This is a genomic window from Streptomyces deccanensis, assembly GCF_022385335.1.
GTDB lineage: Bacteria > Actinomycetota > Actinomycetes > Streptomycetales > Streptomycetaceae > Streptomyces > Streptomyces deccanensis.
The window spans coordinates 8,017,529-8,132,871 of sequence record NZ_CP092431.1 but is presented as its reverse complement, the minus strand read 5'-3'; the positions used below and the strand labels follow the sequence as shown (position 1 = coordinate 8,132,871).

Sequence of the window (115,343 nt, the reverse complement as noted above, 5' to 3'; positions counted from 1 at the left end):
GGGAGTTCTCCAGGACCCAGATACGGATCGCCCAGATGTCCTCGGCGGGCGCGGAGGCGAAGTAGATGTACCACTTGCCGTCGATGCGGTGGATCTCGGGCGCCCAGATGTGCGCGCCCATCACGCCCGTGGCGTGCTTGCGCCAGATCACGGACTCGGCGGCCGTCGACAGGCCGCGCAGCGTGCGGGACCTGCGCAGGATGATCCGGTCGTACTCGGGCGCGGTGGCCGTGAAGTAGTAGAAGCCGTCGGTGTGCCGGTTGATGTGCGGGTCGGCGCGGTTGCGGACCAGCGGGTTGACGAAGGGCGGCCGGGAACCGGCCGCGTGGGCGGCGGTCGCGGGGATCGCCGTGAGGGCGCCGGCGGCCAGGGCGCCCTTCAGGAGCAGACGGCGGTTCGGGGGTTCGGGAACGGTGTGGTCGCGGCCCATGTGGCTGTGGCTTCCTCTCGGAGGGGGGAACAAAAGGAAACAGAAATGTTCGACATATCGCACAAGATCTTTCATTCCGAACGCCGAAAAGGTAAGGGCGTGTTACGAGGAGGTCAACGGGTTGCGCGAGACGAACACAGGCTCACAGGAACGGAACCGGCGTCCGAGGCCCGGATCCGAGGCCCTCAGGAGATTTCTGTTATCGGGGCGGCGCTCGGACCGTCCCCCATGACGTGCGCACCCATATCCACAAGACAGCGTCGGCCGCCGGAGCCCTGGCGGTCACCGCCCTGATGCTCGGCGCCCCGACCGCGACCGCCGCCGGCCCGCGCGACGCGACCGCCGACGTCCTGGCCGGGCGGAACGTCACACTCGCCGGGGACACGGTGGTGACCGTGCCGCCCGGGACGACCACGTACGACGGTGTGTTCAGCGGCACCGGCACGCTCACCGTGCGGGGCACCGGGACGCTGGTCCTCACCAGGGACAGCGACTTCACGCTGCCGAAGTCCCGGCAACGGCAGAGCGTGCGGGTCCTCGGCGGCAACCACCCGTACGTCACCGTCACCCGGCCTGACCCGCCCGCCGTGACCGTCGCGAAGGGCGCGACCCTGCAGTACGGGAACAGCGGCAGGGCCGGGGTGATCGGCCACTACCCGTACGGCACCCCGGCGTTCCGGCTCAACCAGAACAACATCCGCGTCGACGGCACCCTGCGGCTCGCCCTGAAGGACGTCGCGTACAACCTGGGCACCATCAGCGGCTCCGGCCTGGTCACCCAGCCGAGGTTCCTCTGGGCCACCTGGGACCTGTCGGGCACCCACCCCTTCACCGGGGTCATCGACAACGGCACCCAGGTGAACGCGGGACGACCGGAGTTCGCGACCGCGCTGCCGAACGCGCGCAAGGTCCTCAACCAGGGCACCTGGACCGTGGACACCCCGCTCGGCCAGACCGTCACCCAGGGCATGGACTTCTACCAGCGCGAGTACGGCAGCGACATCAACGTCCAGTCGCGGCCCGGCAGCAAGGTGATCCTCACCGGGCAGTACAGCTGGTCGGACCGGGGCGGCGACACCGACCCCTCGCTCAGCGACCCCGCCCTGAACTGGACGCCCGCGCGCAAGAACGTCAACAAGCGCGGCACCAACATCAAGGGCGCGAACGTCCAGTGGGGCGACGGGACGACGAACAAGATCTTCATGCCGGGCACGGCCGAGACGGTCTACATCAACCTGCTGGCGGCCCGGTCCCGTTCCCTGCTCACGTTCGACTACAACGGGCCCGTCACCCTGGGCGCCCCCATCGGCGGCGGCCGCTTCCACGACACGCTCTCCGCGCCCGGCGCCGGGGACATCGTCATCGCGGGAACCAAGGGCAACGACGTCACCTTCGCCGCCGTGCAGTACTACGACGGCTCGACCACGGTCGAGAAGGGCGCGGTGCTGCGGCTGGGCAGCGGCAGGGCCGGGGGCGACGGCGGGCTCTACACCAAGGGCGACCTGTCCAAGGTGATCAACAACGGTTCGCTGATCGTGCGCAACGTCTCGAAGCCCGTGACGCTGTCGCGCATCGGCGGCAGCGGCTCGCTCACGCAGTCGGGCAAGGCCACCACGACCCTGACGGGCACGGCGGTGACCTACACGGGGGCGACCAACGTCACCAAGGGCACCCTGGCACTCTGTTCGGGGGCCACGCTCGCCCACAGCAGGACCGTCCGGCTCACCACCCCCGGCGCCAAGCTCGACGTGGGCGGCTCCGGGCTGAAGGTGACCAGGTCGCTGTCCGGCAGGGGCACGGTGAAGGGGGCGGTGACCAACGCGGGTGTGGTCGTCGCCGGTCTCACCGTGACCGGCGGCTACACCCAGACCGCCAAGGGGCAACTGGTGCTGCGGGAGCGGCCGTTGAAGGTGAGCGGGGCCGTGCGGCTTGCCGGTGGGCTGGACTTCGCGGCCCTGTCCGACGTCGGCGGGCCCGGCGAGACGATCACCGTGATCGACCACCGCGGCAAGGGTGCCACCACCGGGACGTTCACCGGGCTGCGGGAGGGCGCGAAGGTGAAGCTGGCCGACACCACGTACCGGATCGGCTACAAGGGCGGCGACGGCAACGACGTCGTCCTCACCCGGGCGAAGGGGAACCCGGCGCCGTCCGTGAAGGCCGCCGACACGGGCGGCGGCCCCGACGCGCAGGACCCCCGTACGCAGAACGCGAGCGCCTCCGCCGACGGCGGGCTCGGCTGGTGGCCGTACGCACTCGCCCTCGGTGGCCTCATCGGGCTGCTGGTGCCGGTCACCAGGCACCGCAGGAACAACCGGCGCGGGGGCGGCCGGCACGCGGCCACGGGCTGAGCCGGGACCGCCGAGCGGACTTCAGCCGCCCTGCCCGGCCTTCCGGTCCAGCAGGGCGGCGCCGAGCGGGGTCAGGGTGTGCAGGACCGTGTTGGCGTGGCGGTGACTGGTGATCAGTCCGGCGTCGCGCAGGACGGCGGTGTGATGGCTCGCCGTCGTGGGTGTCACACCGGCCCGGCGGGCGGCCTCGGTGGTGGTGCAACCGGTCGCGCCGGCGCGCAGGATGGCGGCGCGGGTGGCGCCGAGCAGGGAGTTCAGGGGTGGCGAGCCGACGCACCCGGTCGTGCTCGGCAGGTGGTGGACGGGGTGGAGCAGCACGGGCGGGAGTCCCGGGTCGGCCAGGGCGATGGGCGCGTGCCAGCAGAAGTGGGAGGGGATCAGGAGCAGCCCCCGGCCCGCGAGGTGGACGTCACGGTGGTCCGGGTACGGGTCGACCTCCAGGACCGGTGGCCGCCAGCGGATCGTGGGGCCCAGGCCGGCGAGCAGCCCCTCGGTCCCGGTGTGGAACAGGGCGTGCGCGTGCCGGGCGCGTTCGGTGTGCAGCCGTTCCTGGATGCGCTCTTCGTGCGGGGCGATCACGGCACGGTGGTAGGCGCGCAGGGCGGCCACGAGTTGTTCCCGGAGGTCCCGCTCGCCCAGCCGACGCGTCCACGCCGGGGCGCCGACGGTCCGGTCGAGCAACTGGACCTCGCCGTCCACCCTCGCGTCCGGGGTCGCGAGGACGGCGTCCAGCCCGGCGTGCAGTCCCTGGGTGCCCTCCGGTGGTGTCAGGAAGTCGGGGAAGTACCCCGCGCGCGGGAAGAGGGGCAACAGGAAGCTCTTCACGGTCTGTTCGAGCCCCGCCCGGCGCAGCGCGGCCCGCGCGTCGCGGAACCAGGGGGCGTAGGCCCAGCGGCCTTCGCGGGTCTGGAGCCGGTGGAGGCTGACGGCGATCTCCCAGAGGGCGTGGGGCTCGGTCGCGACGCGCACCTTGGTGAGGTCCTCGGGCGTGAAATGGAAGCGGAGCATCCTGTTCTCCGTGGGCCCCCGTCATCGGCCTGCGAAGTGTCACTGCGCTCGCATGAGCATGACATCAGCCGTGCCGGGCGGAAACATGGATTCCCGCCAGCCGTAGATCCGTTGGCACCGTCCACGAGAAAGGGCACGGGATGTTCTCGTCCGAGCAGGAGCAGAGCCGGAAGCCGAGTCGCGCCCCCCGTCCGGTCCGCAGGGGCCTCGCCGCCGCGGCGCTCACCCTGGCCGCGGCCGGCCTGGGCCTGGTCGCACCGGGTTCCGCGAGTGCCGCACCCCAGGCGTGGGAGTGCGGCAGCGGCAATCTGTGCGCCTACACCGGCGGCAGTGGCAATGGCAGCCGGTGTTCCTGGTCCAACGCCGACCCGGACTGGTACAGCGGTTCCATCCAGTGTTCGTGGTCCGACAACCAGAACGTCGGGTCGGCCAAGAACAGCGGCACGTCGTCCGCGTACGACTACGTCATCCTCTTCACCGGCGCCAACTACACCGGTACCGGCTACTGCATCGCGCAGAACGGCGACACCTGGGCCAACCTCAACGTGAGGATCCGCTCCCACCGCTGGGAGGCCGACTGCTGATCCCCGCCGGGGGGCGTACCTAGCCCTCGACAGCGGTCTCGCCGCCCGCTCCCTGGGCCCCCTCCTGCCGCCCCCGCAGCCACACGTACACCGGGATGCCCGCGAAGAGGAACAGGGCGCCCTGGTAGACGGCCGCGTAGCCGGCGCCGGCGATCAGCCAGAAGGAGAAGGCGAAGGAGAGGGCGGCGACGATCAGGTCGCGGACCAGGCCGGCGGGGCGGACCCGCTCCCGGGTGCCGCGGGCCAGCCAGTACAACTGGGCGGCGGCGGACAGCAGATAGGGGACGCAGCCGGTGAACGTGGTGATGAGGACGAGGACACGGAACGCGGTGTCCGGGTCGTCCGCGTAGTTGACGACGATGAGCAGCGTGCCGAGGACGGCGGTGGCGAGGACTCCGAAGCCGGGGACGCCGCCCTTGCCGATCCGGGCGAACGGCTTCGGGAAGAGTCCGTCGCGGGCGGCGGCGTACGGCATCTGGGCGCTGAGCAGGACCCAGCCGTTGAGGCAGCCCACGATCGAGGCGACGGCGACCAGCGCGATCACCGTGCCGCCCCAGCTGCCGCCCGCCATCGAGTTCACGGCGTCGGCGAAGGGCGCCCCGGACTCGACGAGTTCCTCGTGCGGGACCAGTCCGAAGACGGCGATCGTGCCGAGGATGTAGACGACGGCGGAGGCGAGGGTGCCGAGGACGCTGGCGCGGCCCACGTTGCGCTCGGGGTCCTTGACCTCGCCGGCGCTGACGGCGGCCGACTCCACGCCCAGGAAGCTGTAGAGGAGGAGCGCGGCCGCGGCGGCGACCGCGCCCGGGGCGCTCTCGCCGGAGGCGTTGAACGGGCCGAAGTTGTCGGTGTCGACGAAGAACAGGCCGACGGTCGCGACCAGCAGCAGCGGCACGAACTTCAGCACGGTGGAGACGATCTGCACGGCACCCACGTAGCGGGTGCCCGCGAAGTTCGCGGCGGCGGGCAGCCACAGGGCGGCCAGGGCCACCAGCGCCAGGACGACCTTGCTGTCGCCGAGGGGTATCAGCACGTCGACGTAGCCGACGACACCGACGGCGAGCGCGGCGATGCTGACCCAGCACATCGTCCAGTACGACCAGGCCGACAGGAAGCCCGCGAAGGGCCCGAAGGCGTCGCGCGGGTAGACGTAGAGGCCGCCGGTGACCGGGCTGCGCCGGGCCAGCTTGCCGAAGAGCAGCGCCAGCAGGACGGCGGCCACGGAGAGGATGACGAAGGCGAGCAGGCTGACGGTGCCGTAGGGGGCGACGGCGGCGGGCAGGGTGAAGATGCCGCCGCCGATGATGTTGCCCATGACGAGGGCGGTGGCGGCGGCGAGCCCGAACTTGCGGCCCGGGGCGGTCGCGCCGGCGGGCGAGGCCGGTTCGGGCTCGGTGGTCTCGGGGGTGCTGGTGGTGGTCATGGCGGTTCCCGGGGGATGGGGCGGGGTGGGGACGGGGAGGGCGTGATCGTACCGCCGCGGTCCACATGGTGGTCAATCTGTTCATGTACTGGACACACTCGGGTGTCCCCCCGCGCCTGGACTACCGTCGTCGGCATGACCAGCAACGCACCCGGCAGCTTTCCCCACGTCCCCGGTCCTCGCGTCGGCCCCTTCGCCGCGGCCCTCGCCGCCGATGTCCTCGTCCTCGACGGCGGCATGTCCAACCAGCTGGAGTCGGCCGGGCACGACCTGAGCGACGAGCTGTGGTCGGCGCGGCTGCTCGCGGAGCGGCCGGAGGCGATCACCGAGGCCCATCTCGCCTATTTCGAGGCGGGCGCGAGCGTGGCGATCACCTCCAGCTACCAGGCCACCTTCGAGGGCTTCGCGAAGCGCGGCATCAGGCGCGAACGGGCCGCCGAACTCATGGCGCTGAGCGTCGAGTTGGCCGTGGACGCGGCGGTCGAGGCCACGGCGCGGGGCATCACGCGCCCGCTGCTCACGGCCGCCTCGGTCGGCCCGTACGGGGCGATGCTGGCGGACGGCTCCGAGTACCGGGGCCGGTACGGGCTGAGCGGGGCCGAGCTGGAGCGCTTCCACCGGCCCCGGCTGGAGACGCTGGCCGCCACCCACCCCGACGTCCTCGCGCTGGAGACGATCCCCGACACCGACGAGGCCGAGGCGCTGCTGCGGGCGCTCCGCGGTCTGGACGTGCCCGCCTGGCTGTCGTACACGATCGCCGGCGACCGCACCCGCGCCGGGCAGCCACTGGAGGAGGCCTTCGCGCTCGCCGCCGACGTCGAGGAGGTCGTGGCCGTGGGCGTGAACTGCTGCTCGCCCGACGACGTGGACGGCGCGATCGAGACGGCCGTCCGGGTCACCGGCAAGCCCGTCGTGGTGTACCCGAACAGCGGGGAGACCTGGGACGCGTCGGCGCGGGCCTGGACCGGGCGGTCGACGTTCACCACCGAGCAGGTGGCCGGGTGGCGGGCGGCCGGGGCCCGGCTGATCGGCGGATGCTGCCGGGTGGGACCCGAGGCGATCTCGGCCATCGCGAAGTCCCTGGCCTGACGCACCCGGGGCGCCCGCCGTTCACCCGCTGCTAGCCTCCCTCCGGGGAAACCGGTTACCGAGAGGGTGCCGGGAGGCTGGGTGGGGGGACCATGACGAGGAAGAACGCGGACGGCGGCCGCAGCACGATCCGGGACGTCGCCGCGCGGGCGGGCGTCTCGGCGGCCACGGTCTCCCGGGTGCTCGGCGGGGTCTACCCCGTGAGCGCCGCGACCCGCACGCAGGTGCTGCGGGCCGTCCGCGAACTGGACTACGTCGCCGACGCCCGCGCCAAGGCGATCGCCGGGGCCGGCACCCCCACCCTCGGCTTCGTCCTCGACGACATCACCGGCCCCTCGTTCGCGCTGATGGCGCACGGTGTGGAGCGCGAGGCGACCCGGCTCGGCCATCTCTGCCTGGTGTGCAGCACCGACGGGGACGCCGCGCACGAGGCGGACTTCATCGAGACGATGCGGGCGCAGCGGGCCGCCGCCGTCATCCTGGTCGGCGGCGGCGCGGACACCCCCGAGTACCGGGCGCGCACCGCGCGGATCGCCGACGGGCTGGCGGCCGCCGGGTCCCGGCTCGTGCTCTGCGGACGGCCGCCGCTGGACCCCGGGGCGCCGGTCACCGTCATCGAGTACGACAACGAGGGCGGCGCGTACGCCCTGTGCGCGCACGTCCTGTCCCAGGGGCACCGGCGGATCCTGTTCCTCGGCGGCAAGCCGGAGCACACGACCGCGCAGGGGCGTGAGCGGGGGTATCTGGCGGCCCATCGGGCGCGGGGCGTGGAGACGGATCCCGCGCTGCGGCTCACCGGCGACTTCACCCGGGACTCCGGGTACCGGTCGACGCGGCGGGCGCTGGCGGAGGGGCTCGACTTCACGGCGGTGATGGCGTCGACCGACATGGTGGCGGCGGGGGCGCTGACCGCGCTGCGCGAGGCGGGGGTCTCGGTGCCGGGGGACGTGTCCCTCGTGGGCTACGACGACATCCCGTTCGCGCGTGATCTGTGGCCGCCGCTCACGACGGTGCGGGTGCCGTACGAGGAGTTGGGGCGGCTGGCGGTGCGGACGGCGTTGGAGCGGGGGCGCTCCGCTGGGGGCGAGCACTTGTTGCTGGGGACGCATGTGGTGGTGCGTTCATCGGTGGGGGTGGTGGGCGGGGTCTCGTCTGCCGGGTGAGGTGGTTCGCCGGGTGCGGGTGGGTGGGGGCTGATCGCGCCCGCGCGGCGGAGCCGCATATCGACACAGCCCCGCGCCCCTGGAGGGGCGCGGGGTGCGGGAACCTGCTGTCTACTTCGCTTCGCTGTCGTACTTCGACGTCGACCAGAAGTAGCCGAGGACCGTGAGGGCCAGGGACCAGGCGACGGCGAGCCAGCCCTGGTGGCCGATCTCGGTGCCGAGGAGGAGGCCGCGCAGGGTCTCGATGGCGGGGGTGAAGGGCTGGTACTCGGCGATCGGCTGGAACCAGCCCGGCATCGTGTCGGCCGGGATGAAGGCGCTGGAGATGAGGGGCAGCAGGACCAGCGGCTGTGCGCTGTTGGCGGCGGCCTCGGCGTTCGGGCTGGACAGGCCCATGCCGACCGCGATCCAGGTGAGCGCCAGCGAGAACAGCGCGAGCAGTCCGAACGCCGCCAGCCACTCCAGGACCGAGGCGTCGACGGACCGGAAGCCGATGGCGACGCCCACGGCGCCGACGAGCACCACACTGGCCACGCACTGCAGCACACTGCCGGCGACGTGCCCGACGAGGACCGAGCCGCGGTGGATCGCCATCGTGCGGAAGCGGGCGATGATGCCCTCGTTCATGTCGGTGGCGACCGACACCGCGGTCCCGACGACGGTGCCGCCGATGGTCATCATCAGGATGCCGGGGACGATGTAGGCGATGTAGTCGGAGCGGTCGCTGCCGCCGATGCCCGCGCTCATCACGTCGCCGAAGATGTAGACGAAGAGCAGCAGCAGCATGATCGGGGTCAGCAGCAGGTTGAGCGTGAGGGAGGGGTAGCGGCGCGCGTGCAGGAGGTTGCGGCGCAGCATCGTGGACGAGTCGCGGATCGCGAGGGCGACGGAGTTCGGGCGGGCGGTGGCCAGGGGCGCGCTCATCGGACGGTCTCCTTGGACTGGTTCGGCTGGGCGGGGACGTCGGTGCCGGTCAGGGCGAAGAACACGTCGTCGAGGTCGGGGGTGTGCACGGTGAGTTCGTCGGCCTCGATGCCGGCGGCGTCCAACTGGTCGAGGACGGCGCGCAGTTCGCGCTGGGTGCCGCCGCTGGGGACGTGCAGGGCGAGGGCTTCGTCGTCCCGGGTGACCTCGCGCAGCGCGGAGGCGGCCGCGCGGTAGGCGGCGGGGTCGGTGAAGCGGAGGCGGACGTGCCCGCCGGGAATCTGCCGCTTGAGCTCGTCGGCGGTGCCCTCGGCCACGATCCGGCCGCCGTTCAGCACCGCGATGCGGTCGGCGAGTTCGTCGGCCTCCTCCAGGTATTGGGTGGTGAGGAAGACGGTGACGCCGTCGGCGACCAGCTCCCGGATGATCTGCCACATGTTGTGGCGGCTGCGCGGGTCGAGGCCGGTGGTCGGCTCGTCGAGGAAGATGATCCGCGGGCCGCCGACCAGGGTCATGGCGATGTCGAGCCGGCGCTTCATGCCGCCCGAGTAGGTGGAGGCGGGCTTCCCGGCGGCCTCGGTGAGGTCGAAGCGCTCCAGCAGTTCGGCGGCGACCCGCCGCCCCTCCCTCCGGGACAGGTGGTGCAGGTCCCCCATGAGGAGCATGTTCTCCTCGCCGGTGATGAGCCCGTCGACGGCGGAGAACTGCCCGGTGACACCGATCGTGGCGCGGACCGCCTGGGGGTCGGCGGCGAGGTCGTGGCCGCCGACCCGGATCCCGCCGGAGCCGGGGCCGGGCGGGACGAGGGTGGAGAGGATCTTGACGACGGTGGTCTTGCCGGCCCCGTTCGGACCGAGCAGGGAGAAGATCGTTCCCTCGGGGACGGTCAGGTCGACCCCGTCGAGCACGACCTTGTCGCCGTAGGACTTGCGCAGTCCGTTCGCCGCGATGGCCGGGGTGGTCATGATGGGTGCTCCTTCAGAGCCGCAGGTCAGGGGTTGGGGGCTGAGCGGAGGTCGGGCGGGGCGGGGTCAGAGGCTGCGGGCGGTGATGTCGCCGTAGCCGGTGGTCGCGTGGATGTCGAGCCGGGCGTCGGCGTCCCCGGTGTTCCTGAGGGAGTTGTGGATCCGGCCGTGGGAGGTGCCTGCGTCCAGGGAGGCCGAGGCGTCGGCGGCGGCGCCGACGGAGATCTCGCCGTACCCGGTGTGCAGGGTGACCGTGCCGCGGGCGGCCTCGGTGATGCGCAGGTCGCCCTTGCCGCTGGTGATGTCGGCGGGGCCCTCCAGGCGGCCGACCAGTGCGTCGCCGGCCAGGATGTTCAGGCGGGCGCTGCCCACCTCGTCGAGCTTGACCTGACCGTGCGCGCCGTCGATGGCGACGTCGCCCAGCCGCCCGACACCGCGGAACTCGGCGGCGGCCGCCTTGGCCTCGACGTGGGAGCCGGCGGGGAGCTGGACGGTCACCTCCAGGCTGCCGGACGGGCCGAGGATCTCGCTCTTCGCCACCGGGGCCTGGATCCGCAGGACCCCGTCGCCGTACTCGACCGTGGTCCGCTCGGCGGCCCGGACGTCCCGGCCCTTGGCGGCATCGGCGGGCCGGACGTCGACGGTGGTGTCGGCCCGGTCGGCGGCGATGAATTGCACGCGCCCGGCGGGGATGTTCAGGACGGCGGTGATCGGGGCGGGGGTGTCGAACTTCTGCATGGTGTCTCTCCTTGGGCTCTTCGTTCGGCGTTTCGTTTCCGACAACGGAAAAGCTACGTTGCGTTCGAGGATCGAGCAACACACTCGTTGCGAAGGAATGACAAATATGCAGCTCAAAGCCGAGAAATCATTGCAACGGGCTGGAAAGTAACGCAACATCCGTGCGCGTTGCGTTGCAATGGATAGAGCGTGAACGCTATGGTGGGCGCTCCACCGAGCACTAGGGAGAACAGCGATGCCGGGAGGCAGGCTCACTCAGCAGGAACGCCAGCAGATCGCGCTGGGGCTGGCCGACGGCCTCGCCTACGCGGAGATCGCCCGACGCCTGGAACGCCCCACCTCGACGATCACGCGCGAGGTGATGCGCAACGGCGGCCCCACCGCCTACCGCGCCGACATGGCCCATCGCGCCACCGAGCGCCGCGCCCACCGGCGTCGCGGGACCACGCCCCGGGCGGCACAGACCCCCGAACTCGCGCACGGCCGCGACGCCGAGGCCGTACGCGAGTTCGAGGAGACGTTCACCAACGTCATGATGGCCTCGGGCATGCCCACGATGATGGCCCGGGTGATGGCCTGCCTCACCCTCACCGACAGCGGCAGCCTCACCGCCTCCGAACTGGCCCAGCGGCTCCAGGTCAGCCCGGCGTCCATCTCGAAGGCGATCGCGTTCCTCGACAGCCAGGGCATGGTCCGCCGGGAGCAGGGCGAACGCCGCCGGGAGCGCTACGTCGTCGACGACGACGTCTGGTACCAGTCGATGATCGCCAGCGCCCGTGCCATCGCCCAGGTCGTCGAGACCGCCCGCCAGGGCGTCGGCGTCCTCGGCACCGGCACTCCCGCCGCCACCCGCCTGGAGAACGTCGCCCGCTTCCTCGACTTCGTGGGCGAGAACACCGCCCGCGCCGCCGAGCAGGCCCGCGAGATCCTCCACACCAAGCCCCCGACGCGCACGGACGGCACCGCCGCACCCGACACGGACCACGCGTAGGAGCGGCGCCGGCAGCCTGCTTCACGGGCTCCGGCGGAAGCGGCGCAGGGCCGGGAGGGGGCCTCCGCCCGAGGTGACGAAGGTGCCGGCGCCCTGGACCCTGCGCGGTCGCCGCGCGTCCGCGGCCCAGAGGGCGAGCTCGGGGTCGTAGGGGCCGAGGACGACGGGCTCGACGTCCGGGGAGTCGAAGACGCGGACCGGATGGGTGTGGTCCCAGACCGGCCAGCCGGGCGAGCCCTCCGTCGCGAAACCGACCCAGGCGCTGTGCAGGGCGGTGGCAAGGTCGTGCGGCGGGTGCTCGCCGGCGAGCTTGGCGGAGGCGGGGGTGTCGCCGGTGTCGAAGACGAAGCCGAGTTCGAGGGCGTGGCAGGAGCCGAGGGCGGGGAGACCGGAGGACCAGGCGAACTCGTAGACCCAGGACCGGGCCTGGTCGACGCGGGCGTCCGCCACCCGGTGCAGGGGCACCCGCAACAGGTGGTCGGTGACGAGCCGGCCGACCAGGTCGGCGGTGCCCTTGTCCGGATGGAGTTCCCGGTAGGCGCGCGGGACCTCGGGGCCGCAGTGGCAGCGGGCGCGGGCGCCGGCCAGGGCGACGGTCCCGAGGCGGTCGACGCGTTCCTGGAGGCCGCCGGGGACGAGCCAGAGCCGGTGCTCGTCGCGGGTCCACCCCATGAGGAGGTCGGTCCCCGGGGCCGCGCCGTGCTCGGTCAGTGCCTGAAGCGGGTCGGTGGGCAGCAGGTCGCCGTCGACGACGATGCCGAAGGCGGGACCGCCGAGCACCGGGCTGCTGAGACGGCCGACCTCGGCCTGCGCCTCGACGAGCGCGGACCGGTCGACGGCGGCGAAGGCCTCGGCGGTGGCCGGGACCTTGAGCCGGTTCGCCATCCGGCGGACCATCCGGCGCACCTTGTCCCGGTCCAGGGCCTCCGGCGGCCCGCTCTGCAGCACGGCCCGCCGGAACAGGCCCCGGGCGCGGGGCATCGCCAGCAGGGCGCCGACGCTGATGGCGCCGGCCGACTGGCCGGCCAGGGTCACCCGGTCCGGATCACCGCCGAACTCCCCGATCGACTCCCGCACCCACTCCAGCGCGGCCAGCTGGTCTCGCAGCCCGAGGTTGGGCGGGGCGTCCGGGAAGAGGCCGTAACCCTCCACGCCCAGGCGGTAGTTGAGGGAGACCAGCACCACCCCGTCCCGGGCGAAGGCGGCGCCGTCGTAGACCGGGACCGCCGACGAGCCCCGGGTGAGAGCGCCGCCGTGGATCCACACCAGGACCGGCAGCCGGGCCCCAGGGCCCGGCTCCGGCGTCCACACGTTCAGGTTGAGGCAGTCGTCGCCCGGGACGGCGGGGTCCGACAGATAGCGGGCGAACGCCTCCGAGTACGGCGGTTTCGGCGGCGTCGGCCCGAACGCGACGGCGTCCCGCACCCCCGACCAGGGCTCGGGCGGGGAGGGCGGGCGGAAGCGGCGGGGACCGAAGGGAGGGGCCGCGTACGGGACGCCCCGGAACACCGCGATCCGCGTCCCGTCGCCGTCCACGGCCTCGTAGGTGCCGCGTACGTCGCCGTACGGGGTCCTGACCACGGGGTCCCGCCGGTCTGCCGTCATGCGCACCAGCTCCTCACGCCGCCCGCTCGTGAACCGTCGTCCACCTCAGAGCACCACATCCCCTCGCGGTATTCCGGTCGTGCCGGGTCCCGAGCGGCCGTTCGGGCGACAGCGGCCGCTCGGGGGCGGTGGCTACCTGGCGTACATCAGGGTGCCGAAGCCCAGCTGGTCGTAGCCGCCGCTGTTGGGGCCGTAGTCCCCGCCGCCGCCCTCGGGGCGCACGCTCTGCGCCATCCGCGTGATGTACGGGACGGACAGGCCCCGCCGCCGTGCGTAGTGGTAGTGCAGGAGGTCCCACACGGGGCGGACCTGGCCCCGGCCGCTGGAGGAGATCACGGTGTGGGTCTGCTGGGCGCAGTTCTGCCCGGTGCCCCAGGTGTAGGCGGTGAAGGGCACGTCCTCGCCGAGGTTGTACTTGGCGACGTACTGGGCGGCCTTCATGAACCGGTTGTTGTCGTAGCCGTAGAGGTCCTCGCCCTGGGACCAGGCCATCTCGCAGAAGGCCCCCATCTGGCCCATGCCCATCATGGTGTGCCCCTGGTCGCGGCCGGACTCCTGCCACTGGGCGAGGCCCTGGCTGTCGTACAGGAACGGCACGGCCTTGCGGATCGCGCCGTTGCCCGCGCCGTTCTTGAAGTAGTTCACGGCCTGGTCGTACTTGGCGCCGTCGTCGCACAGGATCCCGATCGCGAGGATCGAGTTCATGGTGCACAGGTCCCAGTTGGCCCAGTAGTTGGTGATGCAGGCGTCGTTGTGGTTGTTCAGGAACTGGTTGTTGAGCGGGTAGAAGACGTTGAGCATCATCGTCTTGAACCGGTTCAGGTCGAACCCGGCGTAGCCGCGCATCAGTTCGGCGACGTTCGCGAACTGGTAGCCGTAGATCCCGGCGGCCAGGAACCGGTCCGCGTTGCCGGTGACGGTGGTGAGCGTCGACGACCAGGCGTTGAGGATGCGGACGGCCGTGTCGCCGTGGGCGGTGGTGCCGGCGATCTTCCAGCGCAGCGCGTTCTGGTAGGCGGCGTGGATGTCGTTGTAGAGGATGCCGTAGTTCTCGCCCGTTCCACCACGGATGATCGTGGCCTGCGGGTTGGGCGTCCAGGTGGCGGCGGAGTGGGAGTTGGCGGTCAGCCGGTTCCAGCCGGACAGCCACGGGTCGTCGCCGGCGGCCACCCGCACCTTGGCGCGGTTGAGTTCGCCGTAGGCGTGCAGCATGCCGGGGTGGGTGAAGGTGGCCGGGGCCGCCTCCGCCGTCGTCGTGACGGAGGAGGCGGCGCCCAGCGCGAGGGCGGCGGTGAGACCACCGGCGGTCCGCAGCAGACCTCTGCGGCTCAACTCGCCCTCGGGAGCCAGCCCTTCGGGGCTCGTGTGGGGGGACGTGCGGCTCATTCCGTGTCTCCATTCCATGGAGGAGCCTCGCGGACCCGAGGGCCCGCGAGCTCTAGAGAGGGGTGACGCTCACCTCGCTGAATCGCGCGGTGACGTGGGCCCTGGGATCGCGGGAGCAGACCACCAGGCCCACGTGGTAGGGGGCGTCACCGAAGCCGGGGATCTCTCCGTCGGCGAGGGGGGTGAAGGTGACACCTCCGTCTGTGGACACCGCCGCGGAGAACGCGGTCCCGACGCGTCTCAGCCGCAGCAGGCAGGGGGCGGCGACCGTGGCTCCGCCCGTGAACGCCGACCGTCCGGCCACGGTCGTCCGGAGCATCAGCTGGGCGCTCGTGCCGCTGCTGACGATCGCCCCGGCCGCCTGGTCGAACGGCGACAGCGACTTGGCCATCAGCAACCCGACCCGGTCGGCCGTGGCGCCGGTACGGGAGACCAGCCGGGCGGTGACCTCGCAGTCGCCGGTGACCGGCCGCCGCGTGAACTGCCCGGTCATCCCCTGGTTGTTGACGGACAGATCGACACCGGCGCCCCGTACGACGAAGGTCCCGTCCTCCTCGTACGCCGTGCTGCCGGGCGTACGGACCGCGACTACGCCCAGGGTCCCGAAGGCGCGCTCGTCGAGGACGACGTCGCCCAGATCGCCGTACGTCCAGGGGTCGGGCGGCGGTGTGCCGACGGTCAGGGCGAGGGTGCCGGACGCCTCGCCCGCCGCGTTGCCCGCGGTGGTGGTGACGGTGAACTCGCCGGTCCGGGTGGGGGTTCCGGAGATCAGGCCCGTGCGTTCGTCGACGCGCAGGCCCTCGGGGAGTCCGCTCGCGCCGAAGCGTACGGGTGCGTGCGAGGCACGGATCAGGTACTGGAAGGGGACGCCCCGATTGGCGAACACCCCTGCGGTGGTGGCGAGTTGGGGCGTGGCGGGCGACGGCATGCGCGCGGCGGCCGGCTTCGAACGGGGGCCTGGTCCGCCCTCGTTGGTCTTCGTGACGACGTAGTGGTACGTCGTGCCGGGGGTGCCGGTGGCGTCCGCGTACCGGAGGTGGGCGCCGAAGCCGACCGGGGCGACGCCGGTCGCGATCGTCCGGTAGGTGCCGTCGGCGCGGGTGGCGCGCCGCACCCGGTAGCGGGCGGAGAGGTCGGGGTCGGTCCAGGTCAGTTCGACCGCGTCGGCGCCGGCGGTTGCCTTGAGGTCGGTGACCTGTCGGGCGGGGCGGGGCACCGACCAGACCTCTCCCCCGGTGGCGGAGACCACGGTGACGTTGTCGAAGGCGCCGGTGCCGGTGTCGGCGTACTCCTCGTCCACGCCCAGACAGGACGTGAGGACCAGTCCGGCGTGCGCGGTCCGCCCCAGGTCCACCTCGGCGCTGCCGACCTCGGTCCACCGGACGCCGTCCGGCGAGATCGCCCCGGTGCAGCGGCGGCCCTTGCGGATCACCCGCACCCAGTACGGGGCCCGCAGCCGGTAGCCGTCGCCCGCGCCCTCGACGTACGGGGCCTCCAGGGGGGTCGCCGACTCCGGGAGCGCGCCCAGGCCGGAGATCGGGAACGCGGCGGCCGTGGTGATCGCCTGCTGCTGGGTGGGCGGCACGGGTGTGCTGCCGGTCGCCGAGATGTCGGCCCCGGCCGCCTCGCGGACGGTCCACACCCCGCTCCAGGTGTGCAGCGGCAGCCCCTGGATCAGCATCGAGGCGTGCGCGGCGTCCGGGTCGAGGGCGTCGCGGAGGGTGACGCCGATCTTGGAGTACTGGGAGCTCAGCGGCCACACGATCCGGGCGGTGACCGTGCCGTCGCCCCGCAGCGGCAGATGGGCCAGGTGGTACGTGTTGGCCGTACCGCTCGCCCGGAGCACGAACCGCTCGCCGTCGAACAGGGCGGAACCCGGGATCCGTACCGTCCCCAGGTCCCGGGCGTCCCACGGACCGGGCAGGCCGGCCGAAGCAGCCACGGGCTGCGAACTGCCGCTGTCACCAGGTGCGTTGGAGGCAGTCACGGTGTAGTGGTACGTCCGCCCCCGGCGCACCTCCCGGTCGGTGTACGTCGGCTCGTCGAGGCCGGTGGCGACCTCCTCGTACGGGCCCTCGGGGCGGGTGGAGCGCAGGACGGTGTACCCGGTGGCCCAGGCCGACGGCAGCCACGCCACGGTCACGGCCCCGGGGCCGCCCACCGCCGTGACCCCGGCCGGGGGCGCCGGTGCGGGTGTCGACGCGGGGGCGGTGGCCCCGGCGTAGGCGAAGGTGCCGAAGCTCGGGAGGTCGTCGTTGCTGCCCTCGACGACGCGGGCGCCCCCGGTACCCCGGAAGACCGCCGCCTTCGTCGCGGGGGCGTCGAGGCCGCGCACCCCGGCGTAGTGGGCGAGGTACATCTCGTAGATCGGCGGGAGGGTGCCGCGGCCGACGGCCGAGACGGCCTTCTTGATGTACTTGCCGGTGCGGTCCAGGTCGGGGGTGAAGGGGACGTCGCCGCCGAGGTTGTAGCGGGCGGCGTACTCGGCGTTCGTCAGGAGCCGGCCGCCGTCGAAGCCCCACAGGTCCACGCCCTGGTTCCAGGCCACCTGCGCCGCGTCGCCCATCAGGCCGACCGCGAGCTGCTCGTGCCCCTGGTCGCGGCCGGACTCCTGGCCCTGACCGGCGGCCGTGACGATCCGGCCGGGGACACTGCCGTTGCCGGCGCCCGCCGCGGCGAACCGCAGCGCGTCCTCGAAGAGCACGGGCTCCTCGCAGAACACGCCGATGGCCAGGACGGTCTGGATGGCCGTCAGGTCCCAGTTGCCGTTGGCGTAGAGCATGTAGCCGGAGACCGCCGGGTACCAGACGTCGAGGAACGACCGTTCGCAGCGTGCGATGTCCGCCTCCGCCCAGCCGTCGTACCCGGTGTGCCGCAGCAACTCGGCCGCGTTGACGAACTTGAACGCCTGCAGACCGGCGCCGAGCGGGCCGTCGGCACCCGTGATCATGGTGAGGGAGGCGGACCAGGCGTCGAGGATGTCCCGCGCCTTGTCCGCATGGGCCCGCTCACCCGTCACGCACCACATCAGCGCGTTCTGGTAGGCGGCGGCCGAGTCGGCGACGGCCTGGCTCATGAAGTTGCTGGGGCCGCGCCCCCAGGAGGTGATCTGGCCCGTGTTCTGCACGGCGTAGGTCGCCTTGGAGCGGGCGTGGGCCGCGAGGACGAGGTAGCCGTCGTGGATCGGCGCCTCCTTCGCGGCGACCGCGCTCCTCAGCCGGTCCAGATCGGCCGCGCTGTGCAGGAGGCCCGGGTGGCTGAAGGTGCGGGTCGCCTCGGCGGAGCGCGCCCACGCGGCGGAGGCCGGGGCTGCGGAGGCGGTGGTGGCGGCCGACAGGATTCCGGTGCCGGCCGCGGCCGTGAGTCCGGCCGCGCCGAGCAGCGACCGTCTGCTGAGGGGAAGCACGGATGTCTCTCCTGGTCCTACGGGTGCCGCACGGTGAGCTGGATGGACTGGGTGGCCGTACCGGCGCTGTTGGTGGCCGAGACGGTGACCGTGCAGGAGCCGGGACGGGACGGGACACCGGAGATCAGGCCCGTCCTGGTGTCGAACGACAGGCCCCTCGGCAGACCCTCGGCGGCGAAGGACGTGGGCAGCCCGCTCGCTGTGACCAGGTGGTTGAGGACCCGCTTGGCGGTGGCGGTGACCTCGCCCGCGCTGGTGATCTCCGGCGCGGTGGTGGCGGCCGGGGTGCCGGCGTCCAGGAAGCGGAGGTTCTGGACGTGCTCGTTGGCGAACATCGGCACCATGTCGGTGGTCAGGTACCAGCCGGGTTTCTTCATCTTGTCGTGGACGACCGTCCCGTTGACCGACAGGTTCTGGAAGGTCAGGTTCTTGATCGGGCGGTCCGCGTCGTAGCCGGTCAGGATGGCCATGGAGGCGTGGGTGCCGTCGTAGGCCAGATCGCGGACGTACACGTCCTCGATGCCGCGTCCCGGGGAGGCGTTGTACCGGTTGGCCATCACCCGCATGTTGAGCAACTGGCCCCAGGTGAAGTCCTCCACGCGGACGTCCTGGATGCGGACGTTCCGGATGAGGTTGCTGTCGCCGGGGTTGAGGGCGAAGCAGCCCTGGTAGAGGACCTGCGGCTCACGGTGCTGGAGCACGTCGATGTCGCTGAAGACGAGGTTCTCGATGGTCTCGGGCTTCTCGGGGTTGCCGTGGGTGCCGATGTTGACCGGGTGGGCGACATCGGCCCAGAGGGTGGAGTTCCGGACGGTGATGTTGCGGCAGTCGCCGTAGTAGTCCCAGCGGTGGGCGTAGATGGCGACGCAGTCGTCGCTGTTGCGCATGAAGACGCCCTCGATGAGCACGTCCTCGCTGCTGAAGACGTCGATGCCGTCGCCCCACTGGCCGAAGCTGTAGGAGTGCAGGTTGCGCACGGTGACCTGCTGCGACTGGCCGATGGTGCAGGAGTAGCCGGTCTTCGGGTTCAGGGCGAGGATGCCGTCGATCTCGATGTTCCTGGAGAAGGCGACCAGGGTGGCGGCGTCCGAGTCGTAGATGATGCCGCGGCCGAGCAGCCGGGCGTTCTCCACATGGCTGAACTCCACCCGGGCCTTGAGGACCGCGCCGCCCGCCAGGTACACGGTCTTGCCGCTGGGCACCTTGACCACGTTGTCGGGGACGGTGTGGATGCCGGGCCCGAAGTAGATGACGTCCGGGTCGTCCTCCTCGGGCCGCCACCTCTCGATCGGGTTGGCGTGCAGCTGGAGGTTGTCGTAGAGGTCGAAGGCGCCTCCGTCGGCGTCGCCGAGTTCGATGGAGAGGTTGCGGGGCTCGGTGAGGCTGAAGGTGACCGTGTCCCCGCTCACCTCGTGCGCTATGTCGTACGACAGGGGGCGGATCCGCGCCGAGGGGATGGCGCCCTTGGAGGAGGTGACCTGGACCTCCACGGTGCCGCGGAAGTCGAGGTTGGCCACCGAGGAGCTGCGGACGACGCCCGCGCCGGTCTTCTCGTTGATGGTCTTGGTGCGCGCCCGGATGACGGGCACCGGCTGCCACTCACCGCCCGGCGTACGGGCCTTGACGGAGAAACTGGTGTTCAGGGGCAGCCCGGTCGGGACGGGGTGCACCACCAGCCGGTCGGTTCTCGCTCCGTCGGCCGCGCTCGCGGTGCCGGTGGCCGTTCCGAGCAGGGTGTAGGCGGCGGCCGCGGCGCCGGCGGTCTGGAGGAGGGTGCGTCGGGACAGACCCTGGCCCTGGGTTTCGGTCATCAGCAACGTCCTTGGGTGCGAGGGAAGTCGGGGGTCGGTGGGCGACTGTCGTGGCGGGGGCGGGACTCACTCGAGTCCGGAGACAACAACCGGTTTCTACCGACCGACGGGGCAGAGCTTGTTCCTGACCGCAAACGACGTCAAGAGGCTCGACCAGTTTTCGAAAACTCCGCGTAACCCCTGGGACATGGCCGAACGCCACGCCGAGCGATGGGTCCACCCGTCCGACCAGCGCGAATCCGCCAGATCGGCGGCGGTTTCCGGTCGCCCTCCGAAGTCGGGCCGCAGGCTCCTCCTTCGTCGCCTTCCTGGAACCGGTTGCCCCACCGACGAGACTCCAGGATCCACTGACGAGACTTCTGATCCACTCCCGGAACCGTCTCCCCGGGCCGTTTCGACAACCGACTACTCGGGGTAATCGATTACGCCAGGACCGCCACTCAACCGCCCCCTCCGACACGGCAGACGCCTCTCGCCCCAGAAGAGGCCCGCCGCGACCGTACGGCCGGCCACCCCACGACCCGCCCAGCAGCCGCACTACCTGCACATACGCGGACGAACTCAGGCGAGCACCGGAGCACGACACCAGAGCGCGGCGATTGACCACCCCTCAGAGCCGGATCTACGGTAGAAGACGTTTTCTGCAACTGTCCCCGCAGCGGTCGCCCCTGCGTCCATCCCTGCTCTCCAGGAGAGTCATGCCCAGCGCCCAGTCGACGCGAGCCGTGTTCGCCATGGATCCGGTGCATCTGCCCCTGCTCTTCCCGCCCCCGCTCATGGCACGGCTGCGGGAGGTGGTCGAGATCGATCCCGCGTTCGTGGTGCGGGACTTCACGGATCCGGGCGCCGCCTCCGCACTGGCCGGCGCCGAGGTGCTGATCACCGGCTGGGGCTGTCCGCACCTCGACGCGGAGGTGCTGGCGGCGGCGCCCCGGCTGCGTACCGTCCTGCACGCCGCCGGCTCGGTCCGCGCGCTGGTCGGCGAAGCCCTCTGGCAGCGCGGCGTCACCGTCTCCAGCGCGGTGGCCGGCAACGCGCTGCCGGTCGCCGAGTACACCCTGGCGATGATCCTGCTGGCCGGAAAGGACGCCTTCGACCAGCGCGAGCGCTTCCGGCAGACCCACGCCTACCCCTCCCCCGCCGAGACCGCGGCCATCGGCAACGTCGGCCGCCGGGTCGGGGTCATCGGGGCCTCGCGCGTCGGCCGCCGGCTCCTGGAACTGCTGAGGCCGTTCGACTTCGCCGTCTCGCTCTACGACCCGTACGTCGACACCGCAGGGGCCGCCGCGCTGGGCGCCCAGCCCATGGCACTCGACGACCTGCTGCGGACCAGCGACATCGTCAGCCTGCACGCCCCCGACATCCCCGAGACCTACCGCATGCTCGACCGCGGCAGACTCGCGCTCATCCGGGACGGCGGCGTCCTCATCAACACCTCCCGGGGCGCCCTGGTCGACCCCGAGGCGCTCACCGACGAGCTGCTCTCCGGCCGGCTCAGCGCGATCCTGGACGTCACCGAACCCGAGCCGCTGCCCGTCGGTTCCCCGCTCTACCACCTCCCCAACGTCTTCCTCACCCCGCACATCGCGGGCTCCCTCGGCAACGAGCTGGAGCGCCTCGGGCGTACGGTCGTCGAGGAGTTGGAGCGTCTGACGTCGGGCCTGCCGCCGGCCCACGAGGTACGGCACACGGATCTGGCCCGGGTCGCCTGACCCGCACCCACGCGCCCGACGTGGCGTAAACGTTTTCGCATCCACGGTCCCCACCAAGGCCCCCTCCCCCACGGCCGCACACCGGTCGACGCGACTCTGACCTGCGTACTCACCGTCACCCGCCGACCACCGGGCGACAGTTCCGCGCAACCCCGGCGACCATCCGGCGTAACAATTTGCCGTGGCGCTCTTGCGTGAGCCGATCAGGCGACCTACGTTTCACAGCAACCGTTTACTACGTTCTGCAGGGGTCCGAGACCCGAGCTGACGGTCCGCCTCGCTCGCAGTCGCCCCACCGAGCCGCCCCTCGCTCCCTCTTCCGCGATCGTCTACGTCTCGAAGGATGACCGTTCGATGAACTCCAGCAGCCCCCGGAGAAGGTTCGCCCGCATCGCCGTCGCGAGTGTGGCGCTGACAGGTCTGCTCGCCGCGTGCGGCGGCTCGGACTCGGACGACGACGGTTCCTCCGGAGCCACGGGTCCGGTCACCCTCCCCTTCTGGGGCTGGGCCAACGGCCAGGAGACCCTCGTCAAGTCGTTCAACGCCGCCCACAAGGACGTCCAGCTCAAGTACACCAAGGTCACCGACCAGCTGACCATGCAGAAGCAGCTCAGCAACGCGGTGAAGGCGGGCAACGCCCCCTGTCTGGTGCAGAACACCGCCGAGTACGTGACGACCTGGGTGTCGCAGGGCGCGCTCGCCGACATCACCGAGTACGTCGGGTCGAGCGCGGACAAGTTCAACCCCGGCGCGTGGGCCGGTGTCCAGGTGCAGGGCAAGGTCTACGGCGTGCCCACCAGCTCCGCGCCCGCCTTCACGATCTACCGCACGGACGTCTTCAAGAAGTACGGCCTCAAGGCGCCCGCGACCTGGGACGACTTCATAGCCGCCGGCAAGGTCCTCAAGAAGCACGGCATCCACATCACCAACTACGCCGGTGAGGACCCGAGCACCCTGGAGGTGCTGGCCATGCAGGCCGGCGCCCACTGGTACGCCATCGAAGGCGACTCCTGGAAGGTGAACTTCCAGGACGAGGGCAGCCTGAAGGCGGCCGACGTGATCCAGCAGATCATCGACGGCGGCCTCAACTCCAAGCTCTCCTTCGCCGACTACGCGGCCGTGCAGCGCAACTACGACAAGGGCGGCACGGTCACCCGGCAGATCTCCACCTGGCAGATGGCCGGCATGGTGCAGAACTTCACCGACTCCTTCGGCAAGTGGGCGCTCTCGCCGTGGCCGACGTACCCCGGGGAGGCCGCGAAGACTCCGGCCGGCACCAACCAGAGCGGTGGCATGAACCTGGTCACCGAGCAGTGCGAGCACAAGAAGCAGGCGGCGGAGGCGGCGCTGTGGCTGTCCACGGACCCCGGCGCGGTGAAGTCGATGGCGAGCCCGGAGACCGGTAGCGGTGTGATGCCGGGTCTGGCCGACAGCGACGCGTTCGTGGCGGAGGCGATCTCCGAGAAGCTGCTCGGCGACAACTACGAGCCGGCCGAGAAGATCGTCACGGACAGCCTGGGCACCGTGACCACCGACTGGGTCTACGGCCCCAACTGGACCGCCATGTTCACCGAGCTGCAGAGCGAGTGGGGCAAGGTCGTCAGCAAGGAACAGAAGGTCACCGACCTGCTCGCCCACATGCAGGAGTGGACGGTCAAGGACCTGAAGTCACGCGGCATCAACGTCAAGGGCTGAGGCGTCTTTCGATGATTCGCTCCCAGCGCTGGAAGGGTGCCGCGTTCACGGTGCCCTTCCAGCTCGGATTCGTCTTCCTCTATCTGCTGCCCATCGCGTACGCGGTCTACGAGTCGCTGTTCCAGGAGAAGCGGTCCGGGCTGGGCCTCGGGGGCGCGACCCGCGAGTTCACCGGGTTCGACAACTACCAACTGGGGCTGTCGGACTCGGCGTTCATGGGCTCGATCCTGCGGGTGGTGCTGTTCGCCTGCGTGCAGATCCCGTTCATGCTGCTGGTCAGCCTGGTCCTGGCGCTGTTCCTGGACGCGCTCACCGCGAAGGCCGCGAACCGCTTCCGGATCGTGCTGCTGGTCCCGTACATGATCCCCGGCGTGGTCGCGGCGATCGTGTGGATCAATCTGTACAGCCCCGCCGTGGGGCCGCTGACCCCGATGGGCGACTTCCTCGGGTTCGACTGGAACTTCTTCGCGCCCTCCATGGTGTGGCCGTCCATCGGCAATCTGCTCACCTGGCACGGCATCGGCTACAACATGGTGATCATCTACTCGGCGCTCCAGGGCGTGCCCCGCGAGATGTTCGAGGCGGCCCGCCTCGACGGCGCCTCCGAGATCCGGATCGCGCTGAGCATCAAGATCCCGTTCGTCCGGGCCGCGTTGGTCCTGACCGGTCTGCTGTCGATCATCCAGATGCTCCAGCTCTTCAACGAGCCGGCGCTGTTCCGGAACATCACCCCCGAGACCGTCGACGGCAGCTTCACCCCCATCATGATCATCTACAACCAGGCGTTCAACGCGGGCAACTACCAGTACGCCGCCGCCCTGTCGGTGCTCCTCGCCCTGATCCTCGGCGCCGCCTCCCTCGTCTTCTACCGGCTGACCTCGAAGGAGGTCGACTGATGGCCACGACCACCACCGACTCCCCCAGCAGCACGCCGACGAAGTCGGCCGCGTCAGGGAAGTCCGGCGTGCCTCCCGTACGGCGGATCGCCGACCCCGACCCCGCCGCACGCGGGCGCGGCGGCCAGCGCTTCATCCTGCTCGGCCTGATCCTCGCCAGCGTCTACAGCCTGTTCCCCGTGTGGTGGCTGATCGTCGCCGCCACGAAGGACCAGGTGGGGCTGTACCAGAGCAACGGCCTGTGGTTCTCCGGCATGCACCTCTGGGACAACCTGCACCAGCTGTTCACCTACGAGGACGGCATCTTCCTGCGCTGGACCGCCAACTCGTTCCTGTACGCCGGTGTCGGCTCCCTCGGCGGCACGCTCATCGCCCTGGCGACCGGCTACGGCCTGGCCCGCTTCGACTTCCCCGGGCGGGGCGTGGTCTTCGGGGCCGTGGTGGGGTCCTTCCTCATCCCCATCGCCCTGCTCACGCTCCCGCTGTATCTGATGTTCTCGAAGATCGGCCTGGTCGACACTCCCTGGGCGATGCTGATCCCCTGCCTCATCAACCCCTTCAGCGTGTATCTGGCGAAGGTCTACACCGAGGCGACGATCCCCTTCGAACTGCTGGAGGCGGCCCGGATCGACGGCGCCGGTGAGCTGCGGATCTTCTTCAGCATCGTGCTGCGGATGATGACCACGGGCGGTGCGACCGTCTTCCTGCTGGCCTTCGTCAACACCTGGAACGCCTTCTTCCTGCCCCTCACCGTCCTGCGCGGCGAGGAGAACTGGACCCTCAACCTCGGCCTCTACAACTGGTCGGGCAAGCGTGCCGAGTCCGGCATCGACGTGACCAGCCTCGTCCTGACGGGCGCGCTCCTGTCCATCGTCCCGCTGGCGATCATGATGACGGCGATGCGCCGCTACTGGCGCACGGGCGTCACGCTGGGAGCGCTCAAGTGACCGCCGGGGCGAAGCGGGCCGAGACGGTGACCGCCGGGGCGAAGCGAGCCGAGACGGTTACGGCCGGGGCGAAGCGAGCCGAGACGGTTACGGCCGGGGCGAAGCGGGCCGAGACGGTGACCGTGGCCCGCAATCCGGTCATTCGTGGCTTCGCGCCCGACCCCTCGCTGATCAGGGTCGGCGAGTGGTACTACGTTGCGACGAGTTCGTTCGAGTGGTTCCCGACGATCCCCCTGCACCGGTCCAGGGATCTGGCGCACTGGGAGTACGCCGGTCATGTGCGGGGCGCGGTGCCCGGCGGCTCGCTGCGCGGGGTCCCCGACTCGGCGGGTATCTGGGCGCCCTCACTGAGCTGGGACGGCGACCGCTTCTGGGTGGTCTACACGATCGTGCGGTCGGTCGGCACGCGCTACTTCGACCTGGACACGTACGTCAGCACGGCCGCGGCGGTGGACGGCGAATGGACCGCTCCGCGGCGGATCGCGAGCCATGGCTTCGATCCCGCCCTGTTCCACCACGAGGGCCGGCTCTGGCTGCTCAACATGCAGAGCGACCACCGTCCCGGCGGCGAACGGTTCGCCGGGATCGTCCTGACGGAACTGGACCGCATCACCCTTCGTCCCGTCGGCGACACCCATCTGCTGCTCCAGCACGACCGGTTGATCGAGGGCCCGAAGCTCCTGATCCGCGACGGCTGGTTCTACCTGGTCCTCGCCGAGGGCGGCACCGGGGTCGAACACGGCGTGCGGGTGGCACGCGGCCGCGCCCTCACGGGACCGTACGAACTCGACGACGTGCCGCTGCTGACGACGCGGGACGACCCGAAGGTGCCGCTGCAGAAGGCCGGCCACGCCGAACTGGTCCAGACCCCGACCGGCGAGTGGTTCCTCAGCCACCTCACCGCCCGCCCCCTCCACACCGACCGGGGCATCCGCTGCACGCTGGGCCGCGAGACCGCCGTCCAGGCGGTGACGTGGGACGCGCAGGGCTGGCCCCGACTGCGGCAGGGGGGTTGGCATCCGGAGGTGGAGGTGGAGGTGCCCCCTGTGGGTGGGGCAGTTGCTCCGGCTGCGGGTGGGGCTGCCGCTCCGGCTGCGGCTGCGGCTGCTGATGGGGCTGTGGCCCCGGCTGCCTCTCCGGCTGCTGCGTTCCCGGCCCCGGCTCCGGCTGTGGCGGTCGCTCCGGCGTCGGCCGCCCCTGCCATTGCGTGGCCCTGGAGCACTCTGCGGGCCGAGGCGGATGGCTCATGGGTCGACACGGGCGCCCGCCCCGGCTGGATACGGCTGCGGGGTCGGCACGGTCCCGAGTCGCTGTGGGACCAGAGCCTGTTGGCACAGCGGATCACCGAGCACCGGGCGGAGGTGGAGGTCACCGTGGAAGCCCGGCCGCGCACCTTCGGCGAGGCGGCGGGGCTGACCCTGCGCTACAACACCGCGTCGTACCTCAGCCTCGATCTGACGTGGGCCGAGCCGGAGGGCGAACCGCAGCGCGGCCAGCAGTGGCGGGGCGAGGGCCGTACGGTGCTCAGTCTCCTGGAGCGCGACGAGGACGGCGCCCGGCAGGTGGCCGTCGTCGAGGTCGAGCCGGGCCGGCCGATCACCCTGGGGGCGAGCATCGACGGCGCGGAGGCCCGCTTCTGGTACCTCCGCGAGGGCGTGCGCACGCCCGTAGGCCCGCCCCTCGACTTCACCCACCTCTCCGACGACTACGGCTCCAAACTCCGCTTCACCGGCACCCTGGCCGGCATCCACGCCCAGGACCTGGTCGCGGCGGAGTTCACGGCGGACTTCAGCGGCTTCCGGTTGGTGTGCGCGGCTGAGTGACGGGCCGGGGGCGCGGGTACGGGGTTCCACGTGCCCTTCCCCGGGCGTGTCCACGAAGCGCAGGTGGACGCGACAGACCTCGCCTCCCCACCTCGGCCGTGATGCTCAGCCGCTTGTCATACAACTGCCGTAGGTGTGTACGTCACAGATGCCCGAGAGGCGGACAACGCCTGGATATCGCCAGTAGTGTCCTTGGGGCGTCTCCGCAGCCCACCGGCGGGACGAAGCGGGAGGCACCGGCACACATGGAACTGTTGCTCGTCCTGGTCCTCGCTGTCGGGGGCCTGCTTCTGCTGGGGCGCCTGCTGGGCTGGGGCCGGGACGGTCACCTCACCGACCAGCGGCGTGCGGAGCTGCTGGAGCGACTCCAGGCCTCCGTGCGGCGCGACTGGGCGGCGGAGGCCGACAAACGTGGTCTCACCCCCGACCCGCGGCGGCCCCGGCTGCTGCACACCCAGTGGGCGCCCGCCCCACCCCGGCTGTCGGACGGCCGGACTCGCGGACTCACCGGCAGCACGGCGGACATGGCCGGACTCGTCGAGTCCTTCACCGCGCTCGCGCCGCAGCGGCTGGTGGTCATCGGGCCGGCCGGTTCGGGCAAGTCGACGTTGCTCCTGCTGTTCCTGCTGGAGCTGTGCCGCGTGCGCGAGCAGAACCCGAGCGCGGCGGGAGCCGTCGATCCCGTCCCCGTCCTGTTCTCGCTGAGTTCCTACGATCCACGCCGGTACGAGCTGTTGGACTGGCTGGCCGGGCGGCTGGCCGCGGAGTATCCGGAGGTGGGTTCCGCGGGGTCCGCCCGCGATCTGCTGCGTACGGGTCATGTGCTGCCCTGCCTCGACGGGCTGGACGAGATTCCGCGACAGCGGCTCGTGCGCGTGCTGGGCCGGATCCGCCGGGCGTTCTCCGGCGACCTGCCGGTGATCCTCGCCTGCCGCACCGAAGCCTACGAGCGTGCGCTGAGCGGCGGCCCGGTGCTGTACGGAGCGTCGGTCACCGAAGCGCGCGAACTGGCCTTCCCCCATGTCATGGCGTACCTGCGGGACAGTCTGGGACGCGGTGGGCCGGGCCGCGAGCAATGGGCCGACCTCTTCGACCGGCTGGAGCACGGCTGGGGCGTGCTGGAGGACGAGGTGCGTGCGGCGCGAGCACGGGGCGCCCCGCTGAACGGGCCGAGCTGGTCCCTGCTCACGCCCGGGGCCGCGGCCGAGCAGGTCGCCGCCGTCCAGGTGGGCAGGCGCTGGGCCGTGCAGGTGGAGGCGGCGGCTCTCACCGGCTGGGCCCGGGAGGCGAGCCCTCAACTGCTGGCGGCACTCGGCGAGGCGTTGGCCTCGCCCCTGACGGCGACTCTCTTCACCGACTTGTACAGTCACGCGGACACGGACGAGGAGACACCGTTCGTCCGGCTGCTGCGGGCCGATCCGGCCGAGGTGCACACCACGATCCTGGACAACGCGGTGCGGGTCCTCTTCGACCACCGTCTGGCACCCGACGTATGGCCGGAGGCCCGGCGGCATCTGTCCTTCCTGGCCCACCATCTGGAGCGCCGCGACCGGACCGACCTGGCCTGGTGGGAGTTGAGCGGGGCGCTCCACCACGCCGTCTACGGCCTGCTTCTCGGGCTGCTGGCGGCGGTGGCTGGCGGAGTCGCCACCGCGTCCGCCGTGGACGCGGGCACCGGCGCGCTGGCGGCGCTCCAGCTGGGCGTGGCGGGTCTGGTCGGCGGGATGCTCCTGTCCTGGTGGGGCCCCGACCGGGTGGCCGCATGGCTGGACCGCTCTCTCCATGCGCTCGCCGCGTCGGCGAAATCCGCTCCGGACGAGCCGGGAAGCGGCCCGGCGGAACCGCGCTTCGGGCGAACCTCCACGGCTCTCGCCGTCGGGGTACCGATGGGCGGAGCCATCGGATTTCTCGCCGCCCTCACGGAAGGGCCCGCTGTCGGGTTCCTCGTCGCCATCATCTTCGGTCTGATCGTCGGCGTTCCCGCCGGGCTGCTCGGTGCGGGCGGGCCGGTGCGCGGGCCGCGCTGGTTCCGCCGGGGTACCGGGTTCCTCCGCCGGATCGGAGGCGGAACGGCGATCGGTCTCGGGGCCGGGGCCGTCCTCGGGCTGATGTACTGGGCGTCGATCAGGGCCACCAGTTCGCCGGCCTCGTCGAAGTGGGAGCAGCTCAACCGGCCCACCTATGTGCTGGCCGCGATGCTCGCCTTCGCGCTGCCGGGGCTGGTCCTGGGGGCCCTGTCGGGCTTCCTGAAGTGGCTCCAGGCACCGGCTCCCGCAGACGACGCCACGTCACCGAGAATCCTGTTGCGAGGGGACCGGAGGCTGGTGGCTGGGTGGGGGCTGGTGATCGCGGGACTGTTCGGGCTGGGCACGGCCTGGGTCATGGCGACCTTCCCGGACGCGCCCGGACAGGTCGTCGAGGGCACCGTGCTCTTCGTGGTCCTGACGCTGTGGGTGCCCATCGCCGTCCGTACCTGGCCCCGCTACCTCGTCGCACGGGCATGGCTGTGGCTGCGCGGCGACCTGCCCCGCGATCTCATGGGGTTCCTGGAACACGCCCACCGGGTGTCGGCACTGCGGCAGGTGGGCGGTGTCTACCAGTTCCGCCACAAGGACGTGCAGGAACACCTCAGCCGGGTCTACGCCGACGCGAGGACCCGGCCGTAGCCGACGAGGCGTCAGACGGTGTCGAGGAAGACCACCAGGGCCTTCCCCGCCGTCTCCAGGGCGAGATCCAGGATCTCGACGGCGTCCCGCGGGCCGTCCCCGTCCGGACCGTTTCCATCCAGGCCCTCCCCGTCGGGGCCGTCCCCGTGCGGACGGACTCCGTCGAGGTCGGCGAACGGCCGCTCTTGGGCAAGTCGACCGGGATCAGGCTCGGCGCACAGCCGTTCGATCTCGACCGGGTCGATCCCGGCTCGTGACGCCAGCAGCCGGAACGGAGCGGCGAGCGCGGCCCGTACGACGTCCGTGCCGACCGAGCCGGAATCGGACGGGAGCGCGGCGCGGACACAGAGCAGCGCGTGTCCGCCGCCGGGCACGGTGCCCGAGCGCAGCGCGGCCTGGGCCGCCCGGGCGCCCCGCTGCGCGGCGGCCGCACGCGGTGCCAGTTCCTCCGCCGTCTCCGCGCCGACGGCCAGGGTCACGGCGCGCGAGGTCAGCCAGGCGAGCTGTTCGTCCAGTGCCTCCCGTTCGTCGTCGGAGTCGGCCAGGGCGCGGCGTGCGGGAGCAGCGGCGATCCATCGGTCCAGTACCGCCGGATCCCGGTGGCCGCCCACGAGTACCGTCTCTCGCGCGGTGACCAGCGCCAGGTCGACGCGGCCCAGGACGTCGAACCAGGCGGTTCCCGGGAGCACTTGGGAGTCCTCGGTGAGGGCGGTGGCTCCAGTCAGCAGAGCCAGCGCGCGCAGCCGGTGGTGGCGGTTCGCGACGGAGGCGACGCGGACGACCGTCGGCACGGGACCGTCCGCCGGGTCGCCCAGCGCACGCAGCAGACCGGCTCGGGGATCAGAGGTGTCGGCGGTGGTCAGGATCAGCAGCGGACTGCCTTCGGCGGCGATCCGGCCGCGCAGCCTGGCGAATGCCTCCCCGTCGCCCGTCACACAGTCGAGCAGCAGGACGTACGGCCGTACGAGCCGGATCCGGCGCGTCCAGGGATCGGCTCCCGCGACGGTGGTGTACGGGAACGCGTGTCCGGCCGGCAGCCGCAGGCCCTGGCGGACGACGGGCGTCTCGACCGTGCGGGTCACACCAGGCTCGCAGACGAGGATGCCGTGCGGACCCGCCAGCGACGCGGCGGCCGAGACGGCGTCGGCCAGGTGCCGGTCCGCGGTCGCCGCGCGGGTGACGGCGCCCGGCCGGGTGCAGGGTTCGACGAGGCCGGACAACGCGTCACGGGCCCGTGCCAGCGCCTCGACGGCACCGCGCGCGACCTCTCGTGGGTCGGCGCCCGCCGTACAGCGGTCGGCGGCCTCCCGGATCAGGGCCGCTGCCAGCACGGCCGCGGTGGCCGCCCCGTCCCCGGCCGTCGTGTCCATCGCTCGGGCGGCCTCCACGACCGGGTCGACGCCGAGGGCACGTCGCGGGTCGGCCGTCCGGAAGTGCTCGGCCGTCTCCCGGGCGTCGGCCGCGCGCACGGGCTCTCCGTCGAGGCCGACCGCTGCCGAGCGCGCGGGCCAGGGGCCGAGCAGGGCACCCATGGCCCCGCCGACAGTTGTGGCACCGGCCGCGGCCGGATACTGCGGCCGCGCGTGGTGCGGCAGCGCGTCGAGGGCGCGGCGCAGCAGCGCGGCATGCGGTCCGGCCAGGACGCGCTCGGCGATGAGCCGGGTCGGGACGGCCTGGTTCTCGTTGCCCCGGTAGCCGTGGTGCAGGGCCACGAGGCGGCCGTCGCCGGTGACTACGGGGCTGCCCGAGGAGCCTTCGAGGGTGTTGGCGCCCTGGTACCGAAGGCGTCGGCCGTCTGGGCTGAGACGTTCTCGCCTGCTGCGCCCGTGATCGGGGTCCGGCCGCAGGGAGTGGTGGAACACGTTCAGGGTGCCGCTGCCGAAGGTGTACTCGTCGGGGGACAGCCCGTAGTAGCCCCTCGGCCGCCGGACGCCGGCCGGGTCCAGCACGTCGGGCGGGTGCCGCTCCAGCCGGACGAGGGCGAAGTCGAGGCCGTCCTCCTCGGTGGGCACGCCGTCCGGCGCCGGGTCGTCCGTGGCGGGTGGGCTGGAGTCGAGCAGCGCGGCCAGCGGGATCCGCACACCGTGCCGCGCGAGGGGGTGCCCCGTGTCGGCGCCGTGGTCGAAGACGGCCACCATTCCGCTCACCGGTTCGGCGCCGCACGCCCCGAGGCCGAGCCGTACGGCATGTCCCGCGGTGAGCAGCAGGCCGGGTCCGACCAGGAATCCGGTGGCCACCGGGACCCCGCGGCGCTCCAGCCGGGCGACCTGTTGCTCGGCCTCGGTGAGCATCGCCCTGGACTGCTGGACCGACTGCATTCCGGCGGTGGGCTCGGTGATGGCCTGGAGCCCGGCGTCCGGAGCGGGCCGCGCCCCGTTCACGAAGCGCGCTCGCGCACGAGCCGGGCCACGTCCCGGGCGCGCACCGCGTAGTTGCGCTTCTTCGGCAGACCCGCGAAGTGCAGGCCGAGGGCCCGGCCCGTGTCCAGGTCGACGACGACGGATCCGGAGTTGCCGCCGAGTGTCGTCGCGTCGTGGTGGATCCACCGCTCGCCCTGGAAGGAGATGAGCTGCCCGGGTGCCATCCGCTTGCACTCGAAGATGCCGTCGAAGATGCGCAGCCGGTCCTCGGGGTCGTCGTGCCGGCCGGTGTCGGGGTAGCCGACGACTCCCACCCAACGCCCCAGGGTCAGGCCGTCGTCACCGCTCGTCAGGGGGATCGGTGCGGGCAGGGACTCGCCCTCCTCGCCCGTGGGGGCGACGCGCAGCAGGGCCGCGTCGCACGGTGACGAGTCCGGTTCGATCCAGACCACTTCGGTCACCTTGAACCGGGACTCCTGCTGCCGGCCGTGCTCGTGGTACCAGTCGACGTAGGCGTGCACCCGCGCCATGGGGCTCGCCCGGAACCCGAAGCCGCCCTGGGTCGGCTCCGCGAACTCCCGCGCCACGTGGCGATTGGTGACGAGGAGTCCTTCCGCCACCATCCACGCGGTGCCCACCCAGTCCAGGCGGTGGTTGCGCAGATCGACCCTCCCGACGCTGGGCAGGACGCCGTTCAGCCGGTCCCGGGCGGCGTTCACCCGGGCGGCGACCACCTGGCTCTCCGCGCGGCCGTCAGGTGCGTCCGCGGTCGCCGCCACGGTGTCGCGCTGGACCAGATAGACGGGACGGCCGAACCGTCTGACGATCGCCTCCAACCCGCTGTCGTCGCGCTGCCACGTGCCCTCGATCATCCGCTGGACGCCGACGGCGGCCCGGTCCACGCTCAGGAGGCCCTCCAGTCCTCCCACGCTCTCCAGGCCCCCCCGAGGCCGCGTACGTGTCCCTGATCTCCTCGAAGCGGTCGAGGAATTCGTCTCTCACCTCGGTGTCGGCGAAGATCTGCGTGTACAGCATGTGGAACTCCCCCTGGTGCCGGACCTGTCGGACAGACACGCTACTGGCCGACGGAGCACGCTATGTCCCGTTCGCTCCCGACGGTCCAGCGTGCGGCATGAACGCCCCGACGGGCCCCGGCTTGTTCGAGGTTTCGAAAGTTTTGGCTGATGTGGTCCTCTGAATCCCCGCTTCTTCCCGCCGTGTTGAGTTGGGCTTAACGTAGGAAGCGCTTGCTACGCGGCTCGGGATCCGGTCGTGTGCGGAGCGCTGTTCGAAAATTTCACCGGCCTTCGGGCGGGCCCTGAGAGGTGGAGTCGCGATGGTGCGTGGCGGGAGCGCGACGGCCGGGCCGACGCTGGCGGTGGTGGCGCGCGAGGCCGGGGTGTCCGTGCCCACGGCCTCGAAGGTGGTCAACGGCCGGGAGGACGTGGCCCCCGAGACCAGGCGCCGGGTCACCGAGGCGTTGGACCGGCTCGGTTACGTCCGCAGACCCCGGTTCGAGGCGTCGAAGCCGCCGCGCATGGTCGACCTCGTGGTGCACTCCCTGGAGAGCTCCTGGTCCGGCGCCGTACTGCACGGCGTCGAACAGGCCGCCCACGATGCCGGTCTGGAGGTCGTCGTCTCAGCCGGCCTGACCCGGACCCGGGGCGCCCGCCCCGAACGCGGCTGGTTCGACAAGCTGACCGCCCGCGGCTCGGCGGGCGTCCTCTTCAACCTCGCCGAACTCTCCCCCGCCCAGTACTCCTGGCTCACCCAGCACCGCATCCCCTTCGTGCTGATCGACCCGGTGCTGGAGCCGCCGCCCGGCGTGGTCTCCGTGGGCGCGGCCAACTGGCAGGGCGGCACGACCGCCACCGACCACCTGCTGTCCCTCGGGCACGAGCGGATCGCCGTGATCGCCGGGTACCGGCGCAAGATGTGCAGCAGCGCCCGGGTGGCGGGCTACCGCTCGGCGCTGACGGCCGCGGGCGTCCCGTACCGGCCGGAGTACGTCCGTTACGGCAACTTCATGGAGGCCACCGCCCGGCACCGCATGCTCCAGCTGCTCGACCTCCCCGAGCCGCCGACCGCCGTGTTCGTCTGCTCGGACAAGATGGCCCTCGGTGTCTACGAGGCGCTGGCCGAGCGGGGGCTGCGGGTGCCGGACGACATCAGCGTCGTCGGTTTCGACGACCTGCCCGAGGCCCGCTGGGCGACTCCCGGCCTGACCACCGTCCGCCAGCCGCTCTCGGAGATGGCCCAGACCGCGCTACGGCTGCTGGTGCGGATGATGGAGGGCGACCAACCGGAGGGCACGCGCACGGAGTTGTCGACGCGGCTGGTGGAGCGGGCCAGCACGGGGGCGCCGCGCTCGGCCTGAGCCGGTGGGGGCCGGGTGCGCCGGGGTTCGGTGAAGTGGTTGCGGCGGACCTTCGTTGGGGTGAACGGTGGGCGTCGTGGGACCGTACGCATAGGGATGTCCCTTCGGGTGTCCCGGTGGTCCCGCGGCCCCCGGCCCACTCCGCACCACCAGCACTGAGCTCCACATGCTCCACAGGGAAGGACCTTCGGGTTGTCGCACATACGCTCTCCGCAGCTTCCGGGACCCACTCCGGCACCGGACGACGACGAGGCCCCGGAGGACGCCGCCCCTCCGAAACGGGACGCGGCCGTGGAGACCGAGCAGGTCGTGGAGACCGAGCAGGTCGTGGAGGCCGAGCAGGAGGAATCGGGCGGGGGAACGAGCGAGGCCCGAACGCCCGAGACCGGGGCCGAGACCGAGCCGGAGCCGGAGCCGGAGCCGGAGAAGTCTGAGGAGCACAGCCCGGGGGCCGAAGCAGCCGCTCCCGAACCTCGGTCGGGCCGGGAGCCCGATGCCGAGGCCCCTTCCGAGCCCGCCCCCGCCCCCGAGCCGGAGCCGCATTCCGAAGCCGAGGCCGAGCGGGAGCCGCAGGCCGAGCCCGCCCCCAAGCCGGAGTCCGGGCCCGACCCCGAACCGCAGCTCACCGCATCCCCCTCCCCCTCCCCCACCCCCGGCTGGCGCTCGCGGCACCCCCGGCTCGCGCGTGGGGTCGCCTGGGCCGGGACCGGGCTGGCGCTCGTGCTCGTGCTGTTCGCGCTCGTCGTGCCGAACGACATCACGGAGCTGGACCCCGGTCGGTTCCTGCGGATCCCGGCCGAGGGCATCCTCGTGGCGGGACTGCTGCTCGTACTGCGCGCGAAAGCCCGACGCGTGGCGGTCGTGGTGGTCGGCGTGCTGCTCGGCCTGCTGACGATCGTCAAGGCGCTGGACATGGGGTCGTACTGGACCCTGGACCGCCCCTTCGACCTGGTACTGGACTGGATCCTGCTGGACGACGCGCAGTCGTTCATGAAGGACTCGCTCGGTGGGGCGGCCGCCCAGGCCGCGACCGTCGGCGTGATCGCGCTCGCGCTCGCGCTGCCCGTGCTGATGACGCTCGCGGTCGTACGGCTGAGCAGGCTGATGGTGCGCAACCGGCACACCGCGAGCCGTACGCTCCTCGTCCTGGGGACCGCGTGGATCACCTGCTCGACGCTGACGCTGGAGATATCCGACGTACCCGTCGCCTCGCACAGCGCGGCCACCCTCGTGGAGAACCGGATCGAGGCGGTCAGCGAGGGCCTGAAGGACGGCGAGGCGTTCCGCAAGCAGGCCGCGGTGGACGCCTTCGCCGACGTACCGCCGGACCAGCTCCTGACGGGGCTGCGCGGCAAGGACGTACTGATCACGTTCATCGAGAGCTACGGCCGTTCCGCGATCGACGACCCGCGGATGGGCGAACCGCTCGGTGAGACCCTCACGCAGAAGACCCAGGAGCTGAAGGACGCCGGCTTCGCCTCGCGGAGCGGCTGGCTGCGCTCCCCCATCACGGGCGCCGGCAGCTGGCTCGGGCACTCCACGTTCCTGTCCGGCCTGTGGATCAAGAACCAGTCGCGGTACAACAACCTCGTCGCGAGTGACCGGCTCACCCTCACCGAGGCGTTCCGCCGCACCGGTGCCTGGCGCACCGTCGGTATCGTGCCGGGCACCCAGAAGACCTGGCCCGAGGGCAAGTACTTCGGGCTTGACCACATCTACGACTCTGACCAGCTGGGTTACCAGGGGCCGAAGTTCAGCTGGTCCACCATGCCCGACCAGTACACGCTGAAGGCCTTCCGGGAGCTGGAGCACGGCAGGAAGGACCGGGAGCCGATGATGGCGGAGATCATCCTGACCTCCAGCCACAACCCGTGGGCGCCCATCCCGAGGACGATCCCCGAGGAGGAGATCGGTGACGGGTCGGTCTACCACTCCCTCCAGAAGGCCGAGGGCAAGGACCCGACGGAGGTCTGGAAGGATCCGCTGGCCGTCCGGGACGAGTACCGCAAGTCCATCCAGTACTCGGTGACCAGCCTCGTCGACTTCGTCGCGAAGTACGGCTCGAAGGACACGGTGCTGGTCTTCCTCGGCGACCACCAGCCGAACAAGACGGTCACTGGCGACAACCCCAGCCACGACGTTCCGGTGTCGATCGTCGCGCAGGACCCCGAGGTGCTGGAGAAGATCGCCGACTGGGGCTGGACGGACGGGCTCAAGCCCGCCGACTCGACGCCGACATGGCGGATGGACAAGTTCCGCGACCGCTTCATGACGGCGTTCGGGCCGCAGCAGCCCGGCGGCACGTCCTGATCGCCGGCGTACGTCGCTGAGCCACCACGCCGGGCCGAGCCCTCGGGCCGTTCTGCTCGTCGGCCTGTCGGGCCAGGCAGTGGGGGGCTGCACAGCGGTTGCGCAGGCGCCTGGCGGCCGTCCAAGGTGGCGTTGGCGAGGCGGAGTGTACGGAGTACGGGGTGCGGTTGGTGTCAGAGGTCGACCGCCGATCGGATGCCTAGTACTGCTCGCAGCGGTGTCGTACGAGGGCCCGGCGCAAGAGGCGGTCGGCGTTCGCGTAGGCGTCACCGTTATGACTTCGCGAACGCCGCACTGAAGATGTTCTGATTCTTCGTCAACTACCTTTCGGTAAGGCTCGTCAGCCGGAATCCGAGGGTTCAGACTGGCGCCACTTCGCATGCCGGTGTCACCGCCGGCGTCAGCTGCCCCCGGCATGCAGGGGTGGTGATCGCCATGCCCAGCACGATCGGGTCGGTCAGCCGCCCCAAGGACGCCTCCGGCTTCGTCGTGTTGCCCCGCCGCTGGGTCGTCGAGCGCAGCCTCGCGTGGATGATGCACGCCCGCCGCCACGCGAGGGACTACGAACGGCTCGTCCAGCACTCGGAGACTCTGATCACCTGGGCCGCCATCACCCTCATGACCCGACGCCTCTCCCGGAAGGAAGCCACCCCCAGCTGGCCAAGGAAGCCGACACTGGCCGGCTGATGCTGCCAGGCGCCTGATCAGCCAGGCAGCCGCCTCAAGGCCACCCCTACGAGCAATGCTCAAGACTTGTGGATCGGTTTTGGGAAGGCACGCGGAGGGCGTACCTTCCCGATGATCCTTTGACGGTCTCCGAGTAGGCCCGCGTTGCAGCGCGGGTCGGGAAGGTACGTCCGTGCTCAGCGTAGTCACCGACGACGGCTCCACCCAGTCCGGCTCCCTGATCGACGAGATCGTGCGAGAAGGTGCCCGGCGGATGCTGGCCGCCGCACTGGAGGCGGAAGTCAACCAGTACATAGCCGAGTTGACCGCCGAGACCGACGAGCGAGGCCGTCGCTTGGTCGTCCGCAATGGTCACCACCGGCCCCGCACCGTGGTCACCGCGGCCGGCCCGGTCGAGGTCACAGCACCCCGGGTGGACGACCGCCGCGTCGATGACGCCACGGGCGAGCGCAAGTGGTTCTCCTCGAAGATCCTCGCCCCGTGGTGCCGCAAGTCGCCGAAAATCTCCGAGGTGCTGCCGCTGCTCTACCTGCACGGCCTGTCGTCCGGAGACTTCGTCCCCGCGCTGGAGCAGTTCCTCGGTGGCACGGCCGGCCTGTCGCCCGCCACCGTCACCCGGCTGACCAAGCAGTGGAGCGACGACCACGCCGCTTTCCAGGACCGGGACCTGTCCGACCGCGACTTCGTCTACGTCTGGGCCGACGGCGTCCACCCGAAGGTCCGCCTCGGACAGGCGCACTCGTGCGTGCTGGTCATGCTCGGCGTGCGACCGGACGGCTCGAAAGAGCTGATCGCGCTGGCCGAGGGGCTGCGGGAGTCCACCGAGTCCTGGGCCGATCTGCTGTGGGACTGCCGCCGACGCGGCATGCGCGACCCCGAGCTGGTCATCGGGGACGGCGCGATGGGCCTTTGGCGGGCGCTCACCGAGGTGTTCCCGGCCGCACGGCCGCAGAGGTGCTGGGTTCACAAAGCCAGGAGTGTCACCAACTGCCTGCCGAAGTCCGCGCAGCCCGGCGCGCTGAAGGCGATGCAGGAGATCTACAACGCGGAGGACCGCGCCCACGCCGGGAAGGCGATCGAGGCGTTCGCGAAGACCTACGGCGCCAAGTTCCCGAGGGCCGTCGCGAAGATCACCGACGACCGGGAGGAACTGCTCGCGTTCTACGACTTCCCTGCCGAGCACTGGGTTCACCTGCGCACCACGAATCCGATTGAGTCGACGTTCTCCACGGTCAAGCTGCGGACGAAGGTCACCCGGGGGGCGGGCAGCCCGGCGGCGGCGCTCGCGATGGTGTTCAAGCTGGTTGAGTCCGCCCAGGCGCGATGGCGCGCGATCACCGGCGCCCACCTCGTCCCTCTCGTCCGAGCGGGTGCACGGTTCGAGAACGGTGTCCTGGTCGAGCGTGAGGAGCAGGCCGCATGAACCTCCACGACATCGTGCAGAATCCGGACGAGCACGTCCGCTTCGCGGCCTATCTCGACCAGCTTCAGCAGGTCGCCGACGCGGACGAGGTCGACCTGGTCAGCCGTGTGCTCACCGATCCGGACCTGACGATGGCCCGTTCCGCCGTGGTGCGGCACCTTGACCGTCGAGCCGCCGAGCTCCACTTCGATCCTGCCTACAACGAGTGGGCACAGGCGATGAACCAGGCCACGATCGGCCACCCCTTCCTGGCCCAGCGCTTGCGGGAGTGGGCACTCTTCCGCGCCATCAAACTCAAGCTGCCCTGGCACCCGGACGACCTACTCGAGTCATCAAACTGGCTCCAGCTCAAGACCGCGGCCGAGGCGAACACCGAGGCCATCGAGATCCTCGCCGAAGCCGGCCGCACCAAGCGGATCCGCAACACAGCCAGGACCAGTCTCACTCAGCGCAGCAAGAACTGAAGATCAGCGCACCCACAACTCTTGACTATTACTCCACCCCTACTTCGAAATCTGTCGTCACGGCAGAGGTTGTGAGCAGGTCACTTATGATCATTGCGGACGGAACGCTCACTCGCAGTGAGTGATGATCCCATCGGCTTGGGGCCTGCCATGATCAAAGAGTTGCTTCAGGAACTCATGTCGACCGCGTTCGGTGGCTGCGATCCGAACGACGGATGCACTGATGCCGAAGTCACGGCTGTCGGGGATCGCTTGGGGATCAGCCTGCCGGACGCATTGCGTGACTATTACGCTGCCGCAGGCCGGCACCCGGAGCTGATGGGCACGAACGGCCACGAGCACACCCTCCGAGTGATGGTTCCCGAGCACCTGGGTGTCGAGGACGGACATCTGATCTTCTGCGGGGAGAACCGATGGCCCGCCCAGTGGAGCGTGCGCCCGGATGATGCCGGCTGGCCCGACCCCAGGGTCTATGGCCGAAGCGAGCCGGGCGGGAAGTGGTACAGCGAATCCCGGAGACTGTCGTCCTTCCTGATCAATGTCGCCGGCAGGCAGGCCGTGAGGTCGCTGCCGCACCAGGCCACCTGCCGGATCCGTGAGCAGCAACTGGGGGTCGTCGAGTCACTGCTCAGCTACGTTGGGTCTCGCGAGATGCAAAAGGGCGGTCACTGGCTGAGCTTCGTCGACCCATCGCGACGCATTCTGGCCAGTTACTCCTACAACACCGACTCCTTGCGCGTCGCGGCCGTGGACCACACCGCACTCGAATCCCTGCACGAGCGTTCAGGTCTGCCATTCGAAGCGGCATGAAGCCGGGGATCGGCTCCACACACTGACGCGGGCGGCTCCGAGAATCTGTGTCCCCGCTCGGGCCCGCCGCTGTTGCGGCTCCGCGATCATGCCTGCTCGACGACGGTCCCGTCCTGGATACATCGCGCCGCACGAAGCACCAGAGACCAGAAACACGCACTCAGCCCGAGGCGCCCACCTCGTTGCGCGGGGCTCCGTCGCCGACCGGGGGCAGATCACCGCGTTCGACCGGCGCACCGTGGGGCGGGGTCTTGTCGCGGTGGTGGCGCGGGAGGAGGAAGGCCAGTTCGGCGTCGGTGGGGCGGTGGGCGGCGAGGGCAGCGGCCCGCAGGACGTCGCGGTCGACGGCGGCCTCGGCGGCGCTGATCCGGACGAGGTGACCGTCCTCCGGGACCGCGTACTCGTGCTGTCCCGCCGAGGTGCGGTACCAGGCGTCCCCGTCGCGCTCACAGCTGACCGCCTCGCCCGTGCCCTGGCCCACCGGCTCCTCGGCGCAGCTCCCGGCGGTCATCGAGCCCCGGTCGACGAGGAGCAGGAGCTGCGCGCTGTTCCTGCGGGACCAGTAGGCGGCGGAGAACCCGTCGGCCCCGTACACGCCGACCGACTGCCGGGCCAGCGTGAACCCGGGGGACTCGGTGACATAGACGAGCCCCGGCGCGAGGCCGAGCGCCTCGGCACGGGCGTGCAGTTCCGCCCGGTCAGGGCGCGGTGCCGGCGGCTCCCGGTCCGCGACCACGACCTTCTCGGCCCCGCAGGCGGTGAGCAGCAACGGCAGCAACGCCAGGGGCAGCAGTACACGCGCGGTACGGAGCATGGACATGCCGTCCATCCTGCCGCACAGATGTTCCACAGGTGAGCCAAAGAGTCCGTTCCGTGAGAGCGCTTACCCTCACACCCGATACGCCGGTGTCCGATTCCTTCAAGACCTGTCGTCGCCGGTCGTCCTACGGTGGCCGCATGACTCCACGACTCGACGCGATCGGGATGGTGGCCTCGGACATGGCCGCCTCCGTCACCTTCTACCGCAGGCTCGGTTTCGCCTTCCCCGAGGGCGCCGATAACCTGCCGCACGCCGAGGCCCGACTGCCGGGCGGGCTACGGCTGCTGCTCGACACCGAGGAGACCGTCCGCTCCTTCCATCCGGAGTACCGCCGGGGGACGGGCGGCGGCGCCGGGCTGGCCCTGTTGTGCGACAGTCCGGCCGAAGTCGACGCGGTGTACGAGGAGTTGGTCGACGCCGGCTACCACGGCGAACTCAAGCCCTGGGACGCGGAGTGGGGCCAGCGCTACGCCGTGGTCCTCGACCCCGACGGCAACGGCGTCGACCTCTTCGCACCCCTGCCGTCGCCCGCCGCCGGCTGATCACTACCGCCCACCGAGCAGCTCGCCGAGCGGCAACCCCGCCAACTCCCGTACGTCACGGGCGAGATGGGCCTGGTCGGCATAGCCGGTCCGGGCCGCCGTCTCGGCGAAGGGCACGCCGTCCCGGGCGAGCGCGAGCGCCCGCTGCAGCCGCAGCACGCGGGCCAGCGTCTTCGGTCCGTACCCGAACGCGGCAAGCGACCGCCGATGCAACTGCCGTGCGCCGAGCCCGAGTTCGTCGGCGGTCGCCGCGACGGGCCGTCCCGCGCCGAGGGCGTCGACGACCTGCCGCAGCACCGGGTCGGGCCGCCGCACCTCGGCCGCCCGCTCCAGGACCACCTCTTCGAGTCCGCTCGCCGGATCGTCCGCCGCGTTCACCCGGGCGGTGAGCCGCCGCACGACGGTGGGCGACCACAGCTCGGCCAGCTCCACCCGCCGGTCCCGCAACTCGTGCGCGGGCACCCCCAGGAAGTCGGGCGCCTGCCCGGGGAAGAACCGCAGCCCCGCCCAACTGCCGGCCCGCCCTTCGGGGACGTACGCCGTCGTGTCCGGCCCGGCGACCAGCAGCCGCCCGTCGTTCCACAACAGGTCCATGCACCCGTCGGGAAGCACCCGCCCCGCACCCTGCGGCCCACTCGGACGGTTGGTCCACACCACGGCCCCACCCAGCCGAGAGGCCCTTTCGCCATACACACCAAGAAGGCTACGCCGGTGACCACCAGGCCTTTAAGGGGCGCGGGGAACTGCGCGAGCAACCACGACCCACCCGCGGACCGCGGACGACCCCGCCCCCACGGCGCTCCCGGGCCCCCGCGCTCCCGGGCACCCGCGCTACACAGCCCGCCGACGCTCCTGCGGACTCACCCCGTACACCCTCTTGAACGCGCTCGACAACGCGAACGCGCTCCCGTAGCCCACCTGTCGGGCGATCGCCTCCAGCGTGTCGTCGCTGTCGCGCAACCGGTCCGCGGCCAGCGCGAGTCGCCACCCCGTGAGGTACGTCATCGGCGGCTCCCTCACCAACTCGTTGAACCGCCGGGCCAGCGCCGCCCGGGAGACCCCCGCCTTCGCGGCCAGCGAGGTCACCGTCCAGGGATGCGCGGGGTCGTCCTGCATCAGCCGCAGCACCCGCCCCACGACCGGGTCGGACATCGCGGCGTACCACTTCGGTGGAGCCGCGTCCGGCCGGGCGAACCACGCCCGCAGCGCGGCGATGACCAGCAGGTCGAGGAGCCGGTCGAGGACGAGTTCCTGACCGGGCTCGTCGCGCACGATCTCCTCCATGAGAACGGGCGTGAGCGGACACGGCCACTCCTCGGACGTCAGCGTGAGCAGCGGTGGCAGCGCGTCGAGGAGGCGTCCGCCGACCTCGCCCTGCCAGAGGTACGTGCCGATCAGCACCACCGCCGAGCCGTCGAGCCGGTCGCCCCAGGAGCGGACGCCGAGGTCCATCGAGCCGTTGAGGGGGCGGCCGTCGGGGTAACTGCACTCGGCGCCCGGCAGGATCACGGCCTGGGGCGGGGTCTCAGGGTCGTCGGCGCAGGTGTACGGGGCGGGGCCGCGTGCGATCGCGAGGTCGCCGGCGCGCAGCCGTACCCGCTCCCCGCCGCCCTCGTCGGGGACGATCCAGGCGTCGCCCCGGACCATGAGCATGACCGTGAGCGGGGCGCGGTCCTCCACGCGTACGGACCAGGGAGGGTCGAAGCACGCACGGATCATGAAGGCGCCACGGGCTCGCGGGCCCTCCAGCAGGCCGGTGAGTGCGTCCATGTCCGTCAGCGTAGACGCGCGCTTATGGGAATGAGCCGTTCGGCGATGGGGTGCGGGAGCGCGGAGCCCTTCACTGGAGGCATGACGGAGAACACGGAGAACACGGCACGTACTCAGGACATGACGGTGGTGGTGACGGGGGCCTCGGGGCGTACGGGCAGCCGGGTCGCGGAGGCGGCGCGGGCCGCCGGCCTCACGGTGCGGGCGGCGTCCCGCGCGAGCGGGTTCGACTGGCTGGACGGGTCCACCTGGGCGCCGGCGCTGCGCGGTGCGGACGCGGCGTACCTGGTGTACCCATCGGACATCGGGGCGCCGGGGGCCGCCGCGGGGATCGGCGGGGTGGCCCGGGAGGCGGTCGCGCAGGGCGTACGGCGGCTGGTGCTGCTGTCGGCGCGCGGGCAGGATCTCGCGGCTCCCGCGGAGGAGGCCGTGCGGGCGTCGGGGGCGGAGTGGACGATCGTGCGGGCGGCGTGGTTCATGCAGAACTTCAGCGAGGGGCCGCTGGTGGAGGGGCTGCGGCAGGGGGAACTGGTGTTTCCCGGTGGTGAGGTTCAGGAACCGTTCGTCGATGTGCGGGACATCGCGGACGTGGTGGTCAGAGCGCTGACGTCGGGCGACGCGTACGTGGGGCGGACCGTGGAGGTCACGGGGGCGCGGCTGTTGAGCTTCCGGGAGGCGGTGGCGGAGATCTCGGCGGTCACGGCCAGGGCGTTCGCCTATGTGCCGGTGTCGGCGCGGGACTACGGGGACCAGTTGCTGGGGTTCGGGGTGCCGGCGGAGGAGGTGGCGTCGTTGGTGGAGGCGTTCGAGGGGCTGCTCGACGGGCGCAACGCGGCGGTCTCCGACGGGGTGCGGGCGGTGTTGGGCCGTGAGGCGCGCGACTTCGGCGAGTTCGTCCGGGAGGCGGCGGGGGTGGGGGTCTGGAAGGGTTGAGTGGCGGCGGGGCGGGGCGGTGCGGTGCGGGGAGCGTGAGCGCCGTGGGGGTGCGGGTGCGTCGCGGGCTGCGGGCCGTGCGTGGTTGCTCGCGCAGTTCCCCGCGCCCCTGAAAACCCTGGCTGCCCGGCACTGACAACGCACCGCCCACCTGTCTGCTGCTTACTCCTCCCCCTTCTTCGCCGGCGACCGCAGTCGCGACGTCACGTCCTCCGGGGGCAGGAAGCGGGACCAGCGTTCCGGGAACTCGGAGGGCATGTCGGGGTCCTCCGGGTCGTGGGAGCGTGCGGCGGCGGCGCGGGCCACGTACTCGGCGGCCTGTTCCTCGCGGAGGCGCTCGTTGGCGGCACGGGCCGCTGCCGTGGCGGCGGCGGGCCAGACGCGGTCGATCGCGGCGTTGACGGCGGCGCCGACGAGGACGGCGAAGGCGCCCACGCCGATCCAGAGGAGGACGGCGACGGCGGCCGCCAGGGAGCCGTAGATCGTCGCGCCCTCGACCGTGTTCGTCAGGTAGATGCGGAGCAGGAAGCTGCCCAGCACCCACATGCCGAGGGCGACCAGGGCGCCGGGCACGTCCTCGACCCAGGGCGAACGGACCGGCACGGACACGTGGTAGAGCGTCGTGAGGAAGACGATGGACAGGACGATGACGACGGGCCAGTAGAGGACCTGCACGACGGTCGCGGACCAGGGGACGATCCGGACGACGGCGTCGGGGCCGGCCACCATCAGCGGCAGGGCGATCGAGCCGATCAGCAGGGCGACGATGAACAGCAGGAACGCCATGAGGCGGGTCTTGACGATGCCGCGGACCCCGTCGAGGCCGTACATGACGGTGATGGTGTCGATGAAGACGTTCACCGCGCGGGAGCCGGACCACAGGGCGAACAGGAAGCCTATGGAGATGACGTCGGGGCGACCGCCCTTCATCACGTCGTCCAGGATGGGCTGCGCGATCTGCGCGACGCCCTTCTCGGACAGGACGGTGCGGGACGCCTCCAGCAGGTTGAGCTCCAGGCTGGCGATGGTGTCGGCGCCGGTCCAGTCGTCGACGTAGCCGAGCAGACCGATCATGCTGAGCAGCAGCGGCGGCACGGAGAGCAGCGTGAAGAACGCCGCCTCGGCGGCGAGGCCCAGGATGCGGTACTCGATGCAGGAGTTGACGGTGTCCTTCAGGAGCAGCCAGGCGGTCCTGCGCTTGGAGACGTCCCGGTAGAGGGCGCGGGCGCGGTGGAGACGCCCATGGGGGCTCTCCGACGGTGGGGGTGACTGACTTGCTGGCTGCACGCCCTAACGGTATCCGCCTGCGCGTGCCGCCCTCACCTCCCGGTGCCGCCTGCCGCGACAGGGGCCGCGTGCGGCGCACGGTCCCCTCCGGTCGCGTCACGGGGCAGCAATGGAAGGGAAACCCAGGAGAAACCAAAGGTGATTCCGAATCGCCTTTTCTGTCATGAACGTGCTGGCTGAATCATTGAGGGGCCGAAAGCGGAACGTGCGAGCGTGTTTGTACCGCCCTTCTGGAAAGTTCCCCGTTGAAGTACTGTGCGGACTCGGTTCCGACAGGTCGGGCGAGATCGGGAAAGGGGCGGGAAAGCGTCAATCACCCGACCTCCCTTGACCGGTTCACGAAGGTACCGAAAGAATCCGGATTGCATTCCGCTGCGCCTCTCTGGACCAGATGCCGGCCCAGCGCACACCGGGGCATCAGCCCAGGCTCCGACCAGGCCTGATCAGTTCCGCCACATACGTCACCGCTTTCCGTTCCCGCAACCCTCCCCCCTCTTTCTGTCATTCCGCGCGCCGTCCCGTCACCCCCGGGCGCCTTCCATCGCAATACCTGTCGCGGAGAAATTCAATGACATTGCCAGCGCCACGACCCGTGGTGGAAATACCGGGCGAGGTCCAGGGGGCCGAGCCGGACGCGGCGGAATCGTACACCGCCGTAGAGCGACTCCTCGCCGAAGTTCTGGCCGGCGTCGCACACGTCGAACACGTGCCCGCAGAAAGCCATTTCTTCGACGACCTCGGTGCCAACTCACTGACGATGGCGCATTTCTGTGCCCGCGTCAGGAAGCACCCCGATCTGCCCTCGGTGTCCATCCGGGACGTCTACGGCCATCCGACCATCCGCAGCCTCGCCCTCGCGTTGACCGAGGCACCGGCACCACCCGCCACCCCGCCCGAGCCGGCCGAGTCCGTGCCCCCGGGCAGCACGTTCCGCTACGTCCTGTGCGGCGTGGCGCAGTTGCTCCTCTTCACCGGATACTGCCTGCTCGCCACCTCCGGATACGCACAGGGGTACGAGTGGGTGGCGGACGCCTCCGGGACGCTCGGGATCTATCTGCGGTCGGCCGTCTTCGGCGCGCTCGCCTTCCTCGCCCTGTGCACCCTGCCGGTCGCCGCCAAGTGGCTGCTGATCGGGCGGTGGAAGCCGGTGGAGTTCCCCGTGTGGGGCCCGGCGTACCTACGGTTCTGGCTGGTCAAGGCACTGCTGCGCACCAGCCCGATGGTCCTGTTCGTCGGCAACCCGCTGTACGTGCTGTATCTGCGGGCCCTCGGCGCCCGCATCGGACCGGGCGTCACCGTCCTCAGCCGCACCGTCCCGGTCTGCACCGACCTGCTGACCATCGGCGCGGGCACCATCATCCGCAAGGACTCCTACTTCCTCTGCTACCGGGCGCGCGCCGGGCGCATCCGCACCGGCCCCGTCACCCTCGGCCGGGACGCCTTCGTCGGCGAGCACACCGTCCTCGACATCGACACCGCGCTGGGCGACGGCTCCCAGCTCGGCCACTCCTCCGCGCTGCGCGCCGGCGAGTCCGTCCCGGCCGGGGAGAGCTGGCACGGCTCACCGGCCCGCCCCACGGACGTCGACCACATCCGGGTCCCCCCGCTCCCCCGCGGCACGCCGCGCCGGGCCGGATACGGGCTCGCCGCCCTGCTACAGACCCTGCTGCTGTACGTGCCGCTGGCCGTCGGCGGCGCCTATCTGCTGCTCACCGCCGCGCCCGAACTGGACACCCTGCTCGACCCGACGTCGCGGCACACCACCTCGGGGCGCTTCTACGTCGAGGCGGCGGCCCTGTCGCTCGCGCTGTTCACGGGCTCGATCCTCGTCGGAGCCGTCCTGGTGTTCGTCGTCCCGCGACTGCTGCGCCCGCTGGTGAAGCCCGACCGCGTCTATCCGCTGTACGGCTTCCACTACTCGGTGCACCGCGCGATCGCCCGCCTGACCAACATCAAGTTCTTCAAGTGGCTGTGCGGCGACAGCTCGTACATCGTCCCGTACCTCAAGACCCTCGGATACGACCTCTCACGCGTCGAACAGACCGGGTCCAACTTCGGCACCGAGGTGCAGCACGAGACGCCGTACCTGGTGACGGTCGGCAGCGGCACGATGGTCGCCGATGGCCTGTCGGTCATGAACGCGGACTACTCCGGCACGTCTTTCCGGCTCTCCCGGACGGCGATCGGCGGCCACAACTTCCTGGGCAACGCCATCGCCTACCCGGTCGGCGGCCGGACCGGCGAGAACTGTCTGCTGGCCACCAAGGTGCTGGTGCCCCTCGACGGCGAGATCCGCGAAGGGGTCGGGCTGCTCGGCTCACCGCCCTTCGAGATACCCCGCTCGGTCGAGCGCGACAGCCGCTTCGACCATCTGCGCGAGGGCGAGGAACTGCACCGCCGGCTCACCGCGAAGAACCGCTTCAACCTGCGCACGATGGCGCTGTTCCTCTTCCTGCGCTGGCTGCACACCTTCGCGCTCACCGTCCTCGGCTTCGCCGCCTTCGACCTGTACGGCCACGGGAACGGCCCGGCGGCACCGCTCGCCCTCGCCGCGCTGCCCCTGGCGGCCCTCGTCCTCACCACCCTCTACTACACGCTGGTGGAGCGCGCCCTGACCGGGTTCCGGCCGCTGCGCCCCCGGCTGTGCTCCATCTACGACCCCGTCTTCTGGCGGCAGGAGCGGCTGTGGAAGCTGCCCGACCAGCATCTGGAGGTCCTCAACGGCACCCCGTACAAGAACCTCGTCTGGCGGCTCCTCGGGGTCCGGATCGGGCGCCGGGTCTTCGACGACGGGGCGTACATCACCGAACGGACGCTCACCGCCATCGGCGACGACTGCACGCTCGCCGCCGGCAGCAAGATCCAGGCGCACTCGCAGGAGGACGGCACCTACAAGTCCGACCACGTCACGATCGGCACCGGCAGCACGCTGGAGGTCCAGGCGTTCGTCCACTACGGCGTGACGCTGGGCGAGGGGGCCGTGCTGGCGCCCGACTCCTTCCTGATGAAGGGCGAAGAGGTGCCGCCGCACGCGCGCTGGGGCGGGAACCCGGCGACGGAGACCACCGGAACACGGTGAATCGGGGGAAGAACATGGAACCGTTGGAGCCGGGCGACGCTGCCCGCACGTACTGGCACGAGGTGCTCACCGCCGGGGGGCGGACCGCGATACCGCGGTGGAGCACCGCCCCGACGAAAGGGGTAGCCGCCTACGAAGTGCCGTTGCCGGACGGGCTGTTGGCCGGGGCGGACGGCACGTCCGCACTGCTCGCCGCGCACGCCGGGGTGCTCGCCGCGCTGTCGGGCGAGGCCGAGATCACCACCGGCTGGCTGGAGGACGGCCGACTGCTGCCCTGCCGGCTCACCGCCGCGCCCGGCGGCACCTGGCGCGCCCTGCTGGAGCACACCCGCCGGGCCACCGCCGAGCTGCTGACGCACGCCGGGTTCCCGGTGGCCGCCCTGCGGCACGAACTCGGCCTGGACGAGGCGCCGTTCGAGACGGTGCTCGACACCGGCGGCGACGGCGACCTCGACGAGGACGTGGTCCTGCGGGTCGGGCTGGTGCACCGGGACGACGGCCCGGCGCTCCGGCTGCGGTACCGCACGGACGTGCTCGACGAGGACGCCGCGGCCCGCGTCGCCGGATACCACGTCACCGCGCTCACCCTGCTCGCCGCCGAACCGGACGCCGAACGCGGGCGCGGGAGCCTGGTGACGGGCGACGAACTGCGCCACCAGCTCGACGGGTTGGCCGGACCGCACCGCGAACTGCCGGACCTCCGGGTGCACGAGCTGTTCGAGCAGCGGGTGGTGGCGCACCCGGACGCGGTCGCCGCCGTGCACGGCGACCGGCGCTGGACCTACCGCGAGCTGAACTCCCGCGCCAACCAGCTCAGTCGGGCCCTGCTCGTCCGGGGCCTCGGCCACGAGGGCGTCGTCGCCGTGGTGACCGAACGCAACCTGGACTGGATGGCGGCCGTCCTCGCGGTGTTCAAGGCCGGCGGCGCCTATCTGCCCGTCGAGCCGCATTTCCCCGCCGAGCGCGTCGCCACCGTCCTCGCCCGCGCCGGCTGCGAGCTGGTGCTCACCGAGCGGGGCAGCACGGCCACGCTGGACCGGGCCCTGGCGGGCCTGCCCGGGGTGCGGCGGCTGCTCGTCGAGGACGCCTACGACGAGGCCCATCCGGACTCCGACCTCGGCATGGAGATCGGACCGGACCGGCTGGCGTACATCTACTTCACGTCCGGTTCCACGGGCGAGCCCAAGGGCGCGATGTGCGAGCACGCCGGGTTGGTCAACCACCTCCACGCCAAGCTCGACGACCTCGGGATCGGCGAGGGGGACGTGGTCGCGCAGACCGCGCCCCAGTGCTTCGACATCTCCCTGTGGCAGCTGCTGGCCGCGCCCCTGGCCGGCGGGCGGACCCTGCTGGTGGAGCAGGAGGCGATCCTGGACGTCGAGCGGTTCGTCGACCGGATCGCCGACGGCCGGGCCAACGTGGTCCAGGTGGTGCCGTCGTACCTCGAAGCGGTCCTCTCCCATCTGGAGCAGCACCCCCGTGAACTGCCCGACCTGCGCCGGGTGTCGGTCACCGGGGAGGCGCTGAAGAAGGAGCTGGCGGAGCGCTGGTTCGCCACCGCGCCGGGGATACCGCTGGTCAACGCCTACGGGCTGACCGAGACCTCGGACGACACCAACCACGAGGTGATGGACCGCGCCCCGGAGGGGGACCGGGTGCCGCTGGGCCCTCCCGTCCGGAACGTCCGGGTGTACGTCGTCGACGAGCACCTCCGCCCGGTGCCGCTGGGCGCGCCGGGGGAGATCGTCTTCTCCGGGGTGTGCGTGGGGCGCGGGTACGTCAACGACCCCGAGCGCACCGCGCGGGCGTTCACCACCGACCCGTACCGCCCCGGTGAGCGGCTCTACCGCAGCGGGGACCAGGGACGCTGGCGGCCCGACGGGAAGCTGGAGTTCCTGGGCCGCCGGGACACCCAGGTCAAGGTGCGGGGGTTCCGCATCGAGATCGGCGAGGTGGAGAACGCCCTGCTCAAGGTGGCGGGCGTGCGGGACGGCGCGGTGGTGGTCGTCAGGGGCGCGCGCCTGGTGGCCTTCCACTCGGGCCGGCCGCTCGCGGGCGAGGCGCTGCGGGACCGGCTGGCGCGGTCGCTGCCGGCGTACATGGTGCCGTCGGTGTTCCACTGGCGGGAGAGCCTGCCGCTGACCGCCAACGGCAAGATCGACCGGCGGACGCTGACCGCTCTGGCCGAGGAACTCGACGCCGTGCGGGGCGAGTCGGGCGAACCGTCGGCGACCCCGACCGAGGAGCGGCTGGCCGCCGTCTGGGCCGAGGTGCTCGGGGTGGCGCGGGACCGGATCGGGCGGCACGACCACTTCTTCGACCGGGGCGGCACCTCGCTGTCGGCGGTGAAGCTGGCGATCGCCCTCGACCGGGCGGTGTCCCCCAAGGACGTGACCGCGCATCCGACCCTGGCCGACCTGGCCGGGCTGATCGACACGAGGGCCGGGGCGGCGACCGACGCCGGGACGCCGCGCACGGCCGCCGGGACCGTGGGGAGGTCGTCGTGAGCTTTCTGAGCCGTCGACGCGGCGGAGCACGCCGCGGCCGCAAGGACACGGCGCCGACGCCGCCCCCGGCCGCGCTCGCCGTGCCGAACATCGAACTGCCGGACATCGAACTCTCGACCGACAAGCCGCCGCTCGTGACCGTCTCCCCCGCCGAACCCGTCGCCCACTGGGCGGCCGCACACCGCGGCGCCCTGCGGGCCGCCGTCGCCGAGCACGGCTCGCTGCTCGTGCGCGGGCTCGGACTGCGGGACCCGGCCGAGGTCGGCGCGGTCTTCCACGAGGTGGCCGACACACTGACGACCGAGCAGGAGGCCTTCGCGCCACGCCGGACGTACACGGACGGCGTGCACTCCTCGACGGCCTGGCCGCCCAACCAACCGATGTGCATGCACCACGAGTCGAGCTACGCGCTGGACTTCCCCGGCCTGCTGCTCTTCGCCTGTCTGGAGGCCGCCGAGCGGGGCGGGGCGACCGGGATCGCGGACGCCGAGGCCGTACTCGCGGCGCTGCCCACCGAGTTGACGGAGCGGTTCGAACGGGAGGGCTGGCTGCTCACCCGCTCGTACAACGACGAGATCGGCGCGTCGGTCGCCGAGGCGTTCGGCACCGCGGACCGGACGGTCGTCGAGGCGTACTGCCGGGCGCACTCCATCGAGTTCGACTGGCGGCCCGACGGGTCGCTGCACACCCGGCAGCGGCGGGCCGCCGTGCGCCGGCATCCGGTGACCGGCCGCCGCTGCTGGTTCAACCAGATCGCGTTCCTCAACGAATGGACCATGGACCCCGAGGTCCGCGACTACCTCGTGGACCTGTACGGGGCCGACGGGCTGCCCTTCAACACCCGTTACGGCGACGGCGATCCGATCGGCCCGGACGTCGTCGCGACCCTGAACGAGGTCTACGAGACGCACACCGTCCGCACACCGTGGCGACCGGGCGACCTGCTGCTCGTCGACAACGTCCGCTGCGCCCACAGCCGTGAGCCCTACGAGGGGCCGCGCGAGGTGCTGGTGGGTCTGGCGGACCCGGTACGGCAGACCGGCCACGACGCACCGGGCCGCCACACGAAGGACCGCGACACACATGTCTCCGACGCGAAGGACGAGGTGAGCTTCCGATGACCGAGGTTCCGGGTTTCGCCGTGATCTCCGGCGCCCAGGTGCGGCAGGCCCTGCGGGGCCGGGAACGGGAGATCGTCGAACTGGTCGAGCACGCCTACCTGTTGCACGGGAACGGGGACACCGGCGACACGGTCAACCCGCCGTCGTACTTCCTCCGCTTCCCCGACCGTCCGTCCTCGCGGATCATCGCGCTGCCCGCCTCACTGGGCGGGAAGTACCAGGTGGACGGCTTGAAGTGGGTCTCCAGTTTCCCGGAGAACACGGCGAGCGGGTTGCCGCGCGCCTCCGCCGTGCTCATCCTCAACGACCACGCCACCGGGTACCCGTTCGCGTGTCTGGAGGCGTCCATCATCAGCGCCACCCGGACCGCCGCGTCGGCGGCGCTGGCGGCCGACCGGCTGAGCGGGGCGCGCCGGGGGGCGCCGCGTCCGACACGGGTCGGCTTCCTCGGCACGGGCCTGATCGCCCGGTACATCCACACCTTCCTCGTGGCGACCGGCTTCTCGTTCGAGGAGGTGGGGGTGCACGACCTGTCCGCGGACAGCGCGAGGGGGTTCTGCGGGTACCTGGAGCGGTCCGGCGCGGACGGGCGCGTGACGGTACACGACAGCGCCGAGGACGTGATCCGGGCGAGCGACCTGGTGGTCTTCGCGACGATCGCGGGCGAACCGCACATCCATGAACCCAAGTGGTTCGCCCACCACCCGCTGGTGCTGCACGTGTCGTTGCGCGATCTCGCGCCCGAGGTGCTGCTCGCGTCGGCGAACTTCGTCGACGACGTCGAGCACTGCCTCAAGGCGAACACGTCACCGCACCTGACCGAACAGCTCACCGGCGCACGGGACTTCCTCGACGGAACGCTCCATGACGTCCTCACCGGCCGGGCGACCGTGCCGGCGGACCGTCCGGTGGTCTTCTCGCCGTTCGGCCTCGGGGTCCTGGACCTCGCGGTCGGCGCTCATGTCCACGAGGAAGTGGCCCGCTCCGGCGGACTGCGGGTCGTGGACGACTTCTTCCACGAGCTGCGCCGCCACGGCTGACCGCCGGGGCGCAGCGCGTACGACAGTGCACAACCAGGGGGGCAGCGGTGCCAGTCATATCCGTTCCCACGGACTTCAACGAGGAGGAGCTGTACGTCGATCTGCGTCAGATCGTCGGACACAGGCTCTTCCTGAAGTGCGAGGGGTTCAACTTCGCCGGCTCGATCAAGCTCAAGGCCGCGTCCGAGATGGTGCGGGCGGCCGAACGGGAGGGGCGTCTCGGGCCGGGGTCGACGCTCGTGGAGTCGTCGTCCGGCAATCTGGGCGTCGCCCTGAGCATGATCGCGGCGAGCCGGGGCTACCGGTTTCTGTGCGTGACCGATTCCCGGTGCAATCCGCAGACCCGGCGCGTGATCGAGGCGCTGGGCAGCCGGGTGCACGTCATCTCCGAGCCGGATCCGCACGGCGGTTTCCTGGGGGCGCGGATCTCGTACGTCCGCGCGCTGTGCGCCACCGACCCGCGGTACGTGTGGCTGGACCAGTACACCAACGAGGCGAACTCGCGGGCGCACTACCGCACCACCGCGCCCGCGATCGCCCGGCAGTTCCCGCGGCTGGACGTGCTGTTCGTGGGCGTCGGCACCTCGGGGACGCTGATGGGCTGCGCCCAGTGGTTCTGGGAGCGGCGGCGCCGGGTGCGGATCGTCGCCGTGGACAGTGTCGGGTCGGTGGCGTTCGGCGGGGCGCCGGGCCGCCGGATGATCCCGGGGCTCGGCACCAGCGTGACCCCGCCGCTCCTCGACGCGTCCTACGTCGACGACGTCGTCCGGGTGGAGGAGATCGACACCGTACGGACCTGTCACCGCATGGCTCGCCGGGGCTTCCTCTTCGGGGGCTCCACGGGCACGGTCGTCAGCGGCGCCGCCGAGTGGCTGGGCCGCAACGGCTCGCCCGACACCACGGCGGTGGCGCTCTCCCCGGACCTCGGCGAACGCTACCTCGACACCGTCTACCGGCCGGGCTGGCCGCTGGAGCAGTACGGGGAGGCCGTGCTCGACCCGGAGGAGCAGTTCGGCACGGGCGACCTGGGAACGGACGAGCTCGCGACACCCGTCTGAACCGCGGCGCACGCTCCGGCGCCGGACGCTCCACTCCGGCGCCGGACACCTGCCCCGAAGACCGGCGAGCGTCACCGTGACGACGCGATACCGAGGGGTACGTTCCGGATATGGCATCGAGTACCCACGAAGTGACCAATCAGGCTCCGCCCCTGGTGGACTACGACGTCTTCGGCGCCGACGCCGTGCTGGCGGAGGCGGTCGAGCGGCATCTGGCGCCGGAGGTCCTGGAGGAGGCGCGGGACGAGCTGACGGGGTTCGGCCGCACGGCGGGCTCCGCGCAGGTGCAGGAGTGGGGGCGGCTCGCGAACGAGAACCCGCCGAAGCTGCGGGCGTACGACCGGTACGGGAACCGGGTGGACGAGGTCGAGTTCCATCCGTCCTGGCACCGGCTGCTCGGCAAGGGGGTGTCGGCGGGCCTGACAGCGGCCTGGAACCGGCCCGGCGGTCATGTGCGACGCGCGGCGGCGTTCGTGGTGTGGACCCAGGTCGAGGCCGGCAACGGCTGTCCGCTGTCCATGACCCACGCGGCGGTGCCCGCCCTGCGGACGGACCCGGCGCTGGCCGCCGAGTGGGAGCCCCGGCTGACGTCGCGGCTCTACGACTGGGACATGCGGCCCGCCGACCGGAAGGCCGGCGCCCTCTTCGGGATGGGCATGACCGAGAAGCAGGGCGGCAGCGACGTACGCGCCAACACCAGCGCGGCGCGGCCGCTGGCCGAGGACGGGACGTACGAGCTGACGGGCCACAAGTGGTTCTGCTCGGCGCCGATGTCGGACGGGTTCCTGGTGCTGGCGCAGGCTCCGGGCGGGCTGACCTGTTTCCTGGTGCCCCGGGTGCTGGCGGACGGCTCGCGGAACGTGTTCCGCATCCAGCGGCTGAAGGAGAAGCTGGGCAACCGGTCCAACGCCTCCGCGGAGGTCGAGTTCGACGGGACGTGGGCGCGCCGGGTCGGGGACGAGGGGGCGGGGGTGCGCACGATCATCGGGATGGTGGCGGCCACCCGGCTGGACTGCGCGCTGGGCGCGGCCTCGTTGATGCGGCAGGCCGTCGCGCAGGCGGTGCATCACTGCACGTACCGGGAGGCGTTCGGCGGGCGGCTGGTCGACAAGCCGCTGATGCGGAACGTGCTGGCCGATCTGGCGCTGGAGTCGGAGGCGGCGACGACGCTGGCGATGCGGCTGGCGGCGGCGTACGACGCGGCGGAGGCGGGCGACGAGAACGAACGCTCGTTTTTGCGGCTCGCGGTGCCGGTCGCCAAGTACTGGGTCACCAAGCGCTGCGCCCCGCTCGTGGTGGAGGCCTCCGAGTGCCTGGGCGGCAACGGCTATGTCGAGGAGTCCGGCATGCCGCGCCTGCTGCGCGAGTCCCCGCTCAACTCCATCTGGGAGGGCGCCGGGAACGTCCAGGCGCTCGATGTGCTGCGCGCCCTGCAGCGCGAACCGCGGGCCCTGGACGCCTACTTGCGGGAGGTGGGCCGGGCGCGCGGCGCGGACCACCGGCTCGACGGCGCGATCAAGGGCCTGCTGACCGAACTCGCGGATCTGGACGGCGTCGAGGCCCGCGCGCGGCGGCTCGTGGAGCGGTTGGCGCTCGTCCTCCAGGGCGCGCTGCTCACGCGGTTCGCGCCCCCGGCGGTCGCCGACGCCTTCTGCGCCTCCCGGCTCGGCGGCGACTGGGGCACGGCCTTCGGCACGCTGCCGCACACCCTGGACCTGGCGTCGGTGGTGGAACGGGCACGTCCGGTGGGCTGAGCGCAGCCGTACGGGGGACATCCTGCCGCGCGGCGGGCGCCCGCTCTTTCGGGTGGTGCGACCGGGCCGTCCGACGCGGGGGTGGTGCTGCGCCGACACGGCACCACCCCCGCTTCTGTGGCCCCTTGGAGCGGAGCCCAGACGCCGTAGCGGGCGACGTTGAACAAGTTTCAAGGAGCACGGGGCGGTCCGCCAGGGTTGCAGGGGGTTGCAACTCGTCGGCGCTCTGTGGCCGGAGGACGCCCCTCCGTGGCCGAAGAGCGGCACACTGGGAGACCCGCAGTCAACGCCGTCGCGCGGATCCGGACTTCCTCGGCCACCAGGGGCCGGGGAGCGGACCGGCCTGCCGGGAGGAACGTGTGCCGCACTCGCCGATGGAAGTCACACGGCTGACCGCTACGGACGCCGCCCGGGCGGCCCGGGTCCTCGGCGAGGTGCGCGCCTCCACCCTCGACGGACGGCCCTCGAAACCGGCCCCGCGCCCCGCGATCCGGGAGTCCTGGGGCCGGACGGTGCGCGGTGGCGTCGACCCCGACCACGACTTCCGGTCCGACCTCCTCGGCCGGGACGAGGTCGAGCGGCGGCGTCGGACCTCGCGGCTGCGCCATGTCCTGCCGGTGCTCCGCGAGGGGCTGCTCTCCCTGGCGGACACCACGCAGCACATCATGATGGTCGCGGACGCGGACGCCCGGGTGCTGTGGCGCGAGGGCAGTACGGCCGTCCTGCGCAAGGCGGACGGGCAAGGGCTGGGCATCGGCTCGGACTGGCGCGAGGAGGTCGTCGGCACGAACGGCGTCGGCACGCCCCTGGTCTCCCGGCGCGCCGTCCAGGTGTTCTCCGCCGAGCACTTCGTGCGGGCCCTGCACCCGTGGACCTGCACCGGCGCCCCCATCGTCGACCCGCGCGACGGCCGGCTCCTCGGCGCGGTAGACATCAGCGGCCCCCTGGAGACCCTGCACCCCTCCACCCTCGCGCTCGTCGACTCGGTCGCCAAGCTCGCCCAGGCGCACTTGCGGGAGCTACACCTCATCTCGCTCGAAGAGCTACGGGCGGTGGCGGCCCCGGTGCTGGCCCGGATCGGGGGCCGCGCGATCGCCGTCGACCGGGACGGCTGGACGGCCGCGGTCACCGGCATGCCGTACACCAGCCGGATCGCCCTGCCCAAGTCCCTCTCCCCCGGCCGGTGCCGGCTGCCCGCGCTCGGCCCGTGCATCGTCGAGCCGTTGCCCGCCGGCTGGCTGATACGGCCCGTGGCGGAGCCGGCGTCCGCCACGGCCGCCACGCACATCACCCTGGACGTGTCCCACCCGCGCGGCTGGACGGTCACCGTCGCCGGCTGCGCGGGCTCCTGGACCCATGAGCTCACCCCGCGCCACGCCGAACTCCTGTACCTGCTGGCCCTGCACCGGGGTGGGCGCAGCGCCTCCGCGCTCGCCGACGACATGTTCGGGGACCCCGCGCGCACCGTCACGATCCGCGCCGAGATGTCGCGGGTGCGCCGCTATCTCGGTCCCTTCCTCGACCATCGGCCGTACCGCTTCACCGAGCGCGCCGACGTCGAAGTCCTGCTGCCCGAGAGCCCGTTGGACCTGTTGCCGCACTCGGTGGCGCCGGGGGTGGTGCGGGCGCGGAGCGGGGTTGCGGGGGGTGCGCCGGGTGGCCTCCTCGGGGCGGACGGGCGTGCGGGGCACGAGCGGGCCGGGCCGAACCTGTGATCCCCCGCCGAACTCCCAACCTCCGTACCGGTGAGCGGATCATGGTGTCGGGGTGAGGGATCTCCCTGTATTTCGCGGGACCTCGGCGTGACACGTGTCCCACTGACGTAGCATCGCTGCCAGGCCGCCCCACCTGCCTCTCCGTCAAGATCTTGTTCTCGGTAGGCAGTTGGCCGTCCCCGGGAGGTTTCATGAAGCACCGCGGCAGGCACCGTCGACGCAGAAGGGGGCGTGCGCTGCGCGCGTCCCTGGCGGGGACCGCGCTGGCGCTCACGGCGGCGGCCACCCTGATCAGCACGTCGCAGGCGGCGGGCGGCGAGACGCCGGGCGCCCTCTCCTCGCTCACCTCGGCCGGTGAGCTGCGCGCGCTCCAGCTCCGGGAGACCCTGACCGACGGGGCGGGGCTGCGCACGCTCACCGACGAGATGGGCGGCGGGGTCGATCTCGACGAGGTGCTGGGCAGCGCGAACCACGCCATGCGCGCCGAGGCCGACTGCTTCAGCACCGAGAAGGACAATCTGCCCGTCGAGCCGGCGGCCGCGCGGGCGTACTGCTGGGAGCCCGGTGACGCGGTCGACGACCGGTGGGTCCCCCGCTCGGTCACCACGTCCCGGAACAACCAGGTGATCGCGTCCGGCTGGACGCACAGCGGCGCCGGGAGCGGCTCCCCCGCGGTCGGCACCACGTCCGACGGCGACGCCCGCGCGGACGCCACCCGCGCCGACGGTGCGGGGCGCGGCGGTGCGGGCGACCAGGGGCTCGCGAGGGTCGCGTTCGTCGACGCCAGTGATCCGGCGAACCTGAGATACCGCTGGGTTCTGCTGGTCGTGCCGACGGCCGGCGAGCGGGGCTTCGAGGGGCTGCGCGCCCGGCTCGGCGGCATGGCCTGGTACGAGGACAAGCTGATCGTCACCGCCCGGGGGCCGCGGAGCCGGGGCGGGCAGGACGACTCCCTGTACGTGTTCGACCTGGCCCGGTTCCTCCGCGCCGACGTGACCGACAGCGAGGCGATCGGCAGGTCCGGCGACGGCTGGTCGGCCCACCACTACCGGTACGCGCTGCCGGCGGTCGCCTCCTACACCCCGTCGAGGGGCGGCGGCTGTGACGCGCGGGACGGCGACGGGGTGCCCTGCCTCGGCTCGCTCTCCCTCGACCGGACGTCGACCCCGCCCACCGTGGTCGCGAGCGAGCGGTCCCGGCCGGGCGGGGAGCGGCCCGCCCGCGTCTGGCGCTACGCCCTCGACATCACCGGCGACCGCACCGGCCTGCTCACCACCACGGGCCGCGACCACGCCGCCGTCGCCACCGAGGCGTACGAGACCGATGCCTCCGGTGTCGAAGGCGTCCTCGCCCACCGGGGCTCCTACTACGTCGACCAGACTGCCGAGGACCGCGAGAGCCACGGCACGCTCTGGCGCCAGGACGAGAACGGCGCCGAGGCCACGAAGTGCCCGGCGGGAACGTCCGCCGAGAAGTCGGACCTCCGGTCGTACGCCTGCTGGGGACGGCACACCTCCTCCCTCTCCTACTCCCCGGAAACCGGCGAACTCTGGACCCTCACCGACCCCATTCCGGAACGGGTCCTGTACGCGGTGAAACTGTCGGACGTCGAGGACACGATCGACTAGCTCGGGCGAACCCGGCCCTCCCTTGGAGGCGGGCCGGGGCGCGTGATTCCCTGGGCCCATGAGCAGCAGTACCGTCACCACCTGGTCCCTGGAGCAGACCTCGCCGAGCGATCTGCTTCCCGCCGCGGCGCCCGAGGGCGACGGCGTGCACATCGTGCGCGCCGAGGTCCCCTCCCCCGAGTTCAGCCGTTTCCTGTACGCCTCGGTCGGCGGGGACGTCCTGTGGATCGACCGGCTGTCGTGGTCGTACGAGCGGTGGCGGGAGCATCTGGAGCGGCCGGGCGTGGAGACCTGGGTCGCCTACGACCGGGGCACGCCCGCCGGTTATGTGGAGATGGAGCCGCAGGACGGCGGGGTCGTGGAGATCGTCTACTTCGGGCTGATCCCGGGGTTCCGGGGGCGGCGCATCGGCGGGCATCTGCTGTCGTACGGCACGGCCCGCGCCTGGGACCTCGCCGAGCGGTGGCCGGGGCTGCCGCCGACCAAGCGGGTGTGGCTGCACACCTGCTCCCGGGACGGGGAGCACGCGATGGCGAACTACCTGCGGCGGGGTTTCGCCCTGTTCGACACGAAGGTGACGGAGGAGCCCGACGCGACGGCGCCGGGACCCTGGCCCGGCGCGGCCCCGTCCACACCATGACCCACATCACATCGTCTCACGATGCGAGACATCCTTGTCCGGAATGTGGATGACGGTGGACTCGGTCTAAAGAGGCGTGCCACGCTTCCGTCATGTCTGGAACTGGAATTGCCTTGGTGAGTCGGCGGCACGTCGACCTCGGCCGCATGTCCAGCGCCATCTGTCCGGTGAGCTGAGCCCGACCCGCGAGGGGTTGGACGACCCCGGGCGACAGCGCCGCACCCTCCCTCTGTTTCAGCCCGCGCAAGGACGCGCAGGCGTCGCACACGCTGCCCGCGTGTGCCCGCATGCGCGCGCAAGCGCGGGTCAGAGCCGCTTCCACGCCTTTCCCGAAGGACATACACACCATGGCCGCCACCCCGCAGAACCCCGCCACGCCCCGCCGCAAGGTGAGCCGTCACCGTGGCGAGGGCCAGTGGGCCGCGGGTCATTTCACCCCGCTGAACGGCAACGAGCAGTTCAAGAAGGACGACGACGGTCTCAATGTGCGGACACGCATTGAGACGATCTACTCCAAGCGCGGCTTCGACTCCATCGACCCCAACGACCTGCGCGGCCGTATGCGCTGGTGGGGTCTCTACACCCAGCGCAAGCCCGGCATCGACGGCGGCAAGACCGCGATCCTGGAGCCGGAGGAGCTGGACGACAAGTACTTCATGCTGCGGGTGCGCATCGACGGCGGTCGGCTGACCACCCAGCAGCTGCGGGTGATCGGCGAGATCTCGCAGGAGTTCGCGCGCGGCACGGCCGACATCACCGACCGGCAGAACGTGCAGTACCACTGGATCCGCGTCGAGGACGTGCCCGAGATCTGGGAGCGGCTGGAGGCCGTAGGCCTGTCCACCACCGAGGCCTGCGGTGACACCCCGCGTGTGATCATCGGCTCACCCGTCGCCGGGATCGCCGCCGACGAGATCATCGACGGCACGCCCGCGATGGAGGAGATCAGCCGGCGCATCATCGGCAACCCCGCCTTCTCGAACCTGCCCCGCAAGTTCAAGTCCGCGATCTCCGGCTCGCCGCTGCTCGACGTGGCGCACGAGATCAACGACATCGCCTTCGTCGGTGTCCGCCACCCCGAGCACGGCCCCGGCTTCGACCTCTGGGTCGGCGGCGGCCTGTCCACCAACCCCAAGATCGGGCAGCGGCTCGGCGCCTGGGTCCCGCTGGACGAGGTCGCCGACGTCTACGAGGGCGTCATCTCGATCTTCCGTGACTACGGCTACCGGCGGCTGCGCACCCGCGCCCGGCTGAAGTTTCTGCTCGCCGACTGGGGCACGGAGAAGTTCCGCCAGGTCCTGGAGGACGAGTACCTCAAGCGCAAGCTGGTCGACGGGCCGGCGCCCGACCAGCCGGTGGCCCGCTGGCGCGACCACGTGGGCGTCCACCAGCAGAACGACGGCCGCTACTACGTCGGGTTCGCCCCGCGCGTCGGCCGGGTGGACGGCACCACGCTGACGAAGATCGCCGACCTCGCCGAGGCGCACGGCTCCGGCCGGGTCCGCACCACGGTCGAGCAGAAGATGATCGTGCTCGACGTCACCGAGGAGCAGGTCGACTCGCTGGTCGCCGGCCTGGAGGCGCTGGACCTCACCGTCAACCCGTCGCCGTTCCGGCGCGGCACGATGGCCTGCACCGGTATCGAGTACTGCAAGCTCGCCATCGTCGAGACCAAGGCGCGCGGCTCCCTGCTGATCGACGAACTGGAGCGCCGGATCCCGGAGTTCGACGAGCCGATCACCATCAACATCAACGGCTGCCCGAACGCCTGTGCGCGTATCCAGGTGGCGGACATCGGTCTCAAGGGCCAGCTCATGCTCAACGACCAGGGCGAGCAGGTCGAGGGCTACCAGGTGCACCTGGGCGGCGCGCTCGGCCTGGAGGCCGGCTTCGGCCGCAAGGTGCGCGGCCTGAAGGTCACCGCCGACGACCTCCCCGACTACGTCGAGCGCGTGCTCAAGCGCTTCCAGGAGGAGCGCGAGGACGGCGAGCGCTTCGCCGCATGGGTCACGCGCGCTTCCGAGGAGGCCCTGTCGTGAGCGAGCGTGCCGCGCCCTTCTACTGCCCCTACTGCGGTGACGAGGACCTGCGCCCGAACGAAGAGGGACACGGCGCGTGGGAATGCGGGGCCTGCAATCGAGCCTTCCAGTTGAAGTTCCTCGGGCTGTTGGCCCGAGGGGTTCAGCGAGCCGACAGCGGAGGGGATCAGATATGACTGCCGTTCAGGCGGATTCCGATACATCCGCGTCCCAGGCGGACGCGGCCGATCAGGACGCGACCGACCCGGACGCGGCCAAGCGCGCCGAGCTCAAGGCGCTCGCCGAGCAGGCCGGCCGCGATCTGGAGGACGCCTCGGCCCTGGAGATCCTCCAGTGGGCCGTGGACACCTTCGGCAAGCGTTTCTGCGTGACCTCCTCCATGGAGGACGCGGTCGTCGCGCACCTCGCCTCCCGGGCCAGGCCCGGCGTCGACGTCGTGTTCCTGGACACCGGCTACCACTTCCCGGAGACCATCGGCACCCGGGACGCCGTCGAGGCCGTGATGGACGTCAACGTCATCACGATCACGCCGCGGCAGACGGTCGCCGAGCAGGACGCCGAGTACGGCCCCAAGCTGCACGACCGCGACCCCGACCTGTGCTGCTTCCTGCGGAAGGTCAAGCCGCTCGAAGAGGGGCTGACCCGCTTCGACGCGTGGGCGACGGGCCTGCGCCGCGACGAGTCCGCGTCCCGGGCGAACACCCCGGTCGTCGGCTGGGACGAGAAGCGCGGCAAGGTCAAGATCTCCCCGATCGCCCGCTGGACGCAGGACGACGTGGACGCGTACGTGGCCGAGCACGGCGTGCTCACCAACCCCCTGCTCATGGACGGCTACACCTCCGTGGGCTGCGCCCCCTGCACCCGCCGGGTCGCCCCCGGCGAGGACGCGCGGGCGGGCCGCTGGGCGGGCAACTCCAAGACCGAGTGCGGGCTGCACCTGTGACCGAGACAGCCGAGACCGTCGGGAACACCGGCCCCGGGACGGGCCGTGCTCCCGCGACGAACCAGGAGAACCAAGTGACGACCGGAGCCACCGGAGCCACCGTCTGGCTCACGGGTCTGCCGAGTGCCGGCAAGACCACCATCGCCTACGAACTCGCGGGCCGCCTGCGCGCGGAGGGCCACCTCGTGGAGGTCCTCGACGGCGACGAGATCCGCGAGTTCCTCACCGCGGACCTCGGCTTCAGTCGCGCCGACCGGCACACCAACGTGCAGCGCATCGGCTTCCTCGCCGACCTGCTCGCCCGCAACGGCGTCAAGGCACTCGTGCCGGTCATCGCGCCGTACGCCGACAGCCGCGAGGCGGTCCGCAAGCGGCACGCGGCGAGCGGCGCCGCGTATGTCGAGGTGCACGTGGCGACTCCGGTCGAGGTGTGCTCCGTACGCGATGTGAAGGGCCTGTACGCCAAGCAGGCGGCCGGTGAGATCTCCGGGCTGACCGGGGTCGACGACCCGTACGAGGCCCCCGAGACCCCGGACCTGCGGATCGAGTCGCAGGACCAGACGGTCCAGGAGTCCGCGGCGCTGGTCCACCAGCTGCTCACCGAGAGGGGTCTGGCATGACGACGACCGTCGCCTCCGTCTCCGGGGAGACCGGCACCCCGTACACCCTGTCGCACCTGGACGCGCTGGAGTCCGAGGCCGTCCACATCTTCCGCGAGGTCGCGGGCGAGTTCGAACGGCCGGTGATCCTCTTCTCCGGCGGCAAGGACTCCATCGTCATGCTGCACCTGGCGCTGAAGGCCTTCGCGCCCGCCGCGATCCCCTTCTCCCTGCTGCACGTGGACACCGGGCACAACTTCCCCGAGGTGCTGGAGTACCGCGACCGCACGGTCGCCGAGCACGGGCTGCGGCTGCACGTCGCGTCCGTGCAGGACTACATCGATCGTGGTGTCCTCAAGGAGCGCCCGGACGGCACCCGCAACCCGCTGCAGACCCTGCCGCTCACCGAGAAGATCCAGGCGGAGAAGTTCGACGCCGTCTTCGGAGGCGGCCGCCGCGACGAGGAGAAGGCGCGCGCGAAGGAGCGGGTGTTCTCGCTGCGGGACGAGTTCTCCCAGTGGGACCCGCGCCGCCAGCGCCCCGAGCTGTGGAACCTCTACAACGGACGCCACGCCCCCGGCGAGCACGTCCGTGTCTTCCCGCTCTCCAACTGGACCGAGCTGGACGTCTGGCAGTACATCGCCCGCGAGGGCATCGAACTGCCCGAGATCTACTTCGCCCACGAGCGCGAGGTGTTCCAGCGGGCCGGGATGTGGCTGACCGCCGGCGAGTGGGGCGGCCCCAAGGACGGCGAGACCGTCGAGAAGCGCCTCGTGCGCTACCGGACCGTGGGTGACATGTCCTGCACGGGCGCCGTCGACTCCGACGCGACCACGCTGGACGCCGTGATCACCGAGATCGCCGCCTCCCGGCTCACCGAGCGGGGCGCGACCCGCGCCGACGACAAGATGTCCGAGGCCGCGATGGAAGACCGTAAGCGCGAGGGGTACTTCTAGCCATGAGCACGCTCACCGCCGAGGAGCTCTCGGCCACCACGCTGCTGCGGTTCGCGACCGCGGGTTCCGTCGACGACGGCAAGTCCACCCTGGTCGGACGTCTGCTGCACGACTCCAAGTCGGTCCTCACCGACCAACTGGAGGCCGTGGAACGGGTGTCCGCCAGCCGGGGCCAGGAGGGCCCCGACCTCGCGCTGCTCACCGACGGCCTGCGCGCGGAGCGCGAACAGGGCATCACCATCGACGTGGCGTACCGCTACTTCGCCACCGCCCGCCGCCGCTTCATCCTCGCCGACACCCCCGGCCATGTGCAGTACACCCGCAACATGGTCACCGGCGCCTCCACCGCCGAGCTGACGGTGATCCTCGTCGACGCGCGCAACGGCGTCGTCGAACAGACCCGCCGGCACGCCGCGATCGCCGCGCTGCTGCGGGTGCCGCACGTGGTCCTGGCCGTCAACAAGATGGACCTCGTCGCGTACGAGGAGCAGGTCTTCGCGCGCATCGCCGAGGAGTTCACGGCGTACGCGTCCGAGCTGGGCGTCCCGGAGATCACCGCGATCCCGATCTCGGCGCTGGCCGGTGACAACGTGGTGGAGCCGTCCGCGAACATGGACTGGTACGGCGGCCCGACCGTGCTGGAGCACCTGGAGACGGTGCCGGTCGCGCACGACCTGAGCCACTGCCACGCCCGGCTGCCCGTGCAGTACGTGATCCGGCCGCAGACCGCAGAGCACCCCGACTACCGTGGCTACGCGGGCCAGATCGCCGCCGGTTCGTTCCGCGTCGGCGAGTCGGTGACCGTGCTGCCGTCGGGCCGGGCGTCGAAGATCTCCGCCATCGACCTGCTGGGCGAGCCGGTCGACGTCGCCTGGACCACCCAGTCGGTGACCGTCCTGCTGGAGGACGACATCGACATCTCGCGCGGCGACCTCATCGTGCCCAGCAAGGACGCCCCGGCGACCACGCAGGACATCGAGGCGACTGTCTGCCATGTCGCGGACCAGCCGCTCACGGTGGGCCACCGGGTGCTGCTCAAGCACGGCACCCGCACGGTCAAGGCGATCGTCAAGGACATCCCGTCCCGGCTGACGCTCGACGACCTGTCCCTGCACCCGCACCCGGGACAGCTCGTCGCCAACGACATCGGCCGGGTGAAGGTCCGTACGGCGGAGGCGCTGCCGGTCGACTCCTACGCCGACTCCCGCCGCACCGGTTCCTTCATCCTGATCGACCCGTCCGACGGCACGACGCTGACGGCCGGCATGGTCGGCGAGTCGTTCGCCTCCCCGGAGCCCGTCAAGGACGAGTCCGAGGACGACGGGTGGGACTTCTGACATGAACCTCCAGGACTTCTACGCGACGTTCGCGAAGGAGGGCGGCCGTGTGGGCAGCGGCGCCCTCGGGAGCGGGCAGGGCGGAGTGGCGCGATGTGTGCGATGACGTACGCGCACCGCTTGCGCGCCCCGTCCCCCCACCCGACGTCCCGGTTGCGACGAAGACCCTTTTCCTGACTTCCCGGCCACGACAGACGAGTTCGTGACCGCCGGGCCTCCGAGAGGACCACCTCCCGTGCCTGCACACCGCTCCGCCGCATTCCGGCGCACCTTCGCAGCCCTCACCGCTCTCCCCCTGCTCACCCTGGCCGCCTGCGGCTACGGCTCCGAGGCCAAGGACGACGAGACCACCAAGGTCGCCGCCGGCGCCGAGAAGATCGAGGGTCTCGACACCGTCAAGATCGGCTACTTCGGCAACCTGACGCACGCCACCGCTCTGGTCGGCCGCCAGGAGGGCATCTTCCAGAAGGAGCTCGGCGCCACGAAGGCCGAGTACGCGATCTTCAACGCCGGTCCCTCCGAGATCGAGGCGCTGAACTCGAAGTCGATCGACATCGGCTGGATCGGCCCCTCCCCGGCCATCAACGGCTACACCAAGTCCGCGGGCAAGGGCCTGCGCATCATCAGCGGTTCGGCCTCCGGTGGCGTGAAGCTCGTCGTCAACCCGGACAAGATCAAGTCCCTGAAGGACGTCAAGGGCAAGAAGATCGCGACGCCGCAGCTGGGCAACACGCAGGACGTGGCGTTCCTCAACTGGATCGCCGAGCAGGGCTGGAAGGTCGACGCCGAGAGCGGCAAGGGCGACGTCTCCGTGGTCCGCACGGACAACAAGATCGTCCCGGACGCCTACAAGTCGGGCTCGATCGACGGCGCCTGGGTGCCGGAGCCGACCGCGTCCAAGCTGGTCGCCGAGGGCGCCAAGGTGCTGCTGGACGAGGCCGACCTGTGGCCGGACAAGAAGTTCGTGATCACGAACATCATCGTGCGGCAGGACTTCCTGAAGGAGCACCCCAAGGTCGTCGAGGCCGTGCTGCGGGGCGCGGTGAAGACGAACGCCTTCATCAACTCCGACACGGACAAGGCGAAGGAGGCGGCCAACGCCCGGCTGAAGGAGGACTCCGGCAAGGCGCTGGACGCCAAGGTCCTCGACCCGGCGTGGACGTCCATCCAGTTCACCAACGACCCGCTGGCGTCCACCCTGCAGACCGAGGCGGACCACGCGGTCAAGGCCGGCCTGCTGAAGGACCCGCTGCTCGACGGCATCTACGACCTGTCGATCCTCAACAAGGTCCTGAAGGCCGAGGGCGAGCCCGAGGTCGACGACGCCGGTCTCGGCGCCAAGTAACCGCGTAGTCCGCCACGTTCCCAGGAGGTGACGACCATGGCCACCGCACTCGCCAAGGCCGCCGACGGCATCGGGGCCGCCGAACACGCGGCCCGTATCGAGCACGTATCGAAGTCCTTCGCCGGGCCGACAGGGCAGCAGCTCGTGCTCGACGACATCACCCTCGATGTCGCTCCGGGCGAGTTCGTCACCCTCCTGGGGGCCTCGGGCTGTGGCAAGTCCACACTGCTGAACCTGGTGGCGGGGCTCGACGCCCCGTCCCAGGGCAGCATCACGACCGACGGGCGCCCCGCTCTGATGTTCCAGGAGCACGCCCTGTTCCCGTGGCTGACCGCGGGCAAGAACATCGAACTCGCCCTGAAGCTCAGGGGCATTCCGAAGAACGAACGGCGCGAGCGCGCCGAGGACCTGCTCTCCCTGGTCCGGCTGAAGGGCGCGTACGGCAAGCGGGTGCACGAGCTGTCCGGCGGTATGCGGCAGCGGGTGGCGCTGGCGCGGGCCCTCGGTCAGGAGAGCAAGCTCCTGCTGATGGACGAGCCGTTCGCGGCGCTCGACGCGATCACCCGGGACCTGCTGCACGACGAGCTGGCCCGGATCTGGGAGGAGACCCAGCTCTCCGTCCTGTTCGTCACGCACAACGTGCGCGAGGCGGTGCGGCTGGCGCAGCGCGTGGTGCTGCTGTCCTCGCGCCCGGGCCGGATCGCCCGGGAGTGGCAGGTCGACATCCCCCAGCCCCGCCGTATCGAGGACGCTCCGGTGGCGGAGCTGTCCCTCGAGATCACCGATGTCCTTCGTGAGGAGATCCGCCGCCATGGCCAGCAGTGAGACGAAGGCGACGGACACGATCGACGCCCCGGCCGGGGACCAGGACCGGCTCGGCGCCGTGGAGGCGGGCCTCGACGCCCTGGAGACGCCCGGCACCGGCCGGCCCCCCTTCAGCCAGACGTTCCGGCAGAAGATCGTGCCGCCGATCACCGCGATCGTGCTGGTGCTCGCGGTGTGGCAGGGACTGGTGTCGTTCGGCGTCGTCTCCGACCCGGGCAAGCTGCCCCCGCCGTCCGCCGTGTGGGACGCGGCGGAGCAGGCCTGGCTGGAAGGCAAGCTGCTCGGCTACGTCTGGACGAGTGTCTCGCGCGGCCTGTTCGGCTTCCTGATCGCGCTGGCGATCGGCACGCCGCTCGGCATCCTGGTCGCCCGTGTGCGGTTCGTGCGGTCGGCGATCGGTCCGATCCTCTCGGGGCTGCAGTCGCTGCCGTCGGTGGCGTGGGTGCCGCCGGCCGTGGTCTGGCTGGGTCTGACCGACGGGATGATGTACGCGGTGATCCTGCTCGGCGCGGTCCCCTCGATCGCCAACGGGCTGGTCTCCGGCATCGACCAGGTGCCCCCGCTGTATCTGCGGGCGGGCCGCACCATGGGCGCCACCGGACTGCAGGGCGCCTGGCACATCGTGATGCCGGCCGCGCTGCCCGGCTATCTGGCCGGTCTGAAGCAGGGCTGGGCGTTCTCGTGGCGTTCGCTGATGGCGGCGGAGATCATCGCCAGCCACCCCGATCTCGGCGTCGGTCTCGGCCAGTTGCTGGAGAACGGCCGCACCAACATCGACATGGCCACCGTGTTCCTCGCCATCTTCCTGATCCTGCTGGTCGGTATCGCCATCGACCTGCTGCTCTTCAGCCCGCTGGAGCGGCGGGTCCTGCGCGGCCGGGGCCTGCTGGTGAAGAGCTGATCCCCATGTTCAACGAGCCGGTCCTCCTCGTCGTCGCCCACGGCAGCCGCGATCCGCGGCACGCCGCGACCGTGCACGCCCTGGTGCGGCGGGTGCGGGCGATGCGCCCCGGGCTGCGCGTGGAGACCGGCTTCCTGGACTTCAACCTCCCCTCGGTCCAAGGGGCGCTGGAGTCACTGGCGGCGGAGGGCGTACGGGACGTGGTGGCCCTGCCGCTGCTGCTGACCCGCGCCTTCCACGCCAAGGCGGACATCCCGGCGGTCCTGCGCGAGGCGCCGCCGGGTCTGCGCGTCCGCCAGGCGGAGGTGCTCGGCCCGTCGCCCCTGCTGCTGTCGGCCCTCGAACGCCGGCTGTACGAGGCGGGGCTGAGCCCCGCCGACAAGTCCTCGACCGGGGTCGTGCTGGCCTCGGCGGGGTCCACCGACCCGGAGGCGATCGCGGTGATCGCAGCAATCGCGCGGGAGTGGCGGCACACCGGCTGGTGCGCCGTGCGACCCGCGTTCGCCTCCGCGTCCCTCCCCCGCACGGAGGACGCCGTACGGGAGCTGCGGGCGCTCGGCTGCGCGCGGGTGGCCGTGGCGCCCTACGTCATCGCGCCCGGCCGGCTGCCGGACCGGATCGCCGCCGGGGCGGACGAGTCCGGCGCGGACGTCCTGGCCGAGGTGCTCGGCCCCGCCCCCGAACTGGCCGCGCTGCTGCTGCGCCGGTACACCGCCGCGCTCCGACAGGATCAGCTGACCGCGGCCTGAGTCGCTGTCGGCGTCCCCGTGGCACCGCCTCGGGTCGCGGCCGTCCGCGGGTTCCGTCCGCTCGACGCCAACGCCCGGTCGAACACCGGCGCGTCGGGCGGGACCGGGACCGGGGCGGCGAAGCCGTCGTACTGGCGGTAGAGGTCGCCGTGGGTCTCGACGACGTCGAGGACGAAGCGGGCGGCCGGTTCGGAGATGGCGAACCTCTGGCCGGTGGCGGTGGCGACGTCCCAGCCGTGGACGGCCATCTCCTTGATGACCATGCCGGCGATGCCGGCGGCGGGGAACGGGCCCATGCCGAGGTCGATGTCCCCCTCCCACACGGACGGGTCGGCCCAGGCCGCGACCGCGCGGTCCAGCTGGGCGGCGTAGGCGTCGGCCCAGTCGGGGCCGGCGGTGAAGTCCCGCTCGGTCAGCTCCTCGGGGAGGGGCGTGCGCAGGGCGCGGTGTTCCAGGCCGTGCGAGGTGTAGAGCACCCAGTGGTTGACCAGCGCACGGACGTCCCAGTCACCGCAGTGGCTGGGACGGTCGAGCTGCTCCGGCGTGACGCCCCGGGCGATCCGGGCCGCCTCGGCGGCGCATTCGGCCATGTACGGGTGGTGCGGATGCTGCCGGTGGTGCGGGTGCGTGCTGTCGTCGTGGCTCATACGGACCACGCTAGGGACGGCCCGCCCGGACCTCTTGAACAAACGCGACGCGAGCAGAGGCGAATACGCGGATCCGGTCAGCCGGCCCGCGTCAGCTCCGCCAGTTTCACCACCGTGTTCCAGTTGCGGGTCGTGGCGGTCAGGCCCTTCAGGAGGCGGGGCCTCGACAGGGTCTCCGCGAGCTTGGAGCGACCGAGGCCGTCAGGCGCGTACAGATACAGCACCCGGTCCCCGATCCTGAACTCCTCGGGCAGGAACGCCTGTTGGTCGATCCCCTCGAAGCGGCCAGCGTCCACGGTCTCCGACAGATACGTCACGTGCAGCTGCTTGCCCTCCAGCTCCGCCGCCGGGAACGGGCACGCCTCCCGGACGGCCTCCAGGTACGCGTGGTCGCGCACAAGGACGTCCACGGTGAAGCCGAAGTGTGTCTCGATGGCGGTCGTGATCTCGGCGGCGTGGGAGTCCTCGTCGCCGTGGTCGCTGGTGAAGACCGCGTTGCCGCTCTGGAGGTAGGTGGCCACACCGTCGTGGCCGAGGCCGGTCAGGAGGGCGCGGAGGTCGGCCATCGGGACCTTCTTGCTGCCGCCCACGTTGATCCCGCGCAGGAGCGCCGCGTACGTCGTCATGGGCTCACGATAGGCACCGGACGGCGGCACCACCCTGAGGTTCGGCCCCGAGAACCCGGGATGGGTGTAAGGGGCCACTGTCCTCCCTCATGAGGAGGGAGCGGGGTCCGAGCGGAGGACCCGTGGGCGGCGGGGTTCACCGGAGAGCACGACGAGATGCCCTTATCCGGCTCATACCTTCGAAACGAAAGGTGGCGGCAGGGGGTCGCCATCGCAGGCGAGGGGGCTGGCCCGTCATGGGGAACGGAGAGGTACGGGTGCGGGGGATCGCCGCCCGGGCGGGCGGCTGGAGCGCCCGGCACCGCTGGGCGGCCGTCGGGATCTGGCTGCTGTTCGTGGTGCTGACGATGGGCATCGGCTCGGCGATGGGCTCGGTCGAGGTCAAGGACAGCGATCAGCTCAAGGGGGAGACCAGCGCGGCCGCGCACATCGTCGAGGAGGCCGGGATCGAGGAGCCGGCCGGTGAGACCGTCCTGGTCCAGGCGAAGGACGACGCCGCCCGGGCCACGGATCCCGCGTTCCGGGCCGCCGTGGCGGACGTGATGAAGGCCGTCGAGCGGACCGGGAAGGTCGCGGACGTGACCTCGCCGTACGACACGGGGACGATCTCGAAGGACGGCCGCAGCGCCCTGGTGCAGTTCGACGTGCGGGGTGCCTCGGACACCGCGGGCGAGCGGATCGAGCCGGTGCTGGACGCCGTCGCGGACGTCCAGAAGGAGCACGGGTCGCTGCGGATCGAGGAGATCGGCGGCGCCTCGATGATGAAGACGTTCGACGACGCCTTCGGTGACGACTTCCAGAAGGCCGAGTACTCGGCCGTGCCGGTGGCGCTCGGCATCCTGCTGATCGCGTTCGGCGCGGTCGTCGCGGCGCTGCTGCCGGTGGCGCTGGCGATCACGGCGATCGTCGCGACGATGGGGCTGATGGCCATCGTCAGCCATGTGATCCCGATGAGCGACACCGCCAACTCCGTGATGCTGCTGGTGGGTCTGGCCGTCGGCGTCGACTACTGCCTGTTCTATCTGCGCCGTGAACGCGAGGAGCGCGCGGCGGGCCGGGACGCGGGGACCGCGCTGCGGGTGGCCGCCGCGACCAGTGGCCGCGCCATCATCGTCTCGGGCGTCACGGTGTGCGTGGCGATGGCGGGCATGCTGTTCACCGGGCTCGCCGAGTTCGAGGCGATGGGCCTGGCGTCCCTGATGGTCGTGGCCGTCGCGATGGTCGGTTCGGTCACGGTGCTGCCGGCGCTGCTGTCGCTGCTGGGCGGGCGGGTGGAGAAGGGCCGTATCCCGTTCCTGCACCCGGACAAGCGGCGGAAGAACGGCCGTACGGGCGACGGTGGTGCGGGAGACGGTGGTGCGGAGAGCCGTTTCTGGAACGCCGTCCTCAGGGTCGTGCTCGCCAAGCCGGCGCTGTCGCTGGTCGTGGCGACCGGTGCGCTGCTCGCCGTGGCGGCGCCCGCGCTCGGGATGAAGACGCAGAACCTGACGCTGGACCAGGAGTTCGGGGACTCGCTGCCGATCGTGCAGACGTACAACCGGGTCAACGAGGCCTTCCCGGGCGGTTCCGAGCCGGCCGAGGTGGTGGTGAAGGCCAAGGACATCAACGCACCCGAGGTGCGGTCGGCGCTGGCCGAGTTCAAGAAGGAGGCCGTCGCCTCGGGTGCCTCGCGCGGCCCGGTGGAGATCAAGGTGCACGACGCGCAGAACGTGGCGTTCGTGTACGTGCCGCTGGTCGGCGGGTCCGACCAGGACAAGGCGGGCGCGAGCCTGGACAGGCTGCGCGACGAGGTGCGGCCCGCCACGCTCGGCAAGGTGGAGGGCGTCGAGGCGCCGGTCACCGGGCAGGTCGCGGGCAACCAGGACTTCAACGACCAGCTGGTCGGCTCCGTCGTCCCGGTCTTCGCCTTCGTCGTGGTCTTCGCCTTCCTGCTGATGCTGCTGTCGTTCCGCTCGCTGACGATCGCGGCGACGTCGATCGTGCTGAACCTGCTGTCGGTGGGCGCCGCGTACGGCATCCTCGTCGCGGTCTTCCAGCACGGCTGGGGTGCCTCGCTGGTGGGCGCGGAGGGCGTGGGCGCCATCATCACCTGGCTGCCGCTGTTCCTGTTCGTGATCCTGTTCGGGCTGTCGATGGACTACCACGTGTTCGTGGTCTCGCGGATCCGTGAGGCGCGGCTGCGGGGCCGTACGACGAAGGAGGCGATCCGGCACGGGGTGGTCACCACGGCCGGGGTCGTGACCAGCGCCGCCGTCATCATGGTCGCCGTCTTCGCGATCTTCGGGACGCTGTCCATGCAGTCGATGAAGCAGATGGGCGTGGGCCTCGCGGCCGCCGTCCTCATCGACGCGACGATCATCCGGGGTGTGCTCCTCCCGGCGGTGATGGCCCTGCTCGGCGAGCGCAACTGGTATCTGCCGAAGTGGCTGCACCGGATGCCGGACCTCACCCACGACGAGTCGCCGGAGCCGACGCCGCTGCCGCCGACCGGCCGGGACGCGCGGGACGAGCGGGTACGGGTCTGATCGGGGCCTGAGCGCGGAGGTGGGCCGAGCGCGGAGGTGGGCCGGGGCGACGTCGTCCCGGCCCACCTCGATGTCCCTACCCGCTCCCGTCAGGCCGCCGCGGCGACGTCTCCCCGGTCGAAGGAGTCGAGGGTGCGGGTGAAGTCGCGGGTGGAGAGCAACAGCTTGTAGACGATGGCCAGTTCGAAGACGAGCAGCAGGACGCCGGAGACGATGGTCGCCGTCATCACCGAGTCGACGAAGGGGCCGATCATGAAGACGCCCATCTGGAACTCGATGCCGCTGATCAGATGGGGGCGGACCCGGTGGCGCAGCAGGAAGGACCGGACGCGCAGATAGAGGGGGAAGCGGCGGCGGAACTCCTGGTGCAGGTCGACGACCTGGGCCTGCGGCGCGGCCTGGGTGACCTCGGCGGCGGCCGAGCGCAGGTCCTGTTCGATGTCGGCCTCGGGGTTCTCGCGCAGCAGGTCCTCCATGAAGGCGAGTTCCCGCTCGTTCTCGGCGCGACGGGCCTCACGGAGCCGGGCCTTGATCTGCTTGCGCATGGTGTGGCGGACCTTGAAGGTCTCCAGCGAGTTGATGTAGCGGAGCGCGTCGCAGCCGATGACGGCGGCGGCGAGCCAGATGTAGAAGGTCTCTCCCGTGCGCTGGTACTGCCCGGCCATCAGGGCGATGGAGCACGCCGCGACCCGGACGCGGTCGAAGACGAAGTCGAGCCAGGCCCCGAACACGGAGCCCTGGCCGGTGAGTCGGGCGACCTTGCCGTCCATGCAGTCGAGGATGAAGCTCAGGTGGTAGACGACGGCGCCGGCGATCAGCCAGCGCCAGTCGCCCAGCGCGAAGAACGCGGCCGAGACCAGACCCAGCAGGAAGGCGCCCCAGGTCAGCTGGTTGGGCGTGATCCTCGTGTACTTCGCGGTCAGCCGCACCAGGGGGGTGGCGACCGGGTCCACGAGCAGCACGGTCCACCAGGCGTCCCGCTTCTTCTGGGTGACGCGGCGCACTTCCGCGAGGTCGGGTATGTCTCGGCGCATGGGTCAACTTCCTGGCGTTCGAAATGAGTTCATCCTCAGCTTGGAAGTCGTTCACCCGAGGCACAAGAACCGCCGAACGCAACCTTTCGGAGGGGGTAACGGTCGAACCCGTTAACAGAGTCAGTGCGCGTTCCGCGCGGACCGGGCGTTACCTGAGCGTTATTGAGTGACCTGATCGTGACCTGAAAAGTGCCGTGATTTCACGATGGACGTGGAACCAACCGGCTTGCCCCGCTATCAGGGGGTTCCGAGTTCCGCCTCGATGAGGTCGGCGGCCCGTCGGGTACCGCCCTCGGCCGCCATCTCCTGCTGGATCTCCTTGAGCCGGCGCGCCACTTCGGGGTCGTCGACGAGGGCGAGGACCGCCTCGCGCAGGGTCTCGGCGGTCGCCTCCTCCTTGGGCAGATGGCGGGCGACGCCCAGCGACTGGAGCATCTCGGCGTTGCCGAACTGGTCGACGGCCTGCGGTACGGCGACCATCGGGGTGCCGGTGGCGAGCCCTTCCTGGCTGCCACCGGCGCCCGCGTGGGTGATGAACGCGTCGGCCTGCCGGAGGACCGCCAGCTGCGGCACCCAGTCCCGCACCTCCACCCCGGCCGGGAGCTCCCCCAGTTCCGCCGGGTCGACATGCCGGCCGACCTGGAGCACCAGGTGCCAGCCGGGCAGCTCACCGAAGGCCTTCACGCATGCGCGGTAGAAGTCGGGCTGCTTGGTGAAGGCCGACCCGAGCGAGACGAGCAGCACCTTCTCCGCGTCGGCCGGCCGCTGCCAGTCGCCCTGCGCCGAGCGGTCGCCCTGGCAGGCGCCGACGAAGGTGTGGCGGCTCTCGTCGACCCGGTCGGCGTTCGGCTGGAGCGCCTTCGGAATGAGGACGAGGGAACGGGCGGGCCTGCCGACGAAGGGGTCGGGGTGCTCGGTGATCCCGTTCTCCTCCAGCCAGGCCTGGAAGCGGGCGTAGTACGCCTTGCCGCGCTCCGTCCTCTTCGGTTCGGCCCACATGGGCTCGGCGACCTCTTCCTCGTAGCCGGTCCAGGCGACCAGGTTCGGGGAGAGGGAGATCGCCTTGACGCCCCAGCGGTGGGCGAGGACGCGCGCCGGGTAGGAGGTGATGTCGTGCAGGACGAGGTCGGGCTCGTCGCCCTCGTAAGCCTCGACGAGCTGCGGCAGGGCCTGGATGGCGTCCTCCAGGAAGGGCTCGACGTTGTCGAGGAGCGTGCTCCCCCACGCCTCGGGGTCGGCGTCGGGGCCGGGCAGCGTCGAACGCCAGAGCTTCGGCTCGGCCCCGGTCTCGGCCACCTTCTCCGCGAAGGCGGGCGGAATCGCGTACGTGACCCGGTGCCCGCGCGCCACCAGCTCGCGGATCACTTCGAGGCTCGGGTTCACGTGACCGTGGGCGGCGATGGAGAACATGGCGATGTGTGAGGTCATGCGCCGACGGTACGCGAGACGAGACGTCTCGTGCAACTTCTTTGGCGGTTGCCGTTGGGGGTTCGTTGTCGAGTGCGGCTCCGGTGGGGCTTCTCGCGCAGTTCCCCGCGCCCCTAAAAAACCAGGCCCTGCGGGCCTGAAAGACACGGCCCTGCGGGCCTGAAAAGCACGGGGCGCAGCCCCTGCTTTTCAGGGGCGCGGGGAACTGCGCGAGAAGCCCCACGCACCCGCACCCGACAACGCACCCCACCCGGCCCGCACAGCTCACCGCTGATAGCGCGCCAGCACCAGGTTCCCGTCGTCCTCCAACCGTTCCCGCAGCTCCCCCAGATCGATCGCCCCGCTGTAGTACTCCTGGTACGCGGGCGTGGCGACCTTGTCCTTCCACTCCGGATAGCCGCGCACGGACTGCGCGGGCGCCGGCCGGAGATACCCGGCGAGCGCGGCCCCCGTGGCCCAGTCGTGCTCGGTGGTGCGCAGCGCGGGATCCCGGAGGGCCTCCGTGCCGGTCGGGAGCATCCAGTCGCCGAGCGCGAGGCGGACCATGTTCTCGGGGCGCAGGAGGAAGTCGATGAACGCGGCGGCCTCCTCCTTGTGCGGGCTGTCCTCGGCGACGGACAGGGTCTGCGGGCTGACACCCTGGGTGAGCCCGCCCGCGCCGGCCGGGGCGGGCAGCACCTGCCAGTCGAAGCCCTCCGGGGCCTGCTGGACGATCTGCTGACGGTACGAGAAGCCGAGCGGCACCATCGCGTACCGGCCCCCGAAGAAGCCGGGCAGGGTGTCGGAGCCGCCCATGCCGAGGGTGGTGGCGGGCGCGCTCCCGTCGGCGTTCACCTCGTCGCGCACGGTTCTCGGGACGACCGCGTCGGCCTCCTCGAAGCGGACCTCGACCTTGCCGTCCGCGTCCCGGTGGAACAGCTGCCCGCCCGCCGAGAGGGAGAGGTTCAGCGTGGCCGACACCGGTTCCTTCAACGGCCAGGCCACGCCGTACTTCCCGCCGCCGCTCAGCTCCTTCGCCACCTCGCGGAACTCCGTCCAGGTCCACGGGTCCGCGGGCGTCGGAATCCGCACACCGGATTCACGCAGCCACGTGGCGTTGGCGATGAGGACCCTCGGCTCCTGGAGGAACGGCACCCCGTAGACGCCCTCGCCGAAGGTCGTCGTCTCCCAGCTGTGCGGCGGGATGTCCGTCCTGAGCCGTTCGGGCAGCAGCTCGCGCAGATCGGCGAGGTAGCCGCCGTAGGCGAAGTCCGCGAGGTCGTCGGAGGCGTCGTGGATGATGTCCGGCGCCTCACCGCCCTCGAAGGAGGTGAGCAGTTGGTCATGGACGCTGTCCCAACTGCCCTGGACGTACTCGACCTCGACGCCTGGATGGGCGGCGTTCCACTCCTCCACCAGTTCCTTGTTGACGGCGACGGACTCCTCCTGCCAGGCCAGGGACTGGAAGCGGAGGGTGATCCGGCCGTCGTCGGAGGTTCCCTCGCCGCCCGTGCAGCCGGCCACGAGGAAGCACAGCAGCAGGGCCGTGATCAGCCGTCGTGCACGCATCAGTTCTTCACCGCCCCGGCGAGCATGCCGCCCGTGATCCGTCTCTGGATGACCGCGAAGACGACCAGCGAGGGAAGCGTCGCGAGGAACGCGGCGGCGGCCAGCGGACCGAGGTCGGCCACGCCCTCCGCGCCGATGAAGTGAGTGAGGACGACCGGCAGGGTCTGTTTCTCCGGCGTCTTGAGCAGGACCAGCGCGAAGAAGAACTCGTTCCACGCGGTGACGAACGCGAACAGCGCCGTCGCCACGATGCCCGGCGCCAGCAGCGGCGCCGTCACCGACACCAGGGTGCGCAGCCGCCCGGCCCCGTCCACGGCCGCCGCCTCCTCCAACTCGGCGGGCACCGCCCGGACGTAGCCGACGAGCATCCACAGCGCGAACGGCAGCGCCCACACCACGTACACCATGACCAGTCCCGGCACGGAGTCGATCAGCCGCAGGTTCTTCAGCACCAGGAAGAGCGGGATGATCACCAGCACGAACGGGAACGCCTGGCTGACCACCACCCACCCGGTCGCCATCCGCGACAGCTTCGTGCGGTGCCGGGCCATGACGTACGCCATCGGAGTCGCGATCAGTACGGCGACGACGGCCGCGCCGACCGCCGCGACCAGCGAGTTGAGCGCGGCCTGCAGCAGCGGCTGTTCGTCGAAGGCCTGCCGGAAGTTGGCGAGGGTCGGGTCCCTCGGGATCCAGGTCGGGTGGAGGCTGCCCAGCTCGCGGGCCGGTTTGAAGGCGGTGGAGACCAGCCAGAGGAAGGGGAACGCGAGAAAGACGAGATACGCGACGAGGGCCAGGTACTGGCCGGTGCGCGCCACCCTGCTGCTCCTCATGCGCCCTCACCCCGCCGCAGCCGGCCGACCAGGACGAGCGCCAGTACGGTCGAGATCACCGCGACCATCACACAGCCCATCGCCGCCGCGTACCCGAACTGGCCGTAGCGGAACGCCTCCTCGTAGGCGAAGAGCATCGGCAGCCGGGTGCGGCCGCCCGGTCCGCCGTTGGTCAGGACGTACACGAGGGCGAAGGAGTTGAAGTTCCAGATCAGGTTGAGCGCCGAGATGGCGAGGGCGACGGGTCTGATGGCGGGCCAGGTGACCGTGCGGAAGCGGCGCCAGGCGCCCGCGCCGTCCATCGCGGCGGCCTCGTGCAGTTCGCGCGGGGTGTTCTGCAGTCCGGCGAGCAGGGCGACGGTCGTCTGGGGCATGCCCGCCCAGACGCCGACCAGTATGACGGCGGGCAGCGCGGTGGCCAGTCCGCTCAGCCAGTCGCGTCCGTCGCCGAGGCCCAGGTCGCGGACGGTCTCGTTGAGGATGCCCGCGTCGGGGTTGTAGACGAGCCGCCACATGATGCCGACGACCACCTCGGGCATCGCCCAGGGGACGATCGCGAGCGCCCTGGCCAGCCAGCGCAGCCGAAGAGGCTGGTTCAGCAGTAGGGCGAGGCCGAGGGCCAGCAGGAACTGCGGCACGGTCACCCCGACGGCCCAGAGCAGACCGATGCGGAACGACTCCCAGAAGAGGGTGTCGTGCAGCAAGTCCTGGAAGTTGAGGGTGCCGATCCAGCGGGTGGGCTCGGTCCGGCCGGACTGGGCGTCGGTGAACGCCAGCGCGATCCCGTACAGCAGCGGTCCGACGCTCAGCACCAGGATGGGGATCAGCGCGGGCAGCACCAGGAACCAGGCACCGTGGTCGATCAGGCGCCGGTCCCGGCCGTCCGCCGGGCCGCTCCGCTTGGCCGGTCGCGGGCGTTTCGGCTTCGCGGTCGCCAAGGTCATGTCCGTCATGGTGCTGAGGTCATGACAGGGCGTCAAGGCACCGCGCACACGGCTCGACCTGTGCGAATGCGAGACTGACCCCTGGATGGCGTGAACCCGACGTCACGAGCTGAGGCGTCGGCGGTACGGACAGGGAGACGACGGATGGACGAGGCACGGGCCCGGGACGCACTGGTCGCGGCCGAGGTGCTGCCCGCCGCGGCCGGTGCGGCGCGGCTGCTCGCGCTGGGCGAGAACGCGGTGTTCGCCGCCGGTGACCTGGTGGTCAAGGTGGGCCGCGACGCCGAACTCCTCGACCGGGCCCGCCGCGAACTGGACGTCGCCGCCTGGCTCGCCGAGGCGGGCGTCCCGGCGGTGCGGCCCGCCGAGGCGGAGGCACTGCTCGTCGAGGGGCACCCGGTGACGGTGTGGCACCGCCTGCCCGATCCGGTACGCCCCGCCGGACCGCGTGATTTGGCCGAACTCCTACGGCTGGTCCATGCCCTGCCCGCGCCTCCCTTCGCCCTGCCCCGCCGTGAACTGCTCGGCGGCGTGGAGCGCTGGCTGCGCCTCGCCGGTGACGCGATCGACCCGGCGGACGCGGCGTACCTCCGTGAGCGCCGCGACGGGTTCGCGGCGGCCGCGGCCGCCCTCGTCCCGCGCCTGCCCCGGGGGCCGATCCACGGCGACGCGCTCCCCCGCAACGTCCACATCGGCCCGGACGGCCCGGTCCTCGTCGACCTGGAGACCTTCTCCGGCGACCTGCGCGAGCACGATCTCGTCGTCATGGCCCTCTCCCACGACCGCTACGGCCTGCCGGCCCACGACTACGACGCCTTCACGGCGGCCTACGGCTGGGACGTGCGGGAGTGGGGCGGCTGCTCGGTGCTGCGGGGCGCCCGGGAGACGGCGAGCTGCGCGTGGGTGGCGCAGCACGCGCCGAGCAATCCGGCGGCCGCGGCCGAGTTCACCCGCCGCGTGGCCTCGCTGCGCGACGGGGACGAGACGGTCCGCTGGTATCCGTTCTGATCCGAGCGGTATCCCTGATCCGAGCGGGATCCGTTCTGATCCGAGCGGTGCCTCCTCAGGCGGCCCGGAGTATGAGCGCCACCATGTCGATCTCGGCGTCACGGGCCAGGGCGAAGCCCCGGTCGTGGCCGGTGACGACGAAGCCGCACTTCTGAAGGACGCGGATCGAGCCGGTGTTGTCGGCGGCCGCGTGGGCGTACAGGGGCCGGGTGGGGACGAGGCCGAGCAGGGCGGTGAGGGCGGCGGTGGCGATGCCCCGGCCCCAATGGGCGCGGTCGATCCAGTAGGTGACCTCGCGCTCGTCCGGTGGGCCGTAGACCGCGACCGTGCCGACGACCTCGCCGTCGGCGACCACCGTGCGGTTCAGCACCCCGGGATCGGCACGGATCTTCGCCCAGTAGGCGTCGAAGAGGGCACGATCGCGGTGGTACGCCCCGGTGAACGCGGCGATCCGCTGCGCCTCGGGGTCGGACGCCTGCCGCCAGAGGAACGGCAGGTCGGTGTCACGGACTTCACGGAGGGAGACCACGGCGGCCGTCATACCGTCTCACCCGCCGGCTCGCGCAGCGGCCAGGTCGCGTCCACGGCCGCTTCGGGGTTGCCCTTGCGGCGCAGGAACGCCTGGAAGTCGGCGGCCCACTCCGCGTACCACTCGATCTGGCGGCGGTGCAGCTCGGCCGGGCCGAGGGCCGCGACCTTCGGGTGGCGCTGGGCTATCGCACGGGCGAGCCGGGCGGCGGCCAGGGCGTCGGCGGAGGCGTTGTGCGCGGCGTCCAGCGGGACGCCGTACTCCCCGCAGACCGCTTCGAGGTTGCGCTTGCCCCGGCGGTAGCGGTCGACGGAACGGTCGATCGTGTACGGGTCGACGACCGGTGCCGGGTCGAGGCCGCCGAGCCGGTCGCGCAGGGACGGCAGGGCGTGCCGGCGCAGCTCGGCGGAGAGCAGGGTCAGATCGAAGGCCGCGTTGTACGCCACGACCGGGACGCCCGTCTTCCAGTAGGAGACGAGGACGTCGGCGATGGCGTCGGCGACCTGGTCGGCGGGTCTGCCCTCGGCCGTCGCACGGGCGTTGGTGATGCCGTGCACCGCCACCGCCTCCTCCGGGATCTCCATGCCCGGGTCGGCGAGCCACTCCCGGTGTCCGACCGGCTCCCCGTCCTTGACCTCGATCACCGCACCCGTGACGATGCGCGCCTCGCGCGGGTCCGTCCCGGTGGTCTCCAGGTCGAAGCCGATCAGCAGCTGCCGGTGCCAACCCATGCTGGCCCCCCTTCTTGGTGGTGCTTTCCCCCAGTGACCACCACCATCGCACGGGCCACTGACAATCCGAGGGCCGCGTTCCGCTTGGCCCCGCGACGGGCCCTTCGGCACGGCGTCGGGGCGCGGTTCACGACACCGGTCGGGAGTCCGCCCATGCCACTTCGAACTCCTCGCGGTATGTGTCGAAAAGGCCGACTTCGCCGTTCTCGTCCGCCTTGAGGACCCGGTTGCCGCCGCGCAGGACGAGCACCGGCGCCTCCATTCCCCGGGTGCGCCGCAGATAGGTCTGGACGACGGCGACCCCGTCCGAGCCGTCGCCGTCGACGAGGTACGCGGTGAAGCGCGGGGTCTCGTCGAAGACCTGGATCTCGAAGGCGCCGGGGTCGCGCAGCTTGGAGCGGACCCGGCGCATATGGAGGATGTTCATCTCCACCGCACGGCTCAACTCCCCGCGTTTTATGCCCAGTTCGCGCTCGCGCCGCTTCACCGCGCTGGAGGCGGGGTTGAGGAAGAGCAGCCGCACCCGGCAGCCGGACTCGGCGAGCCGCACCAGCCGCCGCCCGGAGAAGTTCTGCACGAGGAGGTTCAGGCCTATGCCGATGGCGTCGAGGCGGCGGGCACCGCCGAAGAGGTCCTCGGCGGGGAACTGCCGCAGCAGCCGCACCCGGTCGGGGTGGACGCCGACGACGTCCGCGTACCGGTCGCCGATCAGGTCCTCGACCGCGTCGACGGGCAGCCGGCGCGCGGAGGGCACGTCGCTGCCGGCGCCCAGGATCTCCAGCAGCTTGGCGGAGGCGCGCTCGGCCTGGGCGAGGACGGCCTCGGAGAGGGCCCGGTTGCGGGAGACGACGTTCCGGGTGACCTCCAGCTCGTCCAGGGCCAGTTCCACGTCGCGCCGCTCGTCGACGTACGGCTCGAAGCAGGGCCAGTGCTGCACCATCAGCTCGCGCAGCTGCGGGAGGGTCAGGAAGCTGAGCACGTTGTCGTCGGCCGGGTCGAGCAGATAGCCCTTGCGGCGGCTGACCTCGCGGACGGCGACGGCCCGCTGCACCCATTCCTGTCCGGCGGGTCCGGCGGCGGCGACCACCCAGTCGTCGCCGTGGACGGGCTCGTAGATGGGCCGCAGCACGGCGGCCACCACGGCGCGCAGCCGCTGTTCGACGAGGTTCAGCCAGATGTAGGCGCGGCCGGCCCGCTGGGCGCGCGTACGCACTTCGAGCCAGGCGTCGGCGTTCCAGTCCAGCTCCGGGCCGATGGAGCCCCGCTCCATCGGCCGCGCCAGGGACACCGCGCCGGGTGGGACATCCGTGGGGTCCCCCTCGTGACCCGTGTCGCCCGCGTCACCAGGAGGCAACTCCAGCCCTCCCGAGCCCACCCACGCACCGCCTTCCGCTCCCCCGAGCTCACCCCTACGCAACGATCAAGGAAGGGTACTCCGGTAGCGGGTGACGATACAGCCGGATGGACAGGTCGTTGCTCAACTACCGCACGCGACCTGCCCGTTCCGGGGTGTCACCGCGCGAGGAGTGAGCCGATTCATAGCGATCGGGCCACCGGGACCGACACCGGTGGTCCTCGGAGCGTCACGAAGTGTCCATCGCTGGGCATGAGGGACGTATGTCCTAGGAGGTTGCATCAGTTTGGGGGAGACTCCCCCCGGAGTCGCCCCCAGTGGCGCGCGACAACTGGAAGAGTCGTATCCATGCAGGTCTGGCCTGGACAGGCGTATCCGCTCGGCGCAACGTACGACGGCGCCGGTACCAACTTCGCGGTCTTCTCGGAGGCCGCGGACCGAGTAGAGCTGTGTCTGCTGGACGACGACGGCTCCGAGACGGCGGTGGAACTGCGCGAGACGGACGCGTTCGTGCGGCACGCGTACCTGCCCGGCGTGATGCCGGGGCAACGGTACGGCTTCCGTGTGCACGGCCCGTACGCGCCGGAGCGGGGGCTGCGCTGCAACTCCGCGAAGCTGCTGCTCGACCCGTACGCACGTGCCATCAGCGGCTCGATCACCTGGGGCGAGGAGGTGTACGGCTATCACTTCGGGGCGCCGGAGGAGCGCAACGACCTCGACTCGGCACCGCACATGATGACCTCGGTCGTGGTCAACCCGTACTTCGACTGGGGCGACGACCGGCGGCCCCGCACCGAGTACCACCACACGGTGATCTACGAGGCCCACGTCAAGGGCCTCACGATGCGGCACCCGGGGCTGCCCGAGGAGCTGCGCGGCACCTACGCGGCGCTCGCCCACCCGGCGATCATCGAACATCTGACCGAACTAGGGGTCACGGCGCTGGAGCTGATGCCCGTGCACCAGTTCGTGAACGACCACCGGCTGGCCGACATGGGCCTCAGCAACTACTGGGGCTACAACACCATCGGCTTCTTCGCCCCGCACAACGCGTACGCCTCCTGGGGCGACCGGGGTCAGCAGGTGCTGGAGTTCAAGTCGGCGGTCCGGGCCCTGCACGAGGCCGGGATCGAGGTCATCCTCGACGTGGTCTACAACCACACCGCCGAGGGCAACCACCTGGGTCCAACCCTGTCGTTCAAGGGTCTCGACAACTCCTCGTACTACCGGCTCACCGACGATCCGCGCTACTACATGGACACGACCGGCACGGGCAACTCCCTGCTCATGCGGTCTCCGCACGTGCTGCAGCTGATCATGGACTCTCTGCGGTACTGGGTCACCGAGATGCATGTCGACGGGTTCCGCTTCGACCTGGCCGCGACCCTGGCCCGGCAGTTCCACGAGGTGGACCGGCTGTCGTCGTTCTTCGACCTCGTCCAGCAGGACCCGGTGGTCTCCCAGGTGAAGCTGATCGCCGAGCCCTGGGACGTCGGCGAGGGCGGCTACCAGGTGGGGAACTTCCCGCCGCTGTGGACCGAGTGGAACGGCAAGTACCGGGACACGGTGCGGGACCTGTGGCGGGGCGAGCCGCGCACGCTCGCGGAGTTCGCGTCCCGGCTGACCGGCTCCTCCGACCTCTACCAGGACGACGGACGGCGCCCGCTGGCCTCCATCAACTTCGTGACCTGCCACGACGGCTTCACGATGCGGGACCTCGTCTCCTACAACGAGAAGCACAACGCGGCCAACGGGGAGGACAACCGGGACGGCGAGAGCCACAACCGCTCCTGGAACTGCGGGGCCGAGGGCGAGACGGACGACCCCGGGGTGACGGCCCTGCGGGTCCGGCAGATGCGGAACCTCATCGCGACGCTGATGCTGTCGCAGGGCGTGCCGATGCTCAGCCACGGCGACGAGTTCGCGCGGACCCAGGGCGGCAACAACAACGCGTACTGCCAGGACAACGAGATCTCCTGGGTGCCGTGGCCGTCCGGCGAGGACGGGGACGAGGACGCGCCGTTCGGGGATCTGCTGGAGTTCACGCGGGCGATGGTGTGGCTGCGGAAGGACCATCCGGTCTTTCGGCGGCGCCGCTTCTTCCACGGCCGGCCGGTGGAGGGGACGCACGACGAGCTGTCGGACATCGCGTGGTTCACGCCCGACGGGCGGGAGATGACGCAGCGGGACTGGGACTCGACGCAGGCGGGGGCGCTGAGCGTCTTCCTGAACGGGAACGCGATCTCCGAGCCGGGTCCGCGCGGTGAGCGGATCAGCGACGACTCCTTCCTGTTGATGGTGAACGCGTCCGCGCAGTCCCTGGAGTTCGTGGTGCCGGTCAACCATGGGCCGCAGTGGCAGATGGTGGTGGACACGGGGCGGGAGGACGCGGTGCCGGTGGACGGGGTGAAGGTGGCGGCCGGGGAGCGGGTGGAGTTGGTGGACCGGAGTCTGGTGGTGTTCCGGAGGCCGACGTAGATGTGGATTGCGGCATTCGCCGTGCGGGGTGGCTGTTCGTTGCGGGGTGCGAGCCGTGTGTGGCTGGTCGCGCCCACGCGGCGGAGCCGCACATCGATACAGCCCCGCGCCCCTAAAAGCAGCAGGCGTCGTCGCGTGTCAGGGTGCTCCAAAGCTCGTCTGGCGGGTACGTAGGACTTCATGACCTCTGTCGTGCCTGTCGCCACCTATCGGGTCCAGCTCCAGCCCGACTTTCCCTTCTCCGCCGCCTCGGCCGCCGTGCCCTACATCGCCTCGCTCGGTGTCTCCCATCTGCACCTGTCCCCCGTGCTGGAGGCCGTGCCCGGGTCGTCGCACGGGTACGACGTGGTCGATCACGGGCGGGTGCGGGAGGAGCTGGGGGGTGAGGAGGGGCTGCGGGAGCTGGCGCGGACCGCGCGTGCCCATGGGCTCGGGCTCGTCCTGGACATCGTGCCCAACCACATGGCCATGGCGCCCCGGCACAACCGGGCGCTGTGGGAGGTGCTGCGGGAGGGGCCGGGGTCGGCGTACGCGCGGTGGTTCGACATCGACTGGGAGGCGCAGGGCGGGCGGATGCTGCTGCCGGTGCTCGGCGGGCCGCTGGGCGCGGAGATCGAGCAGTTCGTGGTGGACGGGCGGGAGCTGCGGTACTACGACCATGTTTTCCCCCTGCGGGAGGGCACCGAGAAGCTGCCGCTGCCGCAGCTGCTGGACGCGCAGTGGTACCGGCCGGTGTGGTGGCGGCTGGCCCGTACGGAGTTGAACTACCGGCGGTTCTTCAGCATCTCGGAGCTGATCGGGGTGCGGGTCGAGGACCCGGAGGTGTTCGACGCGACCCATGCGAAGGTCCTCCAGCTGCTGCACGAGGGGGTCGTCGACGGGCTGCGGATCGACCACCCCGACGGGCTCGCCGACCCCGACGCCTATCTGCGCAGGCTGCACGGGGCGACCGGTGGGCGGTGGACCGTCGTCGAGAAGATCCTGGCCGACGGCGAGGCGCTGCCCGGGGCGTGGCCGGTCGCGGGGACCACCGGCTACGACGCGCTGCGGCACGTCGACGGGCTGTTCACCGAACCGGCGGGAGCGGGTGAACTGCTGGGGCAGTACCAGCGGTTCACGGCGGCGCAGTCCGACCGGGGCGGGGAGTGGGACGCGACCGTGCGGCGGGCCGCGTACCGGGTGCTCACGCACGAGCTGGTCGCGGAGGTGGAACGGCTCACCCGGGTGGCGCACCGCTTGTGCGAGCGCTCCCCCGATCTCTCCCTGCGCGACCAGGCGCCGTGGGCGCTGCGCACCGCGCTGTGCGAGCTGCTCGCGCGGATGGAGGTGTACCGGCCGTACGCCTCCGAGGACGCCTCCCGCGTCGTCACCGAGGACGCCGCGGCCGAGGCACGCGCGCTGTTCGTGGTGCCCGAGGAGGCCCGGTCGGTGGACGCCGTGCGGAATCTGGTGCTGGGCCGGAGCGACGAGCCGGACCATGTGGAGTTCCGGGCGCGGTTCGCGCAGACCTCGTCGGCGCTGCGGGCGAAGTCGGTGGAGGACACGGCGTTCTACCGCTACGTTCCGCTGCTGTCGGCGAACGAGGTGGGCGGCGATCCGGGGAGCCCGGCCGTGTCGCCGGAGGACTTCCACGCCTACTGCGCGCGGGTCCAGCGCGACTGGCCTGCCACGGGCACCGTGCTGTCGACGCATGACACCAAGCGCAGCGCGGACGTACGGGCGGCGATCGCGGTGCTCGCGCAGTGCCCGGAGCGGTGGGCCGACCTGGTGGCGGAGGTGACACAGGACGGCGCGGACGTACCGGATCCGCAGCTGGCGTGGGCGGCGTGGCAGACGGCGTTCGGGCTCGGCCCCGCGGCCGAGGAGCGCCTTCAGGGTGCCCTGCTGAAGCATGTGCGGGAGGCCGGGCTGCACACCTCCTGGACCGAGCAGAACCCGGCGTACGAGCGGGAGGTGGCGGACTTCGTCGCACGGGGGCCGGCCCTGGACGCCCGGGTCGCCGCGCTGCGCGAGGAGTTGGCGCCCCATGTGCGGGCGAACGCGCTCGGCGCGGCCCTGGTGCAGCTGACGATGCCGGGGGTGCCGGACGTGTACCAGGGGACGGAGGCCGAGTACCGCGCCCTGGTGGACCCGGACAACCGCCGGGCCTTCGCACCGCACGAGGAGGCGTCGGAGAAGTTCCGGCTCACCGGGGCGGCGCTGCGGCTGCGCGGGCGGCAGCCGGAGGTCTTCGGGGAGGCGGCGACGTACGCGCCGCTGGCGGCGGAGGGGGTGGCTGCCGGGCACTGTGTGGCCTTCGCCCGCTCGGGGGAGGTGGTCACGGCGGTGACCCGGCTGTCGCTGCGGCTGGCCGAGGCCGGCGGCTGGGGCGACACCCGGCTCACGCTGCCCGCCGGGCGATGGGCCGATGTGCTGGGCGGGGAGCGGGAGTTCACGGGCGAGGTGCGGCTGGCCGAGCTCTTCGGGGCCCTGCCGGTCGCACTGCTGGAGCGGGTCGGCGCGTGAGGATGCCTCTCCTGCCCCGGCAGGCGGCGGGAGTGACGGTTCCCGTAGCGGGTGACGGTGAATGCGACCGGGCGCCCCTGGGAGCCGCCCCTTCGGCGCGGCGACACTGGGTACGTCCCCCGCTCGGCCCGGCCGGGCGTGCGGACTCCGGTGCCAGGCGGACAGGACGGGGGTGGGTCTGCTGTCGGAGCTCGGTTATCCCACGGTGGCTGAACTGGAAGCGGCCGCGAGAACCCTGACGGTCCGTCGACCAGGGCTGTGCGCGCTGCGGAGCATCGGCTTCTCACGGGCCGGCCGCCCGCTGCGGCTGCTGTCCGTGGGGCACGCGAGACGCGCCGTCCTGGTCGTCGCGGGCGCCCACGCCAATGAGCCGACCGGCGGCTCCACCGTGCTCGCGCTGGCCGAACGGGTGCTGCGGGAACGGTCGTTGCGGTCCGATGTGTCCTGGCACTTCGTGCTCTGCGCGGACCCGGACGGGGCGAGCCTGCACACCACTCCCCTGCCGCGCACGCTCCTCGACTACCACCTCGGGTTCTTCCGGCCGGCCGGCCCCGAGCAGCCGGAGTGGTCGCCGTCCGTGCTGCCGCCGGACCGGCTGCCGCCCGAGACGTACGCCCTGATGGGGGTGTTGGACGAGGTGCGGCCCTACCTCCAGGTGACCCTGCACGGCACCGATCTGGGCGGCAGCTGGGTGCAGTTGACGAAGGACGTGCCGGGGCTCGCCGAGCCGTTCGCCAAGTCGGCGGCGGAGTTGGGCATACCGGTGGAGCGAGGCGCGTCCGACGCCGCCGGCTGGCCCGTGTCCGGGCCCGGGGTGTTCGTGATGCCACGGCCCGGCGGCCTCGCGGCGTACCCGAGCATGCCGGACGACGCGCGCCACAGCACCTGGTACCACGCCCACCGGTACGGCGGTCTGACGGCGGTCGTCGAGGTGCCGATGTGGGCGAGCGACCTGGTGGACGACACCGCCCCGCATCCGGCCCCGGCGGCGGCGCTGCGGCACCTGGCCCGGCGGCTCGTGACGGACGCGGGCCGGGTGGAGCGGGTCCTCGCCGAGGCGCTGCCCCGGCTGCCGGGTCCCGAGGGACCGCTGCTGCGGGCCGCCCGGTGGGCGCTGGCGCTGGTGCCGGGGCTCGCCCGGGACTGGCGGGACGGGCCGCCGCCGGATCTGTCGACGGCGTACGTGGGCAGTGTGGACGCGTTCGGGCGGCGGCTTCCGCTGCGGGCGGCGGCGATGCTGCTGCGGGTGCTGAGGGAGGCCGACGACCCGGGGGCGCCCCTCCTGGAGGAGCTCGTCGCCGAGTGGTGCGAGTCCTTCACCGACCGGTTCCGTGCGCGGTGGGTGCCGGTGGGGGACCAGGTCGAGCATCAGGTGCGGACGGTGTTGGCGGCGGCGGTGTGTGCGCGGGGTGGGGTAGAGGGCTGAGGCGGCTTGATTCGCCTACTGGGCTGCCTCGTCATGCCGTCGGGCGAGTGCGGGTGCGTCGTGGCTCGTCGCGCGGTTCCCCGCGCCCCTCGAAGAGCCGGTGGTCATCAGTCCGACAAGGCGAACACCGCCCCCGTGCGGGCCGCCATCACGCAGGGGTTGGCGAAGGTCTGCTCGTAGGCGACCTGGCGGCCGCCCCACTGGCCCTCCGCCGTGGCGCGTACGGGGGCGTAGATCTCGGTGCAGATGGTGTCGCGGTGCGGGATGCGGGTGATGTCGCCCTCGGTCCGCCGGAGTTCCGCGCAGGCCTGGGCGGCACGGCCGTGGCCCTGGGGCGGGTCGCAGAGGAGGAGGGTGCCGCGGGTGTCGGAGGAGCGGGCGTCGCCCCGGGTGAGGGTGACGTAGAGCCAGTCGCTCTGTACGGCGGTCGTCCGGTCGGGGGCCGAGGCGCCGAGGGTGAGGAGGGCGAGGGCGGCGAGCAGGCCGCCGCGTACCGCGAGGGTGGGGTTCGTCATTCCCGGTGCATCGGCACGGCGGGCTCGGAACTCCATCCCTGCTCACCCGAATGGGAGTCCGCACGGGTGTCCGCACGGGATTCCGCGCGGGATTCCGCACGTGGGTCCGGGCAGGGCGGCTGCGGGGCGGGCGGCCCGGCCAAGTGCGGACGCCCGGCCGCCAGTTCGAACGCGGCGAGGACCACACGGGCCTGGTACTCCGCCTGGCGGGCGACGGGGATCCAGCGGGCCCCGTAGCCGTCGCGGTAGTCGGCGCACCACGCGTCGATCAGGCGGTCGAGCTCGGGCAGCGCGCCGGTCGGGTCGTGTCCGGCGCGGGTCACCAGCTGGTGCAGCAGTCCGGCGGTGCGCAGGGCGACCCGGCGGCCGGAGATGGCGAGGGTGGTGAGCCGGGCGGTGTCGAGCGCGGGCAGCGGCCGGGCGGCGCCGTCGTGGACGTCGGGGTCCCAGGAGTCGGCGAGGCCCGGCCCGACCAGGACGTAGTCGTCGACCGGGGCGAGGAGCCGGGCCGCGTCCGGGGTGCCGCTCACCGTGGGGCGGACGCGGGCGAGGAGGTCCTCCAGGAGCCGGGTGTCATGGCGCAGGACACCGCTGACGGTGCGCAGCACGGCGTCGGCGTCCGGCGCCGGGGAGTCGTCCTCGACGGCGGCCACGCCCCACATCGGCGCCTCGACGACGGCGGTGACCGTGCCGTGGCGGTGCGGGTGGAACCAGGTGGACTCGACGGCCGCCTCGGTGATGGCGGCGGCCAGATCGCCCCGGCGCGGGGGTGGGATGCGGTAGACGGCGGGGCCGAGGCAGGGCCAGTACAGGGTGTCGTACGGGCGCAGCTCGCGCGGGATGCCGAGGCGGGCGGCGATGCGGGCCACGCGCTCGGCGAGGCCCGGCAGGTCCCGGGTCAGTTCGACGAAGCCGCCGCCGACGTCGACGCCGTGCAGGGAGCACTGGAAGAAGGGCCGCAGTTCGTCCTGGAGGTCGAGCAGGGCGCGGGTCTCCGGCAGCACGGCGCCGGCCGCGCCGTCGGGCAGCCACTCTGGCTGTTCGAGGAAGCCGGGGCGGAAGAAGTGCCGGAAGTGGTGGCCGAGGGTGTACGGGCCGCGCAGCCAGCCCTCGTTGCGGCGGGAGCCGTCGGGGTCGAGGCTCAGCAGCAGGTTCCAGGTGGTGTCGGCGGCCTCGCTCAACCGGGGGTCGGCCAGCGCCCGTTCGGCGAGCCTCAGGACGGTGGCGCCGCCCACGGGCTCGTTGGCGTGCGGGCCGGCGACGATCAGGGTGTGGCGGGTGCCGTGTCCGACGGAGAGCAGCCACATCGGTGTGCCCGCCCGTGAGGTGCCCACGCGGCGCAGTCGGGCGCGGTGCGGATGGCGGGCGACGAGGGCGGCGGCGCGGGCGGTCAGCTCGTCCACGGTCGGGTAGCGGAGGAGGGGCGGCAGGGCACACCTCCACGAATGTGGTGCCGTCGGTTCACCTGGTGTGCATGGTGTCACCACAGTCAGTCATGGCCGAGAACGTACGTCAACACTCCGGAACGGGAGGGAAGTTGACAAACTCGCTGGGTAAATCCCAGGCCAGAGCTTTGCCGTGGGGCCCGTCACAAGGTCACTGCGAGGAGAGACGGAAGACCATGCGGCCGAAACTCACCTGATCGCCGTCGCGGACGACGGCCGCGCCGATCACCCGACGGCCGTTGACGGTGGTGCCGTTGGTGGAGCCGAGGTCGCGCAGGATCCACATGCCGCCCTGCCGGCTCAGCTCGGCGTGCACCCGGGAGACCGTCTCGTGGCTGAGCCGGAGCCCGTTCGCCGGGTCGCGGCCTATGCGCAGGGCGTGGCCGCCCGCCGGGTGCGGCAGCTGGAGCTTGGGGAGCCGCTCGGCCTGCCAGGCCCGGCGCAGCTTCACGCCGAAGCCGGACACCGCGCCGACGGTGCCGAGCACCAGCCGGGACCAGCGGTTCTCGGCGGGCAGGTCGGCGGTGAGCGCGGCGAGTTCGTCGGAGCGGCGGGCGGTGAGCGCCAGCTCCATCCGCCGGATGAACGTGTCGTGGGACAGGCGGCCCAGCGCGACGCCGTCACGGAGCACCCTCAGCGCGCGGTCGCGCTCCGCGTCCGACAGCCGCGCGGGGTACGTGTGGAACTCGAAGGACGACGTCACGCTGGTGATTGTCGGTCAGCGGGGCGGGAGGTGTCCAGACAACCCGTAAACGGTGACCATCCGCGGACATGCGGGCGGACGTGCGGCAGACATGCGGGAGGGCGCCACGACTCGCGTGGTGAAAAGCACCGATCCGAGCGCGCGCCGATCTCGTTTGCCGCACGATGGACGGGCAACCCCCTGACTACCCAGGACCACGACCGGCAGCCGAGGGAGAACCGTTCCGTGCAGTTCGAGGTGTGGGCACCGCAGGCCGACCGACTGACCCTCCACCGGGCGGGCGCCACGCACGCCATGGAGCGCGACCCGGAGCGACCGGGCTGGTGGACGGCCGAGGCGGAGGGCGAGGACGGCACCCGGTACGGATTCGCCGTCGACGACGGCCCGGTGCGCCCCGACCCGCGTTCGCGCCGCCAGCCGGACGGCCCCGACGGGCTGAGCGCTGTCGTCGACCACGGGCGGTACACCTGGCGCGCGGAGTGGTCCGGGCGCGGGCTGCCGGGCGCGGTCCTCTACGAGCTGCACGTCGGCACGTACACCCCCGAGGGCACCCTGGACGCGGCGGCCGCACGCCTCGGTCACCTCGTCGAACTGGGCGTCACCCACGTCGAGTTGATGCCGCTGTGCCCCTTCCCCGGGACGCACGGCTGGGGTTACGAGGGCGTCTCGCTGTGGGCCGTGCACGAACCGTACGGCGGTCCCGAGGCGCTGAAGCGGTTCGTGGACACGGCGCACGGGCTGGGCCTCGGTGTGGTCCTCGACGTCGTGCACAACCATCTGGGCCCGTCCGGCAACTACCTGCCCGTCTTCGGGCCGTACTTCACCGAGCGGCACCACACGCCGTGGGGCGCGGCGGTCAACCTGGACGCGCCCGGCTCGGACGAGGTCCGGGCGTACTTCCTGCAGAGCGCGCTCGCCTGGCTGCGTGACTACCGCCTGGACGGGCTGCGGCTGGACGCGGTCCACGCGCTCAGGGACACCCGCGCGCTGCACTTCCTGGAGGAGTTGTCCACGGCGGTGGACGCCCTCGCCGAGGAGGTGCGCCGACCGCTGTTCCTGATCGCCGAGTCGGACCTCAACGACCCGCGCCTGATCACCCCCCGCGCCCAGGGCGGCCTGGGCCTGCACGCCCAGTGGAACGACGACTTCCACCACGCCCTGCACACCACGCTGACCGGCGAGTCCCAGGGCTACTACGCGGACTTCGCGGACGCCGGTCCAGCGGGCCTGGCGAAGACCCTGACGGGCGGGTTCTTCCACGACGGCACGTACTCGTCCTTCCGGGAGCGCCGCCACGGCCGCCCCCTGGACCGGTCGAGCGTCTCCGCGCACCGGCTGCTGGGCTACACCCAGACCCACGACCAGATCGGCAACCGCGCCCAGGGCGATCGTCTCTCGGCGACCCTCTCCCCCGGTCTGCTGGCCTGCGCGGCGGCGCTCGTCCTCACCGGACCCTTCACGCCGATGCTCTTCATGGGCGAGGAATGGGCCGCGTCCACGCCGTGGCAGTTCTTCACCGACCACACCGATCCGGAGCTCGCGGAGGCCGTACGGCGGGGCCGGCGCCGGGAGTTCGCGGAGCACGGCTGGGCCGAGGAGGACGTCCCCGACCCGCAGGACCCGGCGACCCGCGACCGCTCCTGCCTCGACTGGTCCGAACCCGAACGCGAGCCCCACGCCCGCGTCCTGTCCTGGTACCGCACCCTCATCGCCCTCCGCCGCTCCCACCCCGACCTCTCCGACCCCGACCTCTCCGACGTCAAGGTCGCCCACGACGAGGAGACCCGCTGGTTCGGCTTCCGCCGGGGCGACATCCTCGTGGCCCTGAACCTGGGCAAGCAGACGACGACCATCCCGGTGGGCGTCCCCCACGCCCACGTCCTGGCCTCCTGGGACCCGGCGGAACCACCGGGCGCCGACGGCTCACTGACCCTGGGCGGCGAGTCGTGCGTGATCCTGACGGCGGAGTGAACACAGCACGGCGCGAGGGCGCGGGTCCTGGGGGCCGCAGGCCCTCAAGGGGCGCCGGGGACTGCGCGATCAGCCCCACACGACCCGCAGCCGCCGTCCGACACGCGCCCCCGAGCTGGCGGGCGCAGCCCACACCGGCCGGCTCCTCAATCCTCACCCCGCAAATCGGTCACCCGCTCCAACAGAATCGGCTCCCACGTACGCCGCAGACGATCACGAAGCACCGGCACCGGCGGCCGCGCCCCAACCCCACGCCCCCGCAAACCCTCGGCCAATCGAACGACCGTGTCGCAGCGAGCCAGCCAGAGCCCCCGCAGACAGGGCCGCGCCCCGTACCCGGCCAGCGTCGCGGCCCGCACCGCCGCAGGTGAGCCGACGGCCGCGGCAAGCCCGGCGATGTCCTCGGCGGGGTCACCGACGGCCGCGTCGCCCCAGCCCAGCACCCCCCGCACCCGACCGTCGGCACTGACGACGAGATGGTCACCGGTCAGCCCGTGGTGGACCAGAACCGCGCCCGGCGCCGCCAGCTGCGCCGCCGTCGCCGGCGTCAGCTGCCCGAGCCGCGCCGCGTCGAACTCGTCGGCCTCGGCGAGCTCGCTCGCCGCCCGCGCCGCCGCCGTACGCAACCCCTCCAGCAGGCGCGGAGCCAGCCGGGGCACCCCGAGCGATTCGGCCTGCCGCTGCGGCACCTCGCGCAGCCCCGTGAGGAGCGCCGCCAGATCGGCCTCGCCCACGGCGGACACCTCGTGCTCCTCGGCCGTGCCGCCGGGCAGCCGCGTGTCGAGCGTGTAGGTGAGCCCGCCGGCCCACTCCCCGTGCGCGACGCTCACCGGGACGGCGACGCCGATGTGCGGACGGACCAGGTCCCGCAGCCGCAGTTCGCGTCGTTGCCGCCCGACGGCGTGCCGGTCGGTCGCGAGGCGCAGCACATGGCGGGTGCCGACCCACCAGGTGCCGTGGGTGTCGTCCCCGGCGACGGGCCGCACTTCGGGGCCGTCGCCGCCCTTGCCGCCGGGTCTGCCCTCCCCGTTCTTCAGCAGGGAACGGACCAGCCTGCGGACGCTGTCCGCGGTGGGTGTCGGTGCCTGGGTCATGGTCGCGCCGTCGTCCGGGGTTCGGGAGATCTGGGGAGCGGGAGAGCGTGAGCAGGAGCTGAAGAGCGTGAGCGGGAGAGCCGGTCGGCGCCGGGTCAGTCGACTATCGCCATCTCCCGGGGGGTGTTGTTGAGGCGCCGGCCGCCGTCCTCCGTGACCGTCACGATGTCCTCGATGCGGACTCCGAAACGGCCCGGCAGATAGACGCCGGGCTCGACCGAGAAGCACATGCCGGGCACGAGGGGCCGCTCCTCCCCCTCGATCATGTACGGCGGCTCGTGGGTGGTGACGCCGATGCCGTGCCCGGTGCGGTGGATGAAGCGGTCGCCGTACCCGGCCTCGGTGATGACCGCGCGGGCGGCCCGGTCGACGTCCTGGCAGGCCGCGCCGGGCCGTACGGCGCGGAATCCCGCCTCCTGGGCGGCCCGCACCAGGTCGTGCACCTCGCGCTCCTCGGCGGCGGGTTCGCCGACGTGGACCGTGCGCGAGGTGTCGGAGCCGTAGCCGTCCTTGAGTCCGCCGAAGTCGAGGACGACCATGTCGCCGTGCCCGATGACCCGGTCGCCGGCCTCGTGGTGCGGGTTGGCGCCGTTGGGGCCCGAGGCGACGATGGTGAAGTCCACCTGGGAGTGCCCGAACCGCCGCAGCAGGTCGGCGAGATCGGCAGCGACGTCGGTCTCGCGGCGCCCGGCGAAGGGCACCTGCCGGATCTCCTCGTACGCCCGGTCGGCCGCCGCGCCCGCCGCCGCCATCCGCTCCAGCTCGGCCGCGTCCTTCACGGCCCGGAGCATGGGGAGCGTCTCGGTGAGCGCGAGGAACGTCATGCCGGGCAGCCGGCGCTGCAGCCCCAGCAGGTGCAGGGCCCAGGCGTTGTCGCTGACGCCGAAGCGACCCCGGGGGCCGAGCACGGAGACGGCCGCCTCGTAGGGGTCCTTGCCGTCGGTCCAGTCCCGCAGGACCAGCGCGGGTCCGCCGGGGGCCTCGGCGGCGTCGGGGGCCTCCAGGGTGGGCACCACCAGCACCGGGTCCGCGCCGTCGCGCAGCACCAGCATCGTCAGCCGCTCGGTCTCGGGCGGCCGGTGTCCCGTCAGCCACACCAGGTCCGGGCCGGGCGCGACCAGCAGCCCGTCGAGCCCGGCGTCCGCCGCGGCTCGCGCCGCGCGCCGCATCCGGGCCCGGTAGTCGTCGGTGGTGAAGGCGGCGGGCGGCACACCGGGCGAGGCGGCCTCGGGCACGGTGGCGGGCGTGGCGGTCGCGGGGCCGTCGCTGGGTGTGCCGGTCATCCATGCCTCCGTGTGCTCGGAGTTCCCTGGGGCTACGGGCAGCATCCTGCCCCTCCGTCGCAGCGCACGCGAGCCGATTGGCGCGTGGCGTCAACTGTCGTACAGCCCGGTGTCAGCTCTCCAGCGCGAGACGGGCGCCGAGGAGCAGCAACACGCCGCCGGAGACCTGCTCCAGCCGCCGGCGCACCCCCGCGCGCGACAGCAGGGCCTTCATCCGGCCGACGAACCAGACGTAGAGGCCGTAGTAGCCGATCTCGAAGACCGCCCACAGCGCGGCGAGCCCCACCATGGTGGGCAGATGGGGCGCGCCCTCGGGCACGAACTGCGGCAGGAACGACAGCGCGAAGATCGCCGCCTTGGGATTGGCGAGGTTGAGCAGCAGCCCGCCCCGGTACGACGCCCAGCCGCTCTTCCCGGCCGCCTCCCCCACGTTCTCCGACGGCCCCTTCGTACGGCGTGCCTGCCACAGGGTCTGGACGCCGAAGACGACGAGGACGACCGCGCCGACGATACGCATCACGTCGTACGCCAGCTCGGAGGCGGCCAGCAGCGCGGTCAGACCGAACGCGGCGACGACGCCCCAGACGAAGACCCCGGTCTCGTTGCCGAGCACGGTCAGGAAGCCGGCGCGCCTGCTGCGCAGGGACTCCTTGATGATCAGCACCGTGCTGGGGCCGGGCGAGGCGGCGATCAGGGCACAGGCGCCGAGAAAGGCGAGAAGGCTGCTCAGCATCCCGCCATCGTGCCACCCTCACCCCACTAATGCTTGCGGGTTGCCTCGCCATTAGAACTAATGCTTGGATTCGAGCGTTCCATTAAGGCAACGCCCCGAGGGAGGCGTACGACGATGCTCGTACTCGCGCACATCAGTGATCTGCATCTGGACGGGAGCGACCGGGCCACCCGGCGGGCCGAGCGGGTACGGGATGTGCTGTGGGGACTGCCGGGTCGGGTGGACGCGCTCCTGGTGACCGGGGACATCGCGGACCACGGCACGGAGGCCGAGTACGAGGAGGCGGCGCGCCTGCTCGGGCTGCGCGAGGGCGGGGCGCCCTTCCCGGTGCTGACCTGCCCGGGCAACCACGACCGCCGGGCGCCCTACCGCAAGGCGCTGCTCGGGGAGCCGCCCGCCGACGGGCCGGTCAACAGCGTGCACGTCTTCGCGGACGCCGCCGTACTGATGTGCGACTCCAGCATCCCGGGGCAGGACGAGGGCGAGCTGGACGCTCAGACCTACGCCTGGATCGAGGAGACCCTGGACGGACTCGACGGCGACCGGCCCGTCCTGCTCGCCTTCCACCACCCGCCGGCGGCCCTGCACCATCCGCTGCCGGACGGGTACCGACTGGGCCAGTCCGCGAAGCTCGGCCGCCTGCTGGCCCGCCGGCCGGAGATCGCGGGGATCATCACCGGACACGCCCACACACCGGCCGCGACCACCTTCGCCGGGCGTCCGCTGGTCGTCGGCCCCGGGGTCACCTGGACGCTGCGGCTCCCCTGGGAGGGGGACGCGGTCGCGGACCGGGAGGCACCTCCCGGGCTCGCGTTCCACGTCCTGGACGACGAGGGGCGGCTGACCAGCCATTTCAGGGTCGCCGTGTAGGCGTTCGGCGGAGGGACGGGGAGGGCCGGGGAGGTGGCGAGGGTCCGTCAGGTCACGACGCCGGGTACGGCGACCAGGTGCTGCCGGGTGCCGTTCGCGTGCCGGACGAGGATCTTCAGGGCCACTCCTGGGCGCGCGGCGGTGACGGCCCGGGCGAGATCGGAGGCCGAGCCGGTCCGGGTGCCGCCCAGCGCGAGGACGGTGTCACCCCGGACCAGACCCGCCGTGTAGCCGGGGCCGGGGACGTGGACACCGACGACGAGCGCGCCACCGCCTCGTGCGCCCCCGGGGGCGTCGACGGCTTCGATGCCGAGAGTGGGGCGGGTGGGTGCGCCGATGACCGCGCCCGCCGAACTCCCTTCTGCCTGGCCCGACTTGGGGACGGCATGGTCACCTGCGCGGCCGTCGGCGTCCGGGCGGGCGGGCACACCCGGTACACCCGGCACAGCCGGTACACCCGGTACGCCCGACGCACGCGAGGTGCCCGACGCCGCCTCCCGCAGCTCCGCGAGCCTGCTCATGCCGATCACCGAGGCGCCCATCGTGCCGAGCCCGACGCCCGACAGCACGAGGGCCGCGCAGGTGGCCACGGCGAGCAGCAGGGTGATCAGTCGTTGCCGGGCGCGGCGGGGCGCGGCGTGCGGGCGCCGGGCGGTGCCGGGCGGGCGGTCGCCGCCGGACTCTCCGCCCGGCATGGGCTTGGGCCGCAACGCGGTCTGTTCCATGGTGTCGCCACCTCCGGCGGGAGACCTACCCGGGGCACCGCGGCTCGACGAGCCACGAAAGAGTGAGACTGACGCCCCGTCACATCGAGCGTTCAGAGTGGCCCGGTCCGGTCAGCTCCCGCACCAGTGCCGCCGCCGCTCCGCCGGGCGTACCGCCGTGGACGATCTCCGTACGGTGCACGAGACGGGGCGCGACAAGGGGGACGGCGACCGCGCCGGGGACGTCGGCGGCGAAGCCGCGCGGCAGGACGGTCAGTCCGTGTCCGGCGGCGGCGAGGGTGGTGAGGGTGCGCAGGTCGGTGCCCTCGTAGCGCAGGGCGGTGCGGACACCGCCGGTGCCGCTCGCGGTGCGGAGCCGGTCCAGCGGCAGGCCGGCGCCGGGGGCGTCGAGCCAGCGGGCGTCGACGAGGTCGGTGAGGCGGAGGCCGGGGCGGCGTGCGAAGGGGTGGTCCGCGGGGAGCAGGACGCAGACGGGTTCCTCGCCGACGCCCCGGGTGGTCAGGGGTGCCACGTCGGGGAGCCGGAGGGGGTCGCTGGGGGCGGCGAGACCGTCGACCAGGCCGAGGTCGGCGGCGCCGGTGGCGACGGCCGCCGGGATCTCGTCGCGGGCGAGGGTCCGCAGGGTCACCCCGGCGGCGGGCAGCGCGGCGACGACCCGGGGGCCGAGTGCCGTCGGCGTCACCGCGAGCGTCAGCCCGTGCTCGGGTGCGGACGCGATCCGTACGACGTCGGCGCGGGCCGCCTCCAGACGCAGCAGCAGCGGCCCGGCGTGTTCGAGGAGCCGCTCGCCGGCCGCCGTCGGGAGGACGGGGCGCCGGGTCAGCAGCGGGGCGCCGAGGTCCTGCTCCAGGGCGGCGATGTGCTGGGACACCGCGGACTGGGTGTAGCCCAGCTCGCGCGCGGCCTCGGAGAAGGAGGCGAGCCGGGCCACGGTGACGTACGTACGCAGCAGATGCGGATCCATGGCGGACAGCATCACCCACCGGGCCATCAGGGACGCTTATCGGGGGTGCAGAAATCATCGTTGGACGTGAAGTCGGGGCCGCGCCCAGGATGGCGGGCATGACGAACAACGTGGCGCAGTCCGCCTCTTCCCGTACGACCCCGTCGACCCCGTCGGCCCTGTCCGCCCCGTCGGGCCGGTCCGCCCCGTCCGCCCGGCCCGCACGGCTGGCCGTCGTCGGCGACCGGTCGCCCGACGTCGTCGCGCACAGCCGGATCCCGCTCCTCCTCGACGCGCTCGCCGGACACGACCGGCTGGTGCTCGACGCGTACTGGATCCCCTCCGAGGACGCCGCCGACGACGCGGCGGCCGTACGGGGGTTCGACGCGGTGTGGGTGGTGCCGGGCAGCCCGTACCGCAGCGAGGCCGGCGTGCTCTCCGCGATCCGGACCGCGCGGGAGGAGGGCATCCCGTTCCTGGGCACGTGCGGTGGCTTCCAGCACGCGCTGCTGGAGTACGCCCGGCACGTCTGCGGGCTCACCCGGGTCGCGCACGCCGAGAACGAGCCGGGCGCCGAGGACTTCCTGATCGAGCCGCTCGCGTGTTCCCTGGTCGGGCACGAGGGGACGGTCGTCATCGAACCCGGCTCGCTCGCGCAGTCCGTGATGAACGCCGAGCGGTCGGTGGAGCGGTACTTCTGCGCGTACGGGCCGACCCGCCACCTCGACACGCTCCGCGCCCACGGTCTGCGGTTCTCCGGGCACGACGAGGACGGGCACGTCCGGATCGCCGAACTCCCGGGCCATCCCTTCTTCCTGGCGACGCTGTTCCAGCCGGAGCTGGCCGGTGACGGCAGCCGCCCGCACCCGATCGTGCGGGCGTTCGCCCGGGCGGCGGTCGAGCACGCGACCCGGGCGGCGACGCGTCAGCCGGTGTGAACCGGTCGACGCCGACGGCGTGCACCGGCCGTCACCGGCTCAGCCGGCGTGCGCCGGGGCGAAGGAGAGCACCGGTGGGCGGTCCGGGACGAAGCCGTGGGCCCGGCGGGCGAGGAACTCGGGCTTGTACCGGTCGACGTTCCGGTGCCAGTTGAGGATGCCGGCCAGCCAGTTCCGCAGGTCGTCCACATAGCCGTCCATGATGGTGCGCGCCTCCCGCGACAGCGCGAAGTCGTCGTAGACGACCGGGAGTTCATGGGCGACGACGTGCTCGAACTGGCGCATCCTCTGGGTCATCAGGTCATGGATCACCCCGAGCGCGGTCGGGTAGTCGCAGCCGAAGAAGTTCTGCACGACGAGGATCGCGTTGTGGACCTCGCCCTCGTACTCGATCTCCTTCTGGTAGGAGAAGACGTCGTTGATGAGGCACCCGTAGTCGATGGCCGCGTTCTCCAGGGAGCGGACGGGGCCGCTGCGGTAGACCTCGGGCGGGATCTGCGGACCGTGGCCCATCCGGCAGAGGCTGAGGGTCATGTCGGAGCCGAAGGTGGCGCGCCGCATCTCCAGATAGTCGACCGGGTCGGGAATCCGGTTCTGGATCTGGTTGAACACCTCCCACACCCAACTCTCGGTCATCTTGTCGACGGACGCCTTCAGGCCGCGCCGCTCGTCGGGGGTCATCGCCGCCGTCGTACGGGCCCAGAGGTCGACCAGGCCCCGTTCCATGCCGTTGACCGGGGCGGGGACCGGCTCCCCGTCGACGGGCATGCAGTCGGAGAGCCGGGCCGTGGTCAGGCGTGCGGCGGCGAGGTCGCGGCGGTGTCCGAAGACGAGGGGGTAGTAGTCGTCGCCGTAGGTGCCCCAGGCCAACCACTGGGAGCTGAGGTCGAGTTGGTCGGGGGTGGCGTCCGGGTCGAGGCCAGCGGCGCAGAGCGGCAGGTCGGCGGCGGCGAGCCGCTGCTCGTCCCAGACGCCCTCGCTCAGCATGCCCATCGCGTGCATCCAGGGGGTGAGGCGGCCCCGGGCGCCGTCGAGATGGGGGCACAGCTGCAACGGGAACGGCATGTGGAAGTCGGGCAGCAGGGACGGCCCGACCTTCTCGTACGGCACATGCGCGTGGGCGCGCAGGCGCTCCGCCGCGGCGGTCGCGAGCAGGGCCCCCACGTCGGCGGCGGACGTACCGAACCCGGCGCGGCCGAACCCGGTGCGGCCGACCAGGGCGGGGCCGGAGAGGACCGCGCCGCCGAGGTCGAGTGGGCCGCGTGCGGATTCGGCGCCCTCGTTCATGTACCGGCTCGACCGCATGTGCCACTCGTGGCCGCCGGACTGCCAGTCCTGGAGGCCCTTCGTGTAGGCGGCGACGGCGGCGACCTCGGCCGGGGTGAGGCCCTTCTCCAGGGCCAGCGCGGGGACTTCGGTCAGCGCGGTGTTCTCGAACTGGTGGAGCCGGGAGGTGAGGATGTCGTTGACGGTCTCGGCGGCCTGCTGGGTGCCGCACCCGAAGAAGGTCTCCAGGACGAGGACGCCGTTGCTGTTCTCGCCCTCGTCCTCGACCTCCCGCTGGTACGAGAACAGGTCGTTGCGCAGATGGACGGCGTCGGAGAACGTCTCCATCAGGACCCTGAGCGGCCTCGTCCCCGCGACGGAGGCCGGGACCTCGGCGGTCGCGTACTCGACGAGACCGGCCGACCAGGGCGCGCCGCCCACCTTGCGGCGCATCTCGATGTACTCGACCGGGTTGGCGATCCGGCCCTCGTTGATGTTGGACAGCTCCCACATCGACTCGTTGAGCAGGTGTTCGGTGGCCAGCGCGAAACGGCGGCGCCAGTCCATCGACATCGACGGCACCGTACGCGCCCAGAGGTCGGCGAGGCCCGCCTCCACCGGGTTCCGCGGCTCCGGTACGGGGGTCGAGAGGTCCAGCGGCATGAAGAGCGGGAGCCGGTCGAGGTGGGCCTTGCCGCCGGGGCGGTCCTGGGTGCGTTTGTAGAGCTCCAGGAAGTGATCGTCGAAGAAGAACACCCACACGTACCAGTCGGTGATGAGCGAGAGCGCCGGACCGTCGCAGTCGGGGTGGGTGTACGCGCACAGCAGGCCGTAGTCGTGCGCGTCCAGGTCCGCCTGCTCCCACACGCCGGAGCCCTCCAGCATGCCCATCTCCCGGGCCCACACGGAGGAATGCGCGCGGGCCTCTTCGAGGTGGGGGTTCAGCCGTGCGGGATACGGCAGATAGAAGTGCGGGAGTTCGAACGGCTGCGTCATGGGCGTGGCCCTACCCGCGGCCTCCGGCCGGCATCCGGATGGGCGCACATGATCACACCATCGCGTGAAAGTGGGGGAGTTTTCCGCCCCCGCCGCCCCTACCCGTCCCATCCCCAGGGGCTGCGCCCCTTCGACCCCCAAGCGTCCGTCCGGTGGGGGCTGGGCGCGCAGTTCCCCGCGCCCCTGGGTGGGAGCGGGGGCTGCGCCCCGCTCCCCCCAGGGATCGGTCGGCCTTAGGTCCTGAGCTGGATCAGGGCCCTCGTTCCGCTGCTGCGCCAACGGTCGCCCTCGGCTGTGTTGAGGGTGGTCTCCGTCTCGGGGGTGAGGCCTGTGATGACGTCCGACTTGAGGGTGCGGAGGGCGGCCACCGGGGTGGGGAAGTAGGCGGTGACCTCGGTGAAGGGGGTGGTGGGGGGCCAGCGGCGGTCGCCTACGAGGCGGCGGTAGTTGAGGTCGCCCTTCATCAGGGTCAGGTCGGCGGAGGCGAAGTCCGCGCGCAGGTCGGCGGGCATGTCCGCGTAGGGCAGCGGGGCGCAGGAGAAGGGGTGGGTGCGCAGGGTCAGGCGGCCCTCGGAGAGCGCGGTGTGGAGGCGGTGCCCCGCGTCGGTCTTGGCCGCGACCAGGTGGCGCACCGCGTCCAGGGTGTCGGCGGTCGTGGCGTCCGAGACGAAGTACGGGTACGGCTTCAGGTGCAGGACGGCGCGGTGGAAGTGGCCGTGGGTGAGGAGGTGGTCGACGAGGAGGAGGTCGGGGATCAGTTCGCGGCCCGCGTTGTCGGCGACCAGGCAGAGCGTGCGGCCGGTGGCGCCGTCGGCCGGGCCCGTCAGCAGGGTGAGCAGCGCCTCGCTGTCGTCGGCGACCAGCGGGGAGTCGGCCGATGTCTCCTCGGTGCTCTGGAGACGGAAGCCGAGGTCCGCCCGGTTGCCCCAGAGGGAGCCGTGGAGGAGTGCGCTCAGCTGGTAGGGAAGGGGGCGCTCCGACAGGGGGCCGAGGGCGGTGAGTTCGGCGGCGGCCTCGGGCGTGTCCAGTTCGGCCAGTTTGAAGGGGCGGAACGGGTCGACCCCTTGCCAGGGGCCGGAGTCGAAGTAGCCGACGGCACGCAGGAGTTGGCGGTAGAAGCAGCTCTCGGCGGCCAGGAAGGGGAGGGAGAACCAGGAGCGGCCGGCGTAGCGGCGGGCGTTCCAGGTGTCCCACCAGTCGTCGTCGGCCGGTGGCTCCACGGTGCCGTGGAGGGTGTTCCGCAGCAACGCGTCCAGCGCGCGGCGCTGTTCGGGGCCGTACGGTGTGGCTTCCTGGACCTTGCGGACGAGGGCGGGGTGCCGTTCGGCGAGGACGCTGTGCGGGAAGGAGGCCGGGTCGTCGCCGCGGATCACGGGGGCGTTGTCAGGCATGGTCGGGGGCTCCTCCGGAAGCGGCGGGGCCGGCGGGCGCCCGGGGTGGGAGCTCCAACTGCCGCAGGCGCTCGTCGAGTTGCTTGCCGTAGCCGGCCTCGGTCCAGACGTACTTCCTGAACTGGTCCGTCGTCAGCGGGCCCGGCCACGGGCTGCCGGTGGGGTAGAACACGGACTCGCAGGACGCGCAGTGGTGGGCGGGGGTCCAGAGTTCGTCGGCGCGGGGCCTGCCCGCCGTGACGGTGGCGCGTTCGCGGGCCTCGCCGCGGATCACCCACAGGGTGCCGACGAAAAGGAGGACGGCGAGGACGGCGCCGCCGATCGTGAAGAGGGGTTTGTCGTTCTGGACGCCGTGCTGGGCGAGGCCCGCGCAGACGGCGGCCAGGACCATGCCCTCCAGGAAGTGCAGGACGCTGTCGAACCGCGACTCCGTGCCCGGGGCCTTCGCCAGCCGGTCGGAGAGGCCGGAGGCCGGGGCGTCGGGGGCGGCACAGGCGTCGGGAACCGTACGCACCGACGGGCCCGAAGCTCCGCAGCGGGGGCACACCACCATGAGCGGAGCCGCCCCGAACTCCCCGGCGGACGCCACGTCCGGCACCCCGGCCGACGCCCCTTGCGATCCCCCGGTCGCCGTCTCGTACGGTCCCCCGCTCGGCGCCCCGTGCGATCCCCCGGCCGACGCCTTCCGCGATTCCCCGCTCGGCGCCTCGTATGGCCCCCCGGTCGGCGTCATACGTGGTTCGAACTTCTCTGTCGCCATGCGCATACGCTAACGCCCGCCACGCATGCAGCAGGCGGCCGACCGATGCCCGCTCGCATCGGTCGGCCGCCGCGCAGTGGGGGTGGCGGTCCATCGGTCCGGCCCTGCGGCCGGGGTGCGGGCCTGGCGGCCCAGGCCTCAGAAGGTCAGCTTCCAGTTGTTGAGGCGGCCGGTGTCGGCGGCCGCGACGTCCTGGACCCGCAGCTTCCAGGTGCCGTTGGCGACCTCGCTGGAGGCGTTCACCGAGTAGGTGGTGACGAGGTTGTCGGCGGAGTCCGAGCTGGAGGCCTTGAGCGGGTAGGTCGAGCCGTCCGGGGCCACCAGGGTCAGGACCAGGTCACCGCGGTAGGTGTGGGTGATGTCCACGCCGACCTGGAGGGCCGAGGGCGCGTTGCCGGTGCGGCCGGTGACGGAGATCGAGGACTCGATCGCCGCGCCGTTGTCCGGGATGGAGACGGCCGTGGTGTTGGTGAAGGTGGTGCCCCCCGTGGTGCCACCACCGGTCACCGCCTGCACCGTCTTGGCCGCGTCGGCGAGACCGGCGCCGCAGCCGCCCGAGCAGGCGCCCGGCAGAGCACGCGAGTTGGTCTTGATCGCGGACTCGATCTGGGCCGGGGTGAGCGCGGAGCTCGCCGACTTCAGCAGCGCGGCGAGGCCCGCGATGTGCGGGGCGGCCATGCTGGTGCCCTGGTAGTAGTCGTACGACTCGCTGCCCGGGCCGGCGGTGCCGGCGTTCAGCGTGGACAGGATGCCGCCGGTCTCGACGGTGCGGGTCTCGCCGCCGGGGGCAGCGATGTCGACGACCGAGCCGAAGTTGGAGTAGTACGAGCGGGCGCCGGCGCGGTTGGTGGCCGCCACCGAGATCACGTTGGAGCAGCTGGCGGGCGAGTAGTTGGCCGCGTTGGCGTTGCTGTTGCCCGCCGCGACGACGACCGTGGTGCCGCGGTTCACGGCGGCGTTGATCGCGGTCTGGGTCGCGGTGGTGCAGGCGCCGCTGCCGCCGAGGCTCATGTTGATGACCTTGGCGACGTTGGTGTTGGCGGGCACGCCGGAGACGGTGCCGCCGGACGCCCAGGTGATGGCGTCGATGATGTCGGAGTCGTAGCCGCCGCACTTGCCGAGGACCCGCAGCGGGGAGACCTTGGCGCCGTAGGCGATGCCGGCGACACCCTTGCTGTTGTTGGTGACGGCGGCGATGGTGCCGGCGACGTGGGTGCCGTGCCAGGAGGAGGTGCTGGCCGGTTCGCCCGCGGCGCACTCGTTGGCCGCGGTCCAGTCGCCCGGGTCGGCCGGGTTGCTGTCACGCCCGTTGCCGTCGTTGGCGACGGTGGTGTCGGCGATGAAGTCGTAGCCGCCGACGATGTTCGCGGCGAGGTCCGAGTGGGCGACGTAACCGGTGTCGATGACGGCGACCGTCACACCGGTGCCGGTGGTCTTGTCCCAGGCACCCGGCAGGTTCATGCCGGCCGTGGACTCGTAGAGGTCCCACTGCTTGGTGTACTCGGTGTCGTTCGGGGTGGCCTGCGGCTTGTTCAGGCGGTCCGGGACAACGTAGGCGACCTGCGGGTCTGCCCGGTACTCGGAGATGACGTCGGCGACGTCCGTCTTGGTGAGGTCCTCGCCGAGGTCGACGAGGGCGGCACCACTGCCGAGGCGGCGCTGGAAGTCGAGGCTCTCGCCGGCCTCCTTGCCCTTGGCGGCGGCGTCGGCGTCGGCGGCCTTGTTCGAGGTGGCCTCGGCGGCACCGGACTTGTAGCCGACGATCAGGCGCTCGGCGACGGTGCCGGGCGCGGCCTCGGCGGCGCCGGCCACGGCGGGGGCGGCGTCGGCCTTCGCGGACGGGGCCTGGGCGACGGCGACCGAGGAGGTCATGCCCGCCACCAGGGCGACGGAGACCGCGGCGACGGATATGAGCTTCCGTCCAGCGGTGCGAGAGGGGGAAGTACGCAAGGGCTTCGCCTTTCGTGGCCTGCTCATGTCAGGGGAGGAGCGGCGGTGAAACGCTTCTTCATCGAAGCGGCGGGGGGGTCCAGAAAGGGATGGCGCTGAAAGACCGGCCGAGCGCGAGCCTTCCACCAGGGGTTACCTGTGGTTCGGCTGTGCGATGACATTAGGCAAAGCCCAGGTCATGGGGATACGGGGAAAACCCTCGACCCCCTAGGAACTCCCCTACGCCGCCCGGGAGTCGGGGCCCGATGTGCCGCTTCGCCGGGTTTGCCGACCCTCTCCCCCGGCACGGCGCATGGCCGGATCCGACCGGTCGAACAGAGGCGCACCGTTGAACGCGGCGTCCGCGGGTCCCGTACGACTCCGTGGGTCCCGTACGACACCGTGGACCGTCAGCCACTCGAACCCATGGATCGGACGTACCGGATGTACCGCTTGTCCGCAGGCACCGGCCGCCGCGCCGTCACGACCGCCGCAGCCACCGTGGTGGCCCCGCTGCTCCTCACCGTGGGCGCCGGCGGTCCGGCCTGGGCGCACGGTGCGCCGACGGACCCGGTGAGCCGGGTCTCGGCGTGCTCGCCGGAGGGCGGCAGTCAGGCCTCGGCGGCGTGCCGGGCCGCCGTCGCCGCGAACGGGGCGCCCTTCACCGCCTGGGACAACATGCGGATCGCCGGGGTGAACGGGCGGGACCGGGAGGTCGTCCCCGACGGGCAGTTGTGCAGCGGAGGGCTCGCGGACTACAAGGGGCTCGACCTGGCCCGCGCCGACTGGCCCTCGACCCGTCTCTCCCCCGGCACCACGCTGGATCTGACGTACCGGACGACGATTCCGCACACCGGGACCTTCAAGCTGTTCCTGACGAAGCCGGGGTACGACCCCGCGAAGCCGCTGACGTGGTCCGACCTGCCCGAGCAGCCGTTCGCCTCGATCACCGACCCGCCGCTGCGGAACGGCTCGTACCGGTTCTCGGCGAAACTGCCGACCGATCGGACCGGGCGCCATGTGCTCTACACGATCTGGCAGAACACGAGCACGGTCGACACCTATTACTCGTGCTCGGACGTGGTGTTCCCGAAGGCGAAGCAGGCCGACTCCGGTGCGGGCGGCGGGAGTTCGGAGAGGACGCCGGCCGGGGGCGAGGAGGCGGCGGACGAGAATCCGGCCGCCGGGACAGCGGGCGACCAGAAGCCGGGCGACGGCGGGTCCGAGCCCGCGACGCCGACGCCGGCACGGTCCACCGAGGCACCGGCCACCGACTCCGACGACACCGGGGCCGACGCGCGGGCGGCCGACCCCGGCAGCCCCGTCGCCTCCACTACCGACGAGAGCGGCACCTCCGTACCGCTGCTGGTGGCGGGCGGCGCCACGGCCCTGGTGCTCGCCGTGGGCGCCGCCCTCCACTTCCGCGGACGAGGGCGCCGCTCTCGCGTCGACGGCTGATCGGGCAAGCGACCGGGCCGCCGATCGGGGCACCGGCTCGGGCGAACCGATCAGTGCCCCGGGCCGGTCACCGACCGCCGGACCGGTGACCGACCTGCTCGCGCGGTCAGTTGGTGAAGACCGTCGCGCCGCCCTGGTTGGTGTCCGTGACGGGCGCGTACTTCGCCGTGAAGTAACCGTTGGCGAAGCAGAGCGAGGAGCCGGAGGTCTTGGTGAAGGCCTGGGCGACGAAGTTGATGCTGTTGTCGGTGTTGTCGGAGGTTCCGGTGATGCTGGGCGCCTGGTACACGCAGTTGATGGTGCCCAGCAGCGTGCGCAGCACCACGGTGGTCTGGAGGACCGAGCCCGAGGCCGGGCTGACCGTGACGACACCGTCCGAGGTCACGGCGGTGGTGTAGGGCAGGTTGTTGACCGTGACGCTGTTGACGCCGGTCACGCCGAAGACGTTGCTGGTGCAGCTGCCGAAGGTGTGCGCGTCCACGGTCTCGGTGGCGGTGCCGGGCGCCGCCGGGTTGTCCGTGACGGTGGCGGTGAAGGTCGACGCGGCACAGGAGACGCCGCTCGTGCCCGTCGCGCTGGAGTAGAAGGTGGCGGCGGTGCCGGAGGCCAGCGAGGCGCTGAGGACGTCGCCGACCGCGACCGCGTCACCGGCGGGGCCGCCGGTGGTGAGCACGGTGTCGGCGGCGGAGGCGGGGCTGATGGCCGACACCATCAGGGCGGCGGTGCCGGCGGCGAGGGCAAGGAGGGATCGCGTACGCATGGGGGTGCCTCTTCTCGGGAAGTGAGGGCCGACGAGGCCCTCGGAAGGTGCGGGTGACGGCCCACGACGAGGCGTGGGCTGGGGTGATCGCGCGCGAGGGGTCACCGTTCGCGCGGGGTGACGCGGCGATGCCGCACGGCGCGTGACGGCCGCTGCCGATCCGTGGCACGCCTTCTCCGTACGTGACGGATCGACAGCGACAGCCGGGGTCCGGGAACACGGCCCAGTGGAGGGGAAGGCGACCGTGCCCGGCACCGCGGCGAGGGGTGGTGCTGCGTGGGCCGCGCAGCGCGTTCGGAAGTGGTCACCCACGCCCCGTCGGCGACGGGGAGTGCGGGACGGTGACAGACGCTGCGCGTCGGATCCGGCGCCACGGATCCGTGGGGGAAACCCGGGAGAGTTGTAGACCTGAGGAAGAGTCAACGTCAAGGCATCGTAAGCAAGTTGATGAGCGGGAACCGCTTGCGGGTTGGCCGGATCCGGGGGCCTTCGGAGGCAAAACCAAAGGTGAGAGATGTTCACCTTTCACAGGGAGGGCACAACCAACATCCTTTTGCCACAAGCACCTTGACCCTTGAATGTAACCACCGGTAACTTCCCGAATGGCTACTGCGGCGTAGCAAGTAAGCCCTTGCACCACGGGAGGTGCTCTCAGGCGTGCGTCGCAACCGCTGTCCGCGCCAGGACAACGTGCCGTTGCCCCAACTGCAATGACTTGGAAGTCCAGGGAGCACACATGGCCTCGTCCTCGGACGCCACGGCGTCCACCAACGAAAGACCCGAGGGTCCCGAAGCGTCCGGAAGACGCGGGCGGGTCCGTCTGAAGCGCGCCGCGGTGATGGCGGTGCCGGCCACGGCGGTCGCCGCAGGTCTGATGATCATGACCGCGCAGGGCGCGCTGGGTGTCCAGTTCGCCATCTCCGGCATGCCGTTCGTGGTCACCGCCGACAAGCTCGACGGTGAGGGCTTCGCCCAGTTCGGCGCGCTGGACCACATGATCGAGAACAGCCCCAACGAGGGTGACACCGGCGGTCAGGTGCTGGTCGTGACCTCGGTCGTGAAGAACGGCAAGCTGACGAACCTCTGCCAGAGCGTCGACCTCGGCGGCATCCAGCTGGTTCTCACCGCCGGCAACAAGGGCACGCCGGTGAGCGTGAAGAACCTGGCGATCGACTCCGACGACATCTCGGGCGACGCCTCGTTCAACAACATCGAGATCGGCCGGGACTCCAGCACCTTCGACAAGGTGGACCAGAAGGGTCAGCCCGGTGTCTACGGCCAGCAGGCCGACACGGTGACGATCACCGATCTGTACCAGCACAACTACGCCGCCACCGCGGCCGTCTTCAAGCTCCCCGACCTGCACATGCGGTTCGAGAGCGAGGGCTGCGACTAGTGAGCGACTTCCGGGAATGGAGAGGTCACCGGCCGTTCGCCGGTGGTCTGCTGCTGGCGTTGGGCGGCGCCGAGATCCTCTTGACCATGAAGGCGCCGCTCCCGGTCATCCTGAAGATCGGAATGCAGGGGCTGGCGGGCTATCTCCTGCCCTCGCTGATGATCGTGTGCGGATTGCTGATCATCTTCAATCCGGCGCAGCGCCTGTTCTACTCCATCCTCGGGATCATGCTCTCGCTGGGCACGTGGCTCACGTCCAACATCGGCGGGTTCGTCGTGGGGCTGCTGATGGGCGCGGTGGGCAGCACGCTGGCCTTCGGCTGGCTGCCTGATCAGGAACCCCGTCAGAAGCGGGCGGCGAAGCGGGCCGAGAAGGCGGCGCGGGCTCAGGCTGCGGAGAAGTCGGAGAAGCACGCTGCGGGGCTCGGGTAGTCGCGGACGTTCGGCGAGTACCGGTCCGTCGTGGTTGTTCGCGCAGTTCCCCGCGCCCCTGGGGGGTGCGGGGTTCGGCGTTCAGTGGGCGGCCGTCGCCGCCGCGTCCTTCAGGGCCGTGCGCAGGCGGTCCGTGTTCGTCCAGTACGTGTCGTGGGTGAGCGGGACACGCCAGTAGAGGCCGGGCCCCGCGGTGCGGCGCAGCGGCGGGACGGCCACATGGCTGCCCCGGCCCAGGACCTGGACGTCGGGCAGGCGCCAGGTGGACGCGTCGCCCGGCGGGACCAGCCAGTACATGATGCCGCCGTAGCCGTCCTTGATGACGGCGCCGCTCTCGTCGCCGAGGGACTCGAGGGCGAGGCTGCCGAGGGCCATCGGCACCCGTACGGCGTTCCACCAGCGCCCGGCGGGCACGGTGCGTACTTCGGGGCTGTAGGTACACATCCAGCGGGGGGCCCTGCTGACCGTCATGGCACTCACCGGCTCTTCGTGGGGGGTGAGGCCGATCCTAGGAGCGGCCCCGGCAGCCGACTTGCGAGTACGCGCAGGGAAGTTGCCGCCGTACGCAGCGCGCGGCGCATGATCTCGCCCGGCGCCGCCGCCGAGCCGTAGCGTGACCGGGCTTGCACGTTGCGCTGCCGGACCGTCCGCGACCCAGGAGGACCCCATGGGCCACCCGAGCCCCTTAGTGATCGACCCGACCGGCCGTGACATCCACGGTGAGGCCGCCCGTATCCGCGAGGCGGGTCCGGTGACCCGGGTCGTGCTGCCGGGGCCGCCGGCCGTGGAGGCGTGGGCCGTCAGCAGCCCCGAGCTGCTCAAGCGGCTGCTGACCGATGCGCGGGTCTCGAAGGACGCCCGGCAGCACTGGCCGCGGTTCGCCGCCGGTGAGATCACCCCGGAGTGGCCGCTGTTCACGTGGGTGGCCGTGCAGAACATGTTCACCGCGTACGGCGGGGACCACAAACGGCTGCGGACCCTGGTCGCCAAGGCGTTCACCGCGCGCCGCACCAACGCCCTCCAGCCGCGTATCGAGGAGATCACCAAGGGGCTGCTGGACCGCATCGAGGAGGGATTCCGGCGCGGGGGGTCCGTCGATCTGCGGGAGGAGTTCTGCTATCCGCTGCCCATCCAGGTGATCACCGACCTCTTCGGGCTGCCCGAGGAACGGGGCGTGGAGCTGCGGGAGTTGGTGGACAGGATCTTCGACACGTCCGCCGATCCCGGGGAGATGTCCGCCGCGTTCGGGCGGCTGCAGGGGGTGCTGGCCGAACTCGTCGCCGCCAAGCGGGAGACTCCCGGCGACGACCTGGCCTCCGGGCTGATCGCCGCCCGCGACGAGGACGACGCCCGGCTGAGCGAGCAGGAGTTGATCGACACGCTGGTGCTGATGATCAGCGCGGGGCACGAGACCACGGTCAATCTGCTCGACCAGGCCGTCCACGCCCTGCTGACCCACCCCGAGCAGCTCGCGCATGTCCGGGAGGGGCGGGCGACCTGGGACGACGTGATCGAGGAGACGCTGCGGACGCAGGCGCCGGTCGCGAGCCTGCCGCTGCGCTACGCCGTGGAGGACCTCGCCCTCGCCGAGTTCGGTGGGCCCGAGGGTGTGGTGATCGCGCGGGGTGAGCCGATCCTCGCCGCGTACGCGGCCGCCGGGCGCAGCCCCGAACGGCACGGCAAGGACGCCGACGTCTTCGACGTCACCCGGGCCGACAAGGAACACCTCGCCTTCGGCCACGGGGTCCACCACTGCCTGGGCGCCCCCCTCGGCCGGCTGGAGGCCCGCATCGCCCTCCCGGCCCTCTTCACCCGCTTCCCGACACTGCGACTGGCCGCCGCGGAGGACCACTTGGGCCACGTGGAGTCCTTCATCTCCAACGGCCACCGCCACCTCCCGGTCCGCACCGCCTGACGGGGCCGACCCCCCACCCCGCTGACCGGATGCACCTGCGCCCGGCGCGGCTTTCCCGCCCACCCGACCGAGCCGGCACCCACCCGACCCCGGCACCGGCCCGTCGGTCTCCGCACCAGGTCGGCGGAGCCGGCCAACTCCCCGCCGACGTCAGCACGCGGGGCGGGGTCAGCATCGACCCGACGACGCGGCACCGCCTGCCGAGGCGGCGCCGGCCTGACGGAACCGGCCCGCCGGCGGGGCTTTCCCGCCCACGCGACCGAGCCGGCACCCACGCGACCCCGGTCCCCGCCCGTCGGTCTCCGCACCAGGTCGGCCGGCGCGCGGCAGGTGCGGCTTCGTCACTCCCCGCGCCACCAGGACAGCAGGCGGGTCCAGGGGGATGTCGGGTGGTGCGGGGTGGGGGCTTCGGTGAGGGCGGGGCGGGTCCGGGCCTGGGGGGTGGTCGGTCTGCGGGGTGGGGGTCGGCCTGCCACGGGTGCCGGCGGGAAGGTCACCGGCAGTGCGGCCAGGGCCCGGTGGAAGGGGCCGGGGCGCCATTCCAACTCATTCACGGGAACGGCGAGTTCGACGTCGGACAGGCGGTCGAGGAGCTTCTCCACCGCCACCGACGCGATCAGCCGGGCCTCGCTCTGCGCGGGGCAGTTGTGCGGGCCCGCGCTCCACGCCAAGTGCGCCCGGTTCCCCTTGCGCTGATCGTTCGTCAGCGCGGGATCGGTGTTGGCGGCGGCCAGGGAGACCACCAGCGGATCACCGGCCTTCAGCAACGCGCCCTCGTACACCACGTCCCTCCTCGGGTAGTGCACGGCGTAGTTGGCCATCGGCGGATCGGTCCACAGCACCTCGTCGAGCGCGTCCTCCACGGGGAGGCTGCCGCCGGACAGGTCACCGGCGAAGCGGTCGTCGGAGAGCAGCAGCCGCAGGCCGTTGGCGATGAGGTTCTGCTGCGGCTCGGTGCCCGCGCCCATGAGGACGACGAGGGTGTGGATCATCTCCTCGTCGGTGAGCCTCGCCGGGTGCAGGGTCAGCCACGACGTGACGTCCGGCCCGGGTTTCTTCCGCTTGAGCGTGACCAGTTCGAGGAGCGTGCTGCTGAGCAGTTCGTCGGCGCGCTCCGCGTCCACCCCGTCGAAGATGCCGGACATGCCCTCGACCAGCTTCAGCCCCAGCTCGGCCGGACAGCCGAAGAGGTGGTTGAAGACGAGCAGGGGCAGCACCTGCGCGTACTCGCCGAGGAGATCCGCCTCGCCGGTGGGTGTGAACCGGTCGATGAGGGTGTCGGCGCTGCGTTCGACATAGCCGCGCAGGGTGTGCGGCTCGACCCGGGCGAGGCTGTCGGTGATGGCGCCGCGCAGCCGCCGGTGCTCCTCGCCGTCGGAGAAGAGGGCGTTGGGCCGGTACATCATCATCGGCACGACGGGGCTGTCCCGGGGGACGGTGCCGTCGTTGAGGTCGTTCCAGCGGCGGGGGTCCTTGGAGAACGTCTCCGTGCTGCGCAGGACGTGCAGGGCGGCGTCGTAGGAGGTGACGAGGGTGGCCCGTACCCCGGGGGCCAGTTCGACGGGCGCGGTCGGTCCGGTCGTACGCGCGCCCCGGTAGAACGCGGCCGGATCGGCGGCGAACTCCGGTCCGTGCATGGGCCGGTGGGCCGGGCAGCCCGGGGGCGGACCCGACGGATCGGACGCGCCGGACGGCGGTGCGGTGGTCACGCGGGCTCCAGTTCGGTCGTGCGGTCCAGGAGATACTCGACGAGGGCGATCAGCGCCCGGGTGGAGGAGTCCCGGTCGCGGGCGTCGCAGCGCACCAACGGGGTCTCGTCCAGCAGGTCGAGGGCCTCGCGCACCTCGTCCAGATGGTGCACGGGGGCGCCGTCGAAGTCGTTGACGGCGACGGCGTACGGCAGGTCCAGCTCCTCCAGGACACCCATCACGTCGAAGGAGTGGGACAGCCGGCGCGTGTCGGCGAGGACCAGCGCGCCGAGGGCGCCGCGGGTCATGTCCTGCCAGAGCTTGGTGAAGCGCTGCTGCCCGGGTGTGCCGAACAGGTACAGCACCAGGGAGTCGTCGAGGGTGAGCCGGCCGAAGTCCATGGCGACCGTGGTGGTGGTCTTGTCGCGGGTGCCGGCGAGGTCGTCGACGAGCGCGCCGGCCGCGGTCATGACCTCCTCGGTGCGCAGCGGCCGGATCTCGGAGAGCGTGCCGACGAACGTGGTCTTGCCGACCGCGAAGTGACCGACGATCAGCAGCTTGGCCGCCGTTCGCACCGTGGGCCGCAGATAGACGGCGTCAGAGGCGGGCGCGGAGCCCATCGAGGACCTCCTGGAGGATTTTCGCGTCGGACGGCCGGGCGGCCGAGAGGGCTGCTCCGGCGCGCCTTTGTTCGAGCGTGGGGGACGGAGCGCGGGTGACGATGTGGCCGCTGTCCATGAGGTCGGCGACCAGCACCTTGGTCACGCTGACCGGCAGCTCCAGGTGGCTCGCCACCTCGGCCAGGGAGAGCGAGCCGGGCCGGCACAGGTCCATCACCCGGCGCTTCTCCGGGTTGAGGCCGGTCAGCGGCAGATCGGTCGCGGC

93 protein-coding genes and 1 pseudogene (2 of these 94 running past the window's edge) are annotated in these 115,343 nt (G+C 71.8%); 51 read left to right on the top strand and 43 right to left on the bottom strand.

The features are described 5' to 3' along the window. Positions 1-430, bottom strand: partial view of a glycoside hydrolase family 43 protein gene (locus L3078_RS35975; RefSeq protein ID WP_239758103.1) — the start only. The gene continues 644 nt to the left of window position 1, outside the view; 430 of the gene's 1,074 nt are visible here — the first part of the coding sequence; the start codon lies at positions 428-430; its stop codon lies off the left edge, out of view. A 293-nt stretch (positions 431-723) separates the two neighbouring features. Here L3078_RS35975 and L3078_RS35970 point away from each other — a divergent pair, with 293 nt between their 5' ends. Then, a complete protein-coding gene (locus L3078_RS35970; protein WP_420864199.1) occupies positions 724-2,781 on the top strand; it encodes an autotransporter in 2,058 nt (685 codons plus the stop codon). 21 nt (positions 2,782-2,802) lie between these two features. Here L3078_RS35970 and L3078_RS35965 read toward each other — a convergent pair whose 3' ends face one another. Beyond that, positions 2,803-3,789, bottom strand: coding sequence for an ArsR/SmtB family transcription factor (locus L3078_RS35965; protein ID WP_239758101.1), 987 nt, complete (start codon positions 3,787-3,789; stop codon positions 2,803-2,805). Between the two features lie 140 nt (positions 3,790-3,929). Between L3078_RS35965 and L3078_RS35960 the strand changes: the two genes are divergently transcribed. Beyond that, positions 3,930-4,373, top strand: coding sequence for a peptidase inhibitor family I36 protein (locus L3078_RS35960; protein ID WP_239758100.1), 444 nt, complete (start codon positions 3,930-3,932; stop codon positions 4,371-4,373). Positions 4,374-4,392: 19 nt separating this feature from the next. Here L3078_RS35960 and L3078_RS35955 read toward each other — a convergent pair whose 3' ends face one another. Continuing rightward, positions 4,393-5,796: an amino acid permease gene (locus L3078_RS35955; RefSeq protein ID WP_239758099.1), complete on the bottom strand. Its 1,404-nt coding sequence runs from the start codon at positions 5,794-5,796 to the stop codon at positions 4,393-4,395. 135 nt (positions 5,797-5,931) lie between these two features. Here L3078_RS35955 and mmuM point away from each other — a divergent pair, with 135 nt between their 5' ends. Beyond that, positions 5,932-6,885 carry a homocysteine S-methyltransferase gene (mmuM, locus tag L3078_RS35950; RefSeq protein WP_239758098.1) on the top strand — a complete coding sequence of 318 codons (954 nt, stop codon included), beginning with the start codon at positions 5,932-5,934 and terminating at the stop codon, positions 6,883-6,885. A gap of 92 nt (positions 6,886-6,977) precedes the next feature. Then, the gene (locus L3078_RS35945; protein ID WP_239758097.1) at positions 6,978-8,048 is read left to right on the top strand and encodes a LacI family DNA-binding transcriptional regulator; all 1,071 of its coding nucleotides are present in this window, start codon (positions 6,978-6,980) and stop codon (positions 8,046-8,048) included. A gap of 111 nt (positions 8,049-8,159) precedes the next feature. Here the strand turns inward: L3078_RS35945 and L3078_RS35940 are convergent, their stop codons facing one another. The 3 genes from L3078_RS35940 to L3078_RS35930 all read right to left on the bottom strand — a co-directional run bounded on the left by L3078_RS35940 (position 8,160) and on the right by L3078_RS35930 (position 10,675). Continuing rightward, complete coding sequence (locus tag L3078_RS35940) at positions 8,160-8,972, bottom strand: ABC transporter permease (protein ID WP_239758096.1); 813 nt, start codon at positions 8,970-8,972, stop codon at positions 8,160-8,162. After that, entirely contained in the window at positions 8,969-9,937 is a 969-nt protein-coding gene (locus tag L3078_RS35935; RefSeq protein WP_239758095.1) for an ATP-binding cassette domain-containing protein, read from the bottom strand. The genes L3078_RS35940 and L3078_RS35935 overlap by 4 nt, the downstream gene beginning before the upstream one ends. Before the next feature lie 66 nt (positions 9,938-10,003). After that, positions 10,004-10,675, bottom strand: a complete 672-nt coding sequence (locus tag L3078_RS35930; protein ID WP_239758094.1) for a DUF4097 family beta strand repeat-containing protein — start codon at positions 10,673-10,675, stop codon at positions 10,004-10,006. 235 nt (positions 10,676-10,910) lie between these two features. On the opposite strand from L3078_RS35930, the gene L3078_RS35925 reads away from it, so the two are divergent. Continuing rightward, positions 10,911-11,666, top strand: coding sequence for a GbsR/MarR family transcriptional regulator (locus L3078_RS35925; RefSeq protein ID WP_239758093.1), 756 nt, complete (start codon positions 10,911-10,913; stop codon positions 11,664-11,666). Positions 11,667-11,687: 21 nt separating this feature from the next. Here the strand turns inward: L3078_RS35925 and L3078_RS35920 are convergent, their stop codons facing one another. From L3078_RS35920 to L3078_RS35905, 4 genes are all read right to left on the bottom strand, one after another. Continuing rightward, positions 11,688-13,271, bottom strand: a complete 1,584-nt coding sequence (locus L3078_RS35920) for a carboxylesterase/lipase family protein (RefSeq protein ID WP_239758092.1) — start codon at positions 13,269-13,271, stop codon at positions 11,688-11,690. A gap of 132 nt (positions 13,272-13,403) precedes the next feature. Then, positions 13,404-14,657 carry an alginate lyase family protein gene (locus tag L3078_RS35915; protein WP_239758091.1) on the bottom strand — a complete coding sequence of 418 codons (1,254 nt, stop codon included), beginning with the start codon at positions 14,655-14,657 and terminating at the stop codon, positions 13,404-13,406. 52 nt (positions 14,658-14,709) lie between these two features. After that, positions 14,710-18,063, bottom strand: a complete 3,354-nt coding sequence (locus tag L3078_RS35910; protein ID WP_239758090.1) for an alginate lyase family protein — start codon at positions 18,061-18,063, stop codon at positions 14,710-14,712. A gap of 17 nt (positions 18,064-18,080) precedes the next feature. Next, entirely contained in the window at positions 18,081-19,874 is a 1,794-nt protein-coding gene (locus L3078_RS35905; protein WP_239758089.1) for an Ig domain-containing protein, read from the bottom strand. 698 nt (positions 19,875-20,572) lie between these two features. On the opposite strand from L3078_RS35905, the gene L3078_RS35900 reads away from it, so the two are divergent. The 6 genes from L3078_RS35900 to L3078_RS35875 all read left to right on the top strand — a co-directional run bounded on the left by L3078_RS35900 (position 20,573) and on the right by L3078_RS35875 (position 29,613). Then, positions 20,573-21,586, top strand: coding sequence for a hydroxyacid dehydrogenase (locus L3078_RS35900; RefSeq protein ID WP_239758088.1), 1,014 nt, complete (start codon positions 20,573-20,575; stop codon positions 21,584-21,586). 354 nt (positions 21,587-21,940) lie between these two features. Further along, positions 21,941-23,281 (top strand): ABC transporter substrate-binding protein, encoded by a 1,341-nt coding sequence (locus L3078_RS35895; RefSeq protein WP_239758087.1) that lies wholly within the window; start codon positions 21,941-21,943, stop codon positions 23,279-23,281. An 11-nt stretch (positions 23,282-23,292) separates the two neighbouring features. Continuing rightward, positions 23,293-24,177: a carbohydrate ABC transporter permease gene (locus L3078_RS35890; RefSeq protein ID WP_239758086.1), complete on the top strand. Its 885-nt coding sequence runs from the start codon at positions 23,293-23,295 to the stop codon at positions 24,175-24,177. Next, complete coding sequence (locus L3078_RS35885) at positions 24,177-25,124, top strand: carbohydrate ABC transporter permease (protein ID WP_239758085.1); 948 nt, start codon at positions 24,177-24,179, stop codon at positions 25,122-25,124. The genes L3078_RS35890 and L3078_RS35885 overlap by 1 nt, the downstream gene beginning before the upstream one ends. Before the next feature lie 116 nt (positions 25,125-25,240). Continuing rightward, positions 25,241-26,947: a glycoside hydrolase family 43 protein gene (locus L3078_RS35880; RefSeq protein ID WP_239760594.1), complete on the top strand. Its 1,707-nt coding sequence runs from the start codon at positions 25,241-25,243 to the stop codon at positions 26,945-26,947. A 245-nt stretch (positions 26,948-27,192) separates the two neighbouring features. After that, entirely contained in the window at positions 27,193-29,613 is a 2,421-nt protein-coding gene (locus L3078_RS35875; protein ID WP_239758084.1) for an NACHT domain-containing protein, read from the top strand. Between the two features lie 11 nt (positions 29,614-29,624). Here the strand turns inward: L3078_RS35875 and L3078_RS35870 are convergent, their stop codons facing one another. Continuing rightward, on the bottom strand, positions 29,625-31,994 hold the full coding sequence (locus L3078_RS35870; protein WP_239758083.1) for a TCP-1/cpn60 chaperonin family protein: 2,370 nt from the start codon (positions 31,992-31,994) through the stop codon (positions 29,625-29,627). Beyond that, complete coding sequence (locus L3078_RS35865; protein ID WP_239758082.1) at positions 31,991-32,902, bottom strand: trypsin-like serine peptidase; 912 nt, start codon at positions 32,900-32,902, stop codon at positions 31,991-31,993. Before L3078_RS35865 ends, L3078_RS35870 begins: the two co-directional genes overlap by 4 nt. 407 nt (positions 32,903-33,309) lie before the next feature. Between L3078_RS35865 and L3078_RS35860 the strand changes: the two genes are divergently transcribed. From L3078_RS35860 to L3078_RS35835, 6 genes and pseudogenes are all read left to right on the top strand, one after another. Continuing rightward, positions 33,310-34,350 carry a LacI family DNA-binding transcriptional regulator gene (locus L3078_RS35860; protein ID WP_239758081.1) on the top strand — a complete coding sequence of 347 codons (1,041 nt, stop codon included), beginning with the start codon at positions 33,310-33,312 and terminating at the stop codon, positions 34,348-34,350. 192 nt (positions 34,351-34,542) lie between these two features. Further along, a complete protein-coding gene (locus L3078_RS35855; protein ID WP_239758080.1) occupies positions 34,543-36,660 on the top strand; it encodes a sulfatase in 2,118 nt (705 codons plus the stop codon). Positions 36,661-37,104: 444 nt separating this feature from the next. Next, positions 37,105-37,462 (top strand): annotated as a pseudogene (locus L3078_RS35850) (hypothetical protein); the annotation flags it as partial. A gap of 57 nt (positions 37,463-37,519) precedes the next feature. Next, the gene (locus tag L3078_RS35845; protein ID WP_239758079.1) at positions 37,520-38,770 is read left to right on the top strand and encodes an IS256 family transposase; all 1,251 of its coding nucleotides are present in this window, start codon (positions 37,520-37,522) and stop codon (positions 38,768-38,770) included. After that, positions 38,767-39,234 carry a hypothetical protein gene (locus L3078_RS35840; protein WP_239758078.1) on the top strand — a complete coding sequence of 156 codons (468 nt, stop codon included), beginning with the start codon at positions 38,767-38,769 and terminating at the stop codon, positions 39,232-39,234. The genes L3078_RS35845 and L3078_RS35840 overlap by 4 nt, the downstream gene beginning before the upstream one ends. Before the next feature lie 117 nt (positions 39,235-39,351). Beyond that, positions 39,352-40,044: a hypothetical protein gene (locus tag L3078_RS35835; RefSeq protein WP_239758077.1), complete on the top strand. Its 693-nt coding sequence runs from the start codon at positions 39,352-39,354 to the stop codon at positions 40,042-40,044. 160 nt (positions 40,045-40,204) lie between these two features. On the opposite strand, the gene L3078_RS35830 is transcribed toward L3078_RS35835, so the two are convergent. Continuing rightward, positions 40,205-40,858, bottom strand: coding sequence for a hypothetical protein (locus L3078_RS35830; protein ID WP_239760593.1), 654 nt, complete (start codon positions 40,856-40,858; stop codon positions 40,205-40,207). Positions 40,859-41,001: 143 nt separating this feature from the next. Between L3078_RS35830 and L3078_RS35825 the strand changes: the two genes are divergently transcribed. After that, positions 41,002-41,406 carry a VOC family protein gene (locus L3078_RS35825; protein WP_239758076.1) on the top strand — a complete coding sequence of 135 codons (405 nt, stop codon included), beginning with the start codon at positions 41,002-41,004 and terminating at the stop codon, positions 41,404-41,406. 3 nt (positions 41,407-41,409) lie between these two features. On the opposite strand, the gene L3078_RS35820 is transcribed toward L3078_RS35825, so the two are convergent. Next, positions 41,410-42,099, bottom strand: coding sequence for a helix-turn-helix domain-containing protein (locus tag L3078_RS35820; RefSeq protein ID WP_239758075.1), 690 nt, complete (start codon positions 42,097-42,099; stop codon positions 41,410-41,412). A gap of 138 nt (positions 42,100-42,237) precedes the next feature. Next, complete coding sequence (locus tag L3078_RS35815) at positions 42,238-43,176, bottom strand: AraC family transcriptional regulator (protein ID WP_239758074.1); 939 nt, start codon at positions 43,174-43,176, stop codon at positions 42,238-42,240. 81 nt (positions 43,177-43,257) lie between these two features. Here L3078_RS35815 and L3078_RS35810 point away from each other — a divergent pair, with 81 nt between their 5' ends. Next, on the top strand, positions 43,258-44,109 hold the full coding sequence (locus L3078_RS35810) for an NmrA family NAD(P)-binding protein (RefSeq protein ID WP_239758073.1): 852 nt from the start codon (positions 43,258-43,260) through the stop codon (positions 44,107-44,109). Between the two features lie 162 nt (positions 44,110-44,271). Here L3078_RS35810 and L3078_RS35805 read toward each other — a convergent pair whose 3' ends face one another. Then, positions 44,272-45,396 carry a YihY/virulence factor BrkB family protein gene (locus L3078_RS35805; protein WP_179201803.1) on the bottom strand — a complete coding sequence of 375 codons (1,125 nt, stop codon included), beginning with the start codon at positions 45,394-45,396 and terminating at the stop codon, positions 44,272-44,274. A 592-nt stretch (positions 45,397-45,988) separates the two neighbouring features. On the opposite strand from L3078_RS35805, the gene L3078_RS35800 reads away from it, so the two are divergent. The 20 genes from L3078_RS35800 (at position 45,989) to L3078_RS35705 (ending at position 69,632) form a co-directional block, all read left to right on the top strand. Next, positions 45,989-48,475 (top strand): Pls/PosA family non-ribosomal peptide synthetase, encoded by a 2,487-nt coding sequence (locus L3078_RS35800; protein ID WP_239758072.1) that lies wholly within the window; start codon positions 45,989-45,991, stop codon positions 48,473-48,475. A gap of 14 nt (positions 48,476-48,489) precedes the next feature. Beyond that, entirely contained in the window at positions 48,490-50,982 is a 2,493-nt protein-coding gene (locus tag L3078_RS35795; protein ID WP_239758071.1) for a non-ribosomal peptide synthetase, read from the top strand. Next, on the top strand, positions 50,979-52,103 hold the full coding sequence (locus tag L3078_RS35790; protein WP_239758070.1) for a TauD/TfdA family dioxygenase: 1,125 nt from the start codon (positions 50,979-50,981) through the stop codon (positions 52,101-52,103). The genes L3078_RS35795 and L3078_RS35790 overlap by 4 nt, the downstream gene beginning before the upstream one ends. Next, the gene (sbnB, locus tag L3078_RS35785; protein ID WP_239758069.1) at positions 52,100-53,143 is read left to right on the top strand and encodes a 2,3-diaminopropionate biosynthesis protein SbnB; all 1,044 of its coding nucleotides are present in this window, start codon (positions 52,100-52,102) and stop codon (positions 53,141-53,143) included. Before L3078_RS35790 ends, sbnB begins: the two co-directional genes overlap by 4 nt. A gap of 47 nt (positions 53,144-53,190) precedes the next feature. Continuing rightward, a complete protein-coding gene (gene sbnA, locus L3078_RS35780) occupies positions 53,191-54,201 on the top strand; it encodes a 2,3-diaminopropionate biosynthesis protein SbnA (protein WP_239758068.1) in 1,011 nt (336 codons plus the stop codon). A 110-nt stretch (positions 54,202-54,311) separates the two neighbouring features. Continuing rightward, complete coding sequence (locus tag L3078_RS35775) at positions 54,312-55,955, top strand: acyl-CoA dehydrogenase family protein (protein ID WP_239758067.1); 1,644 nt, start codon at positions 54,312-54,314, stop codon at positions 55,953-55,955. 374 nt (positions 55,956-56,329) lie between these two features. Beyond that, a complete protein-coding gene (locus tag L3078_RS35770) occupies positions 56,330-57,670 on the top strand; it encodes a helix-turn-helix domain-containing protein (RefSeq protein ID WP_239760592.1) in 1,341 nt (446 codons plus the stop codon). Positions 57,671-57,861: 191 nt separating this feature from the next. Further along, the gene (locus tag L3078_RS35765; protein ID WP_239758066.1) at positions 57,862-59,298 is read left to right on the top strand and encodes a hypothetical protein; all 1,437 of its coding nucleotides are present in this window, start codon (positions 57,862-57,864) and stop codon (positions 59,296-59,298) included. Between the two features lie 58 nt (positions 59,299-59,356). After that, positions 59,357-59,938 (top strand): GNAT family N-acetyltransferase, encoded by a 582-nt coding sequence (locus L3078_RS35760; protein ID WP_239758065.1) that lies wholly within the window; start codon positions 59,357-59,359, stop codon positions 59,936-59,938. A gap of 92 nt (positions 59,939-60,030) precedes the next feature. Beyond that, complete coding sequence (locus tag L3078_RS44815) at positions 60,031-60,114, top strand: putative leader peptide (protein WP_309474722.1); 84 nt, start codon at positions 60,031-60,033, stop codon at positions 60,112-60,114. 171 nt (positions 60,115-60,285) lie between these two features. Further along, entirely contained in the window at positions 60,286-61,977 is a 1,692-nt protein-coding gene (locus L3078_RS35755; RefSeq protein WP_239758064.1) for a nitrite/sulfite reductase, read from the top strand. Further along, on the top strand, positions 61,974-62,153 hold the full coding sequence (locus L3078_RS35750) for a hypothetical protein (RefSeq protein ID WP_239758063.1): 180 nt from the start codon (positions 61,974-61,976) through the stop codon (positions 62,151-62,153). Before L3078_RS35755 ends, L3078_RS35750 begins: the two co-directional genes overlap by 4 nt. Then, positions 62,150-62,920 carry a phosphoadenylyl-sulfate reductase gene (locus L3078_RS35745; RefSeq protein WP_239758062.1) on the top strand — a complete coding sequence of 257 codons (771 nt, stop codon included), beginning with the start codon at positions 62,150-62,152 and terminating at the stop codon, positions 62,918-62,920. The genes L3078_RS35750 and L3078_RS35745 overlap by 4 nt, the downstream gene beginning before the upstream one ends. 74 nt (positions 62,921-62,994) lie before the next feature. Further along, positions 62,995-63,540, top strand: coding sequence for an adenylyl-sulfate kinase (cysC, locus tag L3078_RS35740; protein ID WP_239758061.1), 546 nt, complete (start codon positions 62,995-62,997; stop codon positions 63,538-63,540). Beyond that, the gene (gene cysD, locus L3078_RS35735) at positions 63,537-64,475 is read left to right on the top strand and encodes a sulfate adenylyltransferase subunit CysD (protein ID WP_239758060.1); all 939 of its coding nucleotides are present in this window, start codon (positions 63,537-63,539) and stop codon (positions 64,473-64,475) included. The genes cysC and cysD overlap by 4 nt, the downstream gene beginning before the upstream one ends. Before the next feature lie 2 nt (positions 64,476-64,477). After that, positions 64,478-65,812 carry a sulfate adenylyltransferase subunit 1 gene (locus L3078_RS35730; protein ID WP_239758059.1) on the top strand — a complete coding sequence of 445 codons (1,335 nt, stop codon included), beginning with the start codon at positions 64,478-64,480 and terminating at the stop codon, positions 65,810-65,812. 235 nt (positions 65,813-66,047) lie between these two features. Further along, the gene (locus L3078_RS35720; protein ID WP_239758057.1) at positions 66,048-67,157 is read left to right on the top strand and encodes an aliphatic sulfonate ABC transporter substrate-binding protein; all 1,110 of its coding nucleotides are present in this window, start codon (positions 66,048-66,050) and stop codon (positions 67,155-67,157) included. Positions 67,158-67,193: 36 nt separating this feature from the next. After that, positions 67,194-67,982 (top strand): ABC transporter ATP-binding protein, encoded by a 789-nt coding sequence (locus tag L3078_RS35715; RefSeq protein ID WP_239758056.1) that lies wholly within the window; start codon positions 67,194-67,196, stop codon positions 67,980-67,982. After that, positions 67,969-68,883 carry an ABC transporter permease gene (locus tag L3078_RS35710; RefSeq protein ID WP_239758055.1) on the top strand — a complete coding sequence of 305 codons (915 nt, stop codon included), beginning with the start codon at positions 67,969-67,971 and terminating at the stop codon, positions 68,881-68,883. Before L3078_RS35715 ends, L3078_RS35710 begins: the two co-directional genes overlap by 14 nt. A gap of 5 nt (positions 68,884-68,888) precedes the next feature. Beyond that, positions 68,889-69,632: a sirohydrochlorin chelatase gene (locus L3078_RS35705; protein ID WP_239758054.1), complete on the top strand. Its 744-nt coding sequence runs from the start codon at positions 68,889-68,891 to the stop codon at positions 69,630-69,632. Here L3078_RS35705 and L3078_RS35700 read toward each other — a convergent pair. Both L3078_RS35700 and L3078_RS35695 read right to left on the bottom strand, forming a co-directional pair. Then, positions 69,614-70,279 (bottom strand): TIGR03086 family metal-binding protein, encoded by a 666-nt coding sequence (locus tag L3078_RS35700; protein WP_239758053.1) that lies wholly within the window; start codon positions 70,277-70,279, stop codon positions 69,614-69,616. The two genes, L3078_RS35705 and L3078_RS35700, sit on opposite strands and share 19 nt — an antisense overlap. A 77-nt stretch (positions 70,280-70,356) precedes the next feature. Beyond that, entirely contained in the window at positions 70,357-70,905 is a 549-nt protein-coding gene (locus L3078_RS35695; RefSeq protein ID WP_239758052.1) for a DUF1697 domain-containing protein, read from the bottom strand. Between the two features lie 236 nt (positions 70,906-71,141). On the opposite strand from L3078_RS35695, the gene L3078_RS35690 reads away from it, so the two are divergent. Further along, positions 71,142-73,430 carry an MMPL family transporter gene (locus L3078_RS35690; protein WP_239758051.1) on the top strand — a complete coding sequence of 763 codons (2,289 nt, stop codon included), beginning with the start codon at positions 71,142-71,144 and terminating at the stop codon, positions 73,428-73,430. 89 nt (positions 73,431-73,519) lie between these two features. Here the strand turns inward: L3078_RS35690 and L3078_RS35685 are convergent, their stop codons facing one another. The 5 genes from L3078_RS35685 to L3078_RS35665 all read right to left on the bottom strand — a co-directional run bounded on the left by L3078_RS35685 (position 73,520) and on the right by L3078_RS35665 (position 79,217). Then, positions 73,520-74,464: a CDP-alcohol phosphatidyltransferase family protein gene (locus L3078_RS35685; protein WP_239758050.1), complete on the bottom strand. Its 945-nt coding sequence runs from the start codon at positions 74,462-74,464 to the stop codon at positions 73,520-73,522. A 237-nt stretch (positions 74,465-74,701) separates the two neighbouring features. After that, positions 74,702-75,892, bottom strand: coding sequence for a glycosyltransferase (locus tag L3078_RS35680; RefSeq protein WP_239758049.1), 1,191 nt, complete (start codon positions 75,890-75,892; stop codon positions 74,702-74,704). 264 nt (positions 75,893-76,156) lie between these two features. Next, positions 76,157-77,440 (bottom strand): ABC transporter substrate-binding protein, encoded by a 1,284-nt coding sequence (locus L3078_RS35675; RefSeq protein ID WP_239758048.1) that lies wholly within the window; start codon positions 77,438-77,440, stop codon positions 76,157-76,159. Then, positions 77,440-78,273, bottom strand: coding sequence for a carbohydrate ABC transporter permease (locus tag L3078_RS35670; protein WP_239758047.1), 834 nt, complete (start codon positions 78,271-78,273; stop codon positions 77,440-77,442). Before L3078_RS35670 ends, L3078_RS35675 begins: the two co-directional genes overlap by 1 nt. Further along, the gene (locus L3078_RS35665) at positions 78,270-79,217 is read right to left on the bottom strand and encodes a carbohydrate ABC transporter permease (protein ID WP_239758046.1); all 948 of its coding nucleotides are present in this window, start codon (positions 79,215-79,217) and stop codon (positions 78,270-78,272) included. The genes L3078_RS35670 and L3078_RS35665 overlap by 4 nt, the downstream gene beginning before the upstream one ends. Positions 79,218-79,361: 144 nt before the next feature. Between L3078_RS35665 and L3078_RS35660 the strand changes: the two genes are divergently transcribed. Continuing rightward, positions 79,362-80,225 carry a phosphotransferase enzyme family protein gene (locus L3078_RS35660; RefSeq protein ID WP_239758045.1) on the top strand — a complete coding sequence of 288 codons (864 nt, stop codon included), beginning with the start codon at positions 79,362-79,364 and terminating at the stop codon, positions 80,223-80,225. Between the two features lie 55 nt (positions 80,226-80,280). On the opposite strand, the gene L3078_RS35655 is transcribed toward L3078_RS35660, so the two are convergent. The 3 genes from L3078_RS35655 to L3078_RS35645 form a co-directional block, all read right to left on the bottom strand. Further along, entirely contained in the window at positions 80,281-80,766 is a 486-nt protein-coding gene (locus L3078_RS35655; protein WP_239758044.1) for a GNAT family N-acetyltransferase, read from the bottom strand. Continuing rightward, the gene (locus tag L3078_RS35650) at positions 80,763-81,485 is read right to left on the bottom strand and encodes a 3'-5' exonuclease (RefSeq protein WP_239758043.1); all 723 of its coding nucleotides are present in this window, start codon (positions 81,483-81,485) and stop codon (positions 80,763-80,765) included. Before L3078_RS35650 ends, L3078_RS35655 begins: the two co-directional genes overlap by 4 nt. Before the next feature lie 127 nt (positions 81,486-81,612). Next, positions 81,613-82,860 (bottom strand): SAV2148 family HEPN domain-containing protein, encoded by a 1,248-nt coding sequence (locus L3078_RS35645; protein ID WP_239758042.1) that lies wholly within the window; start codon positions 82,858-82,860, stop codon positions 81,613-81,615. A 327-nt stretch (positions 82,861-83,187) separates the two neighbouring features. Here L3078_RS35645 and glgX point away from each other — a divergent pair, with 327 nt between their 5' ends. The 3 genes from glgX to L3078_RS35630 all read left to right on the top strand — a co-directional run bounded on the left by glgX (position 83,188) and on the right by L3078_RS35630 (position 89,248). Beyond that, complete coding sequence (gene glgX / locus L3078_RS35640; RefSeq protein WP_239758041.1) at positions 83,188-85,317, top strand: glycogen debranching protein GlgX; 2,130 nt, start codon at positions 83,188-83,190, stop codon at positions 85,315-85,317. Between the two features lie 180 nt (positions 85,318-85,497). Then, positions 85,498-87,822 (top strand): malto-oligosyltrehalose synthase, encoded by a 2,325-nt coding sequence (gene treY, locus L3078_RS35635; protein WP_239758040.1) that lies wholly within the window; start codon positions 85,498-85,500, stop codon positions 87,820-87,822. 172 nt (positions 87,823-87,994) lie between these two features. Beyond that, on the top strand, positions 87,995-89,248 hold the full coding sequence (locus L3078_RS35630; protein ID WP_239758039.1) for a M14 family zinc carboxypeptidase: 1,254 nt from the start codon (positions 87,995-87,997) through the stop codon (positions 89,246-89,248). A 107-nt stretch (positions 89,249-89,355) separates the two neighbouring features. Here L3078_RS35630 and L3078_RS35625 read toward each other — a convergent pair whose 3' ends face one another. The 3 genes from L3078_RS35625 to L3078_RS35615 all read right to left on the bottom strand — a co-directional run bounded on the left by L3078_RS35625 (position 89,356) and on the right by L3078_RS35615 (position 91,911). Continuing rightward, on the bottom strand, positions 89,356-89,763 hold the full coding sequence (locus L3078_RS35625) for an SSI family serine proteinase inhibitor (RefSeq protein WP_239758038.1): 408 nt from the start codon (positions 89,761-89,763) through the stop codon (positions 89,356-89,358). Beyond that, positions 89,760-91,166 carry a M14 family zinc carboxypeptidase gene (locus tag L3078_RS35620; RefSeq protein WP_239758037.1) on the bottom strand — a complete coding sequence of 469 codons (1,407 nt, stop codon included), beginning with the start codon at positions 91,164-91,166 and terminating at the stop codon, positions 89,760-89,762. The genes L3078_RS35625 and L3078_RS35620 overlap by 4 nt, the downstream gene beginning before the upstream one ends. Positions 91,167-91,359: 193 nt before the next feature. Then, entirely contained in the window at positions 91,360-91,911 is a 552-nt protein-coding gene (locus L3078_RS35615) for a DUF1707 and FHA domain-containing protein (protein WP_239758036.1), read from the bottom strand. 225 nt (positions 91,912-92,136) lie between these two features. On the opposite strand from L3078_RS35615, the gene treZ reads away from it, so the two are divergent. Continuing rightward, a complete protein-coding gene (gene treZ, locus L3078_RS35610; RefSeq protein ID WP_239758035.1) occupies positions 92,137-93,882 on the top strand; it encodes a malto-oligosyltrehalose trehalohydrolase in 1,746 nt (581 codons plus the stop codon). Positions 93,883-94,028: 146 nt separating this feature from the next. Here the strand turns inward: treZ and L3078_RS35605 are convergent, their stop codons facing one another. The 3 genes from L3078_RS35605 to L3078_RS35595 form a co-directional block, all read right to left on the bottom strand. Continuing rightward, on the bottom strand, positions 94,029-94,976 hold the full coding sequence (locus tag L3078_RS35605) for an aminoglycoside phosphotransferase family protein (protein ID WP_239758034.1): 948 nt from the start codon (positions 94,974-94,976) through the stop codon (positions 94,029-94,031). 95 nt (positions 94,977-95,071) lie between these two features. After that, positions 95,072-96,145, bottom strand: coding sequence for an aminopeptidase P family protein (locus L3078_RS35600; protein ID WP_239760591.1), 1,074 nt, complete (start codon positions 96,143-96,145; stop codon positions 95,072-95,074). Positions 96,146-96,371: 226 nt separating this feature from the next. Next, on the bottom strand, positions 96,372-96,992 hold the full coding sequence (locus tag L3078_RS35595) for a LysE family translocator (protein ID WP_239758033.1): 621 nt from the start codon (positions 96,990-96,992) through the stop codon (positions 96,372-96,374). A 114-nt stretch (positions 96,993-97,106) separates the two neighbouring features. On the opposite strand from L3078_RS35595, the gene L3078_RS35590 reads away from it, so the two are divergent. Continuing rightward, a complete protein-coding gene (locus tag L3078_RS35590) occupies positions 97,107-97,862 on the top strand; it encodes a phosphodiesterase (protein WP_239758032.1) in 756 nt (251 codons plus the stop codon). 47 nt (positions 97,863-97,909) lie between these two features. On the opposite strand, the gene L3078_RS35585 is transcribed toward L3078_RS35590, so the two are convergent. Next, positions 97,910-98,587, bottom strand: coding sequence for a PDZ domain-containing protein (locus tag L3078_RS35585; RefSeq protein ID WP_239758031.1), 678 nt, complete (start codon positions 98,585-98,587; stop codon positions 97,910-97,912). Positions 98,588-98,666: 79 nt separating this feature from the next. Continuing rightward, positions 98,667-99,551 (bottom strand): LysR family transcriptional regulator, encoded by an 885-nt coding sequence (locus L3078_RS35580; protein ID WP_239760590.1) that lies wholly within the window; start codon positions 99,549-99,551, stop codon positions 98,667-98,669. Positions 99,552-99,649: 98 nt separating this feature from the next. Between L3078_RS35580 and L3078_RS35575 the strand changes: the two genes are divergently transcribed. Beyond that, positions 99,650-100,468: a CTP synthase C-terminal region-related (seleno)protein gene (locus L3078_RS35575; RefSeq protein ID WP_239758030.1), complete on the top strand. Its 819-nt coding sequence runs from the start codon at positions 99,650-99,652 to the stop codon at positions 100,466-100,468. A 39-nt stretch (positions 100,469-100,507) separates the two neighbouring features. On the opposite strand, the gene cyc2 is transcribed toward L3078_RS35575, so the two are convergent. The 4 genes from cyc2 to L3078_RS35555 all read right to left on the bottom strand — a co-directional run bounded on the left by cyc2 (position 100,508) and on the right by L3078_RS35555 (position 106,831). Beyond that, the gene (cyc2, locus tag L3078_RS35570; RefSeq protein ID WP_239758029.1) at positions 100,508-102,730 is read right to left on the bottom strand and encodes a germacradienol/geosmin synthase Cyc2; all 2,223 of its coding nucleotides are present in this window, start codon (positions 102,728-102,730) and stop codon (positions 100,508-100,510) included. Between the two features lie 233 nt (positions 102,731-102,963). Then, complete coding sequence (locus tag L3078_RS35565; protein WP_239758028.1) at positions 102,964-104,121, bottom strand: damage-control phosphatase ARMT1 family protein; 1,158 nt, start codon at positions 104,119-104,121, stop codon at positions 102,964-102,966. After that, on the bottom strand, positions 104,114-104,635 hold the full coding sequence (locus tag L3078_RS35560) for a hypothetical protein (RefSeq protein WP_239758027.1): 522 nt from the start codon (positions 104,633-104,635) through the stop codon (positions 104,114-104,116). The genes L3078_RS35565 and L3078_RS35560 overlap by 8 nt, the downstream gene beginning before the upstream one ends. Positions 104,636-105,019: 384 nt before the next feature. Then, positions 105,020-106,831 (bottom strand): S8 family peptidase, encoded by a 1,812-nt coding sequence (locus L3078_RS35555; RefSeq protein WP_239758026.1) that lies wholly within the window; start codon positions 106,829-106,831, stop codon positions 105,020-105,022. 405 nt (positions 106,832-107,236) lie between these two features. Here L3078_RS35555 and L3078_RS35550 point away from each other — a divergent pair, with 405 nt between their 5' ends. Further along, positions 107,237-108,268, top strand: coding sequence for a lytic polysaccharide monooxygenase auxiliary activity family 9 protein (locus L3078_RS35550; protein ID WP_239758025.1), 1,032 nt, complete (start codon positions 107,237-107,239; stop codon positions 108,266-108,268). A gap of 106 nt (positions 108,269-108,374) precedes the next feature. Here L3078_RS35550 and L3078_RS35545 read toward each other — a convergent pair whose 3' ends face one another. After that, complete coding sequence (locus tag L3078_RS35545) at positions 108,375-109,028, bottom strand: Tat pathway signal sequence domain protein (protein WP_239758024.1); 654 nt, start codon at positions 109,026-109,028, stop codon at positions 108,375-108,377. 736 nt (positions 109,029-109,764) lie between these two features. On the opposite strand from L3078_RS35545, the gene L3078_RS35540 reads away from it, so the two are divergent. Together L3078_RS35540 and L3078_RS35535 are read left to right on the top strand one after the other, a co-directional pair. Then, positions 109,765-110,424, top strand: coding sequence for a DUF6230 family protein (locus L3078_RS35540; RefSeq protein ID WP_239758023.1), 660 nt, complete (start codon positions 109,765-109,767; stop codon positions 110,422-110,424). Beyond that, on the top strand, positions 110,424-110,855 hold the full coding sequence (locus L3078_RS35535) for a DUF6114 domain-containing protein (protein ID WP_239758022.1): 432 nt from the start codon (positions 110,424-110,426) through the stop codon (positions 110,853-110,855). The genes L3078_RS35540 and L3078_RS35535 overlap by 1 nt, the downstream gene beginning before the upstream one ends. A gap of 81 nt (positions 110,856-110,936) precedes the next feature. Here the strand turns inward: L3078_RS35535 and L3078_RS35530 are convergent, their stop codons facing one another. Beyond that, positions 110,937-111,326 (bottom strand): hypothetical protein, encoded by a 390-nt coding sequence (locus tag L3078_RS35530; RefSeq protein WP_239758021.1) that lies wholly within the window; start codon positions 111,324-111,326, stop codon positions 110,937-110,939. A 196-nt stretch (positions 111,327-111,522) separates the two neighbouring features. Between L3078_RS35530 and L3078_RS35525 the strand changes: the two genes are divergently transcribed. Beyond that, on the top strand, positions 111,523-112,770 hold the full coding sequence (locus tag L3078_RS35525; RefSeq protein ID WP_239758020.1) for a cytochrome P450 family protein: 1,248 nt from the start codon (positions 111,523-111,525) through the stop codon (positions 112,768-112,770). A 341-nt stretch (positions 112,771-113,111) separates the two neighbouring features. On the opposite strand, the gene L3078_RS35520 is transcribed toward L3078_RS35525, so the two are convergent. From L3078_RS35520 to L3078_RS35510, 3 genes are all read right to left on the bottom strand, one after another. After that, complete coding sequence (locus tag L3078_RS35520) at positions 113,112-114,407, bottom strand: cytochrome P450 (protein WP_239760589.1); 1,296 nt, start codon at positions 114,405-114,407, stop codon at positions 113,112-113,114. Positions 114,408-114,475: 68 nt separating this feature from the next. Continuing rightward, positions 114,476-115,078, bottom strand: coding sequence for a GTP-binding protein (locus tag L3078_RS35515; RefSeq protein ID WP_239758019.1), 603 nt, complete (start codon positions 115,076-115,078; stop codon positions 114,476-114,478). After that, positions 115,056-115,343: the 3' portion of a DUF742 domain-containing protein gene (locus L3078_RS35510; protein WP_239758018.1), read on the bottom strand. Its footprint extends 105 nt past the window's final position; 288 of the gene's 393 nt are visible here — the last part of the coding sequence; the start codon falls outside the window, past its right edge — the gene reads right to left on this strand; its stop codon occupies positions 115,056-115,058. Before L3078_RS35510 ends, L3078_RS35515 begins: the two co-directional genes overlap by 23 nt.

Coding starts and splice junctions, on each gene's coding strand:
- L3078_RS35970 (WP_420864199.1), top strand. CDS start 724: ATGCTCGGCGCCCCGACCGCGACCGCCGCCGGCCCGCGCGACGCGACC.
- L3078_RS35965 (WP_239758101.1), bottom strand. CDS start 3,789: ATGCTCCGCTTCCATTTCACGCCCGAGGACCTCACCAAGGTGCGCGTC.
- L3078_RS35960 (WP_239758100.1), top strand. CDS start 3,930: ATGTTCTCGTCCGAGCAGGAGCAGAGCCGGAAGCCGAGTCGCGCCCCC.
- L3078_RS35955 (WP_239758099.1), bottom strand. CDS start 5,796: ATGACCACCACCAGCACCCCCGAGACCACCGAGCCCGAACCGGCCTCG.
- mmuM (WP_239758098.1), top strand. CDS start 5,932: ATGACCAGCAACGCACCCGGCAGCTTTCCCCACGTCCCCGGTCCTCGC.
- L3078_RS35945 (WP_239758097.1), top strand. CDS start 6,978: ATGACGAGGAAGAACGCGGACGGCGGCCGCAGCACGATCCGGGACGTC.
- L3078_RS35940 (WP_239758096.1), bottom strand. CDS start 8,972: ATGAGCGCGCCCCTGGCCACCGCCCGCCCGAACTCCGTCGCCCTCGCG.
- L3078_RS35935 (WP_239758095.1), bottom strand. CDS start 9,937: ATGACCACCCCGGCCATCGCGGCGAACGGACTGCGCAAGTCCTACGGC.
- L3078_RS35930 (WP_239758094.1), bottom strand. CDS start 10,675: ATGCAGAAGTTCGACACCCCCGCCCCGATCACCGCCGTCCTGAACATC.
- L3078_RS35925 (WP_239758093.1), top strand. CDS start 10,911: ATGCCGGGAGGCAGGCTCACTCAGCAGGAACGCCAGCAGATCGCGCTG.
- L3078_RS35920 (WP_239758092.1), bottom strand. CDS start 13,271: ATGACGGCAGACCGGCGGGACCCCGTGGTCAGGACCCCGTACGGCGAC.
- L3078_RS35915 (WP_239758091.1), bottom strand. CDS start 14,657: ATGAGCCGCACGTCCCCCCACACGAGCCCCGAAGGGCTGGCTCCCGAG.
- L3078_RS35905 (WP_239758089.1), bottom strand. CDS start 19,874: ATGACCGAAACCCAGGGCCAGGGTCTGTCCCGACGCACCCTCCTCCAG.
- L3078_RS35900 (WP_239758088.1), top strand. CDS start 20,573: ATGCCCAGCGCCCAGTCGACGCGAGCCGTGTTCGCCATGGATCCGGTG.
- L3078_RS35895 (WP_239758087.1), top strand. CDS start 21,941: ATGAACTCCAGCAGCCCCCGGAGAAGGTTCGCCCGCATCGCCGTCGCG.
- L3078_RS35890 (WP_239758086.1), top strand. CDS start 23,293: ATGATTCGCTCCCAGCGCTGGAAGGGTGCCGCGTTCACGGTGCCCTTC.
- L3078_RS35885 (WP_239758085.1), top strand. CDS start 24,177: ATGGCCACGACCACCACCGACTCCCCCAGCAGCACGCCGACGAAGTCG.
- L3078_RS35875 (WP_239758084.1), top strand. CDS start 27,193: ATGGAACTGTTGCTCGTCCTGGTCCTCGCTGTCGGGGGCCTGCTTCTG.
- L3078_RS35860 (WP_239758081.1), top strand. CDS start 33,310: ATGGTGCGTGGCGGGAGCGCGACGGCCGGGCCGACGCTGGCGGTGGTG.
- L3078_RS35840 (WP_239758078.1), top strand. CDS start 38,767: ATGAACCTCCACGACATCGTGCAGAATCCGGACGAGCACGTCCGCTTC.
- L3078_RS35830 (WP_239760593.1), bottom strand. CDS start 40,858: ATGCTCCGTACCGCGCGTGTACTGCTGCCCCTGGCGTTGCTGCCGTTG.
- L3078_RS35825 (WP_239758076.1), top strand. CDS start 41,002: ATGACTCCACGACTCGACGCGATCGGGATGGTGGCCTCGGACATGGCC.
- L3078_RS35815 (WP_239758074.1), bottom strand. CDS start 43,176: ATGGACGCACTCACCGGCCTGCTGGAGGGCCCGCGAGCCCGTGGCGCC.
- L3078_RS35810 (WP_239758073.1), top strand. CDS start 43,258: ATGACGGAGAACACGGAGAACACGGCACGTACTCAGGACATGACGGTG.
- L3078_RS35795 (WP_239758071.1), top strand. CDS start 48,490: ATGGAACCGTTGGAGCCGGGCGACGCTGCCCGCACGTACTGGCACGAG.
- sbnB (WP_239758069.1), top strand. CDS start 52,100: ATGACCGAGGTTCCGGGTTTCGCCGTGATCTCCGGCGCCCAGGTGCGG.
- L3078_RS35775 (WP_239758067.1), top strand. CDS start 54,312: ATGGCATCGAGTACCCACGAAGTGACCAATCAGGCTCCGCCCCTGGTG.
- L3078_RS35770 (WP_239760592.1), top strand. CDS start 56,330: ATGGAAGTCACACGGCTGACCGCTACGGACGCCGCCCGGGCGGCCCGG.
- L3078_RS35765 (WP_239758066.1), top strand. CDS start 57,862: ATGAAGCACCGCGGCAGGCACCGTCGACGCAGAAGGGGGCGTGCGCTG.
- L3078_RS35760 (WP_239758065.1), top strand. CDS start 59,357: ATGAGCAGCAGTACCGTCACCACCTGGTCCCTGGAGCAGACCTCGCCG.
- L3078_RS44815 (WP_309474722.1), top strand. CDS start 60,031: ATGTCTGGAACTGGAATTGCCTTGGTGAGTCGGCGGCACGTCGACCTC.
- L3078_RS35755 (WP_239758064.1), top strand. CDS start 60,286: ATGGCCGCCACCCCGCAGAACCCCGCCACGCCCCGCCGCAAGGTGAGC.
- L3078_RS35745 (WP_239758062.1), top strand. CDS start 62,150: ATGACTGCCGTTCAGGCGGATTCCGATACATCCGCGTCCCAGGCGGAC.
- cysD (WP_239758060.1), top strand. CDS start 63,537: ATGACGACGACCGTCGCCTCCGTCTCCGGGGAGACCGGCACCCCGTAC.
- L3078_RS35730 (WP_239758059.1), top strand. CDS start 64,478: ATGAGCACGCTCACCGCCGAGGAGCTCTCGGCCACCACGCTGCTGCGG.
- L3078_RS35715 (WP_239758056.1), top strand. CDS start 67,194: ATGGCCACCGCACTCGCCAAGGCCGCCGACGGCATCGGGGCCGCCGAA.
- L3078_RS35710 (WP_239758055.1), top strand. CDS start 67,969: ATGGCCAGCAGTGAGACGAAGGCGACGGACACGATCGACGCCCCGGCC.
- L3078_RS35705 (WP_239758054.1), top strand. CDS start 68,889: ATGTTCAACGAGCCGGTCCTCCTCGTCGTCGCCCACGGCAGCCGCGAT.
- L3078_RS35700 (WP_239758053.1), bottom strand. CDS start 70,279: ATGAGCCACGACGACAGCACGCACCCGCACCACCGGCAGCATCCGCAC.
- L3078_RS35695 (WP_239758052.1), bottom strand. CDS start 70,905: ATGACGACGTACGCGGCGCTCCTGCGCGGGATCAACGTGGGCGGCAGC.
- L3078_RS35690 (WP_239758051.1), top strand. CDS start 71,142: ATGGGGAACGGAGAGGTACGGGTGCGGGGGATCGCCGCCCGGGCGGGC.
- L3078_RS35685 (WP_239758050.1), bottom strand. CDS start 74,464: ATGCGCCGAGACATACCCGACCTCGCGGAAGTGCGCCGCGTCACCCAG.
- L3078_RS35680 (WP_239758049.1), bottom strand. CDS start 75,892: ATGACCTCACACATCGCCATGTTCTCCATCGCCGCCCACGGTCACGTG.
- L3078_RS35675 (WP_239758048.1), bottom strand. CDS start 77,440: ATGCGTGCACGACGGCTGATCACGGCCCTGCTGCTGTGCTTCCTCGTG.
- L3078_RS35670 (WP_239758047.1), bottom strand. CDS start 78,273: ATGAGGAGCAGCAGGGTGGCGCGCACCGGCCAGTACCTGGCCCTCGTC.
- L3078_RS35665 (WP_239758046.1), bottom strand. CDS start 79,217: ATGACCTTGGCGACCGCGAAGCCGAAACGCCCGCGACCGGCCAAGCGG.
- L3078_RS35660 (WP_239758045.1), top strand. CDS start 79,362: ATGGACGAGGCACGGGCCCGGGACGCACTGGTCGCGGCCGAGGTGCTG.
- L3078_RS35655 (WP_239758044.1), bottom strand. CDS start 80,766: ATGACGGCCGCCGTGGTCTCCCTCCGTGAAGTCCGTGACACCGACCTG.
- L3078_RS35650 (WP_239758043.1), bottom strand. CDS start 81,485: ATGGGTTGGCACCGGCAGCTGCTGATCGGCTTCGACCTGGAGACCACC.
- glgX (WP_239758041.1), top strand. CDS start 83,188: ATGCAGGTCTGGCCTGGACAGGCGTATCCGCTCGGCGCAACGTACGAC.
- treY (WP_239758040.1), top strand. CDS start 85,498: ATGACCTCTGTCGTGCCTGTCGCCACCTATCGGGTCCAGCTCCAGCCC.
- L3078_RS35625 (WP_239758038.1), bottom strand. CDS start 89,763: ATGACGAACCCCACCCTCGCGGTACGCGGCGGCCTGCTCGCCGCCCTC.
- L3078_RS35605 (WP_239758034.1), bottom strand. CDS start 94,976: ATGACCCAGGCACCGACACCCACCGCGGACAGCGTCCGCAGGCTGGTC.
- L3078_RS35600 (WP_239760591.1), bottom strand. CDS start 96,145: ATGCGGCGCGCGGCGCGAGCCGCGGCGGACGCCGGGCTCGACGGGCTG.
- L3078_RS35595 (WP_239758033.1), bottom strand. CDS start 96,992: ATGCTGAGCAGCCTTCTCGCCTTTCTCGGCGCCTGTGCCCTGATCGCC.
- L3078_RS35590 (WP_239758032.1), top strand. CDS start 97,107: ATGCTCGTACTCGCGCACATCAGTGATCTGCATCTGGACGGGAGCGAC.
- L3078_RS35585 (WP_239758031.1), bottom strand. CDS start 98,587: ATGGAACAGACCGCGTTGCGGCCCAAGCCCATGCCGGGCGGAGAGTCC.
- L3078_RS35580 (WP_239760590.1), bottom strand. CDS start 99,551: ATGGATCCGCATCTGCTGCGTACGTACGTCACCGTGGCCCGGCTCGCC.
- L3078_RS35575 (WP_239758030.1), top strand. CDS start 99,650: ATGACGAACAACGTGGCGCAGTCCGCCTCTTCCCGTACGACCCCGTCG.
- cyc2 (WP_239758029.1), bottom strand. CDS start 102,730: ATGACGCAGCCGTTCGAACTCCCGCACTTCTATCTGCCGTATCCCGCA.
- L3078_RS35565 (WP_239758028.1), bottom strand. CDS start 104,121: ATGCCTGACAACGCCCCCGTGATCCGCGGCGACGACCCGGCCTCCTTC.
- L3078_RS35550 (WP_239758025.1), top strand. CDS start 107,237: ATGGATCGGACGTACCGGATGTACCGCTTGTCCGCAGGCACCGGCCGC.
- L3078_RS35545 (WP_239758024.1), bottom strand. CDS start 109,028: ATGCGTACGCGATCCCTCCTTGCCCTCGCCGCCGGCACCGCCGCCCTG.
- L3078_RS35540 (WP_239758023.1), top strand. CDS start 109,765: ATGGCCTCGTCCTCGGACGCCACGGCGTCCACCAACGAAAGACCCGAG.
- L3078_RS35530 (WP_239758021.1), bottom strand. CDS start 111,326: ATGACGGTCAGCAGGGCCCCCCGCTGGATGTGTACCTACAGCCCCGAA.
- L3078_RS35525 (WP_239758020.1), top strand. CDS start 111,523: ATGGGCCACCCGAGCCCCTTAGTGATCGACCCGACCGGCCGTGACATC.
- L3078_RS35520 (WP_239760589.1), bottom strand. CDS start 114,407: ATGCACGGACCGGAGTTCGCCGCCGATCCGGCCGCGTTCTACCGGGGC.
- L3078_RS35515 (WP_239758019.1), bottom strand. CDS start 115,078: ATGGGCTCCGCGCCCGCCTCTGACGCCGTCTATCTGCGGCCCACGGTG.